Source organism: Paenibacillus sp. FSL R10-2778, from assembly GCF_038593035.1.
Classification (GTDB): domain Bacteria; phylum Bacillota; class Bacilli; order Paenibacillales; family Paenibacillaceae; genus Paenibacillus_AQ; species Paenibacillus_AQ odorifer.
Map to the genome: position 1 here is coordinate 5,991,242 of NZ_CP151956.1, position 115,343 is coordinate 6,106,584.

General features: G+C 45.3%; 98 protein-coding genes, 16 tRNA genes, 2 rRNA genes and 1 riboswitch (2 of these 117 running past the window's edge). Of the genes, 20 read left to right on the top strand and 96 right to left on the bottom strand.

Annotation, left to right across the window (positions count from 1 at the left end; genetic code table 11):
- From NST40_RS26760 to NST40_RS26800, 9 genes are all read right to left on the bottom strand, one after another.
- Positions 1-497, bottom strand: the start of a protein-coding gene (locus tag NST40_RS26760; protein WP_341003843.1) for a sensor histidine kinase. 538 nt of this gene lie to the left of the window's left edge; the window shows 497 of its 1,035 coding nt (coding positions 1-497); the start codon lies at positions 495-497; its stop codon lies off the left edge, out of view.
- A gap of 31 nt (positions 498-528) precedes the next feature.
- The gene (gene liaF, locus NST40_RS26765; RefSeq protein WP_036685537.1) at positions 529-1,176 is read right to left on the bottom strand and encodes a cell wall-active antibiotics response protein LiaF; all 648 of its coding nucleotides are present in this window, start codon (positions 1,174-1,176) and stop codon (positions 529-531) included.
- Between the two features lie 197 nt (positions 1,177-1,373).
- Positions 1,374-2,078 (bottom strand): PspA/IM30 family protein, encoded by a 705-nt coding sequence (locus NST40_RS26770; protein ID WP_036685540.1) that lies wholly within the window; start codon positions 2,076-2,078, stop codon positions 1,374-1,376.
- Between the two features lie 3 nt (positions 2,079-2,081).
- Positions 2,082-2,549 (bottom strand): PspC domain-containing protein, encoded by a 468-nt coding sequence (locus NST40_RS26775; RefSeq protein WP_076184838.1) that lies wholly within the window; start codon positions 2,547-2,549, stop codon positions 2,082-2,084.
- Between the two features lie 4 nt (positions 2,550-2,553).
- Positions 2,554-3,231 carry a PspA/IM30 family protein gene (locus NST40_RS26780; RefSeq protein ID WP_036685541.1) on the bottom strand — a complete coding sequence of 226 codons (678 nt, stop codon included), beginning with the start codon at positions 3,229-3,231 and terminating at the stop codon, positions 2,554-2,556.
- Between the two features lie 44 nt (positions 3,232-3,275).
- Positions 3,276-3,581: a hypothetical protein gene (locus NST40_RS26785; protein WP_076130307.1), complete on the bottom strand. Its 306-nt coding sequence runs from the start codon at positions 3,579-3,581 to the stop codon at positions 3,276-3,278.
- Between the two features lie 269 nt (positions 3,582-3,850).
- On the bottom strand, positions 3,851-6,364 hold the full coding sequence (locus NST40_RS26790; protein ID WP_342410159.1) for an ABC transporter permease: 2,514 nt from the start codon (positions 6,362-6,364) through the stop codon (positions 3,851-3,853).
- Positions 6,365-6,386: 22 nt separating this feature from the next.
- Positions 6,387-7,127 carry an ABC transporter permease gene (locus tag NST40_RS26795; protein ID WP_342410160.1) on the bottom strand — a complete coding sequence of 247 codons (741 nt, stop codon included), beginning with the start codon at positions 7,125-7,127 and terminating at the stop codon, positions 6,387-6,389.
- A gap of 129 nt (positions 7,128-7,256) precedes the next feature.
- Complete coding sequence (locus tag NST40_RS26800; protein WP_342410161.1) at positions 7,257-7,922, bottom strand: ABC transporter ATP-binding protein; 666 nt, start codon at positions 7,920-7,922, stop codon at positions 7,257-7,259.
- Positions 7,923-8,271: 349 nt separating this feature from the next.
- Between NST40_RS26800 and NST40_RS26805 the strand changes: the two genes are divergently transcribed.
- From NST40_RS26805 to NST40_RS26820, 4 genes are all read left to right on the top strand, one after another.
- On the top strand, positions 8,272-8,955 hold the full coding sequence (locus tag NST40_RS26805) for a response regulator transcription factor (RefSeq protein WP_076184822.1): 684 nt from the start codon (positions 8,272-8,274) through the stop codon (positions 8,953-8,955).
- Positions 8,952-9,989, top strand: a complete 1,038-nt coding sequence (locus NST40_RS26810; RefSeq protein WP_076220300.1) for a HAMP domain-containing sensor histidine kinase — start codon at positions 8,952-8,954, stop codon at positions 9,987-9,989. The genes NST40_RS26805 and NST40_RS26810 overlap by 4 nt, the downstream gene beginning before the upstream one ends.
- Positions 9,990-10,091: 102 nt before the next feature.
- Positions 10,092-10,790 (top strand): ABC transporter ATP-binding protein, encoded by a 699-nt coding sequence (locus tag NST40_RS26815; protein ID WP_076184824.1) that lies wholly within the window; start codon positions 10,092-10,094, stop codon positions 10,788-10,790.
- Positions 10,787-13,321 (top strand): ABC transporter permease, encoded by a 2,535-nt coding sequence (locus tag NST40_RS26820; protein WP_076220301.1) that lies wholly within the window; start codon positions 10,787-10,789, stop codon positions 13,319-13,321. The genes NST40_RS26815 and NST40_RS26820 overlap by 4 nt, the downstream gene beginning before the upstream one ends.
- An 88-nt stretch (positions 13,322-13,409) precedes the next feature.
- On the opposite strand, the gene NST40_RS26825 is transcribed toward NST40_RS26820, so the two are convergent.
- From NST40_RS26825 to NST40_RS26865, 9 genes are all read right to left on the bottom strand, one after another.
- Positions 13,410-14,240, bottom strand: coding sequence for a MetQ/NlpA family ABC transporter substrate-binding protein (locus NST40_RS26825; RefSeq protein WP_036685556.1), 831 nt, complete (start codon positions 14,238-14,240; stop codon positions 13,410-13,412).
- 42 nt (positions 14,241-14,282) lie between these two features.
- The gene (locus NST40_RS26830; protein WP_036685560.1) at positions 14,283-14,945 is read right to left on the bottom strand and encodes a methionine ABC transporter permease; all 663 of its coding nucleotides are present in this window, start codon (positions 14,943-14,945) and stop codon (positions 14,283-14,285) included.
- Positions 14,938-15,699, bottom strand: coding sequence for an ATP-binding cassette domain-containing protein (locus NST40_RS26835; protein ID WP_081387310.1), 762 nt, complete (start codon positions 15,697-15,699; stop codon positions 14,938-14,940). Before NST40_RS26835 ends, NST40_RS26830 begins: the two co-directional genes overlap by 8 nt.
- 485 nt (positions 15,700-16,184) lie before the next feature.
- Positions 16,185-17,582, bottom strand: a complete 1,398-nt coding sequence (locus tag NST40_RS26840; RefSeq protein WP_342410162.1) for an ADP-ribosylglycohydrolase family protein — start codon at positions 17,580-17,582, stop codon at positions 16,185-16,187.
- Positions 17,583-17,585: 3 nt separating this feature from the next.
- A complete protein-coding gene (locus NST40_RS26845) occupies positions 17,586-18,542 on the bottom strand; it encodes a nucleoside hydrolase (RefSeq protein WP_076184827.1) in 957 nt (318 codons plus the stop codon).
- Positions 18,543-18,582: 40 nt separating this feature from the next.
- The gene (locus tag NST40_RS26850) at positions 18,583-19,521 is read right to left on the bottom strand and encodes an ABC transporter permease (protein WP_342410163.1); all 939 of its coding nucleotides are present in this window, start codon (positions 19,519-19,521) and stop codon (positions 18,583-18,585) included.
- On the bottom strand, positions 19,518-20,564 hold the full coding sequence (locus NST40_RS26855; protein ID WP_036685569.1) for an ABC transporter permease: 1,047 nt from the start codon (positions 20,562-20,564) through the stop codon (positions 19,518-19,520). The genes NST40_RS26850 and NST40_RS26855 overlap by 4 nt, the downstream gene beginning before the upstream one ends.
- Positions 20,557-22,119, bottom strand: a complete 1,563-nt coding sequence (locus NST40_RS26860; protein WP_076130297.1) for an ABC transporter ATP-binding protein — start codon at positions 22,117-22,119, stop codon at positions 20,557-20,559. The genes NST40_RS26855 and NST40_RS26860 overlap by 8 nt, the downstream gene beginning before the upstream one ends.
- 117 nt (positions 22,120-22,236) lie before the next feature.
- Positions 22,237-23,376, bottom strand: coding sequence for a BMP family ABC transporter substrate-binding protein (locus tag NST40_RS26865; RefSeq protein WP_076184828.1), 1,140 nt, complete (start codon positions 23,374-23,376; stop codon positions 22,237-22,239).
- A 327-nt stretch (positions 23,377-23,703) separates the two neighbouring features.
- Between NST40_RS26865 and NST40_RS26870 the strand changes: the two genes are divergently transcribed.
- Positions 23,704-24,459 (top strand): AraC family transcriptional regulator, encoded by a 756-nt coding sequence (locus NST40_RS26870; protein ID WP_342410164.1) that lies wholly within the window; start codon positions 23,704-23,706, stop codon positions 24,457-24,459.
- A gap of 136 nt (positions 24,460-24,595) precedes the next feature.
- Here NST40_RS26870 and NST40_RS26875 read toward each other — a convergent pair.
- From NST40_RS26875 to NST40_RS26965, 19 genes are all read right to left on the bottom strand, one after another.
- A tRNA-Leu gene (locus NST40_RS26875) sits at positions 24,596-24,674 on the bottom strand.
- Positions 24,675-24,688: 14 nt separating this feature from the next.
- A tRNA-Cys gene (locus NST40_RS26880) sits at positions 24,689-24,762 on the bottom strand.
- Positions 24,763-24,771: 9 nt separating this feature from the next.
- Positions 24,772-24,846 (bottom strand) — tRNA-Gly (locus NST40_RS26885).
- 6 nt (positions 24,847-24,852) lie between these two features.
- Positions 24,853-24,927 (bottom strand) — tRNA-Gln (locus tag NST40_RS26890).
- Between the two features lie 19 nt (positions 24,928-24,946).
- Positions 24,947-25,022, bottom strand: a tRNA-His gene (locus NST40_RS26895).
- Positions 25,023-25,065: 43 nt separating this feature from the next.
- Positions 25,066-25,141: transfer RNA gene (locus NST40_RS26900), tRNA-His, on the bottom strand.
- A gap of 23 nt (positions 25,142-25,164) precedes the next feature.
- Positions 25,165-25,238: transfer RNA gene (locus NST40_RS26905), tRNA-Trp, on the bottom strand.
- A 6-nt stretch (positions 25,239-25,244) separates the two neighbouring features.
- Positions 25,245-25,330: transfer RNA gene (locus NST40_RS26910), tRNA-Tyr, on the bottom strand.
- A 5-nt stretch (positions 25,331-25,335) separates the two neighbouring features.
- Positions 25,336-25,411: transfer RNA gene (locus NST40_RS26915), tRNA-Thr, on the bottom strand.
- Between the two features lie 28 nt (positions 25,412-25,439).
- Positions 25,440-25,515: transfer RNA gene (locus tag NST40_RS26920), tRNA-Phe, on the bottom strand.
- 10 nt (positions 25,516-25,525) lie between these two features.
- A tRNA-Asp gene (locus tag NST40_RS26925) sits at positions 25,526-25,603 on the bottom strand.
- A 25-nt stretch (positions 25,604-25,628) separates the two neighbouring features.
- Positions 25,629-25,705: transfer RNA gene (locus tag NST40_RS26930), tRNA-Met, on the bottom strand.
- 17 nt (positions 25,706-25,722) lie between these two features.
- Positions 25,723-25,798, bottom strand: a tRNA-Val gene (locus NST40_RS26935).
- A gap of 55 nt (positions 25,799-25,853) precedes the next feature.
- Positions 25,854-25,928 (bottom strand) — tRNA-Glu (locus NST40_RS26940).
- 18 nt (positions 25,929-25,946) lie between these two features.
- Positions 25,947-26,039 (bottom strand) — tRNA-Ser (locus NST40_RS26945).
- A 3-nt stretch (positions 26,040-26,042) separates the two neighbouring features.
- A tRNA-Asn gene (locus tag NST40_RS26950) sits at positions 26,043-26,118 on the bottom strand.
- Between the two features lie 60 nt (positions 26,119-26,178).
- Positions 26,179-29,104, bottom strand: a 23S ribosomal RNA gene (locus NST40_RS26955).
- 262 nt (positions 29,105-29,366) lie between these two features.
- Positions 29,367-30,924: ribosomal RNA gene (locus tag NST40_RS26960) — 16S ribosomal RNA — on the bottom strand.
- The 16S and 23S rRNA genes sit together here with 16 tRNA genes alongside, the layout of an rRNA operon.
- Positions 30,925-31,348: 424 nt before the next feature.
- Positions 31,349-32,227 carry a nucleotidyltransferase-like protein gene (locus NST40_RS26965; RefSeq protein ID WP_076128632.1) on the bottom strand — a complete coding sequence of 293 codons (879 nt, stop codon included), beginning with the start codon at positions 32,225-32,227 and terminating at the stop codon, positions 31,349-31,351.
- Between the two features lie 127 nt (positions 32,228-32,354).
- Between NST40_RS26965 and NST40_RS26970 the strand changes: the two genes are divergently transcribed.
- Positions 32,355-32,720, top strand: a complete 366-nt coding sequence (locus NST40_RS26970; RefSeq protein WP_036680151.1) for a DUF2614 family zinc ribbon-containing protein — start codon at positions 32,355-32,357, stop codon at positions 32,718-32,720.
- Positions 32,721-32,837: 117 nt separating this feature from the next.
- Here the strand turns inward: NST40_RS26970 and NST40_RS26975 are convergent, their stop codons facing one another.
- The 20 genes from NST40_RS26975 to NST40_RS27070 all read right to left on the bottom strand — a co-directional run bounded on the left by NST40_RS26975 (position 32,838) and on the right by NST40_RS27070 (position 50,199).
- Positions 32,838-34,559: a glycosyl hydrolase family 18 protein gene (locus tag NST40_RS26975; protein ID WP_076193678.1), complete on the bottom strand. Its 1,722-nt coding sequence runs from the start codon at positions 34,557-34,559 to the stop codon at positions 32,838-32,840.
- Positions 34,560-34,769: 210 nt separating this feature from the next.
- Positions 34,770-35,201, bottom strand: coding sequence for a peroxide-responsive transcriptional repressor PerR (gene perR, locus NST40_RS26980; protein WP_036680160.1), 432 nt, complete (start codon positions 35,199-35,201; stop codon positions 34,770-34,772).
- 126 nt (positions 35,202-35,327) lie between these two features.
- Entirely contained in the window at positions 35,328-37,229 is a 1,902-nt protein-coding gene (locus tag NST40_RS26985) for a DUF4097 family beta strand repeat-containing protein (protein ID WP_342410165.1), read from the bottom strand.
- A gap of 45 nt (positions 37,230-37,274) precedes the next feature.
- The gene (locus NST40_RS26990; RefSeq protein ID WP_076277159.1) at positions 37,275-37,745 is read right to left on the bottom strand and encodes a GNAT family N-acetyltransferase; all 471 of its coding nucleotides are present in this window, start codon (positions 37,743-37,745) and stop codon (positions 37,275-37,277) included.
- A gap of 122 nt (positions 37,746-37,867) precedes the next feature.
- Complete coding sequence (gene gatB, locus NST40_RS26995) at positions 37,868-39,301, bottom strand: Asp-tRNA(Asn)/Glu-tRNA(Gln) amidotransferase subunit GatB (protein WP_172628862.1); 1,434 nt, start codon at positions 39,299-39,301, stop codon at positions 37,868-37,870.
- 23 nt (positions 39,302-39,324) lie between these two features.
- On the bottom strand, positions 39,325-40,782 hold the full coding sequence (gatA, locus tag NST40_RS27000) for an Asp-tRNA(Asn)/Glu-tRNA(Gln) amidotransferase subunit GatA (RefSeq protein ID WP_076128638.1): 1,458 nt from the start codon (positions 40,780-40,782) through the stop codon (positions 39,325-39,327).
- 27 nt (positions 40,783-40,809) lie between these two features.
- Positions 40,810-41,097, bottom strand: a complete 288-nt coding sequence (gene gatC, locus NST40_RS27005) for an Asp-tRNA(Asn)/Glu-tRNA(Gln) amidotransferase subunit GatC (RefSeq protein ID WP_036680166.1) — start codon at positions 41,095-41,097, stop codon at positions 40,810-40,812.
- 156 nt (positions 41,098-41,253) lie between these two features.
- The gene (locus tag NST40_RS27010; RefSeq protein ID WP_342410166.1) at positions 41,254-42,426 is read right to left on the bottom strand and encodes a DUF4179 domain-containing protein; all 1,173 of its coding nucleotides are present in this window, start codon (positions 42,424-42,426) and stop codon (positions 41,254-41,256) included.
- Positions 42,427-42,450: 24 nt separating this feature from the next.
- Positions 42,451-42,948, bottom strand: coding sequence for a sigma-70 family RNA polymerase sigma factor (locus tag NST40_RS27015; protein ID WP_036680329.1), 498 nt, complete (start codon positions 42,946-42,948; stop codon positions 42,451-42,453).
- A 254-nt stretch (positions 42,949-43,202) separates the two neighbouring features.
- Positions 43,203-43,586 carry a hypothetical protein gene (locus NST40_RS27020; RefSeq protein WP_036680170.1) on the bottom strand — a complete coding sequence of 128 codons (384 nt, stop codon included), beginning with the start codon at positions 43,584-43,586 and terminating at the stop codon, positions 43,203-43,205.
- Between the two features lie 147 nt (positions 43,587-43,733).
- Complete coding sequence (locus tag NST40_RS27025; protein ID WP_076128640.1) at positions 43,734-44,504, bottom strand: ABC transporter permease subunit; 771 nt, start codon at positions 44,502-44,504, stop codon at positions 43,734-43,736.
- Entirely contained in the window at positions 44,501-45,415 is a 915-nt protein-coding gene (locus tag NST40_RS27030) for an ABC transporter ATP-binding protein (RefSeq protein WP_076128642.1), read from the bottom strand. The genes NST40_RS27025 and NST40_RS27030 overlap by 4 nt, the downstream gene beginning before the upstream one ends.
- Positions 45,415-45,606: a PLDc N-terminal domain-containing protein gene (locus NST40_RS27035; protein WP_036680175.1), complete on the bottom strand. Its 192-nt coding sequence runs from the start codon at positions 45,604-45,606 to the stop codon at positions 45,415-45,417. The genes NST40_RS27030 and NST40_RS27035 overlap by 1 nt, the downstream gene beginning before the upstream one ends.
- A 52-nt stretch (positions 45,607-45,658) precedes the next feature.
- A complete protein-coding gene (locus tag NST40_RS27040; RefSeq protein WP_076128644.1) occupies positions 45,659-45,874 on the bottom strand; it encodes a hypothetical protein in 216 nt (71 codons plus the stop codon).
- On the bottom strand, positions 45,871-46,200 hold the full coding sequence (locus tag NST40_RS27045; RefSeq protein WP_076128645.1) for a YxlC family protein: 330 nt from the start codon (positions 46,198-46,200) through the stop codon (positions 45,871-45,873). Before NST40_RS27045 ends, NST40_RS27040 begins: the two co-directional genes overlap by 4 nt.
- Complete coding sequence (gene sigY, locus NST40_RS27050; RefSeq protein WP_076219278.1) at positions 46,187-46,732, bottom strand: RNA polymerase sigma factor SigY; 546 nt, start codon at positions 46,730-46,732, stop codon at positions 46,187-46,189. Before sigY ends, NST40_RS27045 begins: the two co-directional genes overlap by 14 nt.
- A 546-nt stretch (positions 46,733-47,278) precedes the next feature.
- Positions 47,279-47,908, bottom strand: a complete 630-nt coding sequence (locus NST40_RS27055) for an MBL fold metallo-hydrolase (RefSeq protein WP_076208640.1) — start codon at positions 47,906-47,908, stop codon at positions 47,279-47,281.
- A gap of 4 nt (positions 47,909-47,912) precedes the next feature.
- A complete protein-coding gene (locus NST40_RS27060) occupies positions 47,913-48,479 on the bottom strand; it encodes a thioredoxin family protein (protein WP_076128653.1) in 567 nt (188 codons plus the stop codon).
- Positions 48,476-49,090, bottom strand: coding sequence for a DedA family protein (locus NST40_RS27065; protein ID WP_036680184.1), 615 nt, complete (start codon positions 49,088-49,090; stop codon positions 48,476-48,478). The genes NST40_RS27060 and NST40_RS27065 overlap by 4 nt, the downstream gene beginning before the upstream one ends.
- A gap of 350 nt (positions 49,091-49,440) precedes the next feature.
- Positions 49,441-50,199, bottom strand: coding sequence for a glucose 1-dehydrogenase (locus NST40_RS27070; RefSeq protein WP_076219277.1), 759 nt, complete (start codon positions 50,197-50,199; stop codon positions 49,441-49,443).
- 216 nt (positions 50,200-50,415) lie between these two features.
- On the opposite strand from NST40_RS27070, the gene NST40_RS27075 reads away from it, so the two are divergent.
- Together NST40_RS27075 and NST40_RS27080 are read left to right on the top strand one after the other, a co-directional pair.
- Positions 50,416-50,754 carry an autorepressor SdpR family transcription factor gene (locus NST40_RS27075; protein ID WP_076179758.1) on the top strand — a complete coding sequence of 113 codons (339 nt, stop codon included), beginning with the start codon at positions 50,416-50,418 and terminating at the stop codon, positions 50,752-50,754.
- Positions 50,754-51,410, top strand: coding sequence for an SdpI family protein (locus NST40_RS27080; RefSeq protein WP_052097330.1), 657 nt, complete (start codon positions 50,754-50,756; stop codon positions 51,408-51,410). Before NST40_RS27075 ends, NST40_RS27080 begins: the two co-directional genes overlap by 1 nt.
- Here NST40_RS27080 and NST40_RS27085 read toward each other — a convergent pair.
- The 6 genes from NST40_RS27085 to yyaC form a co-directional block, all read right to left on the bottom strand.
- Positions 51,399-53,978: an O-antigen ligase family protein gene (locus NST40_RS27085; RefSeq protein ID WP_076277155.1), complete on the bottom strand. Its 2,580-nt coding sequence runs from the start codon at positions 53,976-53,978 to the stop codon at positions 51,399-51,401. The two genes, NST40_RS27080 and NST40_RS27085, sit on opposite strands and share 12 nt — an antisense overlap.
- 830 nt (positions 53,979-54,808) lie before the next feature.
- Entirely contained in the window at positions 54,809-55,999 is a 1,191-nt protein-coding gene (locus NST40_RS27090) for an SAM-dependent methyltransferase (protein ID WP_076303094.1), read from the bottom strand.
- 88 nt (positions 56,000-56,087) lie between these two features.
- The gene (locus NST40_RS27095) at positions 56,088-56,906 is read right to left on the bottom strand and encodes a PhzF family phenazine biosynthesis protein (RefSeq protein WP_256719029.1); all 819 of its coding nucleotides are present in this window, start codon (positions 56,904-56,906) and stop codon (positions 56,088-56,090) included.
- Positions 56,906-57,577: a DUF6483 family protein gene (locus NST40_RS27100; RefSeq protein ID WP_076128661.1), complete on the bottom strand. Its 672-nt coding sequence runs from the start codon at positions 57,575-57,577 to the stop codon at positions 56,906-56,908. Before NST40_RS27100 ends, NST40_RS27095 begins: the two co-directional genes overlap by 1 nt.
- Before the next feature lie 195 nt (positions 57,578-57,772).
- Positions 57,773-58,579, bottom strand: a complete 807-nt coding sequence (locus NST40_RS27105; RefSeq protein WP_076277154.1) for an alpha/beta hydrolase — start codon at positions 58,577-58,579, stop codon at positions 57,773-57,775.
- Between the two features lie 108 nt (positions 58,580-58,687).
- Positions 58,688-59,212, bottom strand: a complete 525-nt coding sequence (gene yyaC / locus NST40_RS27110; RefSeq protein ID WP_248549634.1) for a spore protease YyaC — start codon at positions 59,210-59,212, stop codon at positions 58,688-58,690.
- 143 nt (positions 59,213-59,355) lie between these two features.
- On the opposite strand from yyaC, the gene NST40_RS27115 reads away from it, so the two are divergent.
- Positions 59,356-59,580, top strand: coding sequence for a DUF1128 domain-containing protein (locus tag NST40_RS27115; protein WP_036680203.1), 225 nt, complete (start codon positions 59,356-59,358; stop codon positions 59,578-59,580).
- A 131-nt stretch (positions 59,581-59,711) separates the two neighbouring features.
- On the opposite strand, the gene NST40_RS27120 is transcribed toward NST40_RS27115, so the two are convergent.
- The 4 genes from NST40_RS27120 to NST40_RS27135 all read right to left on the bottom strand — a co-directional run bounded on the left by NST40_RS27120 (position 59,712) and on the right by NST40_RS27135 (position 64,532).
- On the bottom strand, positions 59,712-60,716 hold the full coding sequence (locus NST40_RS27120) for an asparaginase (RefSeq protein WP_076128665.1): 1,005 nt from the start codon (positions 60,714-60,716) through the stop codon (positions 59,712-59,714).
- A gap of 307 nt (positions 60,717-61,023) precedes the next feature.
- Positions 61,024-61,860 carry a sugar ABC transporter permease gene (locus NST40_RS27125; RefSeq protein ID WP_076128667.1) on the bottom strand — a complete coding sequence of 279 codons (837 nt, stop codon included), beginning with the start codon at positions 61,858-61,860 and terminating at the stop codon, positions 61,024-61,026.
- Positions 61,857-63,164 carry a sugar ABC transporter permease gene (locus NST40_RS27130; protein WP_076128669.1) on the bottom strand — a complete coding sequence of 436 codons (1,308 nt, stop codon included), beginning with the start codon at positions 63,162-63,164 and terminating at the stop codon, positions 61,857-61,859. The genes NST40_RS27125 and NST40_RS27130 overlap by 4 nt, the downstream gene beginning before the upstream one ends.
- An 18-nt stretch (positions 63,165-63,182) precedes the next feature.
- Positions 63,183-64,532, bottom strand: coding sequence for a maltose ABC transporter substrate-binding protein (locus NST40_RS27135; RefSeq protein ID WP_256719028.1), 1,350 nt, complete (start codon positions 64,530-64,532; stop codon positions 63,183-63,185).
- A gap of 446 nt (positions 64,533-64,978) precedes the next feature.
- Here NST40_RS27135 and NST40_RS27140 point away from each other — a divergent pair, with 446 nt between their 5' ends.
- The 3 genes from NST40_RS27140 (at position 64,979) to NST40_RS27150 (ending at position 67,977) form a co-directional block, all read left to right on the top strand.
- Positions 64,979-66,745 carry a glycoside hydrolase family 13 protein gene (locus NST40_RS27140; protein WP_305954104.1) on the top strand — a complete coding sequence of 589 codons (1,767 nt, stop codon included), beginning with the start codon at positions 64,979-64,981 and terminating at the stop codon, positions 66,743-66,745.
- Between the two features lie 253 nt (positions 66,746-66,998).
- Positions 66,999-67,496 (top strand): YtxH domain-containing protein, encoded by a 498-nt coding sequence (locus tag NST40_RS27145; protein ID WP_076128671.1) that lies wholly within the window; start codon positions 66,999-67,001, stop codon positions 67,494-67,496.
- A 148-nt stretch (positions 67,497-67,644) separates the two neighbouring features.
- Entirely contained in the window at positions 67,645-67,977 is a 333-nt protein-coding gene (locus NST40_RS27150; protein WP_036680215.1) for a DUF5665 domain-containing protein, read from the top strand.
- A gap of 189 nt (positions 67,978-68,166) precedes the next feature.
- On the opposite strand, the gene NST40_RS27155 is transcribed toward NST40_RS27150, so the two are convergent.
- From NST40_RS27155 to NST40_RS27195, 9 genes are all read right to left on the bottom strand, one after another.
- Positions 68,167-68,937, bottom strand: a complete 771-nt coding sequence (locus NST40_RS27155) for a sigma-70 family RNA polymerase sigma factor (protein WP_076128673.1) — start codon at positions 68,935-68,937, stop codon at positions 68,167-68,169.
- Positions 68,934-69,389, bottom strand: coding sequence for an anti-sigma B factor RsbW (gene rsbW / locus NST40_RS27160; protein WP_036680217.1), 456 nt, complete (start codon positions 69,387-69,389; stop codon positions 68,934-68,936). The genes NST40_RS27155 and rsbW overlap by 4 nt, the downstream gene beginning before the upstream one ends.
- An 18-nt stretch (positions 69,390-69,407) precedes the next feature.
- Positions 69,408-69,746, bottom strand: a complete 339-nt coding sequence (locus NST40_RS27165) for an STAS domain-containing protein (protein WP_076128675.1) — start codon at positions 69,744-69,746, stop codon at positions 69,408-69,410.
- Between the two features lie 96 nt (positions 69,747-69,842).
- Positions 69,843-71,513 carry a response regulator gene (locus NST40_RS27170; protein ID WP_076128677.1) on the bottom strand — a complete coding sequence of 557 codons (1,671 nt, stop codon included), beginning with the start codon at positions 71,511-71,513 and terminating at the stop codon, positions 69,843-69,845.
- Positions 71,514-71,534: 21 nt separating this feature from the next.
- Positions 71,535-72,401: a protein-glutamate O-methyltransferase CheR gene (locus NST40_RS27175; protein ID WP_051491113.1), complete on the bottom strand. Its 867-nt coding sequence runs from the start codon at positions 72,399-72,401 to the stop codon at positions 71,535-71,537.
- A gap of 79 nt (positions 72,402-72,480) precedes the next feature.
- Positions 72,481-76,149 (bottom strand): response regulator, encoded by a 3,669-nt coding sequence (locus tag NST40_RS27180; protein WP_076128810.1) that lies wholly within the window; start codon positions 76,147-76,149, stop codon positions 72,481-72,483.
- 2 nt (positions 76,150-76,151) lie between these two features.
- Complete coding sequence (locus NST40_RS27185; RefSeq protein ID WP_076128679.1) at positions 76,152-77,318, bottom strand: fused response regulator/phosphatase; 1,167 nt, start codon at positions 77,316-77,318, stop codon at positions 76,152-76,154.
- 237 nt (positions 77,319-77,555) lie between these two features.
- Positions 77,556-78,080 (bottom strand): hypothetical protein, encoded by a 525-nt coding sequence (locus NST40_RS27190; RefSeq protein WP_076277152.1) that lies wholly within the window; start codon positions 78,078-78,080, stop codon positions 77,556-77,558.
- Between the two features lie 59 nt (positions 78,081-78,139).
- Positions 78,140-78,646 carry a DUF948 domain-containing protein gene (locus tag NST40_RS27195; RefSeq protein WP_036680224.1) on the bottom strand — a complete coding sequence of 169 codons (507 nt, stop codon included), beginning with the start codon at positions 78,644-78,646 and terminating at the stop codon, positions 78,140-78,142.
- Positions 78,647-78,835: 189 nt separating this feature from the next.
- On the opposite strand from NST40_RS27195, the gene NST40_RS27200 reads away from it, so the two are divergent.
- Both NST40_RS27200 and NST40_RS27205 read left to right on the top strand, forming a co-directional pair.
- Positions 78,836-79,003: a DUF1328 domain-containing protein gene (locus tag NST40_RS27200; protein ID WP_036680225.1), complete on the top strand. Its 168-nt coding sequence runs from the start codon at positions 78,836-78,838 to the stop codon at positions 79,001-79,003.
- 219 nt (positions 79,004-79,222) lie between these two features.
- Entirely contained in the window at positions 79,223-79,600 is a 378-nt protein-coding gene (locus NST40_RS27205) for a hypothetical protein (RefSeq protein ID WP_076220907.1), read from the top strand.
- Between the two features lie 220 nt (positions 79,601-79,820).
- On the opposite strand, the gene NST40_RS27210 is transcribed toward NST40_RS27205, so the two are convergent.
- The gene (locus tag NST40_RS27210; protein WP_342410168.1) at positions 79,821-80,894 is read right to left on the bottom strand and encodes an SH3 domain-containing C40 family peptidase; all 1,074 of its coding nucleotides are present in this window, start codon (positions 80,892-80,894) and stop codon (positions 79,821-79,823) included.
- Between the two features lie 204 nt (positions 80,895-81,098).
- On the bottom strand, positions 81,099-81,968 hold the full coding sequence (locus NST40_RS27215) for a cation diffusion facilitator family transporter (protein ID WP_342410170.1): 870 nt from the start codon (positions 81,966-81,968) through the stop codon (positions 81,099-81,101).
- Positions 81,969-82,101: 133 nt separating this feature from the next.
- Between NST40_RS27215 and NST40_RS27220 the strand changes: the two genes are divergently transcribed.
- Positions 82,102-82,287 (top strand): hypothetical protein, encoded by a 186-nt coding sequence (locus tag NST40_RS27220; RefSeq protein WP_036680230.1) that lies wholly within the window; start codon positions 82,102-82,104, stop codon positions 82,285-82,287.
- A gap of 324 nt (positions 82,288-82,611) precedes the next feature.
- Here NST40_RS27220 and NST40_RS27225 read toward each other — a convergent pair whose 3' ends face one another.
- Both NST40_RS27225 and NST40_RS27230 read right to left on the bottom strand, forming a co-directional pair.
- Positions 82,612-84,237 (bottom strand): ATP-binding cassette domain-containing protein, encoded by a 1,626-nt coding sequence (locus NST40_RS27225; protein ID WP_036680232.1) that lies wholly within the window; start codon positions 84,235-84,237, stop codon positions 82,612-82,614.
- Positions 84,238-84,392: 155 nt separating this feature from the next.
- Entirely contained in the window at positions 84,393-85,358 is a 966-nt protein-coding gene (locus NST40_RS27230) for an MBL fold metallo-hydrolase (protein ID WP_076277150.1), read from the bottom strand.
- Positions 85,359-85,581: 223 nt separating this feature from the next.
- Here NST40_RS27230 and NST40_RS27235 point away from each other — a divergent pair, with 223 nt between their 5' ends.
- Entirely contained in the window at positions 85,582-86,718 is a 1,137-nt protein-coding gene (locus NST40_RS27235) for a virulence factor (protein ID WP_076128692.1), read from the top strand.
- 101 nt (positions 86,719-86,819) lie between these two features.
- Positions 86,820-87,025: riboswitch (Lysine riboswitch) on the top strand.
- Between the two features lie 199 nt (positions 87,026-87,224).
- Positions 87,225-88,706 (top strand): amino acid permease, encoded by a 1,482-nt coding sequence (locus tag NST40_RS27240; RefSeq protein WP_076219968.1) that lies wholly within the window; start codon positions 87,225-87,227, stop codon positions 88,704-88,706.
- A 109-nt stretch (positions 88,707-88,815) separates the two neighbouring features.
- Here the strand turns inward: NST40_RS27240 and NST40_RS27245 are convergent, their stop codons facing one another.
- From NST40_RS27245 to NST40_RS27265, 5 genes are all read right to left on the bottom strand, one after another.
- Positions 88,816-89,955: a transglutaminase domain-containing protein gene (locus NST40_RS27245; protein WP_076277149.1), complete on the bottom strand. Its 1,140-nt coding sequence runs from the start codon at positions 89,953-89,955 to the stop codon at positions 88,816-88,818.
- 139 nt (positions 89,956-90,094) lie between these two features.
- A complete protein-coding gene (locus NST40_RS27250) occupies positions 90,095-92,467 on the bottom strand; it encodes a glycoside hydrolase family 95 protein (protein WP_342410171.1) in 2,373 nt (790 codons plus the stop codon).
- 115 nt (positions 92,468-92,582) lie between these two features.
- Positions 92,583-94,340: an ABC transporter substrate-binding protein gene (locus NST40_RS27255; protein WP_080742630.1), complete on the bottom strand. Its 1,758-nt coding sequence runs from the start codon at positions 94,338-94,340 to the stop codon at positions 92,583-92,585.
- 141 nt (positions 94,341-94,481) lie between these two features.
- Positions 94,482-95,387, bottom strand: coding sequence for a carbohydrate ABC transporter permease (locus NST40_RS27260; protein WP_076128700.1), 906 nt, complete (start codon positions 95,385-95,387; stop codon positions 94,482-94,484).
- A 65-nt stretch (positions 95,388-95,452) separates the two neighbouring features.
- The gene (locus NST40_RS27265) at positions 95,453-96,433 is read right to left on the bottom strand and encodes an ABC transporter permease subunit (protein WP_076100584.1); all 981 of its coding nucleotides are present in this window, start codon (positions 96,431-96,433) and stop codon (positions 95,453-95,455) included.
- 741 nt (positions 96,434-97,174) lie between these two features.
- Between NST40_RS27265 and NST40_RS27270 the strand changes: the two genes are divergently transcribed.
- Entirely contained in the window at positions 97,175-97,576 is a 402-nt protein-coding gene (locus NST40_RS27270; RefSeq protein ID WP_076128704.1) for a hypothetical protein, read from the top strand.
- Positions 97,577-97,654: 78 nt separating this feature from the next.
- Here NST40_RS27270 and NST40_RS27275 read toward each other — a convergent pair whose 3' ends face one another.
- From NST40_RS27275 to xylA, 4 genes are all read right to left on the bottom strand, one after another.
- Positions 97,655-99,205, bottom strand: coding sequence for a response regulator transcription factor (locus NST40_RS27275; protein WP_076128706.1), 1,551 nt, complete (start codon positions 99,203-99,205; stop codon positions 97,655-97,657).
- Positions 99,202-100,989: a sensor histidine kinase gene (locus NST40_RS27280; RefSeq protein ID WP_076128708.1), complete on the bottom strand. Its 1,788-nt coding sequence runs from the start codon at positions 100,987-100,989 to the stop codon at positions 99,202-99,204. The genes NST40_RS27275 and NST40_RS27280 overlap by 4 nt, the downstream gene beginning before the upstream one ends.
- A gap of 207 nt (positions 100,990-101,196) precedes the next feature.
- Positions 101,197-102,693 carry a xylulokinase gene (xylB, locus tag NST40_RS27285; RefSeq protein WP_076128710.1) on the bottom strand — a complete coding sequence of 499 codons (1,497 nt, stop codon included), beginning with the start codon at positions 102,691-102,693 and terminating at the stop codon, positions 101,197-101,199.
- 187 nt (positions 102,694-102,880) lie between these two features.
- Positions 102,881-104,197 carry a xylose isomerase gene (gene xylA / locus NST40_RS27290; RefSeq protein WP_076128712.1) on the bottom strand — a complete coding sequence of 439 codons (1,317 nt, stop codon included), beginning with the start codon at positions 104,195-104,197 and terminating at the stop codon, positions 102,881-102,883.
- A 268-nt stretch (positions 104,198-104,465) separates the two neighbouring features.
- On the opposite strand from xylA, the gene NST40_RS27295 reads away from it, so the two are divergent.
- Both NST40_RS27295 and NST40_RS27300 read left to right on the top strand, forming a co-directional pair.
- On the top strand, positions 104,466-105,626 hold the full coding sequence (locus NST40_RS27295; protein WP_076128714.1) for an ROK family transcriptional regulator: 1,161 nt from the start codon (positions 104,466-104,468) through the stop codon (positions 105,624-105,626).
- 192 nt (positions 105,627-105,818) lie between these two features.
- Positions 105,819-106,019: a hypothetical protein gene (locus NST40_RS27300; RefSeq protein ID WP_036680251.1), complete on the top strand. Its 201-nt coding sequence runs from the start codon at positions 105,819-105,821 to the stop codon at positions 106,017-106,019.
- Between the two features lie 138 nt (positions 106,020-106,157).
- Here the strand turns inward: NST40_RS27300 and NST40_RS27305 are convergent, their stop codons facing one another.
- The 7 genes from NST40_RS27305 to deoC all read right to left on the bottom strand — a co-directional run.
- Positions 106,158-106,391 (bottom strand): glutaredoxin family protein, encoded by a 234-nt coding sequence (locus tag NST40_RS27305; RefSeq protein ID WP_076128716.1) that lies wholly within the window; start codon positions 106,389-106,391, stop codon positions 106,158-106,160.
- Between the two features lie 32 nt (positions 106,392-106,423).
- A complete protein-coding gene (gene trxB / locus NST40_RS27310; RefSeq protein WP_076128718.1) occupies positions 106,424-107,365 on the bottom strand; it encodes a thioredoxin-disulfide reductase in 942 nt (313 codons plus the stop codon).
- A gap of 183 nt (positions 107,366-107,548) precedes the next feature.
- The gene (locus NST40_RS27315; protein ID WP_342410172.1) at positions 107,549-109,513 is read right to left on the bottom strand and encodes a heavy metal translocating P-type ATPase; all 1,965 of its coding nucleotides are present in this window, start codon (positions 109,511-109,513) and stop codon (positions 107,549-107,551) included.
- 324 nt (positions 109,514-109,837) lie between these two features.
- Positions 109,838-110,977: a 3-dehydroquinate synthase gene (gene aroB, locus NST40_RS27320; RefSeq protein WP_076185442.1), complete on the bottom strand. Its 1,140-nt coding sequence runs from the start codon at positions 110,975-110,977 to the stop codon at positions 109,838-109,840.
- A 1,232-nt stretch (positions 110,978-112,209) separates the two neighbouring features.
- Complete coding sequence (locus NST40_RS27325) at positions 112,210-113,280, bottom strand: hypothetical protein (protein WP_342410173.1); 1,071 nt, start codon at positions 113,278-113,280, stop codon at positions 112,210-112,212.
- Between the two features lie 211 nt (positions 113,281-113,491).
- Entirely contained in the window at positions 113,492-114,784 is a 1,293-nt protein-coding gene (locus NST40_RS27330; RefSeq protein WP_036680260.1) for a homocysteine synthase, read from the bottom strand.
- Positions 114,785-115,094: 310 nt separating this feature from the next.
- Positions 115,095-115,343: the 3' end of a deoxyribose-phosphate aldolase gene (gene deoC / locus NST40_RS27335; RefSeq protein ID WP_036680262.1), read on the bottom strand. The gene runs 429 nt beyond the window's last position; 249 of the gene's 678 nt are visible here — the last part of the coding sequence; the start codon falls outside the window, past its right edge; it ends in the stop codon at positions 115,095-115,097.

Below are 115,343 nucleotides of genomic sequence, written 5' to 3' on the forward strand. Positions count from 1 at the left end.
GAGATTGCAAATAGCTGCTGGGAAACAGCGTCGTGCAGTTCACGCGCAAGCCGCTGCCGTTCCTCCATAATAGCAGATACCCGCGCCTGCTCCGCAAGCTTCGCGTTATTCGTGGACAACCGCTGCAGCGTCGTCACTTGATTCTCCCATTTGCCGCTAATCCGGCCAAGCTGTTCTCCGAGCCTTCCCAGCTCATCATCACCTAGATCCGGCATGGACAGCGTCAAATTCCCCTTTTCCCATAATACGAGGGTCTGCCTAAGACGTTCCAACTGCCGCTTCACACGAAAGCTCTGATAAAAGCCATAACCAATCCCAAAGCCCATAGGCAGAAGAATTAGAGTGACGGCTGTCCGCACGCCAAATTTCCAGCTTTCAAAAGACTTCAAATAGCCATATGTATACATGACATACATTATCACAAGCAGCATGACCAAAGAGAACAGAGCCCCCTCACCCATGCTGCGTGATATCATGTTTTTGTTCTTTTTTTCCATGCGGGGGACTCTCCCTTCTCTATCAAGCTTTTCAGGATAATCGTACATCTAGATCTCCCATTAAATAAGAAACACTAAATTTCACTTTGTATTCACTGCTGTCATAATTAGCTGATTTCCAATTCAGACGGTTCAACATCCCTGTATCTCGCTGGTTGCCGAATTCAATGGACCCAAAGAGCACAAAAGCTTCAATTTCCACGCCGTAATCATCGGACAGGTTAATGTCCATATCGCCAAAAATCCCTTGAAACAGCATGACCGTTTCCTTATGATCCGCCATAGCTAATGAAAGATCCACATCGGCCTCACCCAGTACATGCCAAGAGCTAAGGCTGTGCATCACCCAAGGTGAGCGGTCCCAGTCAAATCTGGATGAAAAGTTCTGCTTCTGCATAAACCCTTCCTTACGCTGTACTCTTTTGGATTTGGTAAAAAACATCCCAAGTGAGATTAAACAAATCCCCAGCACGAGCACCAAATGGTCCAGCAAAAGCAATACAGCACCTATCCCGAGCAGTTTATAGCCCTGCTTTACTTTGCCTGATGTCGTACGGTAGACTCCCAGCAGCAGGAACAGAAGCGCGACAATGGAGAAAAAGCCGAGCCATCTACCAAAAATCATCATGCAGCCAACAGCAATCAGTCCGATGGCAATCAAACGGTTTCGTTTATCCATTTCGCACCTCCTAAAAGTTTTGCGAAGCAAAACTCATTTTATACTATCGGTTAGATATCCGTCACTATGATGAGGAATATTATCACCGTTAAATATTATAGCTAGCCGCTATAAAAGCCATATCGGTATGGAGATCCATACCGTATGGCTTCTTCTTGTCCAGCATATCATATCCGTCCAAGTTTTAGGAACAGGATTTATTGTTCTTTTTTGTTTAGAGAAGGAGCCGCGGGTGTATCATTCAGCTTGTTTTTCAGTAGTGCCAATTGCTCATCCACTTTCAGTTGCTTCTCAACATCAACGGGTTTGCTATAAGCAGCGGATGGGCTGTAAGGTGCACGCATTACATCTGCTTCAGCCTCAAGCTGCATAATTTTCTCTTCCATCCGGTGGAATCCGAGTGATGCACTGCCACTTTCAATGGAATGTACGCTGCTGATTTGCGACATTTGTTTTTTAGCTTTAGCCATTTGAGCACGGGATACAAGCTCGTTACGTTTGTTGCGCAGCTTGTAGAACTCATCCTTCATGTCATGCAGTTGTTGCACTAATTCCTTAGCGTGTACTTCAGCTTGTGCGTGAAGATCACTGTACTCCACTTGCTTTTGGTCAAAGTAGATTTTTTCTTCCAACAGCTTGCGAGTTACTTCTTCTTGGCCATTTTTCAGTGCCAGTTCAGCTTGTGATCCACGTTGTGCAGACATTTTTGCTGCTTCTTCCACACGTTGCTTCATACGGCGTTCGTTAGCCATTTGTTTAGCAACTGTTACTTCTGCTTCGTGAATTTCAGCCTCCATATCGCGCAGATATTGGTTAAGCATTACGATTGGGTCCTCTACCTTATCCAACAAGTCATTTACCGACGCTTTTGTCATATCTTTAATTCTTTGAAATACTCCCATGATTTACAATTCCCCTTTCTCATATTTAGACAGTTTTTGTTTGAGTTCTTCTACTTCTTTTTGCAAAGCCTTCTTCTCAATATCCTTCATCATCGCATCCAAACCGGAGTCCGGTGCGGAATAAGCGTTGTTCTTCTCAAAATTAGGATTGTAATTTGGCTGGCGTCCATAAGGTCCATATCCGCCAGTAGCTTGTGGTCCGTGTCCATGTTCCGGTCTGCCTGAGTAGGGTCCGCCGAATGGGCCACCCGGTGCCCCAGGCCCTGGTCCAAATGGATTATAATGCGTCGGTTCCTTAGGAATGACCATTGCTGCAATGAAGTATACCGGAATCACCGCACCACCTGTAAACGGAATGCTGACCAGTAATAGAATCCGGAATAACGTGGAATCAATACCGAGTGTCTCAGATAATCCACCTGCAAGACCCGTCATCACTTTATCTCTTGTTGAACGATACAATCGACTCATAGCGCTACTCCTTTCCACCATTGTTCAGTTTCTCCTTTAGGCGAGCCATTTCTCTTTCGAGTACGGTCGCTACGGTCTCACCCGCTTGCACCGCATATTCCTGTCCCATGCGCCGCAAATCACGCAAGCTCTTTGCTTCTAATTCCCAATCCGACATCTGATCTTCCAGACGTCCGAACATTTTGGGAACATCACCACCATTGCCATAAGCACTGGCTCTTTGATTCATCCGTTGCTGCAATCGCAGCGACTCCATTCGTGCCGAATAATACTGACGTTTGCTGTACACCGTTTGATACTCTATTTTCAGCTCATTCAGCTGTGCTTCAAGTTCAAACAAGGATTGCTTGCTCTGTTCTAGCAGCCCGCTATATTGCTCCAGTTTTTCCTCGTGAATGATCTTTTCTTGTAAAGCCAGCTTCGCGAGATGATCCTCGCCTGCTTTCAGTGCCAACAACGCCTGCTCTTCACGTTTGTTTCTCATGGCAGTTGCTTGGTTCACTTGCTGCTGCAATTGCTTCGTGTGGGAAGCATATTGCTGGTACAGCCTTTCAGCTTCACTGATTTCCTCACGGGTTGAATGTAGAAATTGATCAATTAGTTTCACGGGATCTTGGCTTTGCTCCAGACGTTCGTTTAGATTAGCTACAGTAATATCCCTCATGCGACGAAAAACACTCATGATCTCCTGCTCCCTCCCTGCTTCTTGTTTAAGTACATTGCTTCTTAATAAGTACCCTTGTTACTTCTGCCCTTTAATGCTGATACGCCCCAGACGATCAACGCCACTCCTAGAAGTGGTCCAATGATCCAGGAAAGCTTCGCGATCAGGGACATCACACCAATGAACATCAGTACCCAACCAATAATCTTGCGTCCGCTCTTAATCCCGTAGTACCCGAGAACAACCAGCAATACCGGGAAAAGTAATCTGAACATTCCGTGGATCAGAGGAAGCGCAATGCCGAGCAGCATAACCGCACCAATCACAATCAGTACAACCGCTAATCCGTTTCCTTGTCTTCTTTGCATTTTTTCTCACCGCCTTTCGTTGTCCTTAACCTTATAGCCTTATTCTAGGGTAAATCGCAGACTTTCAAAACAGACCAACGACGGTTTTTCGTACTGGACCTTAGTCGAGGTAGCTGTACGACTACAGACCACTGTTGGGCTAGTTGTAGCTCATAACCAACCTTTGCACATATAAATGGGAATGCACCCATCAAAAATTAAAAGGACACCACCCTATATAGGTGATGCCCTTTTGAACTTTCCTTTAGGGTTAACTATGCGGCTCTTTATCAAAAAACCTCGCTCCGTAATCTTTCAATAATAGTCTTCTTAGATATGCTGTGGTAACACAAAACGGGTACTACAATAGAGATCAGCATAAAGGGGATTATACTAAGTAAAATAGGGGTTAATGTAAAAGTCCAAGTAAAATAATCAAGTTCTGCTCCCATTGCGGGTACTAGGGTAGTATTTGCCAAGCTTCCTAGCACAATCGAAAACATCAGCCCTAGGAAGGCATACCCGCCCCCCTCAAAGATAAGCATTTCTTTTACCTGCTTATCCGTCATGGCTATTGATTGCAGCATGGCAATTTCTCGGTTTCTGGTTAAAATAGAAGTTTGCATGGAATTTATGAAATTCAGAATCCCAATAACACCTAGCAGAATACAAAATGCACCTCCTACCACCTCATACATAAAGATTAAACTACGAAAGGTTTCTCTAGAAGTATTCTTCGAATAGAAATCCAATCCGGTATCCGTATGTAAGCAATAGTCCTCCAGCCATTTTTCTGTCTGAGTTAAATGTTCATCATCTACGTTAAAGATTGTATACATTGGCAGCATAGAATCTGCATGGGCAGGCAGTTCATCCGAAGGCAACAAATACTCTAATCCTATATCATAATATGCCACTGAGTGAATAGCTCCCGGAAAATCAACAATGGCAAGCACTTCATATTCCTTTTCCTTTCCGTTTCCAAAACTCACTTTAACTTTATCTCCCGGATGATAAATGCTGCTTGTACCATCTAGGAATTTCTTACAGTTAGTAACATAGATTCCCTCTCCGTTCTCCCAGCGTTTTTGATCCAAAGCTCCTTCCTTTACTTGAATCATCTGTGCCGGCCACTCACTGAAACCAAATATATTCACTATTGATCTCCGTTTCACCATTTCCTGAGAACTCAGAAATTCCTCTTGGTCCCTTTCATTCATCAAGCCGACTTCTCTTTTCAGCGCAGACATTGCCTGATCACTTAAATTTTGTGTTAAAGGGAGTACATAAACATTACCGCTATTTTCAAGCCCGTCCAATGACTCTACTTGTTTTATGAACTCATTGCTTACACCGGAAGTATCAAATGGAGGCGAATTATTTATGATCGAAGTATCAGCAACCGTAAAGTCCGAAACAGACTGAAACTCAATGAACTTATTAAAATCAAAAGAATGCACAAGACCATAAGTACTATTAAGAATAACCAAACTAAGTGTAAAAGAAAGCGTGACGATGATCACTTTTCGGGGGTTCCTCTTTAAATTAGCCATTGCTAGACGAACGGATGTTATTGGTTGAGCTTTTTTCTTTTTTCTTCTTAGTTCTCCCGCCTGTTTTCCTTCAACATAACTTAGAGCTTCTATTGGAGAAACCCTTGATGCAACCTTTGCTGGCCCTAAGCAACTTAATAACACTGTGCAGAGGCTGAATATAGCGGCAATAGCAAAAATAAGCGGGTGTACACTTGTTACGACGCGCATATCTTCACCAAAAATATCGATAATAGCCGGAACAAGAAAACGACCGATCGTCCAACCTATCACTAGTCCAAAAGGAATACCGATACAAGCAAGATATATTGCCTTATAACGAACCATTCTTTTGATTTGTTTTGAGGTTGTCCCAATGACTTTTAATAAACCATAAGATTTAATTTCTTGTGCAATTGAAATATAGAATATATTGTAGATTAACAAATATCCAGCTAAGGAAATCACTGTGATTACAAGGAAACCTAGAAGTATATTTTGAGGTTCAGATCCTAGAATATCATAAGAAGCGTTAACAGTTATTTGACCATCAAAATCACTTCTGCTGGCAAGTTGTTCAGATTTCGTTTCAATATCCCACGTATTCGAAAACCAAAATTGACTGTTGATATAGCCTGAGTACACATTGGGACGGTTGTTCCATGGTTCAGTTGCCACAGGAGCTATTAAATCTGCATATTCACGAGAAAGCCAAATATTTTGACGCCAAGAGAGCGGATTTCCATCCCAAATTCCACAAACGGTAAAGGTATCTGTTATTGTTTTTTTATCTGTTTTGAAGGTTAATGAAATGGATTGACCTAATGTATGGGGAAGACCCAGCGCATCCAATACCAAGGTGCTTACACTTATGTCCTTCTTTTGCTGTGGCATGTTTCCAAGCTGTGGTAAGCTATACGCCCATTTTGCATACTTTTCCTCACCATACCTCACTTCTGTAGGTAACTTAGAAAAGGCAGCCCCCTGTGCATCACCGATAAGAACCGAATAGGAGATGTCCTTAATCATTGAATCTGAAGAGACTCTTTTATACTCAGGTATAGACATTTGATGAAATCCACCATGAGCATTGCTCCCTGCGATTCTCATCTTGTTATCTTTCATTGACTCTAACAAACTCCCTGCAATAGTAAATACACTGGTGAACATAATCGCAGCCAAGGCTATTGCCAGAATAGCAAAATAATTTTTGCTAGATTTAAGAGAGCGCTTTGCCAACTTTTTCATAGTTTTTCCACTATTGTGTTTCAAAGTTCCCACCTCCCTTGCATTATTATTCTGCTTGTCTTAGCTGTTCAATAACACTTGAACGGGAAATAGATTTGTACAACAAACCAGGAAATATTGAACAGATCAACAAGACAACCCCCGAATATATGATTAAAGAGGTAACCGGATATCTAAACACTCCATAGCCTATATATTCATGCAATATATTAAAGACCAGATAACTAATGCCACTACCCACTATTAATGTAAGAACAAAAGCAATTAGAGCAAACCAGATTCCTTCAAAGGTGATCAGCCATTTAATCTGCTTCTTCGTCGCGCCAATAGATGCTAGAACAGCAAACTCCTGTTTTCTGGATACAATGCTTACTAATATAGTGTTAATAAAATTCAAAACACCGATGCTGCTTAAAATGATAATGATAACAATAGAAAGATTGGAAAAAGACTGCTTTAAGTCAGCAAACGCTTTTGCCTGTTCAATTTTTGAGGTGCGTGAAATGCTGCTGTCTCCGCTTGTAAGGAGTTTAACCTCATTCAACACATCCTGTTCTTTTCCTTTTTGCGCATTAATCTTAATAGAGTAAATCACAGCATCAGAATGATATTTGTTGATAACATTATTTGACACAATTAGCCATGGAGCAGCACCACTATTCATAGCATCACGTTCAAACGTCATTTGACCGCCAATTTTCACCTTATAGCTCTTGTTGTTGTTAATTACCGTAAAGGGTATCTGTACACCTATTGGAATGCCATTCCCATTAATATCAGTTACCAATGCTATCTTCCCTTTGGAAAAGTCGCTTAAATTAATCGGGTTCTTGCAGTACGGTTATACTCCTCCAGTTTTTTTATCATCAATGCCGATCAACGGATGAAGAATGATTTCTATACATTTTTTCCCTCTCTAATCCACGATTTTCCCATCCTCCATACGGAGAATCCGATCAGCACGCAAGGAAATTTCGTTGTTATGTGTAATCATAATGATTGTTTGATTTAGTTGGTGACTAGTCATTTCCAGCAGCTTGATTACCTCTTCACTTGTTTGACTATCCAAATTTCCAGTGGGCTCATCGGCAAGGATAATAGCGGGCTTCATCGCTAAAGCCCTTGCAATTGCTACACGCTGTTGTTGGCCCCCAGACAAATTGTTGGGTAAATTATTCAGCTTCTCCTTCAGTCCTAACATCCTTACAATGATGTTCACATACTCCTTATCCACCTTGTTTCCATCAAGTTCAATCGGCAGAACGATATTCTCGTAGACATTAAGTATCGGCATTAGATTATAATTTTGAAAAATGAACCCGATATTTTTACGTCTAAAAATCGTAAGCTGATCACTGTTCATCTTTGACAGTTCTTTCCCATTCACTTCTACGGTGCCAGAGTTAGGATTATCAAGGCCCCCGAGCATATGCAGTAGCGTAGACTTACCGCTGCCGGAAGTCCCAACGATAGCCACAAATTCACCTTGCTCCACACTCATTGTTATGCCATCCAACGCTTTGACAGGGTTTGGTTCACTACCGTAATACTTTCTCAAGTCGTTAGCTTTTAATATACTCATGTACAACCCCTCTATTTCTTTAGAATATCTGATTCTTCATGTGTCATACCGTCGTGAAATTTCTTGCAATACCAATAACTAGAATAAATAGTGTATACTTCGACATTTTTTTCCAAGATCCACTTTATTCCATTAATTTACTATTTTATATAAAAAAATTCGTTTACAATGTTTTTTTTGAGGACTATACTAACTATTTGTTCTAGAAAATTACATTTAATATACAATAAAACATTTTTAAAGATTATAAAGAAAAGTCCACTTTCAACTGTCTACTAAATAAAAATCTCGCTTTCGAATAAATCCCGAGAATGTATAATGATCAAATAAGAAACAAAGGAGAATTACTATGAACATACTGATCGTTGAGGACGACCGTAGTTTAAATAAAGGGATCGCTCTCACTCTTTCTCAAAACAATGTCATGATCCATCAAGCCTACGATATTGCCGCGGCGGAGCATATTTTCGCAGTTAACCCTATTGATCTCATCATTCTGGACATCAATCTGCCAGACGGCAGTGGACTGGATTATTGCGAGCAACTTCGCAAGACCTCACGCGTACCCATTATTTTCCTAACCGCCAATGATATGGAGTCCGACATTATCACCGGTTTTGCATTGGGGGGCGATGACTATATCACTAAACCATTCAGCCTAATGGTGCTTCGCGCCAGAGTAATGGCAGTGCTCAGAAGAACGGAATCACTAGGGACTGGAAAAATAACATTGGGTCCCTTAGAACTCGATTTTGAGAAACTGGAGTACAGCAAAAATAAACAATCGCTCCAGCTGAGCAAAACTGAGCAAAAACTGCTGCGGCTGCTGGTGACGAATACGGGCAATATTTTGACCCGAGAACAGCTGATAGACAAGATCTGGAGCAAGGATGCCGAATTTGTGGATGAAAACGCATTGACAGTAGCCATCAAACGGCTGCGTGCTAAACTTGAGGATGACCCGGCAGCACCCAGATATATCAAGACCATTTACGGACTTGGATACATGTGGACTGAAGGGCAAAAACCATGAAAACCAATAGCCCACCTGCTAATTTCAAGCAAATTCATAGGCTCTTTTTACTGATCATCCTTATACTAGTGGCCTGTTTTATCGGCAGTATAATGTTTCTGTACGGGTTCGACCCCACTCTGCTCCAACTGACTTCTCTATTTATCATCTGTATATTAGCGACAGGAGCCGTATGGGTCTGGTTATGGAACCGCCAGATCGCAATCTATATACAGACCTTGGATACTGCGATTGAACGGGCTATACATGACCTGCCGCCACTCACTAACTATGAAGAAACCGCTCTGTCTTCGATGGAACATAAACTAAAGCGGTATATAGGGATGGCTAAGGCGAATGAACGAAATATCCAAACAGAGAAAAACAAAATAAAAGAGCTGATCTCGGATATCTCCCATCAAACCAAGACCCCCCTCTCTAATATCATGGTATTCAGTCAGTTGCTCGAAGAGATGCCCGGACTAAATGAGAATGTCCGGCACTACATACAGCATATTAAAGCGCAGTCAGATAAGTTGGATTGGCTGATTCAGTCTCTAATCAAATTATCACGTTTGGAAACAGGAATGATCTCCCTACAGCAGATTGAGGCGAAACCGCTCATACAAACTCTGACGCAGGCTTTATCCCAGATTTATGCACAAGCGGAAAACAAACAAATTACGATCAATATTGACTGCGGGACACACATCTTAGCCTGCCACGATGTCAAATGGACAAGTGAAGCACTATTCAACCTGCTCGAGAATGCTGTGAAGTACACACCGCATAACGGACAAATTTCCGTTCTTGCTGAAAGCAACGAGATGTTCACCTGTCTCCACCTTACCGATACTGGACTTGGAATCTCCAGCGAAGAAATCCCTCACATCTTTAAGCGGTTTTACCGAGGAAAGCAAGCGCGTGAATTCGAGGGGGTCGGCATCGGGTTGTTTTTATCCAGAGAGATTATCACGGCGCAAGGCGGCCATATCAACGTCATTTCTGAAACTGGAAAAGGTACAACTTTCTCTGTTTACCTGCCCCAGCGCTGAAATAGAATGTGTCATTATGGTCAGAATTCAGACACTCTCCTGTCAGATTGATTTGCTACCCTTAAATCATGGACAAACAGATCTCATTGGAGGGGAAGAGTTATGCCGATTCTACAGACTGAAAATTTAAAAAAACACTATGGAAAGGTTGGCGCAAGCGTTAAGGCTTTGGACGGTATATCACTGTCAGTGGATAAAGGGGAGTTTGTCGCCATTGTCGGCACTAGCGGCAGCGGCAAAAGCACCCTTCTTCATATGCTTGGTGGATTAGATCGGGCAACAGAGGGCAAGGTTTACGTGGACGGGAATGATATTTTTGCGATGAGTGATGAGAAGCTGACCATTTTTCGGCGCAGATCGGTGGGGTTTGTTTTTCAGAACTACAATTTGGTACCCATACTAAATGTGCGGGAGAATATTGTGCTGCCTATTGAACTGGACGGTGGCAAAATTGACGAAACTTATCTTGATCTAATCATCCGCACTTTAGGCTTGCAGGAAAAGATGAATACTCTACCTTCTAATCTGTCTGGCGGACAGCAGCAACGGGTGGCAATAGCCAGAGCATTGGCGACCAAACCTTCAATCATCTTAGCAGATGAACCTACAGGTAATCTGGACAGCAAAACAAGCCAAGAAGTGCTGATTTTACTTAAACAGATGAGTGAAAAATTCAACCAAACCATTGTGATGATCACACACAATGAACAAATTGCTCAAACTGCTGACCGTATTATCCGTATTGAAGATGGCGTCATTTTCACTGGACAACTCCGTAGCTCCGGAGTGAGCCAGCCATGATCAGCACGAATAACCATAAGACCATTGCTACTTTAGCCAAAAAAAGCCTCAAAGCCAACCGTGCTCGCAATTTCACTATCATCTGTGCCATCGTACTGACTACGCTTTTGATCACCAGCGTGTTTACCTTGGCGCTCAGTATTAACAAATCGATGCAACGCGCACAAATGCAGACTACCGGCAGCGATTATCATGGAAGCTTCAAATATCTGAATCCTGCCGAGTTGGAGAAGCTGAAGAATCAACCATCCATCAAAGAATATGGCGTCTTCCTTAAGGTTGGCGATATAAGCACCAGTCTGTTCAAGAATCACCGGGTAGAGGTCCTTCGAATTGACGAGAATTATGCCAAACATGGATTTATCAACTTTATAGCTGGCGGACTGCCCTCCCAAGAGAATGAAATCGTCCTAAATACTTGGGCGCTTGACTTGCTAGGAGCAAAACATGAGTTAGGCCAGACTGTGAAGCTGGATATAGACATTGGTGAAAAAGTCATAAGCCAAGACTTTAAGCTCTCCGGATATTACGAAACCGATCAAAATTTGGCGATGTCAGGATTGGCTTTTGTATCCGAAGCATTTACACAGAAGAACATTTCCCATATTGACCCGGACATCTCTGAGGCAACGGGTTCTTATGTGAACACCGCAGGTCTAGGGGTGATGTTTAATAATTCTTATAATATTGAACAGAAGGTACAAAAGATTTTGACGGACACCGGCCTGGATGTACCTTATGGTGTCAATCCGGCTTATACGAGTGTTTCTCTCTCCGATAATCTAATGAATATCATTCCTTATGCAGTTGTCATTCTTATCACCATGCTGAGCGGCTATTTACTAATCTACAATATCTTTTTTATTTCCGTCGTGCGGGATGTCAAATTTTACGGGCTGCTAAAGACCATCGGTACCACACCCCGACAACTGAAAAAGATCATCTCCATTCAGGCCCGCTCACTTTATCTCGTCGCATTGCCTTTTGGATTGGGGTTCGGGTATCTGCTAGGTCTGCTGATTCTCCCTATGGCCTCCTCATTTTTAAACGGCTCTACTGATAATGTCTATTCTGCTAGCCCGTGGATATTTATTGGTGCAGCAGCATTCTCGTTTATGACAGTATGGATCGCCGCAAGCAAACCGGGCCGGATGGCTTCGCGAACCTCGCCGGTAGAGGCTGTAAAATTTGCCGGAGTCAGCAGCGGTGGAAAACGGAATGCCAAAAAATCAAAACATGGTGCAAAACTTCACAACATGGCGTTCTCCAACCTGTTCAGAAGCAAAAAGAAGCTGATCCTGATGCTCTCTTCACTCTCCTTGAGTATCATCTTGTTCAGTACCATTTTCACAGTAATCTCCTCACTGGATGTGAATAAATATCTGCGTGCCTTTATCTCCGGTGATTTTGTGGTTCAGAATGAAGTGCTAGTCAGTATTACAGGGCCTCGAGACGGTGATCCATATAAGCTTTCAGAGGAATTCGCCAACAATCTAAGTAAAATTGACGGTGTAGAAACTGTTGATAAGGTTTACCACAGATATGTTCCATCTCCTGTCGATGATGCTGTCCGGGCTATTTTGGAGCCAATGGCAGCTGCTGACCCACATCCTTATCTTCTCTCCACTTTAGATAAGGTGGGGATGGTCTACAATCATTTATATGGATTAGATCCGGGCTGGTATGATCTTGTGGACAAGGATATTATTGAAGGGGAGTTTAACAGGCAGAAGTTTGCTTCAGGAAAATATGCGGTCATATCTGAGGCCATGTTTATAGAAGAAGATAGCTACCGCACCTATTATCATCCTGGAGATACAGTCACTTTCGAGAAGTCGGATAAATCTTATGAAGTGATGGCAGTAGTAAAACATGATGCAGTATATGCTGCCACAACAAAATCTTACTCTATGTTAGGTTACAACATCTTCCTCCCTGCTTCGGAGCTGCAGAAGGAAATGCCGAAGGGTACAGATCCAGCCAATATCGTTTCAGCCACATTACATGTCGATCCGACTAAGCTGGACCAGGTAGAACAAGTGGTCAAAGCATTAACAGATTCGACGGATGAATTAACTTTAAAATCAAGAGAGGATTACAAGGATGAGCTCGGTGGATTCATTCGCATTTTTCAAACCGTCGGGTATGGGCTTAGCCTGGTCATTGCTCTAATTGGGGTGCTGAATTATATCAACACTGTACTCACCGGGGTAGTCTCCCGCCGGAATGAACTTGCCATGCTGGAGAGTATTGGCATGACCAAAAAGCAGCTAAAACGTATGCTGATCCTTGAAGGATTCTACACCGTTTTGCTAACCGTCCTCATAACCTCAACATTAGGTGTATTGCTGACCTATAACCTTTCCAAAAGCATCACGGAAAATATGGCCTTTATGGTATTTCAGATGAGTTGGCTGCCGTTTATCCTCACCGTTCCTATTTTGTTAATTCTCGCTTACACAGTGACACTGAGAGCCTATAAAACGTTATCCCAAGCATCCATTGTGGAACGGCTGAGAGAAGCCGAGTAATGTAAGACACACCTAAATACTCCTATTACAAAAAGGGCAGCCCGGTAAATATCGCCGGGCTGCCCTTTTTCATAGATCTATATTCAGCTTATTTAAACGCAGGCAACGCAATATCCGCGTAATTATCCTCAAGGAACTTCTTCACTTCAGGACCGCTGATCCGTTTAGCCAGCTTTTGAATGGCGTCAGAGTCCTTGTTATCTTCACGTGCCACCAAAGTAATTGTGAATTCGGAATCTTCGCCTTCCGTAATCAGTGCATCTTTCTTCGGTGTCAATCCTAGTGGGCTCGCATAAGCCGGAGTCATGGCTACCAGATCGCCATCATCAAGCATACGGGCCAGCATTAGGAGATCGACTTCTTCAAACTTGAATTTTTTTGGATTTTCAGTAATGTCTGCTTGTGTGGCTTGAATGCCTACGCCTTCTTTTAGCTTAATAAGATCAGCTGCAGCGAACATTTGCAATGAACGGCCGATGTTAGATGGATCATTAGCCATTACAAGCGTAGCCCCTTCAGGAAGATCAGCTATAGTCTTATAACGTTTGGAGTATCCGCCATAAATAGCGTCATAAACAGGCTGTACCTCTACCAGATTAGAGCCTTTGCTTTCATTATATTGCTTCATATAAGGAACGTGCTGGAAAAAGTTAGCGTCTACTTCTTTATTAGCCAACGCCTCATTAGGCTGCACATTATCAGAGAGAACAACGATCTCCAGATCAATGCCATCTTCCTTCAGGAGCGGCTTCACAATATCCAGAATTTCTGTCATAGGTGGGATCAGTGTAGCGATCTTTAATTTGGTTAACTCATCATTACTACCTTTTGCAGCATTGTTCTCGGCTGCTTTATTAGAGCCACAACCCGCTACGACCAATACCATTAATGTAAGCACAAGTATCATTGATTTTTTCATTAGTACTACTAACCCCCAGTTTATATATTGAACTATTTTGTATTACCGCTTATCCAACAGCCTTGCGATAGTCCCCCCGGTGAACTGAACCAATTGGACTAATACAATCATCACTAGAATGGCATAGATCATCACTTCCGTCTCAAAACGCTGATAACCATAACGGATAGCGAAATCACCAACCCCTCCCCCACCAACAACTCCCATCACGGTCGAGAAGGAGATAAAGCTAATTGTAGAAGTAGTAAGTCCAAGGACTAGACCCGAACGAGCTTCCACATACAGAAATTTAAAGATCAAGCCCAGCTTCGAGGCTCCCATCGATAATGCGGCTTCAATGACCCCTTTAGGAACCTCCAGCAACGACTGTTCCACTAACCGAGCATAATAGGCAATAGCGATTATAGATAATGGAACCGCTGCTGCAATCGTCCCAATGGCGGTCCCGACCAGGAAACGAGTGACTGGAATTAGCGCAACGACCAGCAGCAGGAACGGAAACGAGCGGATAATATTAACGATACTGTTGAGCACCAGAGACAACGTTGTATTCTCATAAAGCTGCCCTTTTCGGAAAAAAAACAACAAGGTACCCAGTGGAAGCCCCAGCAGCACGGCCGCTCCAACAGAAATACCAACCATCACAAAGGTTTCACCAATCGAATCCCACATCTGTGCCTGATATTGAAGTACACTATCAAACATGATCTTCCCCCGCTTTACCAAGAATCTGATCGCGGTATGTCCCGGTACTGGCTGCTGCTGGACGGAATTCACCGTCTTCACGAGAGAACGAATCTACAATGCGCCCTTTTTCCATCACCGATACATGAGTACATATGCTTTTGACAACATCCATCTCATGCGTAACAATGACAACCGTTACTCCAAGACTTGAATTCACATGCTTCAGCACGTTCAAGATATCTGTAGTGGTTCCTGGGTCCAGGGAGGACGTTGGCTCGTCACACAGTAATATTCCCGGACTGTTCGCTAGTGCGCGGGCAATCGCAACACGCTGACGTTGTCCTCCGCTGAGCTGTGCCGGATATTGTTTTGCCTTATCTGCCAGTCCAACAAAATCCAGACACTCCTTCACACGCTTCATTCGTTCATGCTTTGGGACATCTGCCAGCTCCAGCGGGATCGAAACATTCCGCTCTACTGTGACGTTATAAACAAGATTAAATTGTTGAAAGATCATTCCAATCTTTTGCCTTGCTTTACGCAGTGCTTTACTAGGCATTTCGGTCAGGTTGTGGCCATCTACGGTAACCGTTCCCTCATCCGGCTGTTCCAGAAGATTCATCAGTCGCAGCAGCGTAGATTTCCCCGCACCACTCTCACCAATGATCCCATGAATGGATCCCTGCTTTACCTCCAGCGATACCTCATCTACAGCCTGATAGATGCCTTCCTTCAGCTTGAACCCTTTACTTACCCGACTCAGCGACAGTATTAGAAGCTCCCCCTTCCTTTCCCTTATATAATGAACCTCCATCAAGTGAGACATTGTATTACAATTTTCTAAAATCTGTTTTATTAAAAATCTCCTTAAATAATAAGACATTTCTTCTGCTGTGTCATCATTTTTCTTTAAATGATATACCAGGAAGGTTGATGAAAACCTAAAAACCCTTTATACCGGGCTCTTTTTACACATTTATTAATAAAATAAAAAGGGTTAGCAAAGATAATCCTTCCCTCTTGAAATCATGATTCTCCTATTGCCCCACCACTAAACGCTCCACTGTTAATATAGCCATATTTGGTTTTTTTAAGTGTATGAAATGCTGTTAAAGCTACATTTGGTTCGTTGGAGTGTGATTAAAGACCTGCTGTTACGCAAAAAAGGATGTCTAAGCCAATAGCTTAAGACATCCCATAATTCATATAGTAATCCCTGAATCCCTGATCTATCGAGTCCCATACTCGCTAAATCTTTTATGCCTTTTCGCCAAGCTCTCTGCGAATCTTCAAGAACACTTGGTAGCTGCGTTCCGCACATTCCGAAATCGCTATCGGATGAAATCCGGGCAGATCGGCATATAACGTATCGTGAAGCGGTTCGATCCATGAAGCCGGCAACTTACTTGCTCCAAGCTTCGCACCCATAATTGAGCCCACAGTAGCCCCGTTACAGTCTGTATCCATCCCACCATATACGGAAGTGACAACTGTTTTTTCAAAATCATTCCCGCCATAAACAAGCGATGCAGCCACAAGAGCAGCATTATTATTTGTATGAACCGCATCATAGTGGCTAAAAGTATCCCAAATGTTACGAACCAACTCCTGCTCGCTTTTGGCCTTCTGCGCAATATCTATCCCCCGCAAAACATCACTGGCCAGACGACTGGTACGCGGAATCTCGCTAAGGCCAATCTCTAGGATCCGTTCATTATCCTTCTCTGCAAAAGCTGCCGATATCATCGCCGCATTAAACATCTCACCATAGATGCCATTTTTCACATGTGAAAATGAAGCATCGCGCCAGCCTAATTCTGCCGCAAGCTCAGGATAACCTGCTGCGCCATAAGCCAGTCCATCTGCGCGTATAGCGGCACCAATCCACTCGCGGTAAGGATTTAAGTGCATCCGCACTCTTTCCTGCCGCACCAGCCAATCCGCAGGTTTCTCGCCATGCAGATGAGAGGTCTCCTGCGCAAAATTCATATATGACTGTGTCTCCGCCGTGCACACCTGACTATATGTTAAATGTGTATGCCACAGCTTTCCGATATCCCAAGAATCCCAGTTCAGACCCTTCTGCTCCAGCAGCATAAGACCCAGGACAGTGTAGCGAATATCGTCATCGCTTTCCATATACTTGATCGTCTCGCGGGTACTCGCATGTGTCCATTCACTTAAGCCAAGACCATATTCAGCCTCTGCCCGTGAATGCCCAGGCGTATAGCCAGTAATTGGCCAGGCGTCCGCACCCTGAAACCATAGCTCAATATTCTCCCAGCCCGGACGGCCATCTTTCCCATAGAGATAGTCCCAATACTCCAGCGGTTTCCCGAGTGCGCAGCCGACACTTCTACCGAGCCAGGCTCCATAGAACTTATCTCTCCATTCCGCTTCGCTCCAGTCCGCCTCAAGCTTACGTGGGCCTTCTGGACGTAGATGACGAATCTCCTCCAGAGAGGATGGCTCTTGATACGGAAAATCCTCACTGATCGTAAGCTCCATTAGCTCATTGTATACCTGCATCAGCTTGAGCTCATCGTCACCAGCAGCCGCTAGCTTTTCCGCAAAACCCTCAATCAGGCAACCTTCTTCTCCACGCTGAGCAATTTCAAACTGCACGGTCTCTTGAAGTCTCTCCCATCCTGCCATAGGCTACTTCCCTTCAGCCGCTAGCAGCAGCTCTTGATCAAGCTTTTCCAGTGAATCAAAGATCAGCTTCATAAATGCTTCCCGGTCAACACCCACCAATACTTGCACATTCGCTGGACGATCCGTCTTCTTCCGTCTGTCTGCAACTGTCATTCCCCGCGTCAGCTTGCCTTCTGTCTCCACCGTTACATATAGATGCTCAGATTCAAATAGTTCCGGATGCAGCAGCCAGGCAACAGCACATGGATCATGCAGCGCACTGCCGACATAGCCCATTTTTTTACCGTAAATCGAATAGAAATCCAGCAATTCTCCGACCATTGTAGACACTGGTCCCCGCTCTTTCAATGCTAGGATCTCATCTTCAAAAATAGCAGCCTTATCGGTCACATCCAGACCACTCATTGTGATCGGAATCCCCGACTCAAACACAATACGGGCTGCTTCAGGATCTACATAGATATTAAACTCCGCAGTAGAGGTGACATTCCCATAAGAGATACCTCCCCCCATCAGTGAGATTTTTTCAATTCTGTCTTTAATCTCTGGATAAGCCGTGATTAGCAGTGCGATATTTGTTAAAGGAGCCATCGGCACGAGCGTAATCTTCTCCTCTGAAGAACGGATGATATTCAGCATAAACTCCACAGCACCCTGCTCTACAGGGCGGAATTTACTTGGAGGCAAAAGCGGCCCATCCATGCCCGATTCTCCATGCGCTTCCTCACCTGTAACAAGCTTGCCGAACAGTGGGCCAGCAGCCCCTTTAGCTACAGGAATGTCAGCATTCACGAAGCTGATCACCTTCAGGGCGTTTTCCGTGATTTTATCTAAAATTTGGTTTCCACCAACCGTTGTAATCCCGCGCAGATCTAACTTCTCCGAATTTGCTATGGCAAGCAGTATCGCTATTGCGTCATCATGCCCTGGATCGCAGTCAATAATAATAGGTGTTGGCATAGTTACTCACTCCTTGTCTGTGTATCAATCATTTCAATCGCTATTTAACTAGCGGGCTTTTAAGTTTTTCATTCTTTTTTCGTGTCTCAGATACTGCGTAGATCACAAGTCCAATTACTGTGGCTACATAAGGAAGAGTGGCGATTAGCTCCGCAGGAATCTTCAACACCTGTAGCGCATTCGACAATGCATCTGCAGTACCAAATAATAAAGAGGTCAGCGCCGTGCCTACGGTCGTACTTCTTCCCATCGACTCAGCGGCAATGGCAATCCAGCCCCGGCCAGCGATCATATCGCGGGTAAACAGTGACAAATACCCCATCGACATATAAGCACCGCCTAAACCGGCAAAAAATCCGCTAAGCAGCAAAGCCATATACTGTATTTTTACAACACTTACACCCACGGATTGAGCCGCATGTGGATTTTCACCCACTGAACGAATGCGCAGTCCAAGCGGTGTACGGTTTAATAGATAGTAGACAACAAACACAGCCAATATAGAAACATACGTCAGAATGTGATGCCCCGATAAAATAGGTCCAAGCACCGGGATATCCTTCAACAAAGGAATCTGGACACTAGGCAGAACTTTACTCGCCAGCGAAGTGGAAGAACCCTTGTCGCCACTAAGCAGATAGAGGATAAACACAGTGCCTCCCGAAGCGAACATATTAATGGCCACACCCCCGAGAATGATATGTGTTTTGAATTTCAGGGTGAAAAAAGCTAATATTCCAGCGATCAATGTTCCAGACAGCACCGCCCCAAGCAGACCTACCCATGCGCTATGTGTATAGCTGCTTATGATGACACCCGCTAAAGCGGCAACAAGCATGATGCCCTCCATCCCAATGTTAATGATCCCTGCACGGTTGGAGATGAGTGCGCCGAGCGCGGCAAACAGAATCGGAGTCGTCACGCGAAGGACAGAGAACGCAAAGTCAGTTGTAAAAATCACATCAAACAAACTATTCACGCTTCCTTCGCCTCCTTCAAGAGCATCCGATTTTTCCAGAATTTCAGAAATTGCTCAGCCGAAATCAGAAGAATGATAATTGCCTGTATGATTGAGATCATCTCTGAAGGTACATCAGACAGACGCGCCATCATGTCAGCCCCAATTCGAATGTACGCTAGGAATAATGCAGAGCCGATTACGGACAGCGGATTATTTTTGGCTAACATCGCTACAAGGGCACCATCCAAACCATAACCAGGCAGTGACGTCCATTGGAAACGGTTATACATCCCCAGCACTTCTACGGAGCCCCCCATACCTGCGATAAAACCTGCAATCAAGTGGACGAGAATAATAACCTTGGCTGTCTTCATACCGGAATAACGGGCAAAGTCCCGGTTGATGCCTGTCATGCGCAGCTCATATCCCCATTTCGTTTTGTATAGGAATAGATGAGCTGCAATAATAAGCACGATAACGATAATAAGACCGGTATGAATACGGGTGCCCGAGACCATTTTACTCAGCAGTGCCGTTTTCTCGAATTTGTAGGATACATTGGCAAAAGCTTTAGCATCACGCAGATGATAGTTCAGTAGGTATAGCCCTACTCCGAACAAAATATTATTGAACATTAAGGATGTAACCAACTCATTAGCATTCCATTTTGCCTTCAGAATACCAGGTATTGCCGAGAGCAATGCTCCTACAATTGAACCTGCAGCAATAGCTACCATCGGATGCAGCCAGCCGTCCAACGTTAAATGAATAGCCAATACGGAAGTTACAACACCGGAGAAATAGAAAATCCCTTCAGCTCCCAGGTTGAACATATTGGCTCGAAACAACAAGGATACTGCCAACCCAGTGAACATGAGCGGAATCGCCATCTCAATCACATTACCAATATGACCTTTACTGGATAACGGCTCTAATAGGAATATACCAATCGTCTTCACAGGCTGATTACTGACCAAGGAGATGATCAGAAAGGCAATAGCGAGTGCAATAACGATTACCGCCGATGTCCGAATGTACTCAAAATATTTAACTTTAAACATGATTTACGGCCCTCCCGATGTGCTCCTCGTCCTGTCGATGAATCCCCAGCATATAAAGACCTAATTCTTCCTCACTAACCTTAGATGGCTCCTCAAAAAAGGCAACAATCTTACCCTCGTACATTACTAACAGACTATCGCTGATCTCCAAGATCTCATTCAAATCTGCCGACACTAGCAAAATCGCGCAATCGTCTGAACGTAATTCCAACAACTTTTGATGTATGAACTGGGCTGCGCCTATATCCACACCCCGTGTCGGCTGTTCTGCAATAAGCAGCTGCGGTTCAGTCGAACACTCTCTAGCTACGACTACCTTCTGCATGTTACCACCTGACAACATTCCTATGGGCTGAGAAGGTCCTGAACAGCGGACTTTAAATTCCTCTACAAGGGATACTGCTAGCTTGGCAATTCGTGAGCCATTCAAAAAAAGACCTTTATTCATTGCTTTTGTACGATACTGAGTAGATAGCAGATTATCAGCTATGCTTGCTTCACTAGCGATCCCTTGCCGCATCCGATCCTCCGGTATATAGGAAACGCCTAGCTTACGAATATCCAAAATATCCGATTCACGGATATCCTTTCCCTTCACTAGTACAGAACCCTGACTTGAGACACCTCTCAAGCTACCTGTAAGAGCTTCAATGAGCTGTGTCTGCCCGTTGCCTTCTACACCAGCAATCCCAACGATCTGCCCACCACGTACCGCAAAATTGATATCCGACAATAATGCTTTGCCATCTGCATCATTCACACCGAGTCCCTGCACCGTTAGTACTGGCTCACTAACAGCCAGAATCTCTTTGTCATATTTCAGCACGACATCTCTGCCGACCATTAACCGCGAGATTTCCTGTTCTGTCACATCCTGTGTTTGAAAAACACCTTCACTACGGCCGCTGCGCATAATCGTAATTCTGTCGCAAATCGCTTTGACTTCCTTTAATTTGTGCGAAATAAAAACTATCGTATGGCCCTGTTCCCTTAATTGCTTAAGCTCGCGGAACAATTCCTCTGTTTCCTGTGGAGTCAACACCGCAGTTGGCTCATCAAGCACCAGAATTTTAGCACCACGCAGCAGCGCCTTAAGAATCTCAACCTTTTGCTTCATCCCAACTGTAAGATCCTCTACTTTTGCCTTTGGATCCACGGCCAGATTGTATTTCCTTGCGGTCTCTTCCGTCATGCGCACAGCCTCGGCATAATTAATGCCAACTCCTCTGCGCGGCTCCATACCCAGCACCATATTCTCTGCCACCGTAAAAGAAGGTACCAACATGAAATGCTGGTGGACCATGCCGATGCCTCTATCAATGGCGTCCTGAGCGGATTGCAGCTTTACTTTTTCACCCTTGATATAGATCTCGCCTTCACTTGGCTCTTCCATGCCGAACATAATCTTCATTAAAGTCGATTTACCTGCACCGTTCTCACCTGCAATCGCATGTATTTCTCCCTCACGTAAAGAAAAATGCACGTCTTTATTTGCAACGACGCCATTGGGATATACCTTGGTAATTCCCCGCATTTCCAGCAGAGCTGTGTACATAGGTCTCAACGCCTTTCAACTTGGAGGTCTGCAAAAATATACAGCTGGAATTCCCCTGACTAGAAGAATCTCCAACTGTAGGTTTATCTCTATAGAGCTGATCTTAAGATTTAAAGCTTAAGGCTTAACTGCGTTACGAATAGCTTCTACCTCTGCGGTTTCCATCCCCATCGCATTATCCACTTTAATTTCTTTATTGATCAGCTTTTGCTTCACTTCTTCAACCTTGGCCTGAAGATCAGCCGGGAATACATTTTTATAAATATCATTCTCAGCAATACCTACACCATCATCTACAAAGCTCAATACATCACGTTTGCCCATTTCTAGCGTACCCTCTTGCAATCTCTTCACTGCACCTAGAATAGCCGTATCAATCTTTTTAATAGATGAAGTAACGATTAGATTTGCTTTTTCACTATCCGTATCGTTAATCAACATTGCCTGATCGGAGTCTACACCAATTGCATATTTTTTCTTCTCTTTAGCTGCGTCAAAGATCCCAAGACCTGTACCCCCAGCCACGTTAAAAATAACATCCACACCGGAATTATATTGAATTAGAGACAGCTCCTTACCTTTTGCCGGGTTAACAAAATCACCAGCGTACGACACAGCCACTTTTACATCAGGATCAACGTACTGAGCACCTTGAATGTAACCGACCAAGAAAGCATTAATCCCCGGAATATCCATACCGCCGACAAACCCAATCACATTCTCAGGGGTAGCATTCGGCATATCCGATTGTGTAGCTAATGCTGCTACGGCACCTGCCAAGAAAGATACTTCATTTGTCGCATAAGACATGTTGTACATGTTATCTGGTGCTTCATCGATGTCGGTATCATAATTAATGAATTTTTTGTCTGGATACAATTCTGCCGTTGCATTAAACATCTCTGTAATTTCAGAACCGCCAGAAATAATTACATCCCAATCCTCGGAAGCGATATCGTTAAATGTAGGCTCCCATTTCGTTTTATCAACGCCCATTTCAACAACCTTTGTTACTGCACCAAGTTCATCCTTAACCTTTTGCAAGCCGTTATTAGCGGAATCAAAAAATGATTTATCCCCAAGTGTCCCCGGAATCAGCAATACAACCTTGAGTTTATCCCCTGCACCTGTTTCTCCACCCTCAGCAGCGTTTGATCCAGTATTCGCAGAAGAACCGTTATTGGACGTGTTATTCCCACATGCTGTGACCAGAACCATCACCATTAATAACAACAAAGAAAGAACTTTTTTATTCATTACTCTATTCCACCCCTAATTTTAGTTGGTTAGTAATCCGCAGAATCCCATCTTCACCCATTGTATAATTCACGGTTCAAATGGAAATTCTCTTTTTTCCAAATAAAGTATTATTAAAAGTAATAAATTTAACGTTTAGGCTCAAAAATAGCAATAAAAATACCATTATTATTAATAATCCGCTTTATTTCCGAACGAGATGGCCAGTCAGGTTGCGAACTTTCGGATTTATTGATACGATCATAACAAATATTATTAAAAATAATTATATGATTTCGGTCATTGTTTTGTACGATTCGGCTAAAACATAAGTATTGGAGGATCATCATGGATCGTGTTCTATATATTGTAAGTGCCACACATGAGCTAAATACTTATATCCCTCCACACCAGCATGAATGCTACGAACTAGTCTATTATTTACAGGGGGTAGGGACAACCAATGTTGGCCCACGAAGTTACCATTTTCGCTCCTCTTCTTTCGCGCTTGTGCCACCCAATCATAAACATGACGAGCACCACCGTGAGGATGCAAATGTATTATTTGTAGGCTTCCACTCGGAACACCCTAATATGAGTAATCTGCTCGGCGTATATGAAGATGATAAAGATCAGACCGTTCTTCAAATCCTGCTGCGAATGAAAGCAGAGTTTACACGCAAGCAAGACGGATTCTCTGAGCTTCTAAACCTACAAATGAGCGAGATTACCGTCCATCTTATGAGGTTTCTTAGTGCCTCTGGATATCAATCCCCAACAGAAGATCGAGTACAATATGTCCTTAATTATATGAATGAGCATTATCGCCATAAATTGTCCGTCGAAACACTATCAGAAATGTCCGGATATAGTTACGATCGTTTTCGCCATCTATTTAAAGAACGTTTCGGGTCTTCACCCCTGCGGTATTTGCTGTTAAAACGCCTGGATTATGCAAAGTCTCTATTACGTCATACTCAGATGCAAATCTCTGAAGTATCTGCTGCTGCAGGTTTTGTGAACGATGCCCAATTCTGCAATATGTTCAAACGAGAAATAGGTCATACCCCGCGAGCATTCCGCATTAATAATCAATCAGGTTAATCACTAATCAGATTAAAAAAAGCCGTTGAAATAGAGAAACTCTCTATTCAACGGCTTACTGCTGTAAACCCAAGGACATAAAGAAAAAAGGTTTGTAAGATTGCTTATAAAAGCATTCTTACAAACCTTTTTAAGATACCGGCGAGAGGACTCGAACCTCCACGGTTTCCCACTCGATTTTGAGTCGAGCGCGTCTGCCATTCCGCCACGCCGGCACATATGAACTAAATGGAGGCGCCACCCAGATTTGAACTGGGGATAAAGCTTTTGCAGAGCTTTGCCTTACCACTTGGCTATGGCGCCATGAAAACTTGGAGCGGACGACGGGAATCGAACCCGCGACCCTCGCCTTGGCAAGGCGATGCTCTACCGCTGAGCCACGTCCGCATAAAATGGCTGGGGATATAGGATTCGAACCTATGAGTGACGGAGTCAAAGTCCGTTGCCTTACCGCTTGGCTAATCCCCAATAACATTTTAAAGTAAAATGGGGCGACTGATGGGTCTCGAACCCACGAATGCCGGAACCACAATCCGGTGCGTTAACCCCTTCGCCACAGTCGCCATATTAAGTTGATATTGTTGCCATTATTCATTTTAAAGTAAATGGGGCGGCCGATGGGTCTCGAACCCACGAATGCCGGAACCACAATCCGGTGCGTTAACCCCTTCGCCACGGCCGCCATATTAAACTTTAGAAAGAACTTGGCAGGGGCAGCAGGAATTGAACCCACACCAACGGTTTTGGAGACCGTTGTTCTACCTTTAAACTATGCCCCTAAAAACTGGTGGAGGATGATGGATTCGAACCACCGAACACTCACGTGAGCAGATTTACAGTCTGATGCGTTTGGCCACTTCGCTAATCCTCCAAGGATGGTGCCGGCGAGAGGACTTGAACCCCCAACCTACTGATTACAAGTCAGTTGCTCTACCAATTGAGCTACACCGGCATGGCACTCATTCTTTTGTGATAATAAATGGTGGCTCGGGACGGAATCGAACCGCCGACACGAGGATTTTCAGTCCTCTGCTCTACCGACTGAGCTACCGAGCCATGATGAAAATGGCGGAACCGACGGGATTCGAACCCGCGATCTCCTGCGTGACAGGCAGGCATGTTAGGCCAACTACACCACGGTTCCAAAAGATATAATTGCTTAAGTTAATTGGTTGCGGGGGCAGGATTTGAACCTGCGGCCTTCGGGTTATGAGCCCGACGAGCTACCGGGCTGCTCCACCCCGCGTCAGTAAGAAAGTGTTATGGTGGAGGCTGAGGGGATCGAACCCCCGACCCTCTGCTTGTAAGGCAGATGCTCTCCCAGCTGAGCTAAGCCTCCATAAACAACAATTGTTATTGTACCAAAGTCCACTAGGATAAATCAAGTGAAAATTTGGTGACCCGTATGGGATTCGAACCCATGTTACCTCCGTGAAAGGGAGGTGTCTTAACCCCTTGACCAACGGGCCATACTAATTAAAAATTTGTGGCGGAGAGAGAGGGATTCGAACCCTCGAGACGCTTGTGGCGCCTACACGATTTCCAATCGTGCTCCTTCGGCCAAACTCGGACACCTCTCCATATGGCTCCCCGAACAGGACTCGAACCTGTGACAACTCGATTAACAGTCGAGTGCTCTACCAACTGAGCTATCAGGGAATATTCATTCCAGGCTTGATGCCTGAAAACTGAATCCGAAACGAATCTGCATTCTACGTATAGGATAAGCCCTCGACCGATTAGTATTGGTCAGCTCCATGCATTGCTGCACTTCCACCTCCAACCTATCTACCTCGTCGTCTTCAAGGGGTCTTACTAATTGGGAAATCTCATCTTGAGGGGGGCTTCACGCTTAGATGCTTTCAGCGCTTATCCCGTCCGTACGTAGCTACCCAGCCATGCTCCTGGCGGAACAACTGGTGCACCAGCGGTACGTCCATCCCGGTCCTCTCGTACTAAGGACAGCTCCTCTCAAATTTCCTGCGCCCACGACAGATAGGGACCGAACTGTCTCACGACGTTCTGAACCCAGCTCGCGTACCGCTTTAATGGGCGAACAGCCCAACCCTTGGGACCTACTTCAGCCCCAGGATGCGATGAGCCGACATCGAGGTGCCAAACCTCCCCGTCGATGTGGACTCTTGGGGGAGATAAGCCTGTTATCCCCAGGGTAGCTTTTATCCGTTGAGCGATGGCCCTTCCATGCGGTACCACCGGATCACTAAGTCCGACTTTCGTCCCTGCTCGACTTGTAGGTCTCGCAGTCAAGCTCCCTTATGCCTTTGCACTCTGCGAATGATTTCCAACCATTCTGAGGGAACCTTGGAACGCCTCCGTTACTCTTTAGGAGGCGACCGCCCCAGTCAAACTGCCCGCCTGACACGGTCCCCGTACCCGGTAAGGGTACTAGGTTAGAACCTAGATACGATCAGGGTGGTATCCCAACGGCGCCTCCACCGAAGCTTGCGCTCCGATTTCTACGGCTCCCACCTATCCTGTACAGATCGTACCCAAATTCAATATCAAGCTGCAGTAAAGCTCCATGGGGTCTTTCCGTCTTGTCGCGGGTAACCTGCATCTTCACAGGTATTAAAATTTCACCGGATCTCTCGTTGAGACAGCGCCCAAGTCGTTACGCCATTCGTGCGGGTCAGAATTTACCTGACAAGGAATTTCGCTACCTTAGGACCGTTATAGTTACGGCCGCCGTTTACTGGGGCTTCGGTTCATAGCTTCGGGTTACCCCTAACCACTCCCCTTAACCTTCCAGCACCGGGCAGGCGTCAGCCCGTATACTTCGCCTTGCGGCTTCGCACAGACCTGTGTTTTTGCTAAACAGTCGCTTGGGCCTTTTCACTGCGGCCCCCTCGTGCTATTCACACTACCGGGGCACCCCTTCTCCCGAAGTTACGGGGTCATTTTGCCGAGTTCCTTAACGAGAGTTCTTCCGCGCGCCTTAGAATTCTCTTCTCGCCTACCTGTGTCGGTTTGCGGTACGGGCACCTTCTCCTGGCTAGAGGCTTTTCTTGGCAGTGTGAGATCATGACCTTCGCTACTATAATTTTCGCTCCCCATCACAGCCCAGCCTTATCGATGTGCGGATTTGCCTACACATCAGCCTCACTGCTTAGACGGACATCCATCAGTCCGCGTCACTACCCTCCTGCGTCACCCCATCGCTCATAGCGGATTACGGTGGTACAGTAATTTCAAACTGTTGTCCTTCGACTACGCCTTTCGGCCTCGCCTTAGGTCCCGACTTACCCTGAGCGGACGAGCCTTCCTCAGGAAACCTTGGGCTTTCGGCGGATCAGATTCTCACTGATCTTTTCGTTACTCATACCGGCATTCTCACTTGTGTAGTGTCCAGCGCTCTTTTCAGTACACCTTCAACCCCTACACAACGCTCCCCTACCCCAGATGCAAAGCATCTAGCCATAGCTTCGGTGGTGTGTTTAGCCCCGTTACATTTTCGGCGCAGAGTCACTCGACCAGTGAGCTATTACGCACTCTTTCAATGGTGGCTGCTTCTAAGCCAACATCCTGGTTGTCTGTGCAACTCCACATCCTTTCCCACTTAACACACACTTGGGGACCTTAGCTGATGGTCTGGGCTGTTTCCCTTTTGACAATGGATCTTAGCACTCACTGTCTGACTCCCGGCAATAAGTATATGGCATTCGGAGTTTGACTGAGCTTGGTAATCCTTGCGGACCCCGCACCCAATCAGTGCTCTACCTCCACTACTCTTATACCGAGGCTAGCCCTAAAGCTATTTCGGGGAGAACCAGCTATCTCCGAGTTCGATTGGAATTTCTCCGCTACCCCCACCTCATCCCCGCACTTTTCAACGTACGTGGGTTCGGGCCTCCAGTGCGTGTTACCGCACCTTCACCCTGGACAGGGGTAGATCACACGGTTTCGGGTCTACGTCCACATACTAATTCGCCCTATTCAGACTCGCTTTCGCTGCGGCTCCACCTTCTCGGCTTAACCTTGCATGTTAAACGTAACTCGCCGGTTCATTCTACAAAAGGCACGCCATCACCCATTAATAGGGCTCTGACTTTTTGTAAGCACACGGTTTCAGGTTCTATTTCACTCCCCTTCCGGGGTGCTTTTCACCTTTCCCTCACGGTACTGTTTCACTATCGGTCGCCAGGTAGTATTTAGCCTTAGCAGATGGTCCTGCTGGATTCATACGGGGTTTCACGTGCCCCGCACTACTCGGGATCCGTCTCGGAGAGAATACAGTTTAGGTTACAGGGCTTTTACCTCTATCGCGGGCCTTTCCAGACCTCTTCACCTACCATATTCCTTTGTAACTCCATGTGAGACGTCCCACAACCCCTAAGAGCAAGCTCTTAGGTTTAGGCTGTTCCGCGTTCGCTCGCCGCTACTGACGGAATCACTATTGTTTTCTCTTCCTCAGGGTACTTAGATGTTTCAGTTCCCCTGGTCTGCCTCTACACACCCTATGTATTCAGGTATGAGTAACTGCGAATTACCACAGCTGGGTTTCCCCATTCGGACACCCCCGGATCAAAGCTTGCTTACAGCTCCCCGAGGCAGTTTCGTTGTTCGCCACGTCCTTCGTCGGCTCCTGGCGCCTAGGCATCCTCCGTGTGCTCTTATTAGCTTAACCTTGATTTTTCCGCAGGAAAATATCATACGATGACATTCTCTTTGGAATCATCTCACTAATAACATTTACTTGTTTGCACAAGTTGCTAAAAGATGTTCTAAAACGCAAATTCGTTTCGGTATCCAGTTTTCAAGGATCAAGTCTTACTTGAGAGCTTAAACTCTCAAAACTGAGCAACGAGTGAGTAACAGGCCTAAACCTGAGTTTTGGAAGCTTAGCTTCCGATTTGAATGTTCTCATTGCAGAGAACGATTCTCCATAGAAAGGAGGTGATCCAGCCGCACCTTCCGATACGGCTACCTTGTTACGACTTCACCCCAATCATCTACCCCACCTTCGGCGGCTGGCTCCCTTGCGGGTTACCCCACCGACTTCGGGTGTTGTAAACTCTCGTGGTGTGACGGGCGGTGTGTACAAGACCCGGGAACGTATTCACCGCGGCATGCTGATCCGCGATTACTAGCAATTCCGACTTCATGCAGGCGAGTTGCAGCCTGCAATCCGAACTGAGACCGGCTTTGATGGGATTGGCTCCACCTCGCGGCTTCGCTTCCCGTTGTACCGGCCATTGTAGTACGTGTGTAGCCCAGGTCATAAGGGGCATGATGATTTGACGTCATCCCCACCTTCCTCCGGTTTGTCACCGGCAGTCACTCTAGAGTGCCCAGCATTACCTGCTGGCAACTAAAGTTAAGGGTTGCGCTCGTTGCGGGACTTAACCCAACATCTCACGACACGAGCTGACGACAACCATGCACCACCTGTCTCCTCTGTCCCGAAGGCCGCTGCTATCTCTAGCAGATTCAGAGGGATGTCAAGACCTGGTAAGGTTCTTCGCGTTGCTTCGAATTAAACCACATACTCCACTGCTTGTGCGGGTCCCCGTCAATTCCTTTGAGTTTCAGTCTTGCGACCGTACTCCCCAGGCGGAGTGCTTACTGTGTTAACTTCGGCACCAAGGGTATCGAAACCCCTAACACCTAGCACTCATCGTTTACGGCGTGGACTACCAGGGTATCTAATCCTGTTTGCTCCCCACGCTTTCGCGCCTCAGCGTCAGTTACAGCCCAGAAAGTCGCCTTCGCCACTGGTGTTCCTCCACATATCTACGCATTTCACCGCTACACGTGGAATTCCACTTTCCTCTTCTGTACTCAAGCCACCCAGTTTCCAGTGCGACCTCAGGTTGAGCCCAAGGTTTAAACACCAGACTTAAATAGCCGCCTGCGCGCGCTTTACGCCCAATAATTCCGGACAACGCTTGCCCCCTACGTATTACCGCGGCTGCTGGCACGTAGTTAGCCGGGGCTTTCTTCTCAGGTACCGTCACTCCGGTAGCAGTTACTCTACCGGACGTTCTTCCCTGGCAACAGAGCTTTACGATCCGAAAACCTTCATCACTCACGCGGCGTTGCTCCGTCAGGCTTTCGCCCATTGCGGAAGATTCCCTACTGCTGCCTCCCGTAGGAGTCTGGGCCGTGTCTCAGTCCCAGTGTGGCCGTTCACCCTCTCAGGTCGGCTACGCATCGTCGCCTTGGTGGGCCGTTACCCCACCAACTAGCTAATGCGCCGCAGGCCCATCCCTCAGTGACAGATTGCTCCGTCTTTCATTCTTCTCTCAGGAGAAAAAAGAAATTATCCGGTATTAGCTACCGTTTCCGGTAGTTATCCCAGTCTGAAGGGCAGGTTGCCTACGTGTTACTCACCCGTCCGCCGCTAAGTTATTTTGAAAGCAAGCTTTCAAAATAACTCCGCTCGACTTGCATGTATTAGGCACGCCGCCAGCGTTCGTCCTGAGCCAGGATCAAACTCTCCAATTAGTATTGAAAAGAGCGATATGCTCATTTTGAAACATCTGACGAGAAAATTAATTCTCTAATTTGGATTTCACTTACGTGATTTCCCACTCACTCGTTGTTCAGTTTTCAAAGATCAAGCTGTTTATTTCGTCGATGTGTTGTTCAGCAGCGACCTTTATAATATATCACAGCGTCCTCGTTTTAGTCAACCTTTTTTTTAATTTCTTTTTTTGGTTGTCTTTCGAATGTTTTCGAAAGCACATCTCTGTGTCAGAGGGACGAGTTATAATTTAACACATGAACAAGGAAAGAGTCAACCATTAATTTTTCCGAATAAATATGAGCGTTTCATATTAGTAAACAAACAAAAAGAGAGTGCTCAGCCTCTCCCTATCCTTGCTCATCTCTCTATAATTAATCATCTTCTGCTGTATCTAATTCATCTCTATAATGTATAGCGGATCGCATGCCCTTCTCCCTCGTGAACATCAGCCCAAGATGTAATCTCTCGGATTAGCGAACGAGAAACCAGCTTTCGTAAAACAAGGGGTAGTTCAGACTCTAATTGACTCAGACCTGAATGCTGCAGTAATTCTTTAATGCTCCATGCTTCCTTACGGCTATTCAAAATATTAAAGAGCAATAGACAACAGTCCGTCATTTTGGACATAATCCCAAATTCACATGCAAGAAGCACAAGCTCCACACGTTGCTCTAAGGTCTCAGTACTGACCGTTAACTCCTCATAAAGTTTATGAACGGAGGTATTCATGCTTTTAACCTGCTCCCAAATAGCTGGCTCGGGGAAAGCACCCACTTCACTCACTTCTATTCTTGCCCAATGATATAAGGCTATCAATACACAGTTGTAAGCATCCATAATAAAGCCAGCCTCTATATAGCGCTTGGATTTCACATACATATGCAAAAAGCGAGCAAACTCCATAAATGCGACCCGTTCCTTAATCGGTCCTTCAAATTGTAATATCTCGCGGCGCATTTCCTCGAGTATTCCCTTGGGGTCCCAGATCACTTCCCCCCTCATCAAACTGATAAGAAGTTCGTTATTATCCCCTGCCATAACAGCCTGCTCCAAAGCAAAAAGGCCGATATGGACTGACTGGGTCCGTTGGTCACCGGCAATGGTATGGCGAACAATATGCTCTCTATCCTGTTCTTCATGCAATACTAACACTACCATATCAAAATCTTGAAGAAGTGCGCTTTGAAACGGAATATCCCCATTCTGCCGCAAAACGACCGCTCCTAAAACATTCTCATCAAACGTTTCTCCACTCAACAAAGTTACATTGGACAATTCCATGCTTCCCTCCATTAAATTTGGCGATTTTGCGTCCAGTCAGTTATAATTCAGTTATAATTATTATTCTACATATGAAAGACAGTTCCTTCTGGACAACCCAACTATATTTAGTTAGGAGCAAACACTCATGAAGTTTAAAACGGCTAAGATCAACGCTTTTCGCACATGGGGATTACTGCTCACAATGCTCGGAATGGGACTTATGGTTTTGGGTACGGCGGGCATCGTGTTTTGGGGCTCAACTGGAAAAGTATTCGCTGGAATCGGTCTTGTAATCGGTTTAATCTCAATGATGGCAAGTCTTGCAATCTATTTCTGGGCTGGGATGCTGTCAACTAGCGCAGTCCAACTGGAATGCCCTGAATGTCACAAGCTGACCAAAATGCTGGGCAAAACAGACCGCTGTATGTTCTGCCATACCATCCTTACTATGGATCCAGCTGAGGCCAATATTACTGCGGAACAACTTAAGAGTCAGCAGCTTAATCAATAAAACACATCTTACAGAAGCTTATTACTAGCGATTTATAATGCAATCAAACATTTGCTTAATACAACAAAGGGGCCCCTATATTGGGAGCCCCTTTGTTTATTATGAATGAAATAATAATTACTTATGAATCCCTTGTAATGCCTCCCACGCAGACGGATTACTAAAGCTGCGATTCCATGAACCGATGCCACCAAGCCCTAAAGACTTAGCAAGCTCAACTCTAGCTTTTAAAGAAACTTTGTCTTCGATCCATATTTTTTTAAGAGCGCCATCCTCCTTATACTCAACGTAATTCTGCCCTGCTGCCTTATCAAAGGTTGGGGTCAGCTTCTTCTCTTTAATAATTTTTTCAACGGCATTCATACTAACCGATTTAGAGCTTACTTTGGTCTTGCCATCCACCTGGGCCTCAGTCCAGATTCTAGTATACAGTGGAATCCCTAGAATCAGCTTCTCAGGCGGCACATCGTCTTCCTCTATGATCCGGCTTAACGAGCTTTCTACCCACGGCAGAGACGCAACAGAGCCCGCTACAGGACTAGCAGCCCAATGCTCGTCATAAGCCATAACAATAAGATAATCAACTACTGAATTAAGAGCTCTACGATCAAGGAATGCTGACCACATCTCACTGTTGGATTTAGGGGTTACGTCTATGGAGACGATTAAGTTTTTGGCTTGAGCCATAGGTTTTAGCTCTCGCATAAATTGTGTAACATTCTCCCCGTCTTTCGTATATACATTCTCAAAGTCAATATTAATTCCATCCAGCTTGTATAAATCTGAATACTCGAGGATCTGTACGATCGCGTTCATCCGCTTCTCATAGCTCGACAATGCCTCAGTGGTTATGTCTGGTTCAAAGCTATTGCTGAGCAGCCCCCATACTTCCAAACCGCGCTCATGGGCCCACTGCACATACGCACTATCAGCCTGACTGCGCACATTCCCGTCACCATCTATGATACTGAACCAAGTCGGGCTAGCCACGTTAACGCCCGGAAGCTCACCGAATGTACTTGGGTCAGGTTTGCGTTGATAAACAGCTTCCCAATACAAATTCACTGACTTCCCTTTCCAGCTTCGTTCTGCCCGTGAGGGAGTGGTGCTTTTGGGTTCCACTGTCTTTTGACCGTCTGAGATAATATCACTGGCCTTGGTATAACCCGCATAACCGCTGCTTAACTGCACATACAGCCAGTCCTCATTTTCCTTATTCCAAATACTCACGATGGCACCTGGGGACATATCGGCCACGATGGGTGCGTGAATCGACGCTTCGCTGCGAAGAGCGACTGTCTTATCACCTGCTTCACCTTTCACTTTCCCCAGCGGTACAGTCTCCCCTGCTGTCATTAACAGCACAGCCCCGGTAGTCGTATCCTCTTGAATCTCAAACCCATACAGGTCTTCTAAAACATCCGCAGGAAGATAAGTTATCTTTTCCTTAACTTCAGGTGCCAGCCGCAGCTGCAGCGGACGATTGTTCAGACTAGCATCGGTTTTATCCTCTTGCATATATAGAAGTTCACTTTCCGTTGATAGGATGACCGATTTAGTCTTTTCTTCATAACGAATAGATGAGTCCACATGTTCCTGCAGTAATGGTAGAGGTAAAAGCATGCTATCACCGGTCCCTGAGGCGGAATATCCTGTTAGCTCTCCTTTTACGAAGATAGGATGTTCTAGGCCTTTCCAGTCTGGATCGATGTGCTGGCGATTTGGCAATACAAAAAACACAACCCAATAAGCTGCTGCCGCAATGAGCAAAAGTCCAAAAAAGCGTCGGAAAAGACCTCCGCGCTTTTTGACGCGTTTCTGTCTATATCTTCTGTCCAAAATATATCCTCCAAATATTAGATGATTTTAAGTTAAGTCTAACAATACGATTATAACATCCACTTGGTTCCGGATAACCAGTATAAGTTAGTCATTTTCACTATATTTTGTTATTTTGAAAAAAATAAAAACGTGAGTCCTCCGCTTTCGGATTTCACACGTTTATTGTGTAGCTTGGCTATACGCCCTTAAGTACAGTAGTATTCTGTCTTATTGTTGCTTCTCTCTGCAACATTTGCAAACTCCATGCAATTCCATACGCAAACCCGTAATTTTGAAGCCCGTTTCCTGCTCTGCATGTATCTCTACATCATGAAGCGAAGGATAACTAAAATCTTCAATCTTACCGCATAGCTGACAGATGACATGATAATGATCAGATACATTGGCATCAAAACGACTGGAACTATCCCCGTAGGTCAACTCGCGAACCATGCCGGCTTCCATAAACATCTTGAGATTATTATATACAGTTGCTACGCTCATGCTCGGAAATTTCGGCTCTAGCGCCCGGTATATATCGTCAGCTGTAGGATGATTCATTGCTTCCATCAAATACGTAAGAATCGCATGACGCTGGGGCGTTATACGGACACCTGTTGTCTTTAATTGTTCCAGTGCATGTTGTACTCCACTCCCCATTACTGTCACCGCCTTTTGAATTTAAAAATAAAAGAAATACTTCTTAAGATTGTAAGACCGATTTTTCAATATTGTCAACGAAGTCTATACATTATATTTATTATTATATAAGAAAAATTACTTTTTTCAATATTTCCTAACATTTAGATTGCTATTTCCTTCAACATGAAGCTTGAACTCGCCGGTTCCCACTTCACCTGATACTTTTTTCTTATCAATTGTAAGTTCAGGCAAATCTGAAGTAATATCACCATATCCACTGGAACCATTCACTGTATAGTTGCTTAACATCGGTAAATACAATTGAATGTCACCAACTGCGCTATAAATGTCCCAATCTCCAGCGACATCAGAAGAGCGAACATCAATGGTACCATTTAGAGATTCGGCATGTAGCTTGGATTTGGCTCCATCCACCTCTAAATTACCGTTTTTGGTAGTAATATCGATATCATTGCTATTTCCGATCGCACTAATATTGCCGACAGCCGTCGATAATTTCAAAGCACCGGTAACATCCCAAGCATTCATATTGCCTCCGCTCGTTGTTAAATCAACGCTGCCTTGAACAGATCTGGCACGGACAGCTCCATTCAGTGTTTTTCCCTTAACATTACCAAAGATACGATGAAGGATCAGCTCTCCATTCCCCGTTTCCAGAGAAATGTCTTCAATGGCTTCTACATTCTGCAACGTGATCCCGCCATTCATAGTGCGAACATCGAGGTTAAAGCGGCGATCCTCCGGCAAGTAAATGTCTAAATCCATGCGTGGCTGGCGTTTACCGGATTCTCCATAGGCCTTGCTATTCGAGGTGATTTTTATGTTGGGCCCTTCAACAACGTCCACAAAGGACTGTTCTGATATAGCTTCAGCCATCGGCCCATCCAACTGATCTACCCAAACTGTCGTTGTAATTTGAATATCATCCACTGGAGCACGGTGTAATAAAATATCACCATTAATACTATCAATAGATATTTTGGCTGTATTTAATTCCACCGGAACAATTAGCGGGGCTTTCTGATATTTGCTGCCTTTAGCCTCACCATAGTCCACTGCTGCTGCCGTCAGGTTTAGACTGACATTTTTCCATAGATATAAATAATGTTCTTGCTCTGCAACAATAAATACACTCGCAGCTAGCAATATAGCAGATAAAAGCCCACGTAAATCCAATCTGATTCTGGTTTCCTTGGCTGAACGGTTAGAGAAGATAAACATCAGCAGGAACTCAATCCCCCATAACACCGGGATGACTGGCCACCACTTCAAGAGCAGAAGCATATAGTCAGTTCCCTCTCTCCAATCCAAAAACAAAGGAACAGAAATAGCTATCAATAATACAGAAGCTGTATATCTTCCCACGCGCCGCTTGCGAGCTTCATTGTCTTTACGCTGCACAACTGCTCTGGCAATTTCTCTAGCTCCTATAAATAAGCCACCGCATACTAAAATGACAGACACGGCCATTTCGGCATAATGTTCAATAAAGAACTGGAGCCATGTTGGTTTCTGCCGGAACAGAATAAGCAGGGCGCCCCCTAAGAGCAATAAGAGTCCAAAGGATATCCCAGGCTCGCTAACGATACTACGACGTTTAGGAGCCTCGTTTGCTTTGGTCACAGAAATAGCAAGATCATGATCCTCTGGGAAGCGAAGAAGCCTGTCCGCTGATTGCAATACGTCATACACGTTATAAAAATAGATCACTGGAATAATGAGCGCAAGTAAAATAAGCAGTGGAACATTGATCTGCATCCCGATGGATGAGAAATACAATAAAGCTGAGATATCCAAAAGAATTAGAAAGATGAAGGTGATCCCTTTTCGGAGAAGCCCAAAATACAAATGCCCCGTCCCAGGGATGAGTGCTGCCAGCAGTCCAGCAATAAATTTACGTTTGCGGTGGCGCCGCTTCGGACGCGGAGGAATAATCCTCTTCTGTATCTCATTTTCCTTAGTCTCTATATCAACAGAACCTTGCAGTTCTTCCTGCTCTGGGAGCATTGCAGAGTCATGTTTCATTTTGGACTCCTCCTTTCGTAAATAGTTGTCTATGAATATCTTTTTTCAAAGAGAACCACTCCGATGAAATTCAATCAATTCAACTCCTGGAGCGACTTCCTCCACACCGGTAGGCAGAAAACCATGTTTACTGTACAACGAAACGGCAGGTGTATTCTTTTTGCCTGTCGACACAATGAATTGCTCCATCCCTGCAAAATGCTCAAATACATATTCCAAAAGATGGCTAGCGATACCTCTACGAAAAAAGTCCGGCCCCACCATCATTCGTGTAATCGTCAATTTTCCAGGAGATTCTTCCTCTACAGCAACAGCACCCATTAGTTCCTCATCTTTATCGAAGCAGCCATAAAAACCCTCTTTAGAGCGGCTGAGCATTTCTCTCGTCTCCATCAGAGGTGGTATTTCACGAAAGCCTATAAGTTCAGCTTCCAGTCTATAGGCCTTATGCTGAAGACTCCATAATTCATTAACGGTGCTTTCATCCTGCAGATTTAGCTTGTTAATTGTATTCATCCTAACCAGTCCCCTTATATGCCGCTAAGGGCCTGCCGTTGCCGACAAGCCCTTAGCTTATTACATAAGTATATTACCCCAATTATAAACGCCGCTGGCGTCCTTTTACAGACGACAAGCGTTTAGCTGCTCAATACCTCAATGAGAAGTTTATTAGCAAGACCCGGATTCGCCTTACCTTTACTTTCTTTCATGACTTGTCCGACCAGGAAGCCGATTGCTTTCTGTTTACCCGCTTTATAATCTTCCACTGATTGCGGATTGGCGGCTACGACTGCTTCCACTATCCCTTTAATGGCACCTTCATCGCTGATCTGCACTAGACCTTTTTCCTCAACGATAACAGCTGGCAGTTTACCGCTCTCTAGCATTTCTTTAAATACTGTTTTAGCGATTTTGCTGCTGATGGTTCCGGCTGCAATCAGCCCGATCATCTCGCCTAACCCTTGTGGTGTAATTTGTACCTGCGACAACTCCAGATTATTACCATTCAAATAGGCAAGCAAGTCACCCATAATCCAGTTAGCTACAGCCTTGGCATCCTGCGTATAGGCAAGACACCCTTCGAAAAAGTCCGCTAACAGTTTAGAGGATGTAATGACGCCTGCATCATAAGCTGTCAGGCCCAGTTCCTCGCTATAACGTGCTTTCCGGGCATCCGGAAGTTCTGGAATCGTTGAACGAATGGATTCTTTCCAAGCATCATCAATATGCAGAACGATCAAGTCCGGGTCCGGGAAGTAACGATAATCATGCGCTTCTTCTTTCCCGCGCATCGATAATGTTTTCCCTTGTGCTTCATCCCAGCGGCGAGTCTCCTGCACAACAACTCCACCATCATCCAGGATCTCAGCCTGACGATATTGTTCATACTCCAGTCCACGCAATACACCGCGGAAGGAGTTCATGTTCTTAAGCTCTGCTCTAATGCCGAATTCCTCTTGTCCTTCTGGGCGTAGACTGATGTTCGCGTCACAGCGCATCGATCCTTCTTCCATCTTGACATCGGATACGTCACAATACTGCATAATCGCACGGATTTTCTCCAGATAAGCACGAGCTTCCTCAGGGGAGCGCAGATCAGGTTCGGATACGATTTCGATAAGCGGTGTTCCCACCCGGTTAAAATCGACTAGCGAGGCAAAACCGCCATCTACGTGCGTAAGCTTACCTGCATCCTCTTCCAAATGAAGACGAGTAATGCCGATCCGTTTGGTCTCTCCGTTAACTTCAATGTCGATCCAACCGTTCAGGCCGATAGGCTGATCAAATTGTGAAATCTGATAAGCTTTTGGTGAATCCGGGTAAAAATAGTTCTTGCGGTCGAATTTGCTAACATCACCAATGGTGCAATTCAGCGCCATCGCTGCTTTCATAGCGTATTCTACCGCTTGTTTGTTGAGCACTGGCAATACGCCGGGGTGACCCAAGCAGACAGGACAGGTATGAGTGTTAGGTGGGGCTCCAAATTCAGTGGAGCATCCGCAAAAGATTTTGGAGTTGGTATGAAGCTCTACGTGAACTTCCAAGCCGATGACCGTTTCGTATTTAGACATAAGTAATCCCATTCCCTCCTTTACTACAGCTGTGGACGCTGCTTGTGATGATCTGTATTTTGTTCAAAAGCATGAGCGACACGCAAAATCGTGCTCTCGTCAAATTCCTTACCGATAATTTGCAGACCTACAGGCATGCCTTCCGCAAAACCACAAGGAACACTCACGGCCGGAATACCCGCCAAGCTTACAGGAATCGTGAGAATATCGTTCAGATACATGGTCAGCGGATCTTCAGTCTGTGAACCCAATTTGAATGCTGTCGTTGGTGCTGTTGGGCCGATGACCACATCATATTTTTTAAAGATGTCATCAAAGTCCTGTTTAATCAAAGTACGCACCTTTTGTGCTTTTAAATAGTAAGCATCGTAATACCCGGAGCTGAGTGCATAAGTACCCAACATAATACGACGTTTAACCTCAGGGCCAAAGCCGCGGCTGCGGGAATTAAGATATAGATCAAGCAATCCTCCGCCTTCATCTACACGTGCGCCATAACGCACACCGTCAAAACGCGCGAGGTTAGATGAAGCTTCCGAAGAGGACAGCAAATAATAAGCTGCTACTGCGTATTCCGTATGTGGTAATGAAACTTCCTCCCAGACAGCACCCATTCCTTCCAGCACTTTAAGTGCAGACAAAACTGTCTCACGCACAGAAGCATCGACACCTGCTCCCAGGTATTCCTTAGGAACAGCAATGCGAAGTCCGGAAACATCACCAGTAAGTGAACTCAAATAATCAGGAATTTCTACTTTAGCCGAAGTAGAGTCTTGGGCATCATAACCAGCAATTGCTTGAAGCACATAGGCAGAATCCTCTACATTACGTGTTAATGGTCCAATCTGATCTAGTGAGGAGGCAAAGGCTACCAGCCCGTAACGTGATACAAGACCGTAAGTAGGTTTGAGACCTACAACACCACAATAGGAAGCTGGCTGGCGGATGGAACCCCCAGTATCCGAACCTAGTGAGAAGAACACTTCGCCCGCAGCTACTGCTGCTGCAGATCCGCCACTGGAACCGCCGGGCACACGCTCTAAATCCCAAGGATTGCGTACAGGACCAAAGCTTGAGTTCTCATTAGATCCGCCCATTGCGAATTCATCCATATTTAATTTACCGATCGTTACGGCATCTGCTTGCTGCAGTTTAGAAGCTACAGTAGCGTTATAAATCGGCTGGAAGTCGCTCAAAAATTGGCTGGCACAAGTTGTGCGCAGGCCTTTAGTTACAATATTATCCTTGATTCCAGCAGGAAGACCAAACAGCAACCCACGTGCTGCTCCGGATGCCAGTTTGTCGTCCAAAGCGCGTGCAGTGCTACGAGCGCCCTCCTCATTCAAGGTCAAAAATGCATTTACGTTCTTATCCCGCTCAGCGATAATCGCCAGCGATTCTTCAGTCAGTTCACTGACCGATACCTCTTTAGCAGTTAACATGCGGTGTACTTCAGGCAATCGATTTTGAAACAGGCTCAAGATTCTTCCCCCTTTCTAATTATGTAGTTATTCCAAAACAGCTGGAACCTTGAAATGTCCGTCTTCATCATCTGGAGCGTTAAGAAGTGCTTCCTCTTGCGTAAGGCTATCCTTCACAACATCCTCCCGCATTACATTGCTGACTTGCAGCACATGCGTGGTCGGCTTTACATTCTCCGTATCTAGCTCATTTAATTTCTCGGCATATTGTAAAATAGCATTCATTTGTTCTGTAAAGGTTGCCTCTTCTTCCGGGCTCAGCTGCAGACGAGCCAGCTTGGCCACATGCTGCACATCTTTAACGGTAATGCTCATAAGAAAAATCCCTCCTGTTTAAAGGGCTAAAGCGCCCGGATAACGTTTTTAATTATATTGTAGAAGCTTGGACAATTCAATGATGGGCTGTAAAACAAACGCTCCTTTATCAAAGTGAAGGGGATTCCTACACATTTTAAAGGAGCGTATCGTTCATCAATATATAGGTATTGTCATTTCCAACTGCGGAATATATTCGACTGCCGGGTATCCATTATTGTCTAGCAAATTTCGTTTTTCACTACCCTCTCCAGTATATTTGTAGAGAAAGGTTTTGATTGTCAGTGCTTTTACATCCTTGGGCAGCGGTACAATATTAACATCCTCTTTAAGACTATAATGGATTGTGTCATCTATCTTTTTCGAATCCGACCAACCATTGCTGCCGTTTACATATTGCAACAAGTTACCTTTATCATCATAGACTTCATAATTTAATGCCAGGTTGTTGGTATCTGTCAGATAAGTATAAGGAATACCCTCGAGGGCTACCGCACTCATCCGTATTTGTGTAGTTGCCGGAGTCTGTGTAATCTTCTCCACTGTGGTCGTTACATCATTGTAAGTTTGACTGATTCCGGGTTGCTGAACAATATTATGACTCATATCCTTTTTCACAGGAATTTCAATTTGAAAATCATCATCAATTCCGGACAGACGACCTTTTACTGTCATTTGGAACTGCTCTGGTAAAGTAATGCCTCCCTCATCATAGGATTTCTCTGAAAATTGCAAAATCAACGATTGTTCATCTACTCCCGGAGAAAGGATAAGGCCAATATTGTGTTTAAAAGAATCCTCTTCTTCCTCCCCAGCAGCGTTTAAAGGCTGTCCATCAATAAATACCTGCAAATCCTGAATGTCTCCACTGAATACTCCCTCTTCATCTTCACCTTCAAGTTTCAACGCTACAGAAAGCCGTGTGCCGTCATATATAACTTCATTAGCACGGATAATAACATCTTGAACCTGGCCACTGGTATCAACTGCAGTCGTTAAGCCTTGGCGACTCGCCGCTTGAAGTCCCATATCACCTGCGAGCTCAAAAATACTATTGACTAACGGAATACGTTCCAGCGACCTAGCCAATGCGGGAGAAGTAAAGCCGCTTCCAAGCACGATAACCCCCAAAACAAGAGCTGCCCCGAAGCCAAGTGCTGTCCTCTTAACATTACGAAATTTGTGCGTGGATCTCTTTATCTTCACATGATCCAGCATTGTATACGTATCCTCTTGACGTTGGCGAATCATAGAGGGAAGCTCATTTGCCGGGAGGATGTCCATATCTTTCAAAAGCAATTCAAGCTCTTGCGCTGTTCTCTTCTTCATCTGTTCCATCCTTTCTAAATATCATTAGAATCCATTCAATAAGTTTTTTCTTGCTCTGTAGAGGCGCGATTTGACTGCCGTTTCGGAAATATTCAGAAGATCGGCAATTTGCTTAACGGGCATGTCCTGAAAATAATGCAGCGATATCACGGTCTGGAGCGAAGTATCCAATCGTTCCACTGCTTCCCGCAGCTCAATTTTCTCATATTCTGCACCGGAAGAATGGCATTCCAAAGCAGTAAGGGGATCTCCAAACTCCACAATATTTGTCCGCTTGCGTTGGAGCTTATGACATTCATTTATAAGGATGCGAAGCATCCATGTCTTGAAAAATTCTGGTTGCCGCAATCCATGGATAGACCGGTAAGCCTTTAGGGTGGCTTCCTGCATGGCATCTGCACATTCCTCGTCCCTGCCCAAAATAGATCGGGCCATGCCGTACATTTCAGGTTCAATCTGCCGGCATAGCTGGATAAACGCTTCTTTATCGCCATTTCTCGCTTTTTGAACAGCGGTGATCATCTTCACTTGAGGTTCTCCTTTATTTAAGTTAAAACGCCTATACCGCAGATCTGCATTCTCGTATTCGGCTCTCAATAATTTAGATACATAAAACAGGAGATTGGTTGTATACCAAAAAAATAAAAACAAACTTTCGAAACTATAAAGAAGGAATAAAAGAAAAGATTTTGAAAATGATGTGTAAATTCAGAGGATTAATGTGGGGGAAATACTTTTTATGACAAAACAAAAAAGCCGGCTTGCGCCGGCCTTCCTTAAATCCAAGCTCGAAGATTCACTTGTTTGATGAAATCCGCTTGGGACATGCTTTCGCTTGACGTTGATTCCGTCTCTTCTATATCCATATCTTCACCGTTCATCAAATGATGGAACAGCTTCTCATTGTACGTGGACAAAGCATAATCAATCAACGCTTCATGCGTTGCTCTCTCAGCCTCAGCTACTAATAAATGTTCTTCCGCCTCAATGTCCTCAGCCGGAACATAAAAGTTCCTATTAGCCTCTGGTACACGAATAACATAGTCAAACGCATTATCGGGATTGCGGTCGTAAGCAATTAGGTAGCCGTATTCCCCGATAGGAAGACTCTGCTCGAAAGCGTCCGCAACAATGACAATCTTCTCTCCTAAACGCAGCATCGCCCTACCTCCTAACCCCAAAATCTTTCAAGATTTTGCTTGTTTCAACAGTCTACTAAAAAAAGATAGAACTGTCTAGTTGAAGGCTGGCCGATCCTACAAATTCTATGAAAATATACTATATTTAATAAAAATATAACTTATGGTTCAAGCGGGTAAGTTATTCTTCCTTGTCAAAAGTGCAGCACCCACTAAACAAATCAAGATCAAAATAGCTGCTGAAAGATAGGGTCCAACCCTGAAGCCTTCTCCAGCCATAAGAATTCCAGCCGATAACCCGGAAAGACCCGCAGGTGCCCATTCAAACCATGAAGGTAATAAGCTTTGGCCTAATGATAATCCTGCCATTAGCGCCAATGCTAAAAAGGCGGCAACTGGAGATTTTAAAAATCCACTAAACAACAACGTAGCTGAGACAGCACATAACAGCCACAATCCATATACTCCAGAAGCTGCGATGACATCTCCCCAAGATAGTGAACCAATCAACTGCTCCGTGTAGTAAGCCGCCCCCGCTGCACCTAATCCTAGAGCAACGATCAACAGGGTCAGCTGCGCTGCCCATTTAGCGAACACTATTGCGGCTGGAGAAACCGGCCTTACCAGAATTAATTCCATAGTTCCGCTATAGCGCTCACCGGCTAAAACATTCATCGCGCCAAGCGCCAATACTAACATTCCGATCGTTCCGTACTGTCCCAGAGATTGCGCCATCACAGCTGCGGCACTCGGTATTTCATACCCCTCTAGCAGACCTGGGGGAACATCACCTGAAGCTTTTAATATTTCCGGCAAATAATAAGTAGTTAACGGCTGCATAATACCTAATAGGATAAAAACGACAGGTATCCAGATTAACTTATAACTGCGAGCCATTTCGAGCATTTCTTTGCGATAAAGGACCCAGGCGCTTCTCATACTCCCACCACCTTCATAAATAAATCCTCTAACGTGGAAGAACCCGCTTCAAATTGCAGTAATGGAATTTCGAGCTGCGCCGCTTCTTGCAGAATCGTCCATCGGGCCATGTCTACATCGTTCACATTAAAAATTGCCTGATCTCCGAACAACTGAGTCTCTAGTACAAACGGTTTGGCAGCAAGAGACTCCAGCCACTGAATAGCTTTTTCTTGCTTCTCTGTACGTAAACGAATAACAGGAAGGCTGTATTGTGTACGCAGCTGTGATAAAGACCCCTTCTCAGCAATCAAGCCCTGATTCATTAAAATAATATCATCGCAAATTTCTTCTGCATCATGCAGCACATGTGTAGAAAAAACTACAGTTGTCTCTTCACGTATCTCCCGCAGCAGTCCCATTACTTCTCTGCGGCCAATCGGATCAAGTGCAGATACAGGCTCATCAAGCAACAGCAGACGAGGCCGGTGCACAAGCGCCTGAGCCAGACCCAGCCGCTGCTTCATCCCACCGGAGTATCCACCAATCCGGCGACGAGCATCACCTTTAAGCCCTACACGCTCAAGCGATTCCAATGCCCTGCTGGTTGCGTCTTTAGTTCCCATTCCACTAAGCTTTGCAGCGAAAACAACATATTCATGTCCAGTCATCCACCCATAAAAAGCTGGGGACTGTGGCACATATCCTAATCCTCTGCGATATTCGGCTCCAGGACGGCTCCCCTCAAATGAAATCATTCCAGAGGTGGGTTCTAGCAGCCCTGCCAGCATACGAAGTGTGGTCGTTTTCCCAGCACCGTTAGGCCCCAGTAAAGCGACGCACCGTTCTTTCTCAATTTCAAAGCTTATATCATTTACGGAAATATGCGCCCCATAGCTTTTGCGCAAATTCTTAACTTGAAGGAGTGACATCAGACATCTTTCCTTCCTATTGTGAAATAAGCTACGCTGCCTAATATATTTCCGCAAATAATGATAATAATCCACATCCATTTTGGACCACGAACGTTATCCGCTTTGGCCAGAGATATCAGACCAATAATAGCAAGCAAAGCCTGCAGAATAATTAACGGCATGATTAAACCCCATTTTACCTCTTCCATGAAGTACCACTCCTTGTAATAGGATGAAAGGAACGAGCTTCTTACTAAAGCTTCACAACTGCTTATTCCGTCTACGTCGCTCAGGAAGAATAACAACAAGTAAGTAGACTAATGCGGGTGACGGAACTGTAGTAATCGCCCACAATCCCCAGAACCAAGCTTTTTTCCCGCGCCGTCTTGCATCCCGGAACAGTAAGGTCCCCTGCAGCATTAACGCTACTGCTATGCCAAACCACAACCAAAGAGGCACATCCTGCAGCTCATTCATTCTTGTACACCTTCTCTATTTCTTCTGATCCTGGCGATCCCTAAGCCACCCAGTCCTACAATAGGAATGATCGCCTGAATAATCCAATAGATCATGGGTGCAGAAGTGAGAATGGATAAAAATGCGCAGATCAGGATCAATGAGACCCCCCAGAATAACAGTAGTTCTTTGCGTTCCCTTCTCTTTCTCTGCACAGCTGCATCAGCCATTAACCACTCCAGTTCCTGTAACGAAGGTGGGGTGAGGTCATCATATTGCGCATCCAAACGTTCAAGCTCTTCAGTAAGCTTGTGCAAATACAGTTCTGGCTCCTTATCCTTCTCCATCCTCATTCAGCTCCTTTCGCAATTGGTTAAGACCAAGGGACACACGCGATTTGACCGTGCCAGAAGGAATTTGCATGATCACACCGATTTCTTCATAGCTATAGCCATAATAATGCTTCAGCAGCACAGCTACCCTCTGAGCAGAGGGTAGCTTGGAAATGGAATCAAGTACTTCACTCCATTCTTCCCCCCTGCTCTCAAACCGCCAACGAATCGAACGGGTGCCCTGCGCCTGCTGTTCCCGTTTCTTCCATTCTGCCTCACGTTTCCAGCGCCGCTTTCGATCGATAAATATTCTGGTGGCTATCGTAATTAACCAAGAGGAGAACGAAGAAGAACCGTTATAGGTATTGATTTTTTCCATACATCTGACCATCGTGTCCTGTACAAGATCCTCTGCCAGCAACGGATCCATAGTCACTTTGAGTAGATATTTGAACAGAAAAGTATAATGTTCTCGCAGCAGTGAAGACAGTGCTGAAGTATCTCCCTGCTGTGCCCGTCTGATTTTATCCAGCGCCTGATCGCTCATCTGCCCCTCCATTCAGGATTTCGTTCTTATTTGTAATACGATTATGTATAGTGATTCGTTCAATGCGCTTTAATTTTATTTTTTGAGCTCCCAGAGCTTACGCCGCCATGGCTGAAGCAATCCTGCTTCAGCAGGGAAATGCCAAAATAGAGGCGTTCTTCTAGGCTCGCCTCCTGAATTCACTGGTATTCTCCCATCCTTATTCTCAGATTGTATGTCCCTGCGTTCGATGGAAGTACAAAAACCGCCCTTTCCAGAACATTCTGAAAAACATCGGCATTTACTGCTGCAAAAACTAGTCCATTTCTCCTTGGAGTCATACCATCCGTAATCCAACGGGTAATATATATTCTTCTCCAATCTATTTCCCCCCATGCTTTTAAACCTATATGTAGACAAAAAAAAGAACGCAAACCGGGATTAATTCCGCAGTCTGCGTGCTTCGCGAGGTTAATGTTACATTTAATTAACAATATTGTAGTCCTTTTGTATCCCTTTGTCTATCAAAAATTCCTCGATTCTTGTCAGTTCTACTAGAATGATTGTTTATTGAGGGATATAAGGGTTACGAACTTTTTCAAAACCGATGGTTGTTCGGGAGCCATGACCTGGATAAACCTTCACTTCATCATCCATTTTGTACAGCTTGCCACGAATAGAATCGAACAAATCACGTTCCCTGCCACCAGGCAAATCGGTGCGCCCAACTCCCATTTTAAACAGCACATCTCCAGAGAATAAATCATTCCCGCATAGGAAGCTGACACTGCCCGGAGAGTGCCCAGGTGTATGGTACACGCGGAAGGTATGTCCGATGAATTGCAGAACTTGTCCTTCTGCCAGATCATACTCTGCAGGATCTGTAGTCAAAGGAGGTGAAACATCAGGCCACATCAATGAACCATTCAGCTTAGGGCTGCTGAGCCATTCACTCTCTAGTGGATGTAAATAAACAGGGCATTTCTTAGCTTTACGAATTTCGTCTACGCCGCCCATATGGTCAAAGTGCGCATGGGTCAGCAAAATAGCCTCGATCTCCATCCCTTCAATACTCCGCACTAATGCCGCAGGATTCATACCGGGATCAATAATGATACCCTTCGTTGGATCCGCACCTGTCAGCAAGTAGGCATTGGTCTGAAGCGGACCTAAATTAAACGAACGTATATTTAGCATTGGTCTAGAATCCGGAAATCAGACTTCGCAGCTCTTTTGCGATAACTGCCTGTGATTCCGTTCCTTCCCCATAAGCTTGCCCCATAGCCTTACGTACTTCTGCGATTTTGCTGTCGTAATCAGCGGCCTCGCGATCAGGATTCTCACGTTTGAACTCTCTCATTAGGCTCTGCACATGCTCTGGACGAGGACCCCAATGTCCAAGCACATATCCGCCGGTATCTGCAAAGATCACAATCGGAACAGATCTTCCGCCCATGGTCAAGAATTCATCCATAAGCTCCTGGTTCTCCTCCAAAATGAATACCTCTGTCTTCATTCCGGCAGTCTCCAAAATACGGAATACCGCAGGGACATTACGAACTACATCTCCACACCAATCAGCGGCAAGGATAAGTACCCGCAAATCATCACGATGGTTCAGGCTTTCAAAAAATTCCTTGTCACTCTCATCTTCCCAAGAAAACTTCTCATACCAGGATTCAAAAGCCTGCTGGTTCTTCGTCATGCTTTCTACAAATTGGCGCGGTGTAAGACCTTTTCCAAATTTATGAGCTACATTCGGTTTCATTTTGCAGTCCCCCTCTTCTTGGATTTAAACCACTTATACACAAAATAAATGATGATTAGTGCTAACGCTACGAGAATAATTTCGTTGGTATACTTAGCTGCTACCTCGTCAATATCTTCCCACTTATTCCCCAATGTCATACCGAGATATACGAACAAAGCACTCCATGGAATAACAGCAAGTGTAGTCAATAAAGTGAACTTACCTAAAGGCATACGAGAAATCCCCGCTGGAACGGAAATGGCATGGCGAACAACGGGAATAAAGCGTGCCGTAAAGATTACGCCTGTCCCATATTTATTGAACCACTCTTCCGAATGATCAATATGCTTTTTTTGGATAAGAATATATTTCCCGTATTTCTCCAGTACAGGCCTGCCCCCATAACGGCCAATCCAATATACAAAGATCTGGGCAATCACTCCGCCTATCGTACCAAACAATACTGCGCCAAAAAAATTAATATCTCCACTCCATACCAAGAAACCACCGAAAGCCAATACAATTTCACTAGGAATAACTTCAATCATCAGTCCGATCATAATCCCAAAATAACCAAGACTCTGAATCCATTCAAATAATGTCGAGATCAGATCAGAAATAAAATGCAAACGTGCTCCTCCTCCCTTTTCCGCAGAATATGGCTACATGTATCAAGCTAATCGCCTTTGGCATCTTTATAAGACACTAAGCGTTTAAGCGAGTGAAATATAAGAACATAAAAGCATAGATACTAATCTTATACTTTCTTATATTTTTAAAAGCTTTGCCGCTCTGCTATATTTTCCAGTTTCTCTTAGCCTATTCTAGCACAAGCAACCTTATCACTTCTACTTACGCGGCAAGCAGCTTCCATCTTCCAATCCATACTTAAAAAGAGTTTGAGTAATAGGCATAAACAAAAAAGATGAACAAATTCCACCAATAAAGGGAAAATGAACACCTTTTTATCTGCGCTCAATCAATAAGCCATCCAGCCGGCATCCGCCGTTATCACCGATCCATTCAAAAAGCTTGCAGCATCTGAAGCTAAAAATAAAGCTACTGAAGCAATCTCACTGCTCTCCCCTGTCCGTGGCATCGACGCCATACCTTCGCCCGCTTTTTGACTCCCAAAAGGACTTGGATCAGACAGATCAATATTTGTCTTTACCCCGCCCGGTGCTATGGCATTACAGCGAATTCCAAGCTTAGTGTATTGAAATCCTATATTTTTGGTCATCCCGATTACAGCATGCTTAGAGGAAGTATAAGCCACTCCCGCACGTGAGCCCGCTAAGCCGCCAATAGAGGCTACATTGATGATACATCCGCTTTCCTGCGCCATAAAAATCGGCAAAACCTTACGAATGGCTCTCATCGGACCGGTTACGTTGACCGCAAGCACCTGTTCCCACAAGTCATCAGTGATCTCGTGAGCTGGCGTCATTTTATCCATAATTCCGGCATTATTAACAAGGATATGAAGGCCTCCGAACTGTGTGGTTGCGGCATCAATCATTCGCTGTGTGTCCTCTTCCTTCGAGACATCAGCCTTTACGGGGTAGACGACTCCGTGTCCCTCACCCTTTTCCGCCTTTTTGGCTACCGCTTCTACATTCGCCAGATGGATGTCCGCAGCAATCACTTTAGCACCCTGTCGGGCAAAAAGCAGAGCAATCGCTTCTCCAATCCCCGATCCTGCACCCGTAACAACTGCGACTTTATTGGTTAGTATCATATATCCGCTCCTCTGCATCGTATGTTCGGTGCATCAAGGAATGCATGCCCTTCGTTAGTATGAGCAGGAGGAGGCTTTGAACGGTCCTTAATTTTAAAGATTCAGTGACACTTTTACACACGCTATTGCTAAGTGAATACTGCATTGACAGCTATCAAAGCAAAGAGCTATTATATATTTAGATAATTATTTAAATATCGAAAGGCAGGGTGGAATATGAATGAATCCTTTAAAGCACTAGCTGACCCTACCCGTCGCCAAATCATTCGGTTACTAAGGGAGAAAGATCGAACCGCAGGTGAAATCGCAGATTTTTTCAACATGTCTAAGCCAAGCATTTCTCACCATCTGAATGCGCTGAAGCATGCCGATCTTGTACAGGATGAGCGAAAAGGACAATTTATTATGTACTCGCTAAACACAACAGTCCTCGAAGAGGTTCTCGGTTGGTTATTGGAGCTCACTGGGACAGGTAAGCAAACGGAGACGGAGAGTAAATCACTGGACGGAAAGCAGCAACATCAGGATATCGATTCCAAAAAGGAGGCGGATTAATGATGAAAGATTTCAAATGGAGATGGCAGGATACCCTCATCGTAATATTAGGTTTAGCTACATTAGCCTACGCTCTGATCAATTACAGCAAGCTTCCGCAGGAGTTACCGGCACAATTTGGAATTACGGGTAAGGTCAACAGATACTGGGACAAAAATATAGCTATTTTTGTGTTCGGAATCTTAGGCATTGTGCTCCCGCTGATCATGCAGTTCACACGCAGCATCGACCCTAAGCGGGACAATTACAAAAAATTCGAAAATGCCTATGCCATGAGCAGACTTGCTATTGGGATGCTTTTTAATCTAATGCTGGTGCTGTCGATTGCTTACGGTCTAGGTAAAGATATAAATGTTGGGAAGATCGCCATAGGCGCTGTTGGAATAATGTTTATTGCTCTTGGCAACTACATGCCACAGGTAAAAGATAATTACTTGTTTGGGGTTCGTACAGCCTGGACGCTCGCCAACCCCGAGGTATGGCGAAAAACACATCGTCTATCCGGGATAATGTGGATGATCGGTGGCCTACTTATTTTTGCAGGAGCCTTTTTGAGCGGAGCCTTGTCTCAGCTTCTTATTATTACGGCACTCGTACTTGCAATTATCGTGCCCATTCTCTACTCCTGGATGATTTCACGTCCGCTAAAATCGTAAAGCCAACATACTAAGCCGTCGACTCAAGTCGTCGGCTTGTTCTGTCATTTGGAACTCACGATCATTATGTTGCCCTCCTTTATTAGCCTCCTCTTCTGCCAACCTTCTATATTCCAGAAGAAGTTCATTCCCAGAGGCGACGCAGACTAGGCCTTCCTTTCGATTTCCTTCTGCAAGCTTTTTTTGCCCCATAAGAAGCATCCCTTCAATCGCCTTCACCCACTTGGCATTGTTGTACTTATCCAGCCTAAAGCTCTGGTCTATCCAATATAACGCTGCCCCCGGATGGTCACTGCTCATCCATCGTTCAGCCAGCTCCCAGCTTAAGCTGGCATTCTCGGGAGAATACAACAAACTCTGCCGAAGCAGACTCACGCTCTGTTCACCCGAGAGCAGCCTAGATAATGCTATAACCGTTCGAGGTGACCGGGGATTCCAACCCAGCGATTGCTGTAGCAACTCTACCTTCACCGAAGGATCCACCGACATAATCGCTTGTCGATAGAACTTCTCTCCTTGAGCGGCGTGAAAAGATAGCACCCCCAGCAGAAGCGAAAAACAACATACCGTAGTTCCGATTAGTTGGCGAAGGCGGATTTGGGGCGATTTCTTGGGTGTGGGGTAAGCGATTAGCGGATTCGTAGGTGTAGTGACATTGGTGAGCGGGTTCGTAGATGTGGAGTGAGCGATTAGCGGATTCGCTGGTGTAGTGACATTGGTGAGCGGGTTCGTAGATGTGGATTGAGCGATTAGCGGATTCGCTGGTGTAGAGACATTGGTGAGCGGGTTCGTAGATGTGGAGTGAGCAATTAGCGGATTCGCTAGTGTAGAGACATTGGTGAACGGGTTCGTAGATGTGGAGTGAGCGATTAGCGGATTCGCTGGTATAGTGACATTGGTGAGCGGGTTCGTAGATGTGGATTGAATTGGCAGCTTGGTCTCAGACTGAGGGTGGGTTGGCGCAGATTGATGTTTCTGCTTATCCTCAGCCAGAGCAAGCGCTGGCAGCCAGAATAGCAGCAGCCAAAATAATCCGTAGCTCCAGTCAAAATCGACGACGCTGTGTAAGACGATGACCAGAAACGGCGGCAGCAACCGCGGCGATTTAGTAGCCAGCAGCCAGCCTGTTGCCAACAGCATAAGGAGTATGGCTGCAAGACCAACGAATCCTAAGTTCAACAGGATGTCAAGGTATCCATTATGCACCTGGCTGCCTACATAAGGGCGAGATTGGGCGGCAAGGTAGGCATGCCGCCAAGTCTCACCCCCACGTCCCAGCCAAGGTGCCTCTGCCGCTAGCCGCCAGGCGTCGCGGTAGAACAGCCCGCGCGCGGATACCGTCGATGACGGTCCGGTGATCCGCTCGCGCACGTGCAGGAGGACGGCGATCCCGGCCGCCGTCCAACCCGCCGCCGCCAATGCCAGCATGGCGGCTCGGGCAGTGCCCGCCGCGCTGCGCTGGCGGCGGCACAGCCACAGGCCGGCTAGCAGCGCGCCGGCCCAAAGCCCGGCCAGCAACAGCAGGCCGGGCACTGGCTCTACCGCCAACCCGGCACGGGCCAGTTGGCGGTAGAGTAGCGCCGCGGCGGCCACGGGCGCGGCGCCAGCAGCAAGAAGCGGCGCGATTAGCTGCCGCTTCCAGAGCAAGACGGCGGCGCAGGCGCAAGCCGCCGTCAGCCATGCTCCGCGCGACTCGCTGAGGAGCAGCGCGGTGGTGTACGGGAACAGCGGCAGCAAGCGCAGCAGCGCGGCGGTCGTGCTTCCCGCTTTTCCCTGCTCCGCTTCCACGCCTCCTGCCCCTTTGCTCCTCCGTTCTGCTTCTGCGCACTCCATCCCCAGCCCAACACTTCTTGCTCCCAACATATTCACGCTCTTTTTTGGCTCCCCGTAATAAACAGCAACAATAAATAGCCGTTCCAGCAGAAAAACAGCCATCACAGCACCAAAAGCATTCGGATATTCCATCAATCCTGCTAACCTAACCCCTGTGGCGCTCACTTCCGATGAATTGCTGTAGGCGACAGCGAAAGGCAACTTTACCACTCCACAAACAGCCAACAAAGCGCTCATGCTCAAAAACATACCCGCCATAGACCAAGTTACATTTACAATCCGCCGCCCCACCCGGTTCACCGCACAAAAACAAACCAATAATGCAAAGCTAGCATACAAGCCCCACCGCAGCATTTCATTCATAGTTCCCTGGGAGGAAAGCAGCCCGCGCAACCAATGAATCACATAAAGCGATAGAATAATTAAAGGGACGCTTAATAATATTCTTAAGGCTTTATTTTCTCCACTAACTTCACTAACTCCTGTAATACCTCTTACTGCACCTGCACCTGCACCTACTCCTCCCCCACTTTTTCTCCATGCGCCAACCCCAACTAGATAATAAAGCGAGCATGCACAACACAGCACAAACCATAAGGTTAGAAAGGGATACATCTCCTCAGTAAAAAACAATCCCCGCAACAAACAAGCACCCACCCCAGCTGCTATCACTAAGGCTCCACAAATATATGCGATTGATGATTCCAGACTCCGGTCTTTTTTAAAACGCCACATATAGATACCCCTATATTCGTTAATTTATCAATATCCTTTCCACATTTCCCCTTTACAAGACTAGAACGCAAAAAGACGATACCTCTCCACAAAGGAGCCGCACCGTCCTAACCATTAGATCACACTTGCTGCACTATCCGAATTCTCATCAAAAAAGCTATATAGTTGTAAAAAGTGCAGCTATTCCCGTGCTTTCGCTGCTGACTTCCACTTTAATTGTACTTTGTGCAACTGTTTTTCGAGAATCCCGCCATATGCGGAGTATTGTTCGTTTTTAAGTGTACAAAGTGCAACTAAATCACTAAAACGCAGCTTCAGAGCATATTTAATTGCATAAAGTACAACTAAATCAACTCACCATTAGATCGCACTCACTGCAACATCCTAACCATTAGATCACACTAGCTGCAACATCCTAATTCTCATCAAAAAAACTATATAGTTGTAAAAAGTGCAGCTATTCCCGTGCTCTCGCCGCTTACTTCCACTTTAATTGTACTTTGTGCAACTGTTTTTCGAGAATCCCGCCATATGCGGAGTATTGTTCGTTTTTAAGTGTACAAAGTGCAACTAAATCACTAAAACGCAGCTTCAGAGCATATCCAGTTGCACAAAGTACAACTAAATCAACTCACCATTAGATCGCACGAGCCGTACCGTCCTAACCATTAGATCACACTAGCTGCACCATCCAATTTCCCATTAAAAAAGCTATATAGTTGTAAAAAGACAACTGATCGAATTAGGCTGCACCTATAAGTGCCCATTCTACAGTCACCGTTCTACCATGCTACAGTCCTACCGTCCTACGCTTTCTACCTTAATATCCTCTACCCTTCTACCGAACTCTCAGTAGGAAGCAGATCGGCGCATACGCGTTCGAGGTAGGGTTTTGCTCCCAGAAAATCGCGGAATGCGGTGTATTCACGCCATTTGACGGAGTTGTCTCCGGCGGAGCTCTTAACGGCACGAATCAAAATGTTCTTCGGTGTATTCTCCAGATCGATGAATTCCAGCAGCTGGCTACTATAACCCATCATGTCGAGCAATTTGGCGCGAATGGCGTCTGTAGCCAAGGCGGAAAAACGCTCTTTCAATATGCCATGCGAGAGCATAGGGCTCATTACTTCATTTTCGATTTGTGCGAATAATTCATGCTGGCAGCAAGGCACGGACAAAATAACAGACGCTCCCCAACGTACTGCTTTTTCAAGGGCAGCATCGGTAGCTGTGTCGCAAGCATGGAGTGTGATCACCATGTCCACTTGCTCCAGCTCATTATACTCGGCAATGTCACCCACGAAGAACTTCAAGTGATCATAACCGATTTTGGCAGCAAGTTCGTTACAATGCTCAATCACATCTGCTTTTAAATCTAACCCAATGATATTAAGCTCCCGCTTCTTGCGAACGGTCAGATAGTGATACAGCGCAAAGGTCAAATATGATTTTCCACAGCCAAAATCCACAATCGTCAACGGTCGGCCTGTTGGCAGATCGGCAAGCACGTCCTCTACCATCTCCAGAAAACGATTGATCTGCCGAAACTTATCATATCTTTTGGCTAGCACTTTACCTTCTTTATTCATGATTCCAAGCTCCACCAGAAATGGCACAGGCTCTCCATCCTCCAGCACATAACGTTTGCGACGGTTGTGAGCTAGATCCGGCTCTTCCTTTTTACTTGGAGACTTGGTTAGGATTGATACTTTGAATTTCTTACTAATAAGCACCTGATAATCGGCTTCTACTGTACACAACAAACCTTGCCGATACGTTTCTCTAAATAAAAGAGATATTTCTTCCGCCGCTAACTCTGCGGGTACGTTGCGATGTTCTACCTTTGTACCAATATAGGACGCAAACTGATAATGCAGCTTCCCCTTTAGTTCAACAGGTTTAACCTGCACTTTGGTACAATTTTCGCCTTTATAACGTACTTGACTTAGGGTAGCCGTAATCAAAGTACGGTCATTAATTAGTTGTTCAATTAGAGCTGTTAAAGATTCCACAACGCACATCTCACTTTCGGGATTAAAAATGGAGAATCTATGTCTCCTAACCATCATCGTTCATTATATCACGTGTTAACAAGGGGCGTTCCTTGTTCTAGCAGGGCTTAACATGCAGCTCTCCACTAACTATAGTTAATGCTCGCCCAGACATCTTAATCTCGTCTTTACTTACCTCTAACTGAAGCAAACCTCCACGTTTCGAAGCTTGATAAGCGGTCAACTGCGTACGATTGAGTCTATCCGCCCAAAAAGGTGCCAATGCAGTATGCGCTGAGCCTGTTACCGGATCCTCATTCACTCCTACCTTCGGCGCAAAAAAACGTGATATACAATCAATACCTTCGATAGAGCTTTCTGCGGTAACCGCGAAACCTCTCCCTTCAAGCCCGGATAAAGCTCCGAAGTCAGGGCTGAGTTCGCGAACCCGGGCTTCCTGATCCAGTCGTACAAGTACATTGTCAGCATATCGCATAGTTTCCACCACATTGGCTTCTGCAATACCAAGTGCTGCTGCGAGACCTGAAATTACAGGAGAGGGTTGAAGCTGATAAGGCGGGAAGTACAGTGAGATCAAATCTCCTGAACGAGAAGCTCTGAGCAACCCACTGCGTGTATAGAACCTTGCTTCCATGTCAGGCGCTAGCAATCCGCTCTCCCATAGTACATGCGCACTTGCTAGAGTCCCATGCCCACACAGCTTGACCTCAACTTTAGGTGTAAACCATCGCAAGCGATATCCCTCTTCCTCTGGCCAGAGAAAAGCTGTCTCTGACAAGTTCATTTCCGCTGCTGTCTTCTGCATATAACCTTCATCGACGGGATGCTCCAGTAAACATACCGCCGCAGGATTGCCTGAATAAGCCTGTTCTGCAAAAGCATCGATAATATATAAAGGGATATTCATCGTATTCATCAGGTTCCTGCTTCCTTTCGTATCGCTGTTACCCTGCCCCACTCTTTTAACCCCTGCTCTACTTCCTCCAGAGGAAGGGCACCTTGTTCCAATTCTGCAGATGATTTGAGCAGCAGCCGATTGTACAGCTTATCCCCTTCTATTACAACATCTTCTCCTTGCTCCCACAGCCGGTAGAGGCTGTCCTCCGCTTTACTATATCGTCCTACCGACTCCATATACTCCAACAGTAGCCGCTCCGTTTTAGACGGGAGACGATAGGCCTGCACATCCTGCAAGAGTTCATCAATTTCCTGAGTCATATGCAGCAGCTCCCTGTCTGCTCCATGAAGATCCGCGTACAAATATAAGTGTAAAGCTCTCATACTTCTAAATAATGCTGCATCCTTATCGCCATTTGCCGCATAAATGCTGCCTTCTTCCTTCAGCAGTTTGGCCAAACCTTGAAGCTTATCGGACTCAACCACACCGCCAAAACGAAACATATCTATGATATCTTCTACAGATAGTGAATTTAAAAGACGTGAATTCAGCGGAAAATGCCGGTTCAACAGCTCATCGATTTCCCATAAAGCTTCTGTCGTCTTCCGTTCCTGCTTCAGAGAAAATACCTTGGCAACCATCGCCGTCATATCTTCGATCATCCGGACAATATAGTCTCTTCGAAACATGCAATTCCTCCTTTTCCGTACTGTGGTAGCAAAAAATTCAGGACTCAGACCACTTAAGTTATTCTATTGATTTATCTTAAACCATTGCCGAATTCTATGCCAGTTAAGGAAAATACCAGATCATTAGATAGTCCTTAAAAAAAGAGGCAGCACACGCCATAATGGCGCCGTGCTGCCTCTTTGTAGATATTTTTTTTATACGCGGCTATTGTCTAAAACGGAAGCCTGAACAAAATCCTTTATGATCTCGGCTAACCGTTCAGGAGCTTCAAAAAGACTCATGTGGCCTACACCCGATATCGTTGCTTGCGTTATATTCGGTTTATCCGCAGTAAAGGTTCGTTCAGCAGGAATCAATCCATCCTGCTCGCCAGCAACAAGCAATACCGGCAACGTAGTGGCCGTAATTACATCCCGTCGATCTGGACGCTCACGCATCGCCAGTGCAGCTCCTGCCGCTCCTTGTGGAGGCGTTTTGTAGCCGATTTCTTTAGCGCGCTCCAGCAGCTGTGGAGATGTAGAAGGGGTTGCTTCAGCAAACAATCCTGGTACGAAGCTGTCTACGAAAGGAGTAATCCCTTCATTTTGAATCGCGCTGACACTCTTCAGTCGTTTTTCCTTAGCTTCTTCACTATCTGGATAAGCAGTAGAATGAATTAATCCAAAGCCTTTCAATCGAGAAGCATAACGCTGAGCAAACGATAGCGTAATATATCCGCCAAGCGAATGACCAAGCATGATGCATTCAGCAATCTCCAGCGAATCTAACAGACCCAGAACATCATCTGCCATTTGTTCAATACTATAAGGTCCTAATGGAGCTTCCGAAGCTCCGTGACCACGTAAATCGGGAGCAATCACTCGGTAGCCGCTGCTTAAGACAGGAATGACTTGTTCCCAATATTCAGCGCTTCCACAAAAGCCATGCAGCAATACAATAACTTCGCCTTTCCCCTGATCACTGTAGCATATATTGCTTCCGTCACAACGAACTCTTTCCATGGCTGCTTCCCTCTTTCTAGAATACTAAGATAATGTGTCTAATATCTATTATTAAGCAAAACAGCCCGCCTTGAAACGGACAACTTATTTTTAAGTGCCCAATGGGTACTACTGGAGTCCGAATCCTTTTGCTGCCGCTATAGCGATATGTTCTGCCATAACCATCACTCTATGCAGTGGAGTGGTCTGCAACGTTCTATAGGGTTTCGGGCCATTCATATCTACAACGGCCGCCAAACTATAGTGACCTACGGCTGGAAGATTTGCCCCCACCGATTGTGCAGGCTGCAGTGGCTCACTCGAAACGAAGTAATATCCAAGCGCGATCGGAGGACCCAGACAAGCATCTACCGCAACTACAATATGCCCGGAGGGAATCTCAGCCACTCTGGCCACCAAATTATCTGCATCGCAAGGAGACGGCAACGTACCGATTACATGTCGGAAGCCATGTTCCACAAGTTTGCTGCCCGTCAGCGGACCGAGTGCATCTCCTGTAGACCGATCTGTTCCAATGCACAGGAACGTGACTTCCTCGGCGGAATGCAGAGCAGCTATTTCCATGAAAAAGGACACTAATCCAGCATCGTCCATTTTAATGCGTTTTCCGCTTCCCTGTTCTCTGATTGCCAATACATTTCCTCCCTTCGATGATATTTTTGATCTCATGCCTTTAATTTAACATGATTTCAGTGAACCCGACAAAAAAATGGTGGTCAACCTGCCAAACATGGTAAAATACATGAATCAGTATACAGAGAGGATGTTTTAACCTAATGGATTTAACAAAGCCTAGTCAGGAAAATGTTGAGTATATGATCGAGGCTATCAAGAACAAATTAAAAATGGCCAGTGCCGCGGCGATGCAAGCCTCCGCTTTTTCAGTAGATCATTATGAAGATATCTATGATGTTTATGAGGTAGCCATGGGCAGCGACAGACTGAGTATTTCTCAGGTGGAAGCACTCGTCTCCGAACTCGGCCGTCTACGTCATAAATAATAGTTCTCCCTATTACAAGAAGAACCGATGTTGCCGTCCTTTAAAGATGACCACCGCTTCTCGTAGAAAAAAGCCCTTCGCTGTGTATCCAGAAGATGGATTCGTAGTCGAAGGGCTCTTTTTATATGATCCTACTTTATGAAATTAAGCTTGAACTCAGTATCCGCATGGCCTACTCGTGTACCCCCGTCATTGTAAATCACGCCTGAAAATGCATTGCGCAGCTTTTCCAAGGTATTTTTCTGACTATAACCAATTTGATTTAAAATTCCCTGTACAATAAGTCCCCACTCTTCTTCCGACCCGTCCAGAATCTTGAAGGCAATCCCCAGTCGCTCACGGCGTAAGCCGAAGCAATACACACCCTTAAATCCACCCTTAGCAATAATATTATCATCTTCCAAAAGAATAGAATCAAGGCGACCAGATCCAGAAACCATCTCCGGATAAGCATTCATTGCCGTTGTAATAGTAGTAACCGCTTTGCGAGTAGCTTCATCTGCAATCAAATCCGGATTGGCTAATTTCAAATAGGCCGTCGCCAAGGCGGTCAGAGGCAGAGCAAATACCGGCAGCCCGCATCCGTCCGTACCTAAACCGATACTGTCTGGGGCCACACCGGCCATATAAGCAATGGTGTCGATAATCTCACGCTGCACCGTTTGCTCCGGCTGTGAGTATTCTTCAAGCGGCAAACCTTTGAGCTTACTGTAAGATAAGATACCCATGTGCTTGCCCGCACAGTTATGATAGAACTTTCTTTTGCCCGCACCACGAATGGCGTTCTCCCTGCTGGAATAATCCAGCGGGTAACTCGTTGCACAGATCATTTGTTGCTCATCGATGCCAATCTTGGAGGATATGCTCTCTAGCGCAGCTACATGGTAGCTCTCTCCCCGATGAGAGGCGGTCATCAGGGCAACCTCTGCGGGTGTAAAGCCGTAATGCTCCACAATCCCCCCACGTACGCCTGGAATAGCCTGAAGGGGTTTAGCAGCTGAACGGGTGAACGATACAAATTCCGGATCACCTGCATACCCCTTTAAATTTCCGTTCTCTCCTACGATGGCAATATGCCCACTATGGACACATTCCAGCAAATCCGCCCGATACTCTCGTACTAATACGGTTTCCATGATTTCTCTCCTCTTTTAACTAGATGCTCTATAACTCACAAGGACTTATTAGTATTCACATTTAATAAATGCTAGAAAATAACCCCGAGCTCCGGGATTTTTGAGTACTCTACAAACTCCCTTAAGTGTTGGTTCCATGAGGAATTCTACTCCTATTTTCATTATTCTTCAATCCTGTCCCCACCAAGAAGATTTTAGAAACCGGATAAAATATAAAAAACCGCTTCCTTCTCAGAACCTTGATCTCTGAGTAGAAAGCGGTTTTTATGGAATTCAGCGTAGCCTCACAAGGGTAGCGCAGTTCGTCTTATCCTTTGCTTGCACCTGCGGTCAGGCCATCCACCAAGAAACGCTGTAGGAAAATGAACAGCAGCGTGACTGGGAGAGCGACCAATACCGCTCCGGCAGCGAACAACGTAAACTCGGTTGAGTTACTTTGGTTCACCATCCGGTAAAGCCCAACGGCGAGCGTTCTTGTATCCTCCGTACGCAATACAAGGTCGGCGAATATAAAATCCACAAAGCAGCCGTTGAAAATCATAAGGCTGGCATAGGTGAGCATCGGCTTAGATAACGGGATCATGATAGAAAGAAATACTTTCATATGACTCGCCCCATCCATTCGCGCAGCATCTTCCAAGCTTTTAGGAATCGTATCAAAAAAACCTTTAGCCACAAAAACATTCGTGATAATAGCACCGCTGCTGTACACGAGCACAAGTGCCCAATGAGAATTCAGTAGCCCAAGTGTGTTCAGCAGCACGTAAACTGCTATCATAGCCATAAATCCCGGAAACATCTGCAGAACTAGGAGCGTGGTTAGTGTAGTTTTTCTGCCCGTAAATCGATAACGAGAAATGGCGTACGAAGTCAGCAGCAGCAAAAAGGTGCCGAGCAGCGTAGACAACGCCGCAATCTTTAGCGTATTCATGAACCATAACAAATATTTAGTTTGCTCAAACAGTTCCTTGTAATGAACAAAGGTGAAATTCTTAGGAATCAATGAGTCACTGAACAAACTGTTTCCTGTTTTGAACGAAGACATAATAATCCAGAAGGCTGGGAAAAGACTAATAAAACTGAGCACAATCAGCAATAAATGGCTTCCAAACGTTTTTAACGCTTCCGTCAGTCTTAGCTTCATGCAATCATATCCTCCTCTTTAAAGGATCGCGTCCGCCGGTAGCTCCAGATGGAGAATGTCGCGACCATCAGGAAGATGACAATCCCGATGACAGAAGCAAAGCTGTACTGTGACTGGTTCAGCGCCAGTTTATAAAGCCAAGTCACCAGCAGGTCAGTGTGGCCCGCGTACTGGTAGTTAGGATTAACCGGTTCTCCATTAGTCATTAGATAAATGACATTAAAGCTGTTAATGTTGCCGGCAAACTGCATAATCAGGATAGGTGCGGTTGCGAACAATACCATGGGCAGCGTAATCATGCGGAATTTATAAAATGACCCAGCACCGTCTACTTCTGCCGCTTCATACATATCCTTCGGAATTGTTGTCAGCACCCCAAAGGCCAGAATCATGGTCACCGGAATGCCGATCCACATATTAGCCAGAATTACAGTGACCTTAGCCCAGAAAGGATTGGTTAGCCAGGCCACACCCTCCAGTCCCAAGGCTCTTAAATAACTATTGATCGGTCCGAATTGATTATTGAACATATTGCGCATGACGAGCAGAGAAATCATATTGGGAATAGCGAATGGAACGATCAGAAGTGTGCGCCAAAGCTTTTTGCAGCGGACACGTGGCTGGTGAATAAGTACTGCAATGAGCACACCTCCAATGTAAGTCGTCGCAGTAGCAATAACCGCCCAGATCAAGGTCCAAGTCAGCACTCCACCGAAGGTGGAACTCCAGACATCCAGACTAAGCATTTTATTAAAATTACCGAAACCCACCCAGTCTACCAGATGTGCTGGCGGTAAAATCGGGTCGGCATAGTTCGTAAACGCCAGTAGCACCGAAAAAACAAGTGGTAATATCGTCAGAAAAACCACGGCCACAAAGGGAATCGCGAGGACAAGATAGGCAAAATTCCTCCGCCCCATAGCTCTGAGCGATTCAGCGAATGAATGAATGGGCTCTTTCCGGTCCCGTGCAGCTCCAACTAGGAATGCATCTCTGATGTTCAGTAAATGAAAAGCTGTATAAAAGAGCAGCGCCAGCAATGCCATTAGACCATTGATCATCATAAAAATGGAGTGGTCGCCTTCCACCATCCGGGTTAATTTGCCTACCTTGACCATACGGCTTGGAAATTCACCAAGCGTAATTAAGCCATGCAAATGTCCCATCAGATCATGAGCAATATAGTAGATTCCAGCAGACCCCACCAGCAGGAATACCAATCCTTTCAGCCACTGCCGGTTGTAGAACTGGCCCAGTCCCGGAATAATAGCCGAGAGTAGCGCTGCGCCTGTTTTTTTCCTCATGGTTAAATCACCTGCCCTTTACTTCGACTCCAGATCGGCCTGAATCGTGGTTACAGTCTGATCCAGCGTCTGTTTAACATCAAGATTTGAGTCGTTCCACAGGGACACAAACGCTGCTTTTAGGGGTTCCCAGACCGATTTAATTTCTGAAACGGAAGGCATTGGAACGGAATTTTGGAATTGCTCGAAGAATCCGCCAATAATAGGGTCATCTTTGATTTCCGGCGCTTCTCCAGCCTCTATACTCGCAGGAATCGCTCCCGTCATCTCAAAATTCTTAAGCTGATTCTCCTTGTTGCTTGCAAAATGTGCGAACAAACGGCCTGCGACCGGATATTCCGTATATGAGTTGACATAATACGATTTGACCCCGGAGAAAGAAAGACTGTCTTGACCGTCAGGTCCCTTTGGAAGAGGCGCCACACCCAGGTTAACATTTTCCTTAAACGCCGCTATGGACCACGGCCCGTCGATATTCATCGCCAGCTTACCTTCTTGGAACAACTGTGTTTTCACGTCATAAGTGATATCTCCTGCATTCAAAGGCAGAATTTTTTTGAGGCTCTGCAGAAACGTAAACCCTTTGATAGTGCCCTCATTGTTCAATCCAATATCCTTGAAATTCGTATTGTTGTCTCCGTAAATATATCCGCCGAAGCTGCCAATAAACGGATAGCTGTAATATCCGACGAATTCCCACATGATTGCGAATTTGTTTTCCTTCGGATTGTTGTACGTATCTGCAAAAGCAATCACATCATCCCACGTTTTAGGAGCCTCAGGAATCAGATCCTTGTTGTAGAACAGCGCATAGGTTTCCACCGATTTAGGATAACCGTAAAGAATGCCATCATAAGACGATGCCTGAACGGCTGTTGCCACCATCGTTGATTTGGTTTCTTCCTCAAAAACATCATTTGGCAAAAGCAGCCCTGCTTTTACGGCTTGCCCGATCTGGTCATGGGGCAGAGTCAACACATCTGCAGCAAGTTTAGACGGACCATCCGTCGCCAGTCTTGCGCCTTGATCACCACCTGCCATTTCCTCAACTGTGACGGGAACACCATATTCTTTTTCGAAATCAGCAGCAATCTGCTTCATGTACTCAAGCTGCTCCTTGGCTTCCCAGACCATCAGTTTGGCCCCTGCTTCTGGTTTCATTTCCTCATCGGTGGTATTCTCTCCGGAAGTATTTGTCTCATTTGTGGTTCCCCCCGGCTCGTTCACTGCGGAATTCGGACTCGAATTCGGCTTTGATGCGGAGTTCCCATTGCCTGAACCGCATGCGGTGACCGTCAAAGTTAACAGCAGGCATAGGACTAAACTAAATGTTACCGCTTGCATTTTGGAACGTTTACTCTTCTTCATTTGCTCATCTCCCCTTCGTTCATGAGTGATTAAACCTAACCCGCATTGAAAAAAAGCATATAAAAAAGGTACAACCTCATTTGCACAAAGTGCCGAGGTTGTACCTTTCCAGGTAACAGTGCCTTTAATTTGAATGCGTGTTATGAAAAATCAAGTTCGTTCGCCCTCATTCTATAATATCCATAATTTTGATTGCAATCAGAGTATAAGTCCAAAAAAGACGGTTTAACAAAGTTTATCTTTTCTTTTCTTTTATTTTCTCTTTATCCCTACCACATACTAAATATTCCATATTGTAATTTCTTGTGAAATAACCTCTTGCTTTGCTCTTGAGGGTTATGGTAAGATGCAGACAAATTTAAAGGCAATGAAACCGCCAAGGGTTCAACCTCTGAAAATCATGAGGTTGGCCCTTTTTTGCGTTTACATGCCCGAAGGGATGGAAAATGAGTATGATTCAACCGGAAGCCGTTTATCACCGTATGGGACAAAATTGGTCATATGCCTACGATGAGTCTACACTTCATATTCGCATAAGAACTAAGCGGGACAACGTATCACAGATCGATCTTTTCTGTGGAGATAAATTTGGCTGGGACAAAACGCATGAGGTCATTCCAATGCAGCGCCTCGCTTCTGACGGCTTGTTCGATTACTGGCAAGCCTCCGTCCGTCCTGTTTACCGCAGACTCGCGTATTACTTTGCGCTTTATGACAAAGACGAAGTTCTTTATTTTTTAGAAAAAGGTTTTTATCCAGAGCCACCTGCTGTGGTATATGAAGGCTTGTTCGACTTTCCATTTTTGAATCGTGAAGATGTGCACTCCCCTCCATCGTGGGTGAAAGATGCAGTATTTTATCAAATATTCCCGGAGCGTTTCGCGAATGGGGATCCCACCAACGATCCGACAGATGTATTGGAATGGGGCGGCACGCCGAGTCCTCGGAATTTCTTCGGAGGGGACTTACAGGGTGTACTAGATCATTTGGATTATCTCTGTGAATTGGGCATCAATGCTATATATTTTAATCCTTTATTTGCGGCAACCACCAATCATAAATACGATACAAAAGATTATTATTTGGTCGATCCTCATTTTGGCACCAATACATTGCTGAAAGAGCTTGTGGACTCCTGTCACTCCAAAGGCATCCGTGTCATCCTGGACGGTGTCTTTAATCATTGCGGTCATACCTTCCCGCCATTTGTTGATCTGCTCGCGAACGGGCAATCTTCACGTTATGCGGATTGGTTCCATGTACGCGAGTGGCCGCCACAGGTCATCGACGGAATTCCCACCTATGACACCTTTGCATTTGAGCCTATCATGCCTAAGTTCAACACTGAGAATCCTGAAGTCATAGAATATCTACTGAATGCAGGCCGCTATTGGATCGAGGAAATCGGTATAGACGGCTGGCGGCTTGATGTCGCAAATGAAGTCTCCCATTCGTTCTGGCGGCAATTCTGCAGTACGATCAAAAGCATTAATCCAGAAGCCTATCTCGTAGGAGAAATCATGCATGATTCCTTGCCGTGGCTGCTTGGCGATCAATTTGACGCCGTTATGAATTACCCGCTAACGAATATTCAAATTAATTTTTTCGCTCACGGACAGATCAATGCTGCACAATTCTCTCAGTCGGTTGCTACTATGCTAGCGAATTATCCGCAGCAAATTACGGAAGCCGCCTTTAATCTGCTAGACAGCCATGATACAGTTCGTTTCCTGACACTTTGTGGCGGTGACATCAGGAAGTTAAAGCTGGCCGTTTTGTTCCAGATGACCTTTCAAGGAGCACCCTGTGTTTATTATGGCGATGAAATCGGCATGGATGGCGGATACGATCCGGACAACCGAAAATGTATGGAGTGGGACTCCCAGAAACAGAATCAAGAATTGTTCGAATACTATCGCTGGACGATCAGCCTTCGTAAATCTCATCCCGCATTCCGGAGCAGTGGATTTAAAGCGGTGGAGATTCCGGGTTATCCAAAGCTGCTTGTATATGAGCGGTGGGACAAACAAAGCCGGTTCATAATCGTATTGAACAATGAAGATGTTATGGCCGAAGTCATCATTCCTGTAACCGGAGCAGACACGATATGGGTAAATCTAAAGACGCAGAAACGGACTGAAACCTCCACATCCCAGCTGCATCTGAATCTGCCTGAATTCGGCTATGCGGTACTCCAAGCCGTTAATGATTAATCCGTAACATTATAAATTCAATCGTGGAAGGATGGAGACATATGCTGCATATCACAGCCTGTCTTCGCCCTTCTTTTTGCGCATAAACAAATCTTGATAAAGCCTTAAAAACGCGGTTTATATGACCTAAAGCCCTCTAGGTTACCGTATCCTCCCTTAAACTCCCGTAATCTCTCCCTTGCTCTTCAACTGTTTCAGCCCATACGCCAAAGTTTATATACGAAGTAAGATAAATTATAAGGAGTGATTGGTGATGAGTAACGTAGAACATGAAGTAGAGAACGGAAGCAGCTTATTAAAAGGTATCTTTATTGGTAGCTTAATTGGTGCCGCAGCAGCCCTGCTATTTGCACCAAAGCCTGGTCGTGAAATGCGCAGTGATCTGTCAGATAAACTTTCTCAAGCTACAGACAAGACCAAAGAAGTTGCTGGTGCCGTAACTGACAAAACCAAAGCTATTGCGACAACCGTTGGCGAAAAAGCAACCGATTTGGCTAGTACGGTGTCAGATAAAGCTTCTGATATCTATACCACTGTCAGTGACAGCAAACAACAAATTGCCGCCACTCTTCAAGAGGCTGGAAGTAAAATTGGTGACACTGTAAGTGAAGCCTCAAGCAATGTAAGCTCGGATGTTAAAGACGCCTCTAAAGACGTAGCTGATGAAGCTAAAGCATCCTCTAAAGAGGTTGCCAATCAGGCTAAGGATGCGAAAGAGGATGTAAAATCCTCCTATAAATCCAATTACTAATCTGCGGCATCATACAGCTATCACTTTAACAAACAACAGCCAGCTGACCGCAGCTGGCTGTTGTTTAGTTACACCTTTATTCACATCAGCAGATACAACTAGACATTTAATTAATGCCCGTTCGGGCTATAGAAAGCAGGGATGGCGCATGGCAGATTCAAATAACCAAACAAAACCTTATGAAATTGATGAACATCCTTTCGAGTTGCGACATGAAGTGAAACGCTTAAACAGTCGTCTTGATAAGATCGCTCACTCACTGGAAAAATCAGAATTCAAAGACATTCTCGACAACTATTCAGATCCGAAAAAAAGAATCATCACAAACCTGATGGCCGGTATATCTCGGGGACTTGGACTATCTCTCGGAACATTTGTAGTCCTTGGTTTATTAGGCTACATTCTTAGTCTTTTTCTTAATGTTCCAGTAATCGGAGAGTATCTTGGCGAAATTAAAAAATACATTGATGCTAATAGCTAACCGCAAGACTATCAATCTATTCCCCAACTATCGACCGCTTCCCCCGCTTGTCCGTCTAATCCTCTAGGTTGGACGGACAAGCGGGGGAATAAGTCTACAACAGTATACAAATAAAGGACATGCGGGTCTCCAGTCAGCGGAGAGAGGCATGTCCTTATCGTCGAAAATGTATATTACCCATACAGGAACTCAATAGGAAGAGTTGGCCATAATCTGCTTTAACTTCTCAGTGGCCCGCTTCTGTATGCGTGAAACGCTCATCTGTGATACCCCCAGCTTCTGGGCGATCGCCCGCTGGGATTGTCCATCTTGGAACGCTAACAGCAGCACCTGCTGCTCCTGTTCCTTCAATTGACCTAGTGCTTGTTGCAAATCCATACGTTTCTCTACGGTCTCGTAATCATTTGCGTCAGAGCTGATCAGCTCGCCTAGTGTGGCTCCTGTCTCCTCTTGAGAAAGGGGCGAGTCTAGGGAGACGTAATGATAACATTCTCTGCCCGCCAGTACTTCTACAGTTTCTTCAACAGACAAATCAAGATAATGAGCAATCTCATCCACCGCAGGCGAACGTTCCAGCTTCACTGTTAGTTCGTCAATCGCGTGTTGAACAAGTGCTCCCTTTTCTTTAATCCGTCTAGGTACCTGTATGTACCAAGATTTATCACGTAGGAAATTCTTCATATGTCCAATCATGCTTTTCATCGCATAGGGCTCAAAAGGGATTCCAAGGCTAATATCATATTGCTGTAATAACCGGATGAGCGCCATTTGCCCGACCTGATATAAATCCTCATACAAGTCGGGGCGGTTGCGAGAAATTTTTCCAGCAGCCATTTTTACCATAGGCTCATATTTCTTAATCAGCACTGTTGCGCGTTCATTATCCTTAGTCTGCTGATATTCCCAAATTTGGGTGACTGCTTCATTCATGGACTCGGGGGGAGTCACCTTATCACTCATACCTTTTCCTCGCTAAAGTTAAGGTGCTTCTTCAAAGTTACTACCGTCCCTCTTCCGGCCTCACTTACGACGCTCACGTCATCCATCAACGCTTGCATTAAGTAGAACCCTAAACCGCCGACCTGAACGTCACTTAACTCTTTATCATGCAGTGTCATACGCTCACTGGACGAGTCTTCCAAACCGTCAAAGCTCTCCCCCTCGTCTTTGACTGTAATGGATAGGGCACTTTCACCCACCTCAAAGATTACATCCACCATTCCGTCTTGTTGTCCATAGGCGTACAATACTGAGTTGTTACACGCCTCTGATACAGCTACCTTCATATCTTCAATATCTTCGTAGGTGAAGCCCATTTTTGAAGCAATACCATATAAATTCAACCTAACAATATCCACATACTCTGCGCTAGCCGGCAGCTGAAGAATTACTTTTTGCACATCATCACTCATTCTTTGTTCTATCCTTTCCTAGTGGGAATTCTCTTGGGAGGCAAAAAACTTGGTAATACCAGTCATGTCAAACAGCTTCTGAATTTGGGGAGGAACATCCTCAACCATAAACTTAACGTCCATACCTTGTCTTGATTTCAGGATCGAAAGTAGAATACCAATACCCGTGCTATCGATGTATTTTAATTCTTTAAGATTTATTACTAAATCATGCTTCGTATCACCTACAAGCGGCTCCATTACCAAACGGAAATCGGAAGCCACGGATAGATCAAGTTCACCATTCAGGAAAACCGTACATACACTTTCTTTTGTCTCTGTCTTAGCGTGAAACTTATTACTTTTATGCGTGTTCATAGACGATCTCTCCTGATAAATATTTTCTATATTAATAACCTCATAGTCCTACCTTTGAAACAAATAACATTAAAATATAAACTAGTAAATATTGGGTTACGCCTGAAAAATAGAGGTATCTGTTTCAACCATCCGATTATCGCTGCTAGAATACCGAGAGATAATCTGCTTAATACTACTCATCTTAAGTGGCTTGCTGATATAGTCATCCATTCCTGAGGCTTTACAGCGATTCTGGATGCCATCCATGACATTCGCAGTCATTGCAATAATAATAGTCTTCTCAGCCGCCGGACCGCCTTCTCGACGGATTTGAGCGGTTGCCTCCAGGCCATCCATTACTGGCATTTGGAGATCCATAAAGATAAAATCATAGGGCTGCTTAAGCGCCATTTGCACAGCCTGTTTCCCGTCCTCAGCCATATCAGCTTCATAGCCGAGCTTATCTAGCATGCTAACCATCAGACGCTGATTGATAGGATGGTCATCTACAACAAGGATTCGGCTTCTGCTCTCCTGATTAAGAAGAAGATGAGGCGATTCCTCTTCTTGATAACCTCCTGTCAAATCTTCTCCAGGTACGGATGCTTGTATCGTAAAAATAAAGGTAGCTCCTTTTTGCTCCATGGATTCTACCCGTATTTCTCCGCCCATCATGCCTACAAGGGATTTACATATGGCTAAACCAAGCCCTGTCCCCCCGTATTTCCGTGTCATTGAAGAATCCAGCTGTGAGAACGGTTGGAACAATCGGTCGCATTTCTCTGGAGAAATACCAATCCCTGTATCCATGATCGTGAACTCGACTTCTACCTTGTTCCCAGATGTTTCTTTGATGGAAGCGACTAAATAGACACCGCCTTGATTCGTAAATTTAACTGCGTTAGCAATCAGATTAATTAATACTTGGCGTAAACGGGCCATATCTCCATATAAAAGTCTAGGCAACTTCTGATCGATAAAATAAGCGAGCTCCAGGTTCTTTTTTCCCGCTTCCACCGAAAAGAGGCTGAACACCTCTTGAATACATGTGCGAAGTTCGAACAGCTGCTCTTCGATTTCCATTTTACCGGATTCCATTTTGGTGAAATCAAGAATATCGTTTATAACCGTAATCAACGTGTCTGCACTTTTCCGAATGATCTCGGAATACTCCTTCTGCTCAGGAGCAAGGTCAGTCTCCATTAATAAATCAATCATACCCACTACGCCATTCATTGGTGTACGAATCTCATGACTCATCATAGCCAGAAATTCCGACTTCGCTTTGGAGGCGATCTCCGCCTCTTCCTTAGCCTTTACGAGCTCACTATTTATGATTTCCAGTTCTTTCGTCTTTTGCTGCAGCAGCATGGTCTGAGTCTGATGCTTCTTGCTCGTAATATACATCTCGACAAAACCTTGTATCTTAGACTTCAGAATTTGTGGAATGAAGGGCTTGACCATATAATCAATAGCCCCTGCAGAATAGCCCGCGAATAAATGCTCCGCTTCCTTACTATTCGCAGAGATAAAGATAATCGGAATTTCCTTTGTTTTTTCTCTGGCTTTAATCAACTTTGCGGTCTCGATCCCATCCATACCTGGCATCTGCACGTCCAGTACGATGACAGCAAAATCATACCTTAACAAACACCGCAGCGCTTCTTCGCCGGAGGTGGCTTTGACTAGCTCATAATGCTGGCTTTCAAGTACCGCCTCCAGCGCCAGCAGATTTTCAGGACGGTCATCTACTAGTAGTATATGAATTGGTTCTTGAAACCCCATAGGACCACCCTCCTTCATGCGTTATTTTATGTTACGGTATATTTTTTCTACTCTGTCCAAAGACTCATAACAATCGCTGTACTTCGTAAAGTGAATGGATTCTTTAGAGCCTAGAACAAGTATTCCAAAACGACTTAAACTTTCATGAAACAAGCCGTGAACATGATCCCGCAGCTCATCATTGAAATAGATCATCACATTGCGGCAGAAAATAACATTAAACTCATTAAAAGAAGTATCTGTAGCCAAGTTATGCTCAGCGAATATAATGTTTTTGCGTAAATATGGCTGTAAAATAACCGAGTTATACTTCGCTGTATAGTATTCAGAGAATGCCCGGGTACCTCCCGCCTCCAAATAATTCTTAGTGTATTGCTTCATTCTGCTAATATCATAGACGCCTTCCTTAGCCTGCTGTAAAGAACGCTCATTCATATCTGTGGCATAAATCCGAGCCTTATCGTAAAGCCCTTCTTCATGAAGCAGGATGGCCATAGAGTATACTTCTTCACCAGTGGAGCATCCAGCATGCCAGATACGAATATAGGGATAAGTCCTCAACAACGGAACTACCTTCTGGCGAAACGTTAAAAATAACCCCGGGTCCCTAAACATTTCGGTAACCGGAATGGAGAGACTATAGACAAATCGTTCAAAACAGGCACGATCATGCAGCACCTTTTCTTGCAGCGCGGATATGCTGTGTACATTCTCCGCATGCACATGATGCCAGATACGTCGCTTCAAAGAAGGCAACGCATAATTCCGGAAATCATATCCATATAAACGGTGTACTCCATCAAGGAGCAGCTCGATCTCAATTTGCTCCAACTCGTCACTTCCTACCATAACGGGCTGCTCCTCATATCCGTGTTCTATCGCTTTCATTGTTATCCCGACTCCCTTATTAACACACCGTAATTCTAGTCATGTTAGTTCTTAAAAAGGTATTACCCCAAATTTGAGTTTACGAATACAACCAGACACGCATTAACGAAAGAAGTTGACCTGTTGCGATCGGTTTCTTCATATAATCAGAAGCTCCCGCTTCAATACATTTGGCGCGATCCTCTTTCATTGCTTTGGCGGTAAGCGCAATAATAGGCAGTTTCTGATATTGCGGCATTTCACGGATTCGGCGCATAGCTTCATATCCGTCCATTTCCGGCATCATCATATCCATAAGCACGAGATCAAAATCTTCTTGCTCTACCAGCATTTCCAGCGCTTCACGTCCATTCTCCGCAAACTTCACTTCCATGTGGTATTCTTCCAGTACACTAGAGAGTGCAAAAACATTACGAATATCATCATCGACGAGCAGTATTTTCTTCCCTTCGAATAACTCTTCTTTGTTATGCAGCTTCTGCAAAATTTTACGTTTATCTTCCGGAAGATTGGCTTCTACCCGGTGCAAGAACAACGTTGTCTCATCCAGTAGTCGTTCCGGAGAACGAACATCCTTAATAATTATGGATTCAGCATACTTGCGGAGCTGTGTCTCCTCTTTGCTATCTAAATCCTTACCTGTATAAATAATAATAGGAAGATCATTTAATTCTTCATCATCACGAATCTGATCCAGCAATTCAAAGCCGTTCATATCCCCAAGCATAAGATCCAGAACCATACAATCATATCTCTGCTTGCGCAGCTCCATCAGTGCCTCATTGCCGGTTGATACCGCGGTGATAGCTACATCATCGTGACCGATCAATTCCATAATGGAACGACGTTGAATCTCATCGTCTTCAACAATCAGAAGGTACTTCACTGTGCTGGACGTATAGTTCTCAATTTGTGAGAAAGCCCGCTCCAATGCTTCTCTTGAAGATGGTTTTCTAAGATACGCCATAGCTCCCATCATTAATCCTTGCTTCACTTCATCGTTCACTGAGATAACATGAACAGGAATGTGACGGGTCTGAGATGCACTTTTCAGCTCTCTAAGGATGGTCCAGCCGTCCATTACAGGCAGCTGTATATCGAGAATGATCGCATCTGGCAAATAAGTTTTTGCCATCTGCAGTCCTATATCGCCTTGAAGCGCTACTAAACCTTTAAATCTGCGCCCACGAGCCATGTCTAACAAGATTTTCGCAAAGCTTTCATCATCTTCAATAATAAGCAGGACTTTGTCATTCGCCGTCAAATTGTCACGATCATCCTCAATTGTCAGTTGTGGAAGGGGTACGTTAACGGCTGCTGGCACTAAGGTTGGAAGCATGTCTCCAATATATTCATCATATGTGGAATCCTCTTTGGACACCGCAGCTTCTATTTCTGCACGTTGTTTACTGTAATTTGCCTTCACCGGCAAATATAAAGTGAAGGTACTGCCTTGTCCCTCACGGGATTCGAGCACAATAGCTCCACCCATTATACGAACCAATTCACGGCTGATCGACAATCCCAACCCCGTGCCTCCATATTTACGGCTGGTTGTTCCGTCTACTTGCTGGAAGGCTTCGAATACAATATCTGTTTTGTCAGCCGGAATACCAATGCCACTGTCCTTCACAGCAATAGCAATATATTCATTATCACTCGGCAGATTTAGTGGCAAGAGATTATTATCTGCCGGGCTAACTGAAAACTCGATAAAACCTTCGGTTGTAAATTTAAAGGCATTGGAAAGCAGGTTTCTTAAAACCTGCTTCAACCGGTGACTATCGGCAATTACGCTATCTGGCAGCGGCTCGTTAAAGGCTATCCGTAAGGAGAGTCCTTTTTTGATCGCCTGCGGAGCAAAATTCTGCTTCACAAAGCTTTTCAGCTCAGTCAGTTTAATTTCTTCATGATTCAGTTCCATTTTTCCTGCATCAACCTTGGATAGATCGAGAATTTCATCAATCATTTTAAGCAGGTCAGCACCTGACATGTAAATCGTATGGGCAAATTCAACCTGTTTCTCCGTTAGATTACCATCCTTGTTCTCAGTAAGCAGCTGAGACAAGATCAGCAGACTGTTAAGCGGCGTCCGCAATTCATGGGACATGTTCGCCATAAATTCCGATTTATATTTACTAGTCACGGATAATTGCATAGCCTGTTTCTCTAGCTGAACCTTAGCATGCTCAATTTCATCTTTTTTCTCCTCAACCTCCTGCACTTGCTCCTCTAGTGCACGAGTCTTGGCGACGAGTTCCGTATTGTAATGCTCCAGTTCCTCCTGCTGACGTTGCAGCAGTTCTTCTGAACGCTTAAGCGCGTCCGTCTGCTCTTCCAAGTTCTCATTAGAACGACGCAGTTCTTCTTGCTGAGTCTGCAGCTCCTCTGACTGACATTGCAGTTCTTCCGTAAGTGCTTGTGACTCACGCAGTAATTTCTCTACAATCAGACGACGACTAATATTATTGAAAATAATGCTTAAATTATTCGCAAGTTGTTGCAGCAAATCATTTTTCAGACTGCTAAATGGCTGGAATGAAGCGAATTCTACTACACCGAGCAGCTCGTCTTCAAAAATAAGCGGATGAATGGAAATATATCCTGGCTGTGAATCCACAAAGCCGGATTTCACGGAGATATAATCTTCAGGAGCCCGCTCCAATCTGATTGGGTGCATATCAAGCGCACTTTGACCTACAAGCCCTTCTCCAATCAAAAAACCTTCCTTTGGTTTCTTATCGTTATCTACTGCATAATAACCACTGCTTCGTAAAAAATCGGGACGATTAGCATCCTTCAAATACACAGCTCCAAACTGGGCTCCGAGCACAGGGGTGAACTCGTTGATAAAGGTCTGTGAGACCTGATCCAATGAGCTAACCCCCCGGAGAAGTTCTGTCACCTGAGCAACATTTGCATTCAGCCAGGATTGATCATTCTGTGCCTGTGCATAAGCCTGTTCCATTTGCTGTTTCTCTTCAAGATCTAACGCCATTTTCTTAAAGACAAGGGCAACCTCACCAATCTCATCTTTCGAAGTAACCTTTATGCGCCTTATGGCCCGAATTCTGCCGTTGCCAAAGCTGGTAATCATCATCGAAACGACATTAAGCCCCCGCGTAATGCTTGGAATGATCCATAGAACAACTCCAAGTCCAAGTAGCAGGCCCACAATCATCATCAAGATGACCATCTGAGTAGAGCTTTGATAGGCATCTTTAGCTTTTGCGCTCTCTTCATTCATAATAAAGGCATTATAATCAGAGAGACTGTTCAGAGCATTTAACACGGCATTCTGAATCGCTTGTCCCTCTGTGTTAGAATACGTGCTGGCATTCTGGAAATAACCAGCTGATAGCAGCTTCAATATTTTTTCCTGATAATTTAGATAGATCGTATAAGAATCATCAATTTGATTAACGATCTGCATCTCTTCAGCGCTAGTCATTGATTCTTTTATTTTGTCGTAGTGCTCATTCGCCTTAGCTATTTTTTTATCAATCTCTTTTTTTTGTGATTCTACCGTTGATGTATCCGCGCTTAACATGGTCGTCGTTAATATGCGCGCCATATCATTCACTTCTCCACGCATACCTGAAGAAGAGCGCCCCTTCATATATCTATCCTGGTAACCCTCAAGCTGACCATTCATATAATCCAAACGATCGTATCCAATCATAGTAAGTGCCAGCATAATCGCCAGCATCGCACTAAAACCAATTAAGAGTTTAGCCTTTATTTTCATCCTCATTCTGTTCCCTTCTTCAGTGAGATCCACACTATACATTTGTCATCGTCACGCTCTTTAGGAACATCAGCATTGAAAAAAGCAGCCCGTATAGTTTCTTCCTTCCATTCATGCTCAACATTTAAATGCTTAATCATAAACTTCAGCTGCTCTTCCTGTTCACCCTCAACCAGCTCCAGCAGACCATCTGTATAGAGAACCAAATGCCCTTCATCTTCGTAGGTCAAGCTCTGAGGCTGAATATCAATCCGTTCAAACAGGCCTACAGGGTGACAATTACTTTCCAGCAAGACCGGAGTCTTAGCTGCGCCCTCAAAAAATAGCGCAGGTGGATGCCCGGCGTTAACGTAGTCAATACGCTTTATACGAGTGTCGATCACAAGATAAATCGTCGTAAAATAATATTGAATCAGCTTTTTCTCAATATAAAGTTGGTTAAACCTTCGATTGAGTTCCTGAATTACCTTTTCCGGCTCTACATAGGTAGTTACCGTATCCTTTAATACTGACGCAAGGAACATGCAAAAAAGAGAGGACGATATACCGTGTCCCATAATGTCCAGGAGGATTACGCCATATCGGCCATCCCCAAGGGGATACCAGGCATATAAATCACCCGCCAATTCAGAGGAAGGCTGATAGATAGCATGCACCTCGAAATTCTCTTCCTGCAGGGGTAGGCTGAGTACAGCATTCTGCACGAGTGCAGCCAGTCTCAATTCCTCCTGAATCCGCTGATCCCGTTCCTTATGCCAATCTTTCTCACGTTTCAACCGCAGAGCAAGCCGAATCCGGGCCATTAGCTCCACTTTATTAATAGGTTTCGTAACATAATCTACTGCACCTGCATCCAGCGCTTCGGCCAATTTCTTAGAATCGCCTACAGCTGTAACCATTATTATTGGAATATCCTTAAGATGTTCGTATTGCTGCACAACACGACATGCTTCGATCCCATCCATTTCTGGCATCATCATATCCAGTAAAATCAGATCAATATCTGACATCCGGGGACGTCCATCTTCACTCCCCGAACCGATTCCAAGCCGTTCCAGCATCTCTTTGGCAGAGGATGCGGTTACGAAATTTCGGTAATCTTCTTTTTTCAGGATTTCACGGATAATGATAACATTAGTCGGATTGTCATCCACGATTAAGATTCTCATCATCTTCACCTCACACGAATAGTATTACGACCGTAAAATTCTGCAAACCTATTAACTATATCATACGCTATTTTACAGTGTTATTTCTATTTTCATAATATGTAAATATAGTCATAGGATCAATTTACGTATTCAGCAAAGTAACCTCCAGCCCCACTATACCTAGTGGTTCTGGAGGTTACTCTATTCTAAAGACAGCCTATGTTTATTAACCAATTTGCTCAAATATGAAACACATTAGGACGAAATACTATCAAATAAATCAATTCCTTCAAATTCACCCGCCAAATTTCGATATATTTTGAGTGCATTATTCCCTCTCAGGTATACATCCCCATCTTCGGCTATAAAATACGGTTTGCCCAAAGTATCTTGCAGATTATCTGTTAAAGGATCGATTTCTACGCCATCTACATATAAACCGAACTGCTGTGCTTGCGGAGGTGCAACATGCACATAAAGTACAACACCCTCGCCCACACCCACTGTCACATCTGCATAGTGGTACTCCACTGTCTCTAGCAATGAATCATTTGTCACCGCAAGCGGATTGCCTTTGGTCAGAAGCAGTTCTTCCTTTGTAGTGTATAAAGCGACACCTTGCAGAGAATCAAAGCGATTTATATATGGGCTGGATTCTGAAACATGTTCAAATGCGAGAACCGACTTAGGTTGTTCAATAAAAGTAGAGATAGGCACCAACTGTGGAGACGCATCAAAGTATGGGAAAAGAAGACCAAATAAAAGGATCATCATGTTCATGTTGTGTCCCACCTTTCTTATCTGCAGCCACCGATTACAGAAGCTTTACTATCTTATGCTTAATGACGAAATTTCTTCCAAAGAGTTGCAGCTACGTCTACACCTTTTAGCACTGTAGCTATTTTTCCCGGTGACTTCTCAGCATAAATGGCATCATAGGAGTTAACAGTACGTTCTTCAGCAGGAGTTAGCGGAGCTTCTTTTATAGAGACTTCCTTACTCTTCTCCTTCAGCTCACGCGATTTACGATATTTCTCGATCACTGTGACTGACACTTGTTTGACCGTTAAGGTCAGCTCATTCATGACATCACCCAGATTCTTGACAGAATCGATGACTGGGTCAATCTTCTGAATCTTATGCTGTACATCGGCAGTGATTTCATTTGCGTGTCTGACCGTCGTTTTCACTTCATAAGTAAGCTCATCCATCGTCTTCTGTACTTCCACCAAGGTTTGGCTGACTTTGTCGAGTGAATCCTTTGCCGACTTTAAAGTTTTAATTAAAAAGAAAACAAGTACTGCGAATGCAATTGCGACGAGTGCTACACTAAGTTCAATGATCATATTCATAACCCCTTCCATATCTCATAAATATCGGCTAATCAGCCTTGTATACTGCATAGTTACCCCTGGTCCCATAAGCCGAAACATCTTGTCGAGCGTTGTCAAGAGTCCCTCTTCCCTTTTGTTTCAAAATCAAAGCCCCCGTTTATACAATGACTACATTAATCAAAAAAGGATAGGTGATATGTAATGTTAAAATGGTCCGCAATACTACTTGTAGTCGCAGTAATCGCCGGAATCTTTGGTTTCTTCAACCTAGTAGCTGCCGCTGCTGGTCTTGCTAAGATCCTGTTCTTCGTCTTCCTGGTTCTGTTTGTAATTTCTCTCTTCACGGGACGCAGAGGTAGATCAATGTAGCCCCTCATTTCAATGGTGTGACTTTCGTATCCCTCCCATATCTATCCATATATCTTATTCATCATGCAGAAAGTATAGGTCATTCCTGCACGGATGTCACTTGAGAAAATAAGAAATGTTGAATGGGTGGTTCATCACGCATCAATTACGTTTACTAGCTTATTAACAAACAGCGCTTTTGGAAAAAAATACATCCAACCCCCACAGGAGGAACCAAACATGAAAAAAATCGCCAGCCTTACAGTAGCCTTAGGACTTATGGCTTCCATTGCCGCTACAGCTTCAGCAGCTGAAGTAACAGAAACTACTACGGCTCCTACAAACGTTACTGGAAGCACTTACAGCAATTCTTTTGAAACCATTATTACTCCAGCGGATATGAGTCCAGCTACACCGCAAATAGTGCTGACTGAGAAAACACCTTTCTACTTTTCAGTCGGAGGTATAATTCCAGCAGGCTGGCTTGGCGTTCAGACTCTTGATACAACTGGTGAAGTCATTTCGGATACTTGGGGTAATGAATGGAGAGAAATTTACACTTGGCTAGGAAAAGCATGGGTTAAGGTTCCTGTATCAGCCAATGTCATTTTGCCTTAATTAATCAATAAGCGAAGAAGGGGTGTCCCAAGAGCCACGAAAATGGCCGATGGTACTGCCCTTTTTTTATGTGGAGAGTACATATTCCGAACAGATAAACAAGAAGAGCTACCCCTTCAGTAGAGAATTCTACTAAAAGGATAGCCCTCTTGCGCGTACGCCCGCCATCGTTCACCCGTCACAAACATGCGATGCTGTCGCTTCCTGCATTTTCATATATTTAGCGAATGACCGAACCTCCGTAGAGAAAACGATTCATCCAAGAAGCGCTTAGTTTATCTACTCTTACCCCGCCTGAAGCTACGGAATAAGTTTGTAGAACTTGTCCATCTCCTAGATACATAGCAACATGCGATATTCTAGCCGTAGATTTATCGATCCCCTCATAAGCAGAAGCTGAATTCCCCTTATAATCCATAAAGAACATTAAGTCGCCGCGCTTCAAATTGGAAATAGACGTAACCACTGTACTATTCGCCTTCACCCAATCTCCCTGTTGACGGGAATCCGCTGGCAATTTGAGATTGGTCGCATCCATAAAAATTTGCCGGATGAAGTCCGAGCAGTCAAAAGTGCTTGTATCATTTCTGCTGGAGCCATACTCATAAGGCGTTCCTAGATATCCCATGCCCGCAGCAATTACCCGTTCGATTTGGGCTGAAGCCCCCGGTGTTGTTATAGGTGGATTGGGTGTAGGCGTTGGTGTAGGCGTTGGTGTTACCGTTCCAGATCCCCCACCGTTTCCTGAAAGTGTACTATATTGTTCACTTGAACTTATATATCCGATGCTACCATCCGCCGCTTTAACTTGATACCAGTAACTGTTAGGCTGCGCCAGAACTTCTACTTTTTCTCCCTTATTCAAAAGCTTCATTATTTTCCCGCTTGTTGAAGGTGAAACTCGAAGATTCACACCATACTTAATGGTGCCAGTTTGTGCCGATGGTGTCGTTATTGAAGCAGAGGATACGCTGATATACTTATCTCCTGCACTTGTATAACCCACTGAACCATCAGCCGTTTTTACTTGGTACCAATAGCTGTTCGGCTGCGAAAGGATCTGCACTTGATCTCCCTTTTGCAAGTACTTCATTATTTCTCCGTCATTAGAAGGGGTGCTACGAAGGCGAACACTAGCCTCGATCACACCTGTTTGTACGGCTGAAGCTACTGTAACTGAATTAGATGAACTTGAGGCTGCCGCTGCTTGTCCAGGAGCAGATACTCCTAAACCTGCAACAATTGCAGCAGATACTAACAAAGATGCTGTAATTTGCTTATGTGATTTGATCATACGTTCCCCCAAATTCCATGATGAGATTTCAATAAAGGATTGTACTACATTATTCCTTTATGCCCTCATTATAGGCTTGCCCGGGATTTGGAACATGCTCCAAATTTCACATATAATCATGCCACTTTATGGTAACACACAGGTCTAAAGTCTCGATTTCTCCTTGAATATGTGTTATTTTTCCTTAATATAGCATTTCGTGATTTATTTTTTAGGTTCCACGTGCACCTGCACATTCATAATATTATGCATTTTGCTCATTCTTTCTTCGATGGAATCACTTATTTCATGACCTTCCGTCACAGAAATATTCGCATCCACTTCCACTACAACATCCACATGCACATGATTACCATGAACCCGTGCCTTCACATCTTTAATATCTTCTACTCCCGGCGTTCGAGCAATCGTACTGCGTAGATCCATCAATTTATCTTGATCAAAGCCATCGGTAAGCCGATAGGTCGAATCACGAAAAATATCCCAAGCGGTCTTGGAGATAATGAGTCCGACAAGAACAGCTGCTGCGGAATCAATCCATGGCAAACTAAACTGTGCACCCACAATCCCAACTGCGGCTCCAACACTGACCATTGCATCCGAAAAATTATCCTTAGCCGCTGCCATAAGTGCTCCACTGTTAATTTGTTTGGCCAGTCTTTTGTTATATATGTATACCCCCATCATAGCTACTGCACATACAATAGCCACCCCTGCCGACCAGAGCTGCGGCGTTTCTTTTGTACGATCGAAAAAGGAACGCACCGCCTCCACAATCACTTGAAGGCCCACTACCGCCATGATAAAAGAAGCCAACAACGCCGCTACGGTCTCTGCCCGGAAGTGCCCATAAGCGTGGTCAGAGTCAGGTGGCTTCCGCGAAATCCGTAACCCCACCAGTACAGCTATGGATGCTACGATATCTGTTAAATTGTTGACCCCGTCCGCTACGAGTGCGCTGGATGCAAATAAATAACCACAAACCAGCTTGAATGATGATAGGATGAGGTAAGCCGCTATGCTCACCCAAGCTCCTCGTTCACCTTTACGTATATCTTCGTAAATATCAGTCATTCTTGGCTCCCCCTCTTTTCCCCGATTATTTAAAATACGGAAAAGAATTCTTTCAATTATTCTTGCCCTTGTGGCAGCATTTAAAAACAATTAGAATAAAGTGTAAGGACTTGCTTCGAAGGAGGTTATCATAATGAGCGAAAGCAACGATAAAGGAAAAATCAACTTAGCGGAAGCTATCCGTAAAAAACTGGAACAGAAGAAGCAACAATCTTCCTCCAAGCCTGGATCCACATTTCAGGCCGGTTCCGCCAAACCGCTAAAAAGCCAAAATAACAAAAAGCCTAACAACCAACGCCGTCGTACTGGCGGATCTTAGTATTTACTTATACTTAAACATAAACGGCTGCGAATCCCTCGGGGAAACGCAGCCGTTTATACGTTCGTCCTGCCTGATAGGATGGATTAGAACTCTTCAAATTCATAATTGCTTCTCTTTAATGTACGATTAGCCAGCTGAAAACATGCGCTTTGGGAAACCTTAAGGGCTAAAGACTCCTGTCTTGGAAACCCCGCATACACCCCGTAGAATTCTACTTGTTAATAACTTTTCAAAATTGAAATTATAAAGACAGCTACCCTGATCCTAAAAGGATTAGTGTAGCTGCTTCATGGATTCCTTCCGCATAGCGGAAATTAAATATTATACTTCTACAGGATACATGCGCTGGCGCATTTCCTTAATTTCTGGATTCTCCAAATATTCATCGTAGCTCATGGAGCGATCAATTACACCTGTAGGTGTAATCTCGATGATGCGGTTAGCAATGGTTTGGATGAACTGATGGTCATGGGAAGTGAATAGAATCGTGCCATCGAAATCGATCAGCCCGTTATTCAGTGCCGTGATGGATTCCAGATCCAAGTGATTGGTTGGTTCATCGAACACAAGCACGTTCGCGCCGTTGAGCATCATTTTGGCCAGCATACAGCGAACCTTCTCGCCCCCGGACAGCACACTTGCTTTCTTCAGTGCTTCTTCTCCGGCGAACAACATACGGCCCAAGAATCCACGCAGGAAAGTTTCGTCCTGATCTTTTGAATACTGGCGTAGCCATTCTACAAGATTCATTTCCACACCATCGAAATAGCTGGAGTTGTCTTTCGGGAAATACGCTTGAGTTGTAGTTACTCCCCATGTATATTCGCCCGCATCCGCTTCTTGCTCACCCATGATCACATCAAACAGCAGTGATTTAGGCTGGGAGTAAGGGCCTACAAAAGCAATCTTATCCCCTTTATTTACTACAAAGCTAATTTCATCAAGAAGCTTTTCACCTTCAACCGCTTTGGACAATCCGCTGACTGTCAGCAATTGTTTACCCGCTTCACGTTCTGGTTTGAAGTTAAGGAACGGATATTTACGGTTGGACGGACGAATGTCGTCCAGTGTAATTTTCTCAAGTTGCTTCTTACGTGATGTCGCTTGTTTAGACTTGGAAGCATTGGCCGAGAAACGCTGGATAAATGCCTGCAATTCCTTGATTTTATCTTCCTTCTTCTTGTTCGAATCACGCTGCAAAGCTTGCGCAAGCTGACTGGACTCATACCAGAAGTCGTAGTTGCCGACGTACATCTGGATTTTGCCAAAATCAATATCCGCAATATGCGTACATACTTTATTCAGGAAGTGACGGTCATGGGATACGACGATAACAGTACCTTCATAGTCCATGAGGAAGTTCTCTAACCAGCCAATAGATTCGAGATCCAAGTGGTTGGTAGGCTCATCTAGCAGCAGGTTATTTGGACGGCCAAACAAGGCTTGCGCCAAGAGTACCCGTACCTTTTCATTGCCGCTCAGTTCGGCCATTTTTTTGTCATGCAGTTCACGCATAATTCCGAGACCAATCAGCATGGCAGCTGCATCTGGCTCAGCATCCCAGCCGTTAAGCTCAGCGAACTCACCTTCAAGCTCTCCTGCACGCAGGCCATCCGCTTCTGTGAAATCGGACTTCGCATAAAGCGCGTCCTTTTCTTTCATAATTTCATAAAGACGTGTATGACCCATAATTACGGTCTCAAGTACTGGGAATTCATCATACTCAAAATGGTTCTGTTTGAGTACTGCGAGACGTTCGCCCGGTGTAACATGTACCTCACCGGTATTTGCTTCGATCTCACCAGACAGAATTTTCAGAAAGGTTGATTTACCGGCACCATTGGCACCAATCAAACCGTAGCAGTTACCAGGGGTGAATTTTATGTTTACATCTTCAAAGAGAGCGCGTTTTCCGTAGCGGAGTGTTACGCCGCTTGTGCTAATCATTACGCATTACCATCCTTTTCACTTAGGGTTTCGGCTCATTATAGCATAAATAGAGAGCAAAAAGCCCGTAAAATAGCCTTTTCAGCTGTTCTCTCCAATACTAAAGTTATTCCAGCTGCTGTACAGAGGTCGCCAGTTAGGAGGAATTTTTTCAATTATTGTCCAGTTATGCGATTCTCGGGTTGTATAATAAGCGTTTCGCCATAGCTGAGCGTACGGATTCTTTCTTCAGAAATACCCTGTTTAAGCCGGGCACTTTCCATCCGATCCAGCGCTTCCCGGGCCGTATCATCAGCAAGTCTATAGGTGCCGTAATGCATCGGAATCATGGTCTCCGCTCCAACATCTACAAATGCTTGTATAGCCTCTTCAGGGGTTACATGCTGCGAGGTCATGAACCACTCCGGTTCATAAGCTCCAATCGGCATGAGTGCAACATGAAGCTTATAGCGGCTCCCAATCTCCTTAAAACCCGGAAAATAACCGCTATCTCCTGCGAAATACAGGTTAGGGGGCAGCTTGTCGCTATCCGATTCGATCGGCTGCAGAATGTATCCTCCCCAATGAGAAGTATTCGTGTCCCAAGGTGTTCTCCGCGTCCAGTGCTGAGTCGGCACAAAGGTAAGCTTAATTTTACCTAGCGTATTTTCCTGCCACCATTCCATTTCTATGCAGTTGCGAAATCCTTTGCGGAGCATCTTTCGTTTCAAGCCTATAGGAACAACAAGGGTTGTCCCTGCTCTATATAATTTACGGATAGAAGCCATATGCAAGTGGTCATAATGAGAGTGCGAGATCAGAATCAGGTCAATGGGAGGCACTTCGCTGAGCGGAATCCCGGGTTGCCCCAATCTTTTCTCAAAGCCTAGTCTTCTCGCCCAGATTGGATCAGTAATGATATTCATCCCTTCATATTGAAGGAAAAACGTTGAATGCCCAATCCACGTAATGGTGGTCTCCAGGCGATTCTCCGCCAGATAAGCTAACCTCGGCGGCGTACTTGGCACTACATATGAATAATCTTTTTTCTTCCGTCGACGTTCCTCCCGCCACTTACGAAACTCTTTAAGTGTTTTATCGGTACTCACATTGTCGAGGTTATTGTAGCGAAATTTAGCCATAGAGCACCTCATCTTTAGAAGTTTGCAGAGCATGCTTTACTTTAGCGAATATAATACAACTATATTGAACGGCAGAGTATTTTGCAAAATATACAAGTTACTTGGTAATGGTGCGCCCTTTTTCCGCAAAATATCTAAGTACCCTTTTGTGTTTCACGCCAGAAATGAGATAATATGTGTATAAAGTATGGCGGTGCATATACCGTTCAAGGGGGAGCTACGTATGAAGATTACTTTTATTGAACCGACTCCAAGTCCAAATACGATGAAGCTTCATTTGGACGAAAGTCTGGAACCTGGAATTCGCAGAACCTATACACCAGAAAGTGAACGTTCCGCACCGGCCTGGGCGCGCGAAATGTTAACGATACCGGGCGTTATTAGCATCTATCACGCTGCTGACTTTGCAGCGCTCGAACGCAAGGGCAATGCGGATTGGGCAGCGATTCTAAGAGAAGTCCAGAACCGCTTCGGCAACAGCGAAGGCTTAAATGACGATTGGAATCTTGCCGATGAGAACGCTGGCGCTCATTTCGGCGAAGCTCAAGTCTTCGTCCAGATGTTCCGCGGAATTCCGCTGCAAATCCGCGTTAAGACCGGCGCGAATGAAGAGCGCATCTCCTTAGCAAACCGCTTCACGAAGGCGGTTATGGATGTGGCTAGCGCCGTGATGATTAAAGAGCGTAAGCTCACTGATTACGGCGTGCGTTATGGCGAGCCCGCGGAGATTGCACGCGAGGTGGAGCAAGAGGTCGAAGCGGCGTATCCGCAGGAACGCCTCGACTCTCTCGTGCAGCAAGCCATTGCGCACGGCGCCGAAGGCGAGTTCGTCGAGCAAAGACGAACGCGCAGTCAGGATGAGCTGCTGCGAGACCTGAAGCATGAGGATTGGCGCGTGCGCTACGCCGCGCTGGAGGATCTTACGCCGACGGCGGAGCTCCTGCCGGAGCTTAAGGCGGCGCTGCACGATCCCAAGCTGCATATTCGCAGGCTTGCGGTCGTGTATCTAGGCGACCTTCGCACGCCTGAAGCGATGGAGCTGCTCTATGAGGCGATGGCAGACAGCGCGCCAGCCGTGAGACGTACGGCAGGCGATACGCTGTCCGACATCGGCGATCCTGCCGCCACGCCAGTGATGACGGCGGCACTGACAGATAAGAGCAAGCTTGTCCGCTGGCGCGCAGCTCGTTTCCTCTATGAGGTGGGCACATCCGATGCCCAAGAAGCGCTGTCAGTTGCGGCGGAAGATCCGGAATTCGAGGTTGGACTTCAGGCCAAAATGGCTTTGGAACGTATCGCTTCCGGTGAAGCAGCGGCGGGTACCGTTTGGCAGCAAATGTCAGAGCGTCGTCGCAGCTAACATTCCCTACCGGATTTTGTCATTGCTTGACTTGCGAACTTGCTTTATACTAATTCCTGTTGTTTATAAATGAATGAAGTAAAGATAGCCTCGTCATACTAAGATGAGGTAGAGGTCGCGGATATAAAGAGTACGCGCGTGGAGACGTTAGAGCCGTCTATGAATCGCGTCGAAAGGAATATCTGCCGAAGTCTGCACTGTCGCTCTTACAGCGGTGCAGGCTGGGGCCGTTGCCGAAAGGCACGGAACTGTCACATTGTATAACCTGCATAAGCAGCAGGTCATAATGTGTTGCGCTATCTTCACAGGGAGTATGATGCGGAGCTGTATAGATGGAAACCGCAGATATAGTCTGCGGTTTCTTTGTGTTTACAGAATTTGTATATTTAGTGTTTGTCCATAACCTTATGGAGACCACCAAATACACTCTCCCGCTCTGCGGGAGGAAGCAGCTCAGCACTCCCCGTTCATGAATTGAAAGATTAGATCATAAGGAGTGTCAAATCATGCAGGGCAAGCAGCAAAATCTAGCACAAGGCAACGTAAGTAACCCGCCTGAGCTAAAAAAATCATTTAAAGCAAGGCATTTGACCATGATTGCGCTTGGAGGATCTATTGGTACTGGACTCTTCCTGGCCAGTGGTGGCGCTATCGCTTCAGCCGGACCCGGTGGAGCACTTCTAGCCTATACGGCTGTTGGTGTTATGGTTTATTTCCTCATGACCAGTCTGGGAGAGCTCGCTACCTATTTGCCGGATTCGGGCTCATTCAGCACTTACGGCACGCGTTTCGTCAGCCCCGCTTTTGGGTTCGCCATCGGCTGGAACTTCTGGTATAACTGGGCGGTTACGATTGCAGCAGAATTGTCTGCCGCCACCGTCATTATTAAATATTGGTTCCCGGACAGTCCCTCCTTTCTCTGGAGTCTCGTGTTCCTGCTGCTGATGTTCGGTCTTAATTTCCTATCTGCTCGTGGATACGGAGAATCAGAATATTGGTTTGCCATTATCAAAATTATTACTGTTATCGCCTTCCTTATTGTCGGAGTTTTGATGATTTTCGGAATCATGGGCGGAAAAGCCGTAGGCTTCAGCAATTTCCAGATCGGGGGCAGCTCGTTCCACGGTGGCTTCTTCGCTTTCGTCGGTGTCTTTATGGCTGCGGGATTCTCCTTCCAAGGCACCGAGCTAATCGGTGTTGCAGCAGGTGAGAGTGAGAACCCTCGCCGTAACGTACCTATTGCTATTCGCCAAGTCTTCTGGCGTATATTAATCTTTTATATCCTCGCTATACTAGTAATCGGAATGCTGATTCCTTACACGAATCCAGATCTGCTGCGCGGTGGTATTGATGATATCGGAGTCAGTCCGTTTACGATCGTATTTAATAAAGCAGGACTTGCTATTGCCGCATCCGTCATGAATGCTGTCATTCTCAGCTCCGTATTGTCAGCCGGGAACTCGGGAATGTACGCCTCCACCCGCGTCCTGTACGCTATGGCTAAGGATGGAATGGCTCCACGTGCTCTAGGCAAGCTTAATCGCCGCGGTGTTCCTGTTGGTGCTTTGCTCGTGACCACAGCCGTTGGTATGTTAGCCTTTTTAGCATCATTCTTTGGTGATGGTGCTGTATACAACTGGTTGCTTAATGCTTCCGGTATGTGTGGATTTATTAACTGGCTCGGCATCGCTGTCTGCCATTATCGTTTCAGACGCGCCTTTATAGCTCAAGGTCATTCCCTTGATGAGCTGCCTTACCGGGCTAGATGGTTCCCGTTTGGGCCTATATTTGCCTTAGTACTTTGTACGGTAGCCATCCTTGGCCAGAATATGGGTGCCTTCTCAGGTGGAAACATCGACTGGTACGGTATTGCCGTTTCCTATATCAGCCTGCCATTATTCGTCTTGATTTGGGCCGGCTATCGCTTCTTCCGCAAGAGTAATATTATTCCTTTGGAAAAATGCGATCTTAGTACTCACCCAGAATAAACTGACTCCGCAAAAAAGGGATATCCAGAAGCCTGAAAGGCTGCAGGATATCCCTTTTTATATAAATCAATCTAGTATATTCAACTCCTGATTTTACTTAGCCCTTTACCTATTCCCAAATCACATACACTTTTAGATCACCCGTATTATCAAAAGAAGTGCTAGAATAAGACACTTCCTCTAGTCCAAGTTTATATAACTCCTGTAGATCATTCTTCAACTGGGTTCCACTACCGTGATAACGGAATAATAAAGATCCCTCTCCTGAAGCGACAGCCTTATTCGCCAGCTGAATTAAATCTGCTGCTGAACGTACAATCCGTTCCTCGGCATACAGCTCATAATTAAGGTCCTTCTGAAGCTGCTTATACACCCCGGCGCTCTGTCCTCCACGCTCTACAAGTGCTGACAAGGTCTTATAATAGGCAACCGAAGCTGCCGGATAAGACTTCGTCCAGCTATGGTCCTGACGCATTTGTGCATCCGTCTTCAAGTAATACGCGGTGCTTACCACGCCGGCTTTATCAGGTGTCGGGTCATCCCAAGTTGTGTCGAGATGATACCATCTCCCTTCGAGCAGCACTAGATTCCAAGCATGAGACTGGCTGCGTCCTCCCGGCTGTTTTGCAGTGCCCTCGACGATTTTATTACTGAATCCCGCTTCCTTGAGCAGCTTATAGGTCAACAGCGAATACCCTTGGCAAACGGCACTGCCACTCTTCAGGCCTTCATAAGCCGTATATTTACGATAAGAGGTATCATACTTCAGACGCAGCACCACCCAGTCGTGGATAGCCTTAACCTTCTGATGATTATTCATGCCCGGTGTAATGATCTTCTTGAGCGTTGCCTTTACTTCTTTGTTCACAAAAGCGGTCTGCTCCAGCGTTTCCAAGTATTTCACTTCTACCGTAACCTTTACAGAACTTTTGCTCCCTCGATAAGTGTATCCGTAGCTGTCTATGATGTAATACAAATAGGGATCGCTATTCATCGCTTGATCTAGACCCGTTTGTATCTGTGTTTTTAAATTCGAGGTTTTCCCCTCATAAGTAAAAGTGATAGTCTCTCTACGATTATTCATCGCACCGGTTAGCTTCTGGGCAATTTCACTCACAGAACGAACGGTCGGTGAAGTCGTGGCCGCATAAGCATGCCCCCAGGTCCAATACAATGTCGGGGGAATGGCTGCGCAAATAATCACTCCTCCAAGAATGATTTTTGCCAACGTGAAGCGTTTTTTCCACATAATTATTCTGATCCTCCGGCTCCTACAGACTTATTCAAAACCCTCCATTTAATAGATAATGAAGACTTGGGCAAAAAAAGACTGTTCTCTGTAGAATAATTCTACTCTGAGAACAGCCTCTAAGCCAGATCAATATGAATTATTTCTTTAGGGGTGTAATGATATAAGTCTCTCCTATTACTGTTTCAAATTCCAGCCCCGCTCCTTCAATCTGTGTACCATCCGGTTTTTGAATGAGCAAAGGCTGGTGTTGAACAATTCTGCAGGATCGGCCATGAGTCGAGGTAACCTCTGCCCTAGTTAAACAGCCCCCGCTCCATTCTATAGTCATGACAAAGCCACCACGTGCCACCAACCCTTTCACGCTGCCTTCAGACCATTCCTCTGGAAGAGCAGGTAATAGTTCCAGACCCTCCTGATGACTCTGCAAAAGCATTTCTGCTATTCCGGCTGTAGTGCCGAAGTTTCCATCAATCTGAAACGGAGGATGATTTCCGAACAGGTTCGGCAAACTGGAATCTTGCAAAATGCGACGTAGACAGCTAACCGCACTCTCGCCATCCTTCAGACGCGCATAAAGATTAAGCAACCATGCTGCGCTCCAGCCTGTATGGCCACCTCCATGTTCTATGCGTTTCTTCAGTGTTAAGGCTGCCGCCTCCGCTAGCTCTGGTGTGGAGGAAGGGCTAATTACGTTCCCAGGGTACAGGTCATACAAATGAGAAACATGACGATGCCCAGGCTCTTGTTCAGCAAAATCCTCATTCCATTCGCGGACAGTTCCGTCCGGTGCGATCCCTTGGTGGGCAAGCTGTTTCTGTTTCTCCATAAGCTCCTGACGCAGCTCTACATCGGTATTTAAAATATCAGCAGCCTGAATGCAGTGCTTGAACAACTCAGCGATAAGCGATAAATCCATAGCTGAGCCAGCCGAGACACTGCATGGTGTGCCGTCAGCAGTCAGAAATACATTCTCTGGCGAGGTAGACAGACCTGTGGTCCATCTTCCATCAGGCAGCTCTACTAGCCAATCCAGACAAAACAATGCGGCTCCCTTTAATATGGGATAAGCTGTGCGCAAATAGTCCTCATCTGGACGAAAAGCGTAACGCTCCCATAGATGGCGAGAGAGCCATACCCCGCCCATCGGCCAAAAAGCCCACATCGCCTTACCGTCTGATGGAGAAGTCATCCGCCACAAATCGGTATTATGGTGTACTGTCCAGCCACGTGCGGCATAATGAATACTCGCTGTACGGCTGCCAGCCACGCTAAGCTCCGTGATAAAATCTATTAAAGGTTCATGGCATTCGCCCAATCCGCATAACTCGGCTGGCCAATAATTCATTTCGGTGTTTATATTTGTCGTATAATTGCTGTTCCATGGTGGCTGAATATAGGGATTCCAAATGCCCTGCAGATTCAGAGCTTGCGTCCCCGGCCGTGAGCCAGCAATCATCAGGTAGCGGCCATACTGGAACAGCAACGCTTCCAGTTCAGGATCTGCCTGTCCTTCGCGGTATTGTACCAGGCGCTCATCAGTCGGAAGCTCTCCTCGGGAAGCAGCAGATGCAAGCGTCAGCTCCACACGGTGGAACAAGGATTGATGATCCTCTAAGTGGCGCTGCTTAAGCTCTGCGTATCCTTTAGAGGCTGAAGCTAACTGCACTAGGCACAACTCCGCTGGCAGCTTGCCACCGCTTCCCGGCATCCGGTCATACCCGGCATAATCGGTTGCCGCAGCCAGACGAAGGGTAATGGAGTGCGCGCCAGAAATCAACAGCGAGCCGTTCTCCGCTACACAAGTCCCACCTTCCGTCTGGATCTCCATAACCGCAGCAAAACTTATGCCAAGCCCCTCTTCATATAATACGGCACGCGGGTGATCCCCTACGTAGTTATCAGCCACATGCGACGGGGCACGGCCAGTCATAATCAGCATGCCATCCGGAGTAATCTCCGAGTTGAAAGGATGTGGTGATGCCAGATCCGCCCAGAAATCTGGCAGAGTAGCTTGGCCCTCCCCCCCCTCAGCACGGATATAAAGAGCTATAATGTCATCCGGTCTGCTGGCCAATACTTCACGTACGATCCTTACACCACCGGCAGTATAGGTTACCGTAGCCAACGCCTGATCCAGATCAAGCTCTCTCCGGTAATCCTCTACAGGACCTGCAAAATTAAACTTCAATCGCAAATCTCCAAGCGGTTGATAGGATTCCGTCCGGCTGCCTAACATTTTGGCGTCCACCAGTGCTTCTGCTTCCTTGTATTTCCCCTCTGCAACTAGCTGTTTAGCTGGAGCCAAATGCCGCAGTGCCTCATAGTTGGCTTTATCCCGCGGGAAACCTGACCATAGAGTGTCTTCATTTAATTGAATCCGTTCTTCTTCGATTCCACCAAAGACCATGCCGCCCAGCCTGCCGTTACCTACGGGCAGCGCCTCTTCCCATACAGCCGCCGGCTGCTTGTACCATAACTCATGCCGTCCGGAGTTCTTGCTCTCTCCCATGTATATTCCTCCTGTCCTGTTATTACCGGTGAAAAGCAATCAGCGGGAGGCCCGGACTTTCGTTCGGACTTCCCGCCATCTTCATGCTTTTATTGGATTAGACGAAATTTAATAATTAATCATTCCAAAGTTTCACGCGTTGTTTAACCAGCTCTTCACGCAAATCTTCAGCTTTCGTTACACCAGCTTTATCAAGCTCAGCCATGTAAGCATCCCAAACTTTATCGAAATCAGCTGGTTTAGACAAGATTGCTTCTGGGATCCGTTTCCAACTGATATCCTTCAGCTTGTTGTCAAGAACGACAATTTCGCTATCCCCAGGAATCGTGATGTTCCATGCTGCGCCCCAAGGTTTAACTTTGAACTCATCTTCACTTGGGAAGAGGTCTTTCCAAGTTGTTGCTTTGTAAGCAGCAAGTGTTTCTTTTTCAACCGCATTGTAACCTACAGTTACTTGCTCAGGGAAACGAGTTGTGTAGTAGTTACCAGATGGATCCAATACACCGTCGCCATAGTGAGCGCTCAGCAATGCATAGTTTGATCCGACATTACCCAAACCAGTTTCTTTTTGGAAGTTGGTAGTGTCATTATATTTACGGTCGTTCACATCTTCAGGAATGACACGTTTGCCATCAACAACATTGTAGTGTTTGCCTTCAATACCCCAGTTAACCAATACTTGACCTTCGTCGGAAGCCAGGTAGTCCAGGAATTTAATTGCACGAACTGGATCTTTAGCATCTACGCTGATCCCAATTCCGTTACCACCCATGAAGCCTGTAGGCCAGAAGGAAGTTTCTTTGTACTCCTCAGACAAGGTTACAGGATAGTGTCCATAGCCTTGATCCAGCTTGCCTTCAGCTTTCAATGCTCTTTCTCCATCGCCATAACCCCAGTCTTGGTCAATCAAACCAATAACGCGGCCGGTAGCGATTTTAGCTTTGTACTGATCATACTTTTGAACGAAACTTTCTGGATCAAGCAATCCGATATCGTTCATGTGGTTGAGCCAGCGGAAATATTCTTTTTCAGCCGGACGACGGAAGTGATAAGTTACTTCTTGGGTGTCGATATCAATCGCATATTCACCATCGTCAGGAGAACCAGTAGTAATAAATGCTGGGTTAGTTACTGTAATGTACATGTACCAATCATCTGCATTCAGAGTCAGGCCGATGTTTTTGTTACCATTTTCATCGGTAGGATGTTTTTCCAGGTAAGCCTTGATTACGTTCTCATAATCTTGAACAGTTTTGATTGCAGGATATCCAGCTTCTTTAACAGCACGGTGCTGTAGTTCAAATCCGCCACCAGCATCAAAATATTTGTTGTCCACACCTGCATAGGTAGGGATGGCATAAATCGCATGATCATCGTCACTGTAACGTGAACGTTTCATGCCTTCTTCGCCCAATACTTTTTTGATATTCGGAGCATATTTTTCAATCAGGTCTGTTAGATCAAGCATTGCACCTGCATCTACCAGCTTGCTGACATCAGTCTTAGCACTGATCAAATCCGGATATTCGCCGCTCGCTGCGATCAAGGCTACTTTTTGTTGAGGATCACCAACTGCATATTCAGCATTTAGGGTTACTCCCGTTTTTTCCGTAATCACTTTACCAACTTCATCTTGCATACCTGTCCAGTTCGGGTTAGGGTCTGCACTGAAGAAGGTCATCGTGAGCGGGGAAATATCCTCAGCCGCATTGGTCGCATTTCCAGCATTAGTTGCATTGCCGCCTGTATTTCCAGCTGCAGCATTACCATTGTTGCCATTGTTACCGCCGCAGCCTGCAAGCACACCGAGCAGCATAATAGAAGTGAGCGTTAATGCCGTAGCTTTGGCTTTTATCTTTCTATTACTTCCCATTAAATAAACCCTCCTTAAAATTGTTTATCTATCGTATCACAGGTGAAGACCTGTTAATACTTTACCCAGCTTGCCAAAAGAAAACGGATACACAATAGGTTTTAAGCATAGGGGAGACTAAGCTCCCCCGTTAAACTGTGATTAGCTCTTCACAGCACCAAGTGTCATACCTTTAACAAAATACTTCTGAATGAACGGATAAACCAACAGGATCGGTACGGTTACGACAATCGTAATCGCCATTTTGAGCGACTCCGGCGAGACCTGATTGGAAGCCAGCGAAGCAATGTTGGAGCGGTAGTCGCCTCCGTTACCACTGGTTGTGGTCTGTAGAACCTTCATCAATTCATATTGCAATGTGGTCAAGTTAGGGCTTGAACCATTGTACAGATAAGTATCAAACCAAGCATTCCATTGACCTACTGCTAGGAACAGCGCGATCGTTGCTAGCGCTGGCTTCATCAATGGCAGAATAACGCGGAAGTAGATAGTAAAGTCATTGGCTCCATCCAGCTTCGCCGATTCCTGCAGCGCATATGGCAGGCCGTCGATGAAGGAGCGGATAACGAAGACGTTAAAGGCACTAACCAGTCCAGGCAATACATAGACTGCAAAGCTGTTCATCATATGCAGATCCTTGATCAGCATATAGATTGGAATCATTCCTCCTGAGATATACATGGTCATTGCCAAGAATGTGGAGACAAACTTGCGACCTGCAAAGTCAGGGCGGCTGATCGTAAACGCCAGCATCGAGGCACTGATCAGTCCGAACAAAGTACCGATAATTGTCCGCAAAGCGGATATTTTAAACCCGGTGATTAATCCGGAGAAAGTGAAGATCTTTAGGTAATTGTCCCAGGTAAAATCCCGGGGATAGATGGTCACTCCACCGCGCACACTGTCCACTGAATCATTCAGTGAGATGGCAAGCACGTTCAAAAACGGATAAATCGTGATTACAACCACGAACAGTACTACAAAATATACAAAGAAATCAAAGATCCGGTCTGACCATGACTTTCCGGTGATAGCTGAATTTCCCACTGTAACGCTCTCCTTTCATGAAAAGGGCAATTTACTGCCACGATTGGGTAGAAGGGCCTTCTGTGCTACAGAAGGCTCTCTTTTGTTGTACGTTTGAAGATTCCATTAATCGTAAACAGTAGAATTACACTGATCACTGAGTTGAATATATTGATCGCAGTACCGTAGGAATATCTCGCCATGCCCAGTCCGTATTTCAGTGAATACAAGTCTAGCACTTGAGAATAGTCGGTAACGAGGTTGTTTCCGAGCAAGAATTGCTTCTCAAAGCCGATATTGAGCAAATTACCCACCGACATAATGAGTAGTACAGTAATTGTTGGGCGAATACCCGGAAGTGTAATATGCCATACCTGACGAAGCCTGCTGGCACCGTCTACCCGGGCCGCTTCGTACAATTCAGGCCCAATACCTGCGATAGCTGCAAGGTAGATGATGGCGTTCCATCCGGTCTCTTTCCAGACATCCGATAAGGTAACGATTCCCCAGAAAAGATGGCCCTGGGCCATAAACTGGATAGGTGCGTCTATGAATCCTATTCCTAACAAGATATCGTTTACAAGACCATTTTCACCAGATAACATTTTAGTTACAATCCCCGCTGCAACCACCCATGATACAAAGTGGGGCAAATACGAGACTGTTTGAGCAAATCTTTTAAAGAAGCCAAGACGCACTTCATTGAGCAATATTGCAAACGTTATTGGAAAGATAAATCCTGCGACTAAGCCCATTCCACTCATCGCCAGCGTATTACGCAGCGCCAGAAGGAATTGCGAGTCACTGAACAGTGTCTTAAAGTGTTCAAAACCTACCCATTCTTGTTCAAAAAAACCACGTGCGGGCTTGTACTTTTGAAAAGCCATCGTCCAGCCCCATAACGGGAGATAACTGAAGACGAATGCCCAGATCACAAAAGGTATCGACATCATCCATAGGTACTTTTGATTCTTAAAGCTTCTCCAAAACCGTCCTCCTGAAGCAGGCTTTTTGTTGCGTGTTCGGGTATCCGGCGGGATTTGAGAAGTTACTGTGTCCGCTTTCATAAAGCCCCTCCTCTCTATGTCTATATTCTAAATCTCTGTAAGCGATTGCAGTACCCTATAAATTCGACCTAAAATCAGGTGAAAATTAGAGATTTAGAGCCCAAATAAAGCGGATACATCGTTGAAAACACTGAAAACAAACATGAATTTACTGAAAATAAAATTAAGTGAAATTATTTGATTTCATAAATCAATACGATACTTAATCCCCTGTCTATTTCACACAATTAATACTTCATCCCATAATTAAAAACGCCCCGAGCTAACGTTCTATGAGTGAACGTGGCCGGAAGCGAAGGCGCGGACTGAAATGACCTTATTTAAGCAAATTGCACATCTTATTGGGTTAGGCGGACTATAAAGACCTTATTCACTTAAAAAACCACCTTTTGGAGAACATTTGCAGCTAATAACGTACATGGAGTCCGATAAATCGAAATCGGACTCGAAATAGCCCAAATAACGACTCTGGAGTCCGTCATACCCGCGAATGAAAACTATAATATGCTCTCAGATGAGGCGTAACAAGTATACCCGTAACCCCTGCCCTGCTCCTCAACGAAAACCTCCGTATGGTTCAATTAAAATTAATTACTTTAATATCATCTTAGCTAGAAAATATTACCTGATACATCAGTACTTCAACTATTTCAGATACATATTCCTTATACGCACATGCCGAGTCGACATTATCTGTTGTACCTGCAATTTCTTTTCCTAAAGGAGGGTAATAGGAGAGCAATGAAAAACAAAAACATCAAGATATTATTATTGATTATTGCTGCAGTATTATTGACACTAAATTTATTTCAATTCAATAACAACGTAAGTCATAACAGATTAATGGATAGGCTGGACCTGAATCTGACATCAGAACTCGACGGTCTAAGAGTGGAATTAGAACGATCCTCAACACCAAGCATTCTTGCTGTAGAGCAAGCGAGTAAAGTTGCTGCCCTTTCGACGTATTCAACATTAGGGTTCGATTATGGATATACCTTGGAAACCAGAATACATGACAAATATGTACAAAATGAACCTTATAAAGAGATGGATCAAATTCAAGAGTTACTTCTGGCCCTTCTAAAGGACCCTGCAAATCAAGAATTGCAACAAAGATTAGATTTATTATTAGTGAAGTAGCTTTAATGTAAGAAAAAAAGCCACAGCTAAAGCTCAGGTTATACCTGAACTGCAACTGTGGCTTTTTGGGCTTCTATTTTAGATGTTTTTGCGAAAAGAACTTGGGGAGAGTCCTACATATTTACGGAACTTGGCGTTGAAGTAATCGGGGTTCATGTACCCAACTTTCTCGGCCACCTCATATACTTTCATGCCTTGCGCGAGGAATTGCTTCGCCTTCTCAATCCGCACTTTGTCCACATACGTATTGAAGTATTCCCCGGTAGTGTTCTTGAACATTTTACCTAGATATGCGCTGTTGTAATTAAATAACTCAGATAAGGTCTCAAGCTTAAGGTTCTCATTGTAACGGCGGTTGATTAGCTCCGTAATTTTTTTGATCTCATTCCCTTTGCTGCCACTGGACATTTGATCGGCGATCTCCGCCATGAAATTAACGGCCTGCTCTTGCAGGTCTGCCAGATAATGACTATGGTAGAGCTCACCGATCGGCGGGGAATGCTTAGCGGCATTGCTGCGAATCTCTGGATAGACCGGTTCGAGACGGGCCAACACCGTACTGAGAATCCGCACAAATGTATCTTTGATCTGCTGCTCCTCACTGCCCGCAGCCAGTAGCTCCGCACAGATCGTATCCACCAGCGGTTCAATGGCCGCGCGGCTTCCGGTTTCAACAGCAAGCATTAGGCGGCTCTCCGCATCCTGCCCTTCTTCGGTGTACGCCTCCGCCACTCCAGGAAACAACATACCGGAGAGATCGGCGCTGATCAGAATCCCTTTGCGGTAAAAGAATGCCCGGCGCAGCAGTTCACGCGCCACTTGAAAAGACTGTGCCGCCTCTTCTGGTCCAGCTACAGGGCCTCCCGTTGCTGCGCTGAAGTTGTATCCCTCGCGGCAAATTAAGGAAGCAAGCTCTTCCATCAGCCGCTCCTGTTCCTGCTTTCCTGGCAGCGGCTCTTGCAGCAGGAATCCAATATATGGCGGCATCGTGAAAAACATCCGCTCTTCACTGCTGCCAAAATACTGTTCTACCGCGGCCTTAACGGCCCGCTCCCCTTCCTCACTGCCGCCCGCAGGCGCGAGTAATTCGAGTAGGATCACTTCGACATGGTCTGATTTAAGACCCAGTGCTGCCGCCTGCTTAGCAGGATCATTCTCCCCCTCCTCCGCTGTTGAAGGCTGCAGCAATGTACGCAGCAGGCTTTCGCGATTACGGGCAGGCTCCTCTTCATTCCAGCGGCTAAAGCGATCTTCCTGAGCGATCGTGACTCTGAGTTCCTCCAAATAGTTGATTAGCTCTTCCTCATCCACCGGCTTCAGTAAATAGCCGTCAATGCGGTAAGAAATGGCTCGTTTAGCATACTCAAAATCCGCATGACCACTTAAAATTAGCACATGGCTGGTCGAGCCTTCCTCGCGCAGCTCACCGATTAACTCCAGCCCGTCCATACCAGGCATGCGGATATCCACCACAATCAGTTCCGGATAAAAAATATGATATTTCTCCTGAGCTTGCAAGCCGTTGGCGGCCGTAGCCACCACCGTATACCCTAGCTCTTCCCAAGGGATTAGAGCCCGAAGGCCTTCCCGCAGCTTTGGCTCATCATCAACAATCAATACTTTGATCATAGATTTATGTCCTCCATTGGAATACGAAACGTAATAGATGTTCCTTCATTCATCCGGCTTTCGATATTCAGTCCATATTCAACACCGTAGGATAACTTCAAACGGTCGTGTACATTGCGCAGCCCGATCCGTGCCTCTTCCTGCTCATCACGAACCTCAAGGGTATAACGGATCTGCTCCAGCTTGTCCGGAGTGATCCCGGCTCCATTATCGGTAATGGTAAAGACCGCATGATTCTGCTCACGCTTGATATTCACCGTAACCATTGCTCCATCCATCGTGTTGTCTAACCCATGAATCACCGCATTTTCCACAAGCGGCTGCACAATCAGCGGCGGGATGTAGAGTGATTCGACGGCAGGGTCTACAATAAATTGATATTTCAAACGATCCTCATAACGGAATTGCTGAATATCCAAATAACAACGAACCACTTCAAGCTCCTGGCTAAGCAAAATTTTACTTCTGCCTACCTCCAGATTACTGCGCATCATTTTGCCAAGAAGACGCACTACCCGTGCAATCTCCACTTGCCCTTTCATATGGGCCTCCATACGAATAGATTCCAGCGCATTGAACAAGAAATGAGGATTGATCTGGCTTGCCAGCATTTTAAAACGGATATCATTCTGTTTCTGTTCCAGCAGGCTGTTCTGGTCATTAGATTCCTGTACCTCGTACATCAAATCGTTAATACTCCGTACCATAGAATTGAACTGACGAGCTAACAGGGCAATTTCATCTTTGCCATCAATTTTTAATGAAGTGTCAAAATCACCCGTACTAACGCGGTTAATATGTCTGCTTAACTGCAATAATCGACGTGAAAATAATGAAGAGAAACTATATATGATTAAAAAGGCCAATAAAACGCTTACGGCAATCACGGTAATCGAAAGCTTAATCACCCGATTAGGTTCTTTGACTATACTATCAATAGAAAAAACAGAAATAATTCGCAGGGCGTTACGGCTGGCTTGTGGTTTAAGTTCTTCTATCACTATTTTGGAGGCTTCACCATCTACTTCTGCCTCATAGCTCCCGCTTCCTTGCCCCAAAAGCTTTGTATCAAAAGAAACATCTGCCAGTTTCTTTCCTGTCCGATCGCTCCGGTTCGCAGCAATGATATTATCCTGATCATCCACGATCATGGTATCAAATGATTCCTGGCTCAGAATTGAGGTTAGCTGGTGACTGTTTACATTAATAACGAGCACGCCAATTTTACTGGAGCCCTCCAGCTCGATTTTGCGGACAAGACTTAAATAATTCCGCTGATCACGCTCATCCTCTATATATTCCCAACCGACGAGGCTATCGTACCGCTGTGCTCTTTGATACCACTGGCTCTCCTTAATGGCAGACGAAGGATTGATCAGCTCCCAGTTGTTAAGCAGCGTAGCATTATCAGTGTATAAACGTATGTTGGATATGTCTTTATATAATCTTAGGTATTCACGCATATCAGTGTAATCCCGATAAGCCTCAACCACATCATAAGTGCTTACATACTGGCGTATGGCGAGTTTTTTCAGCCGGGCATCATTGGACAATCGATACGCTATATCTTGCGATACACCGATGACTTCTTCTGTTCTTTTTTTTACCCGATCTACGTTAATTGAAGCTTGCTCCAGTGCGTTCTCAAACGCCATGGTCCTCATCTCAATCGTAAGATAACCACCTACCAGTAATACCGGTAAAAGTGTAGTCAGTAAAAAAGCAAGCAGCAGCTTATTGCGGATTTTGATGTCATTCAGCACCTTAACAAACCATTGAAACATGGCCTTTCGCCCCCCGAAACCTTCACTATCTCATGTACAGGCTGCCACTACCTTGGAGATATTCCATACTTTACAGAAGAAAAATGAAAACGGCAACATTTTTGAATATTGCCGTTCATCACCTCTATAAAGAAGATGGTCTTTAAAAAGGCCTTCCGCCAGATGCGAAAGACCTCTTTTATATCAGACAGATTGATAAATGGCGTTTTATTGGCGATATGCAGCCAGCTTGTTATTCAATTCGCGGGTCTGGCCGTAAACTTCCTGATAGAGGTTGAATAGACCGTCATAGATTGCCGTTTGTTTCGGATCTGGTTTATAAACATCAGCAGGACGGATAAACGCTTCTGCACATTCCGCAAGGGATGTGAACCATCCGCTTCCATAAGCCGCCAGCATAGCTGCTCCCATTGCCGGACCCTGTTCACTTTCCAGCTTCACGATGGATGCATTGAAAATATCAGCCTGCATTTGCAGCCAAGCCTCATTTTTAGCTCCACCACCAATTGCAATGATCTCTGTAATCTCTTTGCCTGACTCACGTACAATCTCAATGGATTCACGCAGTGAGAAGGTAATGCCTTCTAATACTGCACGTGTAAAATGCGTCAACGTATGCCCTGAATCCATACCAATAAAGCTTCCGCGAATATTCGCATCTGGATGTGGTGTACGTTCTCCTACAATATAAGGTGTGAATAACAGGCCTCCGCTGCCAGCTGGAATAGAGGAAACTCCGCTTAACAGCTCATCAAAGCTTTTGTCCGCCGCAAAGGTTTCTTTGAACCACGTAAGGCTATGACCAGCAGCTAGTGTAACCCCCATAATATAGTAGGCATCTTTTTCACCATGGTTAAAGAAATGGACTTTGCCTTCGAGATTCAAATCTTTATTGCTCTCATAAGAAAGAACTACACCAGATGTACCAATACTGCACATGGTCCGGCCTTCTCCCAATACACCTGCTCCGAGCGCGCCACAAGCATTATCTGCACCACCAGCAAATACCTTCGTTGAAGATAAAAGACCTGACGCTTCAGCAATGTCCGGCAATAAAGTTCCAGTCTGTTCAAAGGATTCTACCAATCTAGGACAAAGAGAAAGCGGAAGTTCAAAAGCCTCTGCGATTTCTGCACTCCATTCTTTAGAACCTACATCCAATAGCAACGTTCCGGCAGCATCGGAGTAATCCATTGCATAATCACCCGTCAACCGATAACGAACATAATCTTTTGGCAGCAGGAACTGATGCGCCTGTGATAATACTTCTGGTTCATTCTCTTGAACCCACAGAATCTTAGGCAGTGTAAAACCTTCCAATGCTTTGTTTCTGGCGATATCGATCAACTTCGTTCCAAGCGTCTTCTCAATCTTACGGCATTGTGCAGTAGTACGGGTATCATTCCAAAGAATAGCTGGACGCAGCACTTGCCCTTCTTTATCTACCAGTACCAATCCGTGCATTTGTCCGGAGAAACTTAGACCGTCTACTTGAGAAGGGTCTATGCCTGATACTTCAATCAGACGGCGCAGGCTGACCAGCGTGCCCTTTACCCAATCTTCAGGATTTTGCTCACTCCAGTTCGGTTGGGGTCTGCTTAGCGGGTAGGACTCGGAATGCTCAAAAGCCACCTTCCCCTGCGGGTCCACTAGAACAGTCTTCACTGCACTAGTCCCCAAATCAACACCTATAACGTATTTCATTTTTGACCTCCTAAAAGTTTTGTTAGCATAGACTTCATTGAATTACTTCGAGCAAAACTTACTTCGTAAGCATCTTGCTTAGTTTTTACTACAAAAAGGGGGCTGCCGAAGAATGCTCTCTTCAGCAACCCCCGTTGCATTTGTTCAAACTCGACTCAAAGCCTAAGCTTCAAGCTCCCTATAAGGACTACTCAGCCAAGATGTATTGGTTAAGGGTAGCTCTCAGGTATTCTTGACGTCCGGATTGGTTAGGACGTGGGTTCTCATTGTTCAAAGCATATTCAGCCAAAGAAGCCAATGTTGCTTTACCGGAAACGATGTCTGCACCAACGCCTTCTGTGAAGCTGCTGTAGCGTTTGTCAATGAAATCTTCGAATACGCGATCTTCGATCAATTTAGCAGCAACTTTCAAGCCTTTTGCGTAAGTATCCATACCAGCGATGTGTGCCAAGAACAGATCTTGTGGCTCGAAGGAAGGACGACGTACTTTAGCGTCGAAGTTAATTCCGCCTTTGCCAAGACCGTCATTCTTCAATACTTCATAAAGAGTAAGTGTTGCATCGTAGATGTTTACTGGGAATTCATCAGTATCCCAACCAAGCAGTGTATCCCCTTGGTTAGCGTCAAGTGATCCAAGCATGCCATTAATACGAGCTACACGAAGTTCATGTTCAAAAGTATGACCTGCAAGCGTAGCGTGGTTAGCTTCAAGGTTCAGCTTGAAGTGCTTGTCGAGGTTGTATTTTTGCAAGAACGAAATTGTTGTTGCTGCATCGAAATCATATTGATGTTTAGTAGGCTCTTTTGGTTTAGGTTCGATCAGGAATTGACCATCAAAACCAATTTCCTTAGCGTAATCTACAGCCATGCTGAACAGACGTGCAATGTTATCTTGTTCAAGACCCATATCTGTATTCAGCAATTCTTCGTAACCTTCACGGCCGCCCCAGAATACATAGTTGCTTGCGCCCAGACGTTTACCAACTTCCAGACCTTTCTTCACTTGTGCTGCTGCATGTGCGAAAACATCAGCGTTAGGTGTAGAACCTGCACCGTGCATATAACGCGGGTTAGTGAACATATTAGCTGTATTCCACAGCAATTTCTTGCCGGAAGTCTTCATGCCTTGTTCAAGGATATCAACAATAGTGTCGATGTTGCTGTAGAACTCACGCAAAGATGCGCCTTCTGGTGCGATATCTACATCATGGAAGCAGAAGTAAGGCAGATCCATCTTGTCCATAAATTCGAATGCTGCTTCAGCGCGAGCTTTAGCTTTATCAAGACCACTCAATTTGTCCCAGCTGCGAATTGCAGTTTCAGCGCCAAACGGATCAGAACCGCCAGCAGTTAATGTATGCCAATAAGCCATTGCAAATTTCAGATGTTCCTCCATAGTTTTGCCGGCTACGACTTCTTTAGGATTGTAGAATTTAAATGCATAAGGGTTGGTGGAACGGCTTCCCTCGTAAGAGATTTTGTTCACTGTCTCAAAATAAGCCATTGTGTAATCCTCCTCATATTGTGCTACGCTAGCAAGCGTTTACAGCATCATCTTAACACATCTTTTTGACTTTGTATATTGGTTAAACAAAGTTTTTTTATAAAATTTCCGCCTCTTTAAGTCTCCCTTGCCTATCCGTTTAATATTCAAAAAATCCAATAAACATAGATTTCCTCTTTTCTGCCGATGTATTGCAATTTCCAGCACATCACTCTAGACTAAGTGGCATACAACAAAAGGGAACTATGCTAAAAAGGATGTGTGATTCGTGAAGGTTACCGGAGATCAGGCGCTGGTCAAAAAAATCAATAAATCGATCGTACTACATACTATTCGAAGGAACTCTCCGCTCTCGCGCGCCAAGGTTTCAGAGATGACCGGACTGAATAAAGCTACCGTATCCAATCTGGTGGCTGAGCTATGCGCTCAAGAATTAGTGACTGAAGTTGGACCAGGTCAATCCAGTGGCGGACGTAAGCCGCTAATGCTGCATTTTAACAGCATGGCCGGCAGTGTAATCGGTATAGAGCTACGGGTGAAGCAACTGACAGCCGTCTTATGTGATTTAAGTGGTGGCATTCTTTTCGAAAGCGATTTCTCCCTGGACAATCATGCTCTGCCTTATGTACTGGAACGGATGAAAAAAACAATTTCAGACTTGATTGATAAAGCACCTGAATCCCCATACGGTATCGTCGGCATCGGAGTAGGTGTCCCCGGGATGGTGGATGAGAACGGGGTTGTTCTTTTTGCTCCCAACCTTGGCTGGGAAATGGTCGACCTGCGGGGTATTTTGGAGGCGGAATTCGCGGTTCCAGTCACTATTGATAACGAAGCTAACGCAGGTGCACAAGGTGAACTGAACTTTGGGGCGGCAAAAGATGTTAGACATCTGCTCTATATCAGTGCGGGTTCAGGGATCGGATCCGGTATTATTATTGGCGGAGAGCTGTACAAAGGTGCAAGAGGATATGCCGGCGAGACCGGACATATGACGATTGAAGCACAAGGCAAGCCGTGCAGTTGTGGGAGCCGTGGCTGTTGGGAGCTATATGCCTCGGAGAAAACCTATGACCATTCCGAGTTCTCCCTCCCTGCTCATACCACACAAGAACTGGTCCGTTATGCAGCCGCTGGACAAGAAGACGCCTTGCACCACTTCTCATCTATAGGTGAATATCTCGGCATCGGAGTAACGAATCTAATCAATAGCTTTAATCCAGAGCTGATTGTCATCGGTGGAGCCTTATCCGAAGCAGAAGCCTGGTTAGGGGAGCCCCTTCGCCGGGTTGTAGCCGAGCGTACACTTCCTTATCATAAGCAGCAGCTCGAGATTACCTTCTCCAAGCTGGGCAGCCGAGGCACGATGATAGGCGCGGGGTTCTCTGCAGTTATGCATTTTCTAGGCGATATTCGGGTGACCGTTTAATGTAGTCTAATGGACAACGTTTTGCGGGACAGTTTCACGGGTGAAATTCAAGAGCGGATAGAATTGACGTAAAATTGCCGCATTTAGGTGGATCAAAAGTGCAGTAAAAGCAACTTAAATCCTATATAATAAAGGATAAGTTAGTGTGACATTTATCACTACAACCCCTTTTTTGAAATGGAGAGCGAGTCCATGACCTATGTTGATACGTCTGATATCTCGGCACAGATGTTCATCACTGTGTTGCTTTTTCTGCTCATTATTGCCCCTTTGATCAGTCTCGGTGTGCTCCGTTTTTTTCAAGCCAAAAAGAAATCAGGGTTCATTCTGATCGGCAGCGGTGTTGCTGTATACGTCCTATTTCAGATCATTACCTCTTTCACTCAAGCTTAAATTGAACTTTGCGATTTACATCATAAAAAATAGCCTCCGCATATTAGCGTCAGGCTATTTTTGTATACTTAGACCACAAAAAGATCACCTCCAAAATGGAAGCGACCTTTTGCAATTTCCTCACAGAAATATATTTAATTAAACAGTCGCCAATGCTTTGTCGAACTGAGTTTTATTCATCCCCACGATTTTGTGCTCACCAATTACAGTTACAGGAACAGCTCTCATTCCCATATCCCAAACCTGCTGCGCGTAATCATCATTCTGCTCAATATTACGCTCTTCATAGGCTACGCCTTTTTCACTCAAAAAGCTCTTCACCTGACGGCAATGTGGACAATTTGTTGATGTATATACAATTACATTTTCCATCATTAGACCTCCTATGGAAGATTACAGTTATGTTACAGAATAACCGCGCTATGTTCCAGACTTTCAATGTATTTCTCAGCATCCATAGCTGCCATACATCCACTGCCTGCTGCTGTAATTGCTTGTCTATAACGGGTATCCTGCACATCACCACAAGCGAATACGCCTGGGATATTAGTTTCAGAAGTACCTGGGTTAGTCATGATATAACCTTCAGTATTAGTTGTGATTTGTCCACCCAAAAATGCAGTGTTAGGATGGTGGCCAATCGCCACAAACACTCCGCTTGCTTCAATGATTTCTTCTTGTCCGGTCTCATTGTTCAGCACTTTTAGTCCACTCACGCCTTTGTCTCCAGAAGTTACTTCCAGAGGAGTACGATTCAGGCTCCAAGCTACTTTAACATTATCGCGAACGCGATCCTGCATGATCTTGGAAGCACGTAGCTCTTCACGACGGTGTACCAGCGTTACTTTGGAGGCAAAACGAGTCAAGAAACCCGCTTCCTCAAGCGCAGAATCTCCACCGCCAACAACCACGATCTCTTTATTACGGAAGAAGAATCCATCACAGGTAGCACAGGTGCTCACACCGCGTCCCACATTATCCTGCTCGCCTGGGATACCGAGGTATTTTGCCGTAGCGCCAGTCGAAATGATCAGGGTATCCGTCGTAAGAACACCCAATCCTTCAACATTAAGCTTAAAAGGACGCTCTCCAAGTTCTACACTGTTCACCCAACCCGTACGGAATTCCGCACCAAAACGTTCAGCTTGTTTACGCATATTATCCATTAAGTCTGGACCCATAATTCCATCAGGAAATCCCGGGAAATTCTCCACTTCTGTAGTGGTGGTCAATTGTCCGCCAGGCTGAGGTCCTTCGATTACTAGTGGGTTCAAATTGGCACGAGCCAAGTAGATAGCAGCAGTCAACCCCGCCGGTCCGGTTCCAACAATTATTGATTTATACATATCTATATCCTCCTTGAGTTAGACGGCAGTGACGTCGCTTCTTATTTAAAATAATTATAATGTAGTCTTAATTATGCTAACTGAAAGCAAAAATGTCAATAAGCCAGACTCCCTCAGGGAAAAATCATTTGTGAACAATTTAATTTTTGACAATAAATAATATACAGTAACATCACTGAACTCTTACCGCAACAATCGCAGCCCATTAAGAATAACCAATATCGTACTGCCTTCATGACCGATCACGCCAAAAGGAAGGGCGATGCCCTGCACAAAGTTACTGATCATCAGAACCGCGATTACTGTTACAGCAAAAATCATATTTTGCTTCACAATACGCTGTGAGCGCCGTGCCAATGAAATGGTCGAGGCGATCTCTTCAATATTATCATTCATAAGCACTACATCGGCGATCTCAAGCGCTGCACCACTGCCTTTCATGCCCATTCCCATACCAACAGTCGCTGTAGCCAGAGCAGGCGCATCATTCACACCGTCACCCACCATCACAACATTACCGTGCTCTTCACGAAGCGCCTTAATATGCTTTACTTTATCCTCTGGTAAAAGGTCGGCAAATACTAAATCTACTCCGGTTGAAGCCGCAATAACTTTTGCTGTAGCTTCCCGGTCACCCGTAAGCATAGCCACTTTAATCCCCAGCTCCTGCAGCTTCCGCACTGCGGCTTCTGCTTGTGGGCGAACTGTATCCTGCAATGCAATCATACCTGCAATATGCTCACCGTCCAAAATAATGGAGACAGTCTTCCCCTCTTCCGCCAACTGCTGCCGTTTAGTTCTCCAGAATGCAAGCTCAGAGTTCATCGCAGATGAAGTCAGCTCATCCAGTAAATTGGACTTTCCAATTTTCCAGAGATGCCCGTCAACTTGACCTTCAATTCCCCAGCCAGTGATGGTTTTACTTTCCTGCACTCCCCGCAGCTCCAGATATTCTTCCTCAGCTTTACGCACAATGGCTTCCGCCAATGGATGGCGTGACATATGCTCAATGGATGCGCTAATCGCCAGTAATTCTTCCCGGTTGTAGCCTTCAGCTGCAATAAAGTCTGTCACCTGCGGAGTTCCCTCTGTAAGGGTCCCTGTCTTATCAAAAGCTACAACAGAGGTCCGAGCCATATTTTCGAGGTGGACCCCACCTTTAAATAAAATCCCTTTTCGCGCACTTTTGGAAATGGCCGACAGCATCGCAGGCATAATCGATGAGACCAACGCACAAGGCGAGGCTACTACAAGAAAAACCATCGCTTTATAAAAGGTTGCGCTCCAGCTCCAGTCCAGCAAAAAGGGTGGAAGGAAAATAAGAGCCACAGTCGAGGCGACAACTACCCGTGCATAGATGGCTTCCAGTCTTTTAATGAATCGCTGTGAATTTGGAACATCCGTCTCTGCTTCTTCTACCATCTTAATGATCTTGGAAAAAAGTGTGTTCTCTGCTGATTTCGTTACTTCAATATAAAGTGGACCTTCTCCATTGACCGTACCTGCGAATACTTCGCTGCCGGCACATTTTTCAACAGGCACTGACTCTCCTGTAATGGAAGCCTGATCTACTGCCGATTCTCCTCTGTACACCTTACCATCTGCAGGAATAAGATCCCCTGGACGTACAAGCAACAGATCTCCAATTACTAACTGATCGATAGCTACCTCGTTCATGCTTCCTTTCTCAATCCGCATGGCTGTGGCAGGTTTCAAGGCCATAAGTGAGGAAATATCCTTCTTACTCCGTTCCATCGTATAGCTCTCTAGTGCTCCACTAAGCGCAAAAATAAAGATGAGCATAGCACCTTCATTCCAGTACCCAATGGTAGCTGCGCCTAGTGCGGCCGCAATCATCAGCAGGTTCACATCGAGATCACGTTCTTTGACGAGCGTCTCAACGCCTTCTTTGGCTTTGTTCCAGCCACCAATGGTATACGAAATAACATAAAGTACTATAGAGAAAACTTCTGACCAGCTGCCCATAACCCAAGCAAAAAGCATAAGCACTCCGCTGCCAAGCGCAGCCTGCATCTCGGAGTTGCTGAGCATGGCTCTCAGATCGAACCGGCGTTTTGGAGCGCCTGGTTTCTTCATGCTGCCGGAGATTGAGGTTTGCTGGGGTAAATGTTTTGATGTTGCTTGCATAATAATCACCATCCTGAAAGTTTTGTGTAGGATTACTTCATTGACTTCTCTTTGCAACAAAACTTGCTTCGGGAGCATACGTTTTGTTTTGTCTAAATGATAATGAGAGCCATTCTTAAGACCCCTAAAATGACACATGCTGCCCCGGCTTAGCCGGGACAGCATGAATGATAACTATGAGTAGTGAGAATGATAATCATTGTTGCAACAGTACAACTATATTTCCTTAGTGCAACTTATATTTTAATAATACCACCTTGAATGAAAAAGTAAACCCTACCTTCTGGGCTATTCGTCATAAATTTAGAATAACTTTTTCCTATCTTAGCTGCGTATTTTATTTAAAAGCTCGGATAGGACTTGCTCTTCGACTGGCGTCGAATAAGCTCCACCTTCAAAAGACTTCATCGCTCCAATTCCAGCTTGGAACACAAACCGTATACGCCCTTTGCGAACCTTTTTATCCGTATACATCTTATCAATCAGCATTCTATTTGTAATGGTTGCTGGTATTTCAGTCGGAAGTCCCGCCTTCTTCAACAAAGCAATCACACGCTGAGTTTGGTCAGCCGTTACATACCCCAACTGCTCTGCCAGCTGCACCTGAACCGCGAGTCCAATCGCAATAGCCTCACCATGTAATAATTCATAACCACTTAAAGCCTCTAACGCCCGGCCAGCAGTATGCCCCAGATTTAGAATTTGGCGCAGGTTGCTCTCCAGTTCATCCTTTTCCACCACGCTATACTTGATCTCACAATTATGAAAAGCAATCCGTTCGCAAACCTCTCGATCTAATACAAGTTCGCCATCTGAGGAGACCACTCGCTCCATATTCTGTTCAAGAAACTCAAAAAAGTCAGCATCCGCGATGCAGGCATGTTTGATTGTTTCAGCCAAACCACTACGAAGCTCACGTACCGGAAGCGTTTTCCAAGTGGCTAGGTCGATGTAGACCTTTTTAGGCTGATGAAAAACACCAATTAGATTGGTTGCAACTGGTGTATTCACGCCCGTTTTACCACCAATTGAAGCATCCGCTGCTGCTAAAAGGGTAGTTGCATAGTTCAAACTTGGCACTCCCCGACCAAATGTTCCAGCCAAAAAACCTGCCAAATCCGTTACCGCTCCACCTCCGATGGCAAGGATACAGCAATCTCGTCCGTAAGAACGGCTTAATAGCCGGTCCTCCAGCTGTGCCTTCGTTTCTCGGGTTTTAGACTTCTCTCCAGCAGGGAAAGAAAATAACTCCGCTTGAAAATCATTCTGATGCAGTTGTTCCAGCAAGGCTTGTCCATACAGGGCTTCAACTTTTGAATCTGTAACAATCGCGAATTTGCTTACATTCTCGACAATTCCATGTTTCAAATCCTCGATCAGAGCGCCAAAAAGACCTTCCCCAATCTCAATATCGTAAGAATGATCTACGACCTTTTGCAGGCCAACTCTAAAATTTGTAGACATCTACAGCACCCCTATTCAGCAAGATGCTAATAAAATTCGAGCCTTCACTGTCATTATCCTGTTTATGTAAAATGTAAGAAGAAGCTGGAAACGTATGTGGATGTCCTAAAACTAATGTTACATGTATCTATTGGTGATAGTACAGAGGATCGGTACAGATTAGTTTGAGTGCGGGGGTTGAGTACGGAGTTGAGTGCGGAGGTTAAGTGCAAAGTATGAATACGACACGATTGATAAGCGTATGATGCAAGTTGCTCGCAAATGTAGCTACTATCGGACTCAGCTGACCCTAATCGCTGATTTTAAACACATTTGGTATTCTAACGGACCCCATTGCAGCTATTGACCTGAAAAGCACCAAATATGTACCTCTTCCTAACGAATAGCGTCTCTCGTGTCCGAAACCATGCTTAAAAAGCTAAAATCAGGCAAATAGCGTCATCTGGGTCCTTAAGCATCAGGGGGCGGAGGAGTGCAGAGGTTGAGTTCAGAGTTTGAATGCAAAGCATGAGTGCAAATTAGTTTAAGTGCGGTGGTTGGGCACAGGGTGGGAGTGCGGTGGTTGCATCCAAAAGCATGAGTGCAGGTTAGTTTAAGTACGTAGGTTGGGCACAGGGTAGGAGTACAGGAGGTTGAGTGTGGAGGTTGAGCGCAAAGTATGAGTACGACACGATTGATGGATGTATGATGCAAGTGCTCGCGTATGAAGCTACTATCGGACTCAGCTGACCCTAATCGCTGGTTTTAAACACATTCTGTATTCTAACGGACCCCATTGCAGCTATTGACCTGAAAAGCACCAAATATGTACCTCTTCCTAACGAATAGTGTCTCTGGTGTCCGAAACCATGCTTAAAAAGCTAAAATCAGGCAAATAGCGTCATCTGGGTCCTTAAGCATCGGGGGTTGAGGAGTGCGGAGGTTAGTGCAGACTTTAAATGCAAAGCATGAGTGCAAATTAGTTTAAGTGCGGTGGTTGGGCACAGGGTGGGAGTTCGGAGGTTGCATCCAAAGCATGAGTGCAGATTAGTTTAAGTACGTAGGTTGAGCACAGTATTGAGCACGGAGGTTGAGTATAGTGATTGAGTAAAGGGATATATGTACGCTGTTGAAGCAGGTAGCTAACGACCAAAAAAACAAAGCAACGATTCTCCGATAACCGGATAATCGCTGCTCTGAAGTCTTTTTTCGATTCTTATATGAGCTGCACCGTATCGTTCAGCAGAAAAAGCTTACTGCCTTCCCCCGGCGGCAGTATCCAGCGTTTCACGCTGCCTGGCGATCCAGATCAGGCAGGCCGCTCTCAGCAGCGCTTCGGTCCGCTGACCGGCGCTGCAAAAGATCCCGCTGAGCCCGATCTGATACAGATCGGCCAAAGCCGACGCCGCCGGTGTCCCCGCGGCGAGCACCACCGCCGCCGGCTTCACGCTCGTCACGGCGGCAAAGATCTTCCCCGCCGCCAGGGCGAATTTCTCCGCGGCGGTCTCTTCCGGCGCGTGCTCGCCCGCCGCGCCGTCCAGCACTAGGAAATCGGCGATACGCGCGATTTCCGCAGCGGCGGCAGGCTCCACATCGGGCGCAATCAGTGCCCCGATGCGGCATGCCGCCGCATAAGCGTGGCCGAGTGTCTGATCGGCCACCTCTTCGATGAATTCGCGCTTTGCGGCGAATTCGGCTGCGCTTGCGGTGTAGGAGACCAGCAGGTCAAGGCGGCAATCGCCGCCTTGCCGCTGGCTCTCCGCCACCGCAGCGAACAGCGCTTCGAGCTGCGCGTCCTGAAGCGCGGCAAGCTTAGCGGGCTGCGCCACCGCAAGCGACTCTGGATGCAGCAGGGTGACCGCTGCCCATTCACCATCTGGCGATTCAAGCAGCTCGGCAACAGCTGCGCGCAGACGATAAGAGATTCGCTGCAGAATACGCGCTGTTTGGAGTTCATCCTCGCTAGATAACCAGTTCTCATAAAGACAGAACAGCTCTGGTTCCAGCAGCCATTCCTCACTCCGTATCAAACACGGGCCCGCTTGAACAGTCCTTGTTCCTTCCCGTCCAGCAAGACGTTCTTCTCTTCCTTCACGCAGCACTAGGAATGTCGATGGTTCCCCCGGCCGCTTAAAATAAGACCGCTTCAAAGGCTCAATGACATCCCTCTGCTCTACTCCAGCGATAAATTCTGCGGCAGCGGAGGCTACGGATCCAGCTTGGCTCATTTCCATTCCCACAGTCCGATCACCAGCCTTATACATGAACTTGAACGGGCGCTCTTCACTACTCCGCAAACCATCCTGCTGACGTTCACCCTTCATCCTCGCACCCACCCTTTATCTTTGGATTGCTGCCGGTATGCCAAGCTATATAACATAAGCGACCGACATTTCATTTACCTACCTCACTTATAAATACGGGAGCCACACCTGAAATATGCAAGCGTTGCCAAATCTGATGAATATTCCAACTTTTTTAGGCAACAAAAAAAGCATTACCGCAGAGCAGTAATGCTTTTCGAAATATAAACTTCTATTGTTGACTGGCAGCAATTGCTTGCTCCAGATCATAGATAATATCATCAATGGACTCCGTCCCGATCGACAAACGCAGCAATTCCGGCGTTACTCCGGCTGTGATTTGCTCTTCATCCGACAGCTGTGCATGAGTTGTGCTCGCTGGGTGGATGATCAATGACTTGGAATCCCCAACATTCGCTAAATGAGAGAACAGCTTCACATTCTCAATCAGCTTACGTCCCGCAGCACTTCCACCTTTAATACCAAAAGTAAGGATCGCACCTTGGCCTTTAGGCAAATACTTTTGCGCTAATTCATGAGATGGATGCGTAGGAAGTCCCGAATAACTTACCCATTCCACATCTGAATGTGCCTCCAAATATTGCGCTACCTTCAGCGCATTCTGGCTATGACGTTCCATCCGCAAATGAAGAGTCTCCAGACCTTGCAGCAGCATCCAAGAGTTGAACGGTGAAATCGCCGCCCCTAAATCGCGAAGCAATTGAACGCGGGCTTTAATAATATAAGCAATCGGGCCCACCGCTTCCGTATAAACCACTCCATGATAGCTTGGATCTGGCTCCGTAAGACCTGGGAATTTACCGCTTGCCTTCCAATCAAATTTACCGCCGTCAACAATAATCCCGCCAATGGATGTACCATGTCCACCGATGAATTTGGTTGCCGAATGGACAACAATGTCCGCGCCATGCTCAATCGGACGCAATAAATATGGACTTGGGAACGTATTGTCTACGATGAGAGGAATCCCATGTTCATGGGCGATCGCTGCAACTGCCGCAATATCCAGAACATTTCCCTGTGGGTTGCCGATTGTTTCTGCATACAAGGCTTTGGTCTTATCTGTAATCGCAGCACGGAAGTTCTCAGGATTATCCGAATCTACGAAATGTACCTTAATACCAAGCTTAGGCAGTGTTGTCGAGAATAGATTATAAGTTCCGCCATATAGGCTTGCTGCAGATACAATTTCATCCCCAGCGCCCGCAATATTTAGAATGGAAAAGGAAATAGCCGCTGCCCCGGAAGCTGTAGCAAGCGCACCTGCCCCGCCCTCAAGTGCTGCCACACGCTGTTCAAATACATCCGTAGTTGGGTTCATCAGCCGAGTATAAATATTACCGAATTCTTTAAGCGCGAACAGATCCGCTGCATGATCAGCATCACGGAACCCGTAGGAAGTGGTCTGATAAAGCGGTACAGCACGTGAGAAAGTAGTTGGATCAATTTCCTGGCCTGCATGGACAGCCAAAGTTTCAAACGACAGCTTGCGATCTTCTGACATAGGTATTTCCTCCCCTATAATTAAGTATAGAAATGATTAACAATTTTGAATTGTACCCATTCTCTCACAAACCACGTCATTTGAAAAGAAAAAAATCTCATTATTCCGGTGTGAATTATTGTACTTTGGTCAAATGCTTCTGCTAGTGTCCTCTACCTACTGGATAACGCTTTCAATATAAATTATAAAAACCTCAAACTTATGTATAAAACACAATCGCTAATCAAGCTGATCGGTTAATAGCTTGAATCAGGACAGCGGCGAATGAGCTTGTCCTCCTCACTCGCCGCTTCCGATTCAGCCCTTCGGCTTAGTAATTGCTTTGGCTTGTTTCGCCTTTAGCAATCGCTACACCACCGCTAGTTCCAATACGGCTTGCACCTGCTTGTACCATTACATGTGCATCTTCTGCACTACGTACACCACCGGAAGCTTTTACACCGATATTAGGTCCAACTGTAGCACGCATAAGCGCGATATCTTCTTTCGTTGCCCCGCCTGTAGAGAATCCAGTGGATGTTTTTACGTAATCTGCTCCGGCCTCAACAGATAGCTTGCA

Coding starts and splice junctions, on each gene's coding strand:
- NST40_RS26815 (WP_076184824.1), top strand. CDS start 10,092: ATGCCGATTCTACAGACTGAAAATTTAAAAAAACACTATGGAAAGGTT.
- NST40_RS27115 (WP_036680203.1), top strand. CDS start 59,356: ATGGATTTAACAAAGCCTAGTCAGGAAAATGTTGAGTATATGATCGAG.
- NST40_RS27190 (WP_076277152.1), bottom strand. CDS start 78,080: ATGAACATGATGATCCTTTTATTTGGTCTTCTTTTCCCATACTTTGAT.
- perR (WP_036680160.1), bottom strand. CDS start 35,201: ATGGGGAGTGGAGTACAACATGCACTGGAACAATTAAAGACAACAGGT.
- NST40_RS27090 (WP_076303094.1), bottom strand. CDS start 55,999: ATGTGCGTTGTGGAATCTTTAACAGCTCTAATTGAACAACTAATTAAT.
- NST40_RS27150 (WP_036680215.1), top strand. CDS start 67,645: ATGGCAGATTCAAATAACCAAACAAAACCTTATGAAATTGATGAACAT.
- NST40_RS26840 (WP_342410162.1), bottom strand. CDS start 17,582: ATGGCAGGATGGGAGAGACTTCAAGAGACCGTGCAGTTTGAAATTGCT.
- liaF (WP_036685537.1), bottom strand. CDS start 1,176: ATGGATAAACGAAACCGTTTGATTGCCATCGGACTGATTGCTGTTGGC.
- NST40_RS27040 (WP_076128644.1), bottom strand. CDS start 45,874: ATGAATGAGCTGCAGGATGTGCCTCTTTGGTTGTGGTTTGGCATAGCA.
- rsbW (WP_036680217.1), bottom strand. CDS start 69,389: ATGAGTGATGATGTGCAAAAAGTAATTCTTCAGCTGCCGGCTAGCGCA.
- aroB (WP_076185442.1), bottom strand. CDS start 110,977: ATGTCTACAAATTTTAGAGTTGGCCTGCAAAAGGTCGTAGATCATTCT.
- NST40_RS27265 (WP_076100584.1), bottom strand. CDS start 96,433: ATGAAAGCGGACACAGTAACTTCTCAAATCCCGCCGGATACCCGAACA.
- xylB (WP_076128710.1), bottom strand. CDS start 102,693: ATGAAATACGTTATAGGTGTTGATTTGGGGACTAGTGCAGTGAAGACT.
- NST40_RS27080 (WP_052097330.1), top strand. CDS start 50,754: ATGATGAAAGATTTCAAATGGAGATGGCAGGATACCCTCATCGTAATA.
- NST40_RS26825 (WP_036685556.1), bottom strand. CDS start 14,240: ATGAAAAAATCAATGATACTTGTGCTTACATTAATGGTATTGGTCGTA.
- NST40_RS27165 (WP_076128675.1), bottom strand. CDS start 69,746: ATGAACACGCATAAAAGTAATAAGTTTCACGCTAAGACAGAGACAAAA.
- NST40_RS27215 (WP_342410170.1), bottom strand. CDS start 81,968: ATGACTGATATTTACGAAGATATACGTAAAGGTGAACGAGGAGCTTGG.
- NST40_RS26965 (WP_076128632.1), bottom strand. CDS start 32,227: ATGGAATTGTCCAATGTAACTTTGTTGAGTGGAGAAACGTTTGATGAG.
- NST40_RS27330 (WP_036680260.1), bottom strand. CDS start 114,784: ATGTCAGAAGATCGCAAGCTGTCGTTTGAAACTTTGGCTGTCCATGCA.
- NST40_RS26870 (WP_342410164.1), top strand. CDS start 23,704: ATGGATCGTGTTCTATATATTGTAAGTGCCACACATGAGCTAAATACT.
- NST40_RS27280 (WP_076128708.1), bottom strand. CDS start 100,989: ATGTTTCAATGGTTTGTTAAGGTGCTGAATGACATCAAAATCCGCAAT.
- NST40_RS27120 (WP_076128665.1), bottom strand. CDS start 60,716: ATGGAAACCGTATTAGTACGAGAGTATCGGGCGGATTTGCTGGAATGT.
- NST40_RS27315 (WP_342410172.1), bottom strand. CDS start 109,513: ATGCAAGCAACATCAAAACATTTACCCCAGCAAACCTCAATCTCCGGC.
- NST40_RS26855 (WP_036685569.1), bottom strand. CDS start 20,564: ATGTTTAAAGTTAAATATTTTGAGTACATTCGGACATCGGCGGTAATC.
- NST40_RS27210 (WP_342410168.1), bottom strand. CDS start 80,894: ATGATCAAATCACATAAGCAAATTACAGCATCTTTGTTAGTATCTGCT.
- NST40_RS27195 (WP_036680224.1), bottom strand. CDS start 78,646: ATGATCATTGAACTTAGTGTAGCACTCGTCGCAATTGCATTCGCAGTA.
- NST40_RS27185 (WP_076128679.1), bottom strand. CDS start 77,318: ATGAGAATCTTAATCGTGGATGACAATCCGACTAATGTTATCATTATC.
- NST40_RS27135 (WP_256719028.1), bottom strand. CDS start 64,532: ATGAAGAAGAGTAAACGTTCCAAAATGCAAGCGGTAACATTTAGTTTA.
- NST40_RS27145 (WP_076128671.1), top strand. CDS start 66,999: ATGAGTAACGTAGAACATGAAGTAGAGAACGGAAGCAGCTTATTAAAA.
- NST40_RS26990 (WP_076277159.1), bottom strand. CDS start 37,745: ATGAATACAATTAACAAGCTAAATCTGCAGGATGAAAGCACCGTTAAT.
- NST40_RS26810 (WP_076220300.1), top strand. CDS start 8,952: ATGAAAACCAATAGCCCACCTGCTAATTTCAAGCAAATTCATAGGCTC.
- NST40_RS26785 (WP_076130307.1), bottom strand. CDS start 3,581: ATGCAAAGAAGACAAGGAAACGGATTAGCGGTTGTACTGATTGTGATT.
- NST40_RS27200 (WP_036680225.1), top strand. CDS start 78,836: ATGTTAAAATGGTCCGCAATACTACTTGTAGTCGCAGTAATCGCCGGA.
- NST40_RS26970 (WP_036680151.1), top strand. CDS start 32,355: ATGAAGTTTAAAACGGCTAAGATCAACGCTTTTCGCACATGGGGATTA.
- NST40_RS26780 (WP_036685541.1), bottom strand. CDS start 3,231: ATGAGTGTTTTTCGTCGCATGAGGGATATTACTGTAGCTAATCTAAAC.
- NST40_RS27205 (WP_076220907.1), top strand. CDS start 79,223: ATGAAAAAAATCGCCAGCCTTACAGTAGCCTTAGGACTTATGGCTTCC.
- NST40_RS27060 (WP_076128653.1), bottom strand. CDS start 48,479: ATGAAACCGAATGTAGCTCATAAATTTGGAAAAGGTCTTACACCGCGC.
- NST40_RS27010 (WP_342410166.1), bottom strand. CDS start 42,426: ATGAAGAAGAGAACAGCGCAAGAGCTTGAATTGCTTTTGAAAGATATG.
- NST40_RS27125 (WP_076128667.1), bottom strand. CDS start 61,860: ATGAAGCTAAGACTGACGGAAGCGTTAAAAACGTTTGGAAGCCATTTA.
- NST40_RS27235 (WP_076128692.1), top strand. CDS start 85,582: ATGAAGATTACTTTTATTGAACCGACTCCAAGTCCAAATACGATGAAG.
- NST40_RS26985 (WP_342410165.1), bottom strand. CDS start 37,229: ATGAAACATGACTCTGCAATGCTCCCAGAGCAGGAAGAACTGCAAGGT.
- NST40_RS27020 (WP_036680170.1), bottom strand. CDS start 43,586: ATGCTGCGTTTAGGAGAGAAGATTGTCATTGTTGCGGACGCTTTCGAG.
- NST40_RS27015 (WP_036680329.1), bottom strand. CDS start 42,948: ATGATCACCGCTGTTCAAAAAGCGAGAAATGGCGATAAAGAAGCGTTT.
- NST40_RS27325 (WP_342410173.1), bottom strand. CDS start 113,280: ATGAAGGGTGAACGTCAGCAGGATGGTTTGCGGAGTAGTGAAGAGCGC.
- NST40_RS26805 (WP_076184822.1), top strand. CDS start 8,272: ATGAACATACTGATCGTTGAGGACGACCGTAGTTTAAATAAAGGGATC.
- gatC (WP_036680166.1), bottom strand. CDS start 41,097: ATGAGCATTACCGTTAAAGATGTGCAGCATGTGGCCAAGCTGGCTCGT.
- NST40_RS27170 (WP_076128677.1), bottom strand. CDS start 71,513: ATGGGGTTTCAAGAACCAATTCATATACTACTAGTAGATGACCGTCCT.
- NST40_RS27225 (WP_036680232.1), bottom strand. CDS start 84,237: ATGATTAGCACAAGCGGCGTAACACTCCGCTACGGAAAACGCGCTCTC.
- NST40_RS27220 (WP_036680230.1), top strand. CDS start 82,102: ATGAGCGAAAGCAACGATAAAGGAAAAATCAACTTAGCGGAAGCTATC.
- NST40_RS27240 (WP_076219968.1), top strand. CDS start 87,225: ATGCAGGGCAAGCAGCAAAATCTAGCACAAGGCAACGTAAGTAACCCG.
- NST40_RS27045 (WP_076128645.1), bottom strand. CDS start 46,200: ATGGAGAAGGATAAGGAGCCAGAACTGTATTTGCACAAGCTTACTGAA.
- NST40_RS27075 (WP_076179758.1), top strand. CDS start 50,416: ATGAATGAATCCTTTAAAGCACTAGCTGACCCTACCCGTCGCCAAATC.
- NST40_RS27055 (WP_076208640.1), bottom strand. CDS start 47,908: ATGCTAAATATACGTTCGTTTAATTTAGGTCCGCTTCAGACCAATGCC.
- NST40_RS27105 (WP_076277154.1), bottom strand. CDS start 58,579: ATGGAAAGAGTTCGTTGTGACGGAAGCAATATATGCTACAGTGATCAG.
- NST40_RS27095 (WP_256719029.1), bottom strand. CDS start 56,906: ATGAATACGATGAATATCCCTTTATATATTATCGATGCTTTTGCAGAA.
- NST40_RS26865 (WP_076184828.1), bottom strand. CDS start 23,376: ATGAATAAAAAAGTTCTTTCTTTGTTGTTATTAATGGTGATGGTTCTG.
- gatB (WP_172628862.1), bottom strand. CDS start 39,301: ATGTCTAAATACGAAACGGTCATCGGCTTGGAAGTTCACGTAGAGCTT.
- NST40_RS27100 (WP_076128661.1), bottom strand. CDS start 57,577: ATGTTTCGAAGAGACTATATTGTCCGGATGATCGAAGATATGACGGCG.
- NST40_RS27245 (WP_076277149.1), bottom strand. CDS start 89,955: ATGTGGAAAAAACGCTTCACGTTGGCAAAAATCATTCTTGGAGGAGTG.
- NST40_RS27140 (WP_305954104.1), top strand. CDS start 64,979: ATGAGTATGATTCAACCGGAAGCCGTTTATCACCGTATGGGACAAAAT.
- NST40_RS27275 (WP_076128706.1), bottom strand. CDS start 99,205: ATGATCAAAGTATTGATTGTTGATGATGAGCCAAAGCTGCGGGAAGGC.
- NST40_RS27250 (WP_342410171.1), bottom strand. CDS start 92,467: ATGGGAGAGAGCAAGAACTCCGGACGGCATGAGTTATGGTACAAGCAG.
- NST40_RS26820 (WP_076220301.1), top strand. CDS start 10,787: ATGATCAGCACGAATAACCATAAGACCATTGCTACTTTAGCCAAAAAA.
- NST40_RS27175 (WP_051491113.1), bottom strand. CDS start 72,401: ATGAAAGCGATAGAACACGGATATGAGGAGCAGCCCGTTATGGTAGGA.
- NST40_RS27270 (WP_076128704.1), top strand. CDS start 97,175: ATGAAAAACAAAAACATCAAGATATTATTATTGATTATTGCTGCAGTA.
- NST40_RS27255 (WP_080742630.1), bottom strand. CDS start 94,340: ATGGGAAGTAATAGAAAGATAAAAGCCAAAGCTACGGCATTAACGCTC.
- NST40_RS27070 (WP_076219277.1), bottom strand. CDS start 50,199: ATGATACTAACCAATAAAGTCGCAGTTGTTACGGGTGCAGGATCGGGG.
- sigY (WP_076219278.1), bottom strand. CDS start 46,732: ATGAGCGATCAGGCGCTGGATAAAATCAGACGGGCACAGCAGGGAGAT.
- NST40_RS26845 (WP_076184827.1), bottom strand. CDS start 18,542: ATGCCAACACCTATTATTATTGACTGCGATCCAGGGCATGATGACGCA.
- NST40_RS27300 (WP_036680251.1), top strand. CDS start 105,819: ATGACCTATGTTGATACGTCTGATATCTCGGCACAGATGTTCATCACT.
- NST40_RS27085 (WP_076277155.1), bottom strand. CDS start 53,978: ATGTGGCGTTTTAAAAAAGACCGGAGTCTGGAATCATCAATCGCATAT.
- NST40_RS26830 (WP_036685560.1), bottom strand. CDS start 14,945: ATGTTTGATAGTGTACTTCAATATCAGGCACAGATGTGGGATTCGATT.
- NST40_RS27130 (WP_076128669.1), bottom strand. CDS start 63,164: ATGAGGAAAAAAACAGGCGCAGCGCTACTCTCGGCTATTATTCCGGGA.
- NST40_RS27155 (WP_076128673.1), bottom strand. CDS start 68,937: ATGAGTGATAAGGTGACTCCCCCCGAGTCCATGAATGAAGCAGTCACC.
- NST40_RS26770 (WP_036685540.1), bottom strand. CDS start 2,078: ATGGGAGTATTTCAAAGAATTAAAGATATGACAAAAGCGTCGGTAAAT.
- xylA (WP_076128712.1), bottom strand. CDS start 104,197: ATGGCTTATTTTGAGACAGTGAACAAAATCTCTTACGAGGGAAGCCGT.
- NST40_RS27305 (WP_076128716.1), bottom strand. CDS start 106,391: ATGGAAAATGTAATTGTATATACATCAACAAATTGTCCACATTGCCGT.
- NST40_RS27030 (WP_076128642.1), bottom strand. CDS start 45,415: ATGTCACTCCTTCAAGTTAAGAATTTGCGCAAAAGCTATGGGGCGCAT.
- NST40_RS27230 (WP_076277150.1), bottom strand. CDS start 85,358: ATGGCTAAATTTCGCTACAATAACCTCGACAATGTGAGTACCGATAAA.
- NST40_RS26800 (WP_342410161.1), bottom strand. CDS start 7,922: ATGAGTATATTAAAAGCTAACGACTTGAGAAAGTATTACGGTAGTGAA.
- NST40_RS27035 (WP_036680175.1), bottom strand. CDS start 45,606: ATGGAAGAGGTAAAATGGGGTTTAATCATGCCGTTAATTATTCTGCAG.
- NST40_RS27025 (WP_076128640.1), bottom strand. CDS start 44,504: ATGAGAAGCGCCTGGGTCCTTTATCGCAAAGAAATGCTCGAAATGGCT.
- trxB (WP_076128718.1), bottom strand. CDS start 107,365: ATGTATAAATCAATAATTGTTGGAACCGGACCGGCGGGGTTGACTGCT.
- NST40_RS26860 (WP_076130297.1), bottom strand. CDS start 22,119: ATGTACACAGCTCTGCTGGAAATGCGGGGAATTACCAAGGTATATCCC.
- NST40_RS27180 (WP_076128810.1), bottom strand. CDS start 76,149: ATGAAAATAAAGGCTAAACTCTTAATTGGTTTTAGTGCGATGCTGGCG.
- NST40_RS26775 (WP_076184838.1), bottom strand. CDS start 2,549: ATGAGTCGATTGTATCGTTCAACAAGAGATAAAGTGATGACGGGTCTT.